Below are 115,343 nucleotides of genomic sequence, written 5' to 3'. Positions count from 1 at the left end.
GATCGGATGTCGCCGGCAGTCGCAGTCCAGGATGCTCATGGTGGGCTCGGATGACCGCAGACGGCAACAGTCCACGCCAAGCATCAGCCTGTAGCGCCTGCGCGAACTCCGCCCACCCCTGTAGCGCCGACTCGTCGACTCCTAACAACTGTGGCACACCAGCGAGGACCTGCTCGAGGACCTCCGGCGCGGAGCCGAACGCATGGGCGGTTACCGTGGTCGGCTGTGTGGTACTGGCCGGAGGCTGGATCCATAACACGGTGGGACTGTTGGGGCACAGAGCCGTCCAGAAACCGTCCTTGCGTAGCTGAGTGGTCGGATCGCCCGTGCCACGTTGCAGGGGTTTCAGCGTATGCGCCAAGGAAATTGCTGCCTCGGTCGTGAAGCTACGCACACGATGGGTTACTGTCATGGGGTTCTTGTGGAGTTTCGAGTCAAAGATGTCGTTTCGTTCCGAAGTCGCTGACACCCCGGGGGCGAACGCGGTACCGTGGTGGCTATGACTGAACCGGACCATACCACCGAACAGCACACCAGTCAGCCTGATCATGAGTCATTACAAATGCGCTACGCCCAGAACGTGCTCGACCTCATTGGCTCAACCCCGCTGGTGAAGCTCAACTCGGTGGCGAAAGACGTTCAACCAACCATTCTGGCCAAACTCGAATACCTCAACCCCGGCGGCTCGGTCAAAGACCGCATCGCGCTGAAGATGATCGAGCGAGCCGAAAGCGAGGGAAAGCTGGCCCCGGGCGGAACCGTGGTGGAACCTACGTCAGGTAATACCGGTGTGGGATTGGCCCTGGTGGCTCAACAAAAAGGCTATCGGTCGGTTTTTGTCACTCCCGATAAGGTCGGAGCTGAAAAACGCGACGTCTTGAAGGCTTACGGTGCCGATGTGATGGTCTCCCAGAGCGCGGTCGCGCCCGACTCGGAAGAGTCTTACTACGGGATCGCGAACCGCCTGGAGGAAAGTATTCCCGGGGCTTATCAGCCCAACCAATTTTTCAACCCGGCTGCTCCCGAATCCCACTATGAAACCACTGGGCCGGAAATTTGGAAAGACACTGCCGGGGCAATTAGCCATCTGGTTGTCTCGGCAGGCACCGGTGGGACCATGACCGGTACGGGACGTTATCTGAAGGATGTCTCCGCGCAGCGTCAGGGTGGCCCGGTCAAGATCGTGGTCGCTGACCCGGACGGGTCGGTATACTCCGGTGGCGCCGGCCGGCCCTACTACGTAGAAGGTGTGGGCGAAGATATGTGGCCGGACAACTACGACCCGGACCTTCCCGATGCAGTGTATGCCATCACCGACGCCGAAGCCTTCGCGATGACGCGACGGCTGGCTGCCGAAGAAGGGCTCCTAGTGGGCGGATCATCCGGTATGGCCGTGGTGGCAGCGCTACGGGAAGCCGAGAAGCTCTCCGCCGATGACGTGTTGGTGGTGATCCTGCCCGATTCCGGCCGTGGTTATCTGGGCAAAATCTTCTCCGATACGTGGATGAGCACTCGTGGGTTCTCCACCGGCGAGCGAACTCCCGTTATTCCCGATCGCCTGGGAACAGCCTACCGGGACGGCCTCGCCCCGCATGCCGACAACCCCAAGGACCGAGCCTCCGATACTGCCGATAGTACCGCCGCTGAGCAACAGCTGGACGAGACCACGGTGGCCGAGCTCTTGGACGATAAACACTCCTGGTTGCCGGGATCACTGCCCGAGGTCGTCACCGCCCGCACCGAAACCACAGTCGGTGAGGCCATCTCCATCATGAACCGGTACGGCATTGACACGCTGCCGGTGGTGAGTGCCTCAACCGCCGACATTCGGGTCAATGAAGTGCGCGGGATGATCACGACCGCAACCTTAATGGACGGGTTGGCTCAGGGACGGTTCACTCCGGCCGACCCGGTCGGCACTGTCAAGCTGGATCAACCGGTATTACTCGGGGCTCGGTCCTCACTGAGCGATGCCCACCTCGCGCTGGCAACCACCTCGGCAGTGATCGCCACACGAGACGGCCTCGCGGTTGGAATTATGACCCACCACGACCTGTTAATGTTCTTGAGCCCCCGCTAAGACGGGCGAATACGAGCTATCACAAGCTACGACAAGTAAGGATTTCACGAAGGTCATCATGACTGAGCAACGTGCCCACGGTTTCAACACTCGAGCTATTCACGCTGGCCAAGACATTGACCCGAATAACGGGTCGGTCGTGCCCCCGGTGTACTTGTCAACCACCTATGCGCCCGAAGCGATTGGCCAGTTGCGGCAAGGTTATGACTACAGTCGTGGCACCAACCCGACCCGTGATGCCCTGCAGAACCAGATTGCTGCCCTGGAAACCGGTAATTCTGCGAGCGGACGCGCCATGACCTTCACCTCGGGGTTGGCCGCCGAAAACGCGTTGCTGATGGCAGTGGCGGCTCCCGGTGATCACCTGGTGATGGGTAATGACGTCTACGGCGGTACCCACCGCCTGATTAACAAGATCTTGGGACAGTGGCACCTGGCTCACACGGTGGTGGATATGTCCGACCTAGACCAGGTCGATCAGGTGATGACCGCCCGGGAGACCAAGCTGTTGTGGGTCGAAACGCCGACCAACCCGCTGATGAAGATCGCCGATATCGCCGGGCTAGCGGAGCTGGCGCACCGGCACAGAGCGTTGTTGGTGGTCGATAACACTTTCGCCACCCCGTATTTGCAGTTGCCACTGCAACTGGGCGCCGATGTGGTGGTGCACTCCACCACCAAGTACATGGGCGGACACTCCGATACAGTCGGTGGCGCCGTGGTGACCGAAAATCAGGAGGTGGCCGACAAGGTTCAATTTCAACAAGCTGCCGCGGGGGCCACCAACAGTCCGATGGACGCATACCTAGTGACCCGCGGGCTGAAGACCCTGGGTGTCCGGATGGACCGGCACGTGGCCAATGCCACCGCTGTGGCCGAATGGTTGACCGAACAGCCACAGGTCTCCCAGGTGCACTATCCGGGACTGTCGACTCACCCGCAATACGAGCTGGCCTCCCGGCAGATGAAAGCCGGAGGTGGCATGGTCTCGGCCCAGTTCAGCGGTGGTGCCCCGGTCGCGAAGAAGATTGCCGAGTCCACGCGCCTGTTCCAGCTGGCTGAATCCCTGGGGGGAGTGGAGTCACTGATGAATTACCCGGCAGAGATGACCCATGCGTCGGTAGCCGGGACCGAATTGGCCGTTCCCGACGACCTGGTTCGACTGTCGGTGGGTATTGAAGACGCCGATGATCTCGTCGAAGACCTCCGTCAGGCCTTCGCTCAGCTACGAGATTCCTGATGATGCTGGCGTATTTGCAGGTGTCACCGCTGGTTGCTTGTGGCGTACACTAGAGGAATGACCGTCCGGTCTGCCCCCGAAACATCCTGTGATAGCCCGGGATGTCCTGTGGCAAAGAACTAGCTGTCTTCTCGCGCCTGAGGCGAGCGAGGTTCTCGGTGCCAGAATTGTGGCGCGGTGCGCTGTTGGAGCGTACCAGGGGTGTTCCGGAATACGTGTGAAAAACGATCCCAATTCGTTTCCTTGCCCCCTATAGAGGACCCCACGATGACTGAATCATCACAGCACATGTCTGTGCCCGAAAACTCCACGACCAGTGGCCACGTGACCTTCTCGGACCTGATCAGCGACCAACGACTGTTGGCTCCCTTAGAGAAACTGGGATATGAGAAGCCCTCGCCAATTCAGGCCGAAACCATCCCGCTATTGCTCCAGGGCCGCGACGTAGTTGGTTTAGCCCAAACCGGTACCGGCAAAACGGCCGCCTTCGCGCTTCCGGCCCTGGCCCGGTTGCTCGACACTCTTGAGGGGGACCCTGAGGTCCAGGCTCCCCGCATTCTTGTGCTCGCTCCCACTCGTGAGCTGGCGCTGCAGGTCGCTGAAGCTTTCACCAGCTACGCTGCCGAAATCCCGCAAGCCACCGTCGTCCCAGTTTACGGAGGCTCGGCCTACGGCCCTCAGCTGGCAGGACTGCGACGTGGCGCCGCCATTGTCGTGGGAACCCCTGGACGCGTCATTGACCATTTGGAAAAAGGGTCCTTGGACCTCTCTCAGATGCGTTACATCGTCTTGGACGAGGCTGACGAGATGTTGCGGATGGGATTCGCGGAAGAAGTCGACCGGATCCTGAGCGGAACCCCCGAGGATAAACAAACCGCGCTGTTTTCAGCCACCATGCCACGCGCGATTCAGCGGATCTCTGGGGACTACCTCAACGACCCGGCCCAAGTGGAAATCGCAGCTGAATCAACCACCGCCCAGAACATTCGTCAGCGCTACATCCAGGTGTCTTTCCCGTGGAAACTCGAGGCCATGACCCGGATCCTGGAAACCGAGGACACCGACGGGATCATCACTTTCGTACGCACCCGGAACATGACCGAGGAACTTACCCAAAAACTCCAGGCCAGAGGCTTTCGCGCGGCCGCGATATCGGGCGATATTCCACAAAATATTCGAGAAAAGACCGTCGAAGATCTCCGTGCCGGCCGTATCGACATTCTGGTCGCCACTGATGTGGCCGCCCGCGGGCTCGACGTGGAACGGATCTCCCACGTGATCAACTACGACATTCCGCACGACACCTCTTCCTATGTGCACCGCATCGGTCGCACCGGTCGTGCCGGACGGGCCGGGGACGCCATCATCCTGATGACCCCGCGCGAACGTCACCAACTGCGAGCAATCGAAAAAGCTACCGACCAACGGGTAGAAGAGATGCAACTGCCATCCCTTGAAGAAGTCAACGCCTCCCGGGTACAGCGTTTTGCCGACCAGATTACTGCCACCCTGGGTGAGGAAGAAGATTCCAATATCGCCTCCTTCCGCGAGCTGGTCACCACCTACGTCGACGAACACAATGTGGCTGCCGTTGACGTCGCAGCGGCGTTGGCGATGATGGCCCAAGACGGCCGACCCCTGTTCGCCGAAGAACCCGATCTACCCCCCATGAAACTCGATCGGGGGAAGAAAAACCGCACGGCACGTGGCCACCGCAAGAACCACGATCGTGGGGTGGCTACCCCAGCCGATGGCAAGGCCACCTACTGGATCGCAGTGGGACATAAAGACCGCGTGCGTCCTGGCAATATCGTCGGCGCTATCGCCAATGAGGCCAACCTTGATGCCCGCGAGATCGGCGACATCAGTATTCGTCCCACGCACTCGCTGGTGGAGTTACCCGAAAAGCTCTCCAAAGAACAGCTTGCTACCCTGCGCGATGCCACGGTGGCCGGACGACGTCTTAACCTGCGATTGGACCGGGGGCGTCCGGAAGACCGTGGTGGGCTCGCTCCAAGTCGTCGAGATCGTGAGACCACCTCGCGTCGTGAGGGCCGGACCGCAAAGAAGAAGGAACGCTGGTCCAAGGCGAAGAAGCGGGCTGCGAAGAAATGAGCGCTTCGATCGTGACCTTCCAGGACTATCTCGACCTGATAGCTGACACAGAGCATCAGGGAAAATTCGCTGCGCTCGTCAGATTTACTGAGGCCATGCACGCTGGCTTGACAGTGGAAATCAAATGGAACACCCCCATGCTGACTTTGGGCGGAACATTTATTATCGCCTACAGTGTGGCGAAAACTCATATCGCGGTGGGACCCGAACTCGTCATCCTGGAGCAGTTCCGCGCTCGAGTAAGCCAGGCCGGCTATCAGTCGACCAAGAGCCAATTCACGATTCCGTGGGATGCTCAGGTGAACTGGTCTCTTTTGCGCGAGATGGTCGAGCAGACCATCATGCTCAAAAAAGGCTCGAAGACGTTCTGGTACGCCGGTTAGCCCTGGCTGAGACCCGACCTATCTGAAGGAAATCGTGACGTTCACCATGTTCGTCGCGATTCTGCCCTCTCGATTTCACTTCTGCGAAATTCATTGGTAAACTCATTCCTCGTTGCCCCGATAGCTCAGTGGTAGAGCGCCATCTTGGTAAGATGGAGGTCCCGGGATCGATTCCCGGTCGGGGCTCAGAGACTAAAGACCCGCACAGGCCAATGTGCGGGTCTTTGTGTAGGTCCCGGCACTTGTCAATGAGCCAAAAACAGGTGCCTTCAGTCGGTGAGGTCGTTCCACAACGTCTCGATATTTTCCGGCGAAGTTTGCCAGGGGCACATCAGGCGTACCACCGGCCACCCTTGAGCATCCGTGTCCCACTGCCGTAATCGATAGCGGTGGCGCCCACGCTTTAGCTTGTCGGGATGTAGTGCGATGAATACTCCACTGACGCGGGGCTCGCGAACCGGACGAGCCCAGTCGTAGTGTGTGGCGCACTCGGCTAGGTAGCGCGCCATATCGTTAGCGTGCTGAGCGTTGTTTAACCAGGTGTCGTTATCAAGCAGAGCCAACAACTGGGCCGATAAGAACCGCTGTTTGGAAGCTAACTGCGTGGTGTATTTGCGAACCCGCTCGACGACACCGAGAGTGTCGCCCTGGTCCCTCGTGTGAAGCACGACGACCGCCTCGGCTCCTAACGCGCCGAGCTTGGTCGCGCCCAGGGTAAGGACATCGATACCAACATCAACGGTCAGTTCTGCTAAAGAACAGTTCAAACTCACAGCCGCTTGGGCAAGACGTGCGCCGTCCATGTGGACCTTCAACCCGTGCCGATGTGCTAACTCGGTCAGCTGGCGCAGTTGCTGTGGCGAATAGAGACCGGCGCGTTCGGGGGCTTGCGCCAGTGTGACCGCTTCCGCACGTGGTACATGAATATTGTCTCGAACTACTGACGGGGTGAGCACCGTCTCTAACTGCCCCATATCATAGGTGCCGTCCGGGTGGGCCGGACAGGGGCGGACACGGATCCCCGCCAGCCCTTCGATCGAGGTCGACTCGGTGCTGAGAATATGGGAACTCGCAGGTGCGTATACCATGCCGAAGTGGCCACAAATTGCCTGCAAAGCCACCATATCTCCACCGGTGCCATTGAATACGGCAAACATCACGGCATCAGGACCGAATAAGTTTGTCGCTAAACGACTGAGTTCCCCAGTGACATCGTCATCCCCGGAGGGGCCGGCATAGCCGGAATTCGCCCGCTCGAGCCCGGCCATCACCGTCGGATGTATACCGGCGGTATTGTCTGAATGGAATCGGTGGTCAACACGATCTGGCATGGTAGTCATTCGTGCTGATCCAGATCTGCGTCGCTACCACCGATGATCTACAGAATCCGTCGTCGCGATCACGCCACCCCAAATTGACTCTCTGATATTAACTATGTGAAAATATATAGGTTGCTTGATCAGAGCACACTATGGCTGCGTAGCTCAGTTGGTGAGAGCGCACGACTCATAATCGTGAGGTCGACAGTTCGAGTCTGTCCGCAGCTACCCTTGTCAACACGCGGAACCTCTCCGAGGCACTAACGACGGCCCACACGACATGAGGTCAAGCCTCGATGCAGTAGATGAGATCCTCCACGACTGCTCCTGCGCTCAGGATGTTTCCCATTGACGAAGGCGCCCGTCGACGATCTACTCTGGCACGGATTTCTTTCTCCTCACACTGATGGTCCCTGCGTTGGGTAGGTCCACTGTGTGCCGAAACACTAAGGAGAAACATCCCTGAGTGCGGGATCACTCACACACCAGAGGACCGGCACTTCGTGTTGGCATACCTAAGGTACTCTTTCACGTGTTCTCCAGCATAAAACGGGTCGTCGCTGGTGGCCACGCGAGCAGTGAGCACGGGCATAGCCGGTGGGCAGTGAAAGTTGGAACCGACGGGTGCCAGGCCGGCCTTCGGGGTGGCGTTCGCGAAAATCCGGTAAACCAGTCAGGACTGAACACGGTGAGCGTTGTTGCGTTTTTTATGGGCTTTATGCCCTCGCCGGTGGGCGTGATGATTTTTACCTGTGCGCTCGCGACCGTCCTTCTCTGGGGCGTCGCCACGGGACGTTTTTTGGGTTGGTTAACCGATGCAGTAGAACCGGGAGCTGAGAGCTGAAGCATCTCACAGGGCAGAGTCAGCGGTGGATGCCGACGTGACTCTCATAATTTGCGAAACCTGCTACGGCATCAGCGAGCAGGGAAGCAGTGCCCTCCACGATCCGAGAAATAGCCAAATGTTCGCGGATGAATACGCTCGTTGAGCTCGCACGAATGGTCGCTCGCACGCGGCTGCAGTCCCTAAGGAATTCAGCGGATTCTTGCGCAATCCGTCGAATGGTGGTCGGGCTGGCGATACCACCGTGATAGGCGACGTTGTTGTTCAAGGCATCGACGATCCTTAGTGCTTGCCAGGTCCAAGGGCGGTACCAAAAGTCGGTGTTCATCCCCACCGTTTTGTGGGGTGTTTTTTCTGTCGAACTTGCTCGCCTGCTCATTCGACGAATGGGACGTGCAGGCCGGCTCGACCAAGCTGGAACCGACCGGACACCTCCAAGAACCTATGTTCTTGCCGGATCGTGATCATCTCTCGGTGATGGTCCCAATGAGGCTCCTTGGCTCAGTCAGGCCAGATGGCAGAGCTGAATCGGTGACGAAGAATGGGCAGACACCATTAACTCATCGGCACAAAGTACATACCTTGAGTTCAGAGAACCGAGAAGCATCTTTTCTTTATGATCTTGTCTTCTCAACGCTTACTTGTGATTTGATGTATTGGTAACAGCCGAGGCGTATTCCGGCTGTGACGATTGAAGGGGCACGATATGTCGCATAATAACCCTGCCTACGGCGACGGTTCCGCGAGAAACGGTGATACGGACCCACCGAGGCCGATACCGCCATATCCAGTACAGGATCCTACGCAGTTTTCTGGTGACCCTAACTCCTATGGCCAGATTCCACCTGACGGTGGATGGGGCGGGACGGCGCCAGGTGGTTACTACGGTGGTGGCGTGCCTCCATATCCGCAACCGCCGATGAATACGATGAGTATCGTCGGTTTCATTCTCGCTTTTCTGCTCGCACCGGTGGGTGCGATCCTCAGTCATATTGCCCGGGGCCAAATTAAACGTTCCGGTGAGCGTGGTGAGGGCTTGGCGCTGGCTGGAATCATCATTGGATGGACCCAAACCGCCGTCGCTGTTTTAGGTCTGGTCGTGTTCTTTGCTGTTGGTGGCTTTTTGTTCTCAATGTTCACCCAGACAATATCCGAATTGGAAACCGAAGTTACTGCAAGTGCCGTCCCCGACGAGGACACTAGTGAGGATTCAACGGACACGTCCGCTGAGCCAACGCAGACCCACGAAGCGTCACGGCCGAACCCCCTCGGGGGAAAACCATATGACGTCAACCCGGATGAGACTGATGGCGCCGTGGTTAGCAGAGATCTGAATGCGCCACATTGTGATGCGGTCAACGAGGTCTTGGACAACATGGCGGGGTTAGATTCTTCTGACCAAGGCGAGATGCAAGAGATCGCCGGTTCATATGATCGTTTGGCAGATGTTCATAGCGATCCCAGCGCGACAGAACTCTACAGAGAGTACGCCAGAGCTTTGCGCGATCCCGTAGGTAACACCGATGTCGAATTCGTGGAACTCAGCGAAGAGGCTGCCGAGCAACTAGGGCAAGACATTGTCTCGTGTGGCATAGTGCCGATGTTCGCATGAGGTCACCTTGACGTGCACTCATTTGGGAACATATGTGAACCAAGTCCATGTGCGAGAAACGCTGGAGAGATCTGTACACGCGATCTGCACAGAGGCAGAGCCGAAGGCACGGCATCTACTATAGGACTAACTGGGGATGGGGAGGCTGGCATAGCGATCCGCCGGGCCTGGCGCTCTATCGGGGCCTTGGCTGGAGAGTCTCTATTCGCCAGGATAGTCCTACCCTGAGAACCGTGTTAGCAGGTTTTGTGCGCGATCATCAGAAAAATTTTGCTGATGTGGGAACAAAAGTGTCGAATGACTCATTTCATAGCTGGCGTGAGAAGTTGAACACTGCACACCCCGCAACAAGAGAACACCGTATCAGGGGCAGGCGCTTGACCCCTTGACGAAGAAGCGCTGGCTCATGGTTTGATATCGTCAGGACCTCTTGAGGTGGATTTCAGCGGGAGAGAGCGAAGGAAAAACGGAGATGTCGAATAATTACCCTCCCTACGGACCCGATTCTGAAGGGCAAGAGCCCTCCGAGGTCACGCGGCCGATGCCACAGTATCCTGCGTCGAATCCCCCGCAGGTTCCACCCCGGTACTCTGCGGACAGTAACCCTTACGAACAATTCGGGGATCAGCAACAACCACCGTCCGGCCAGTCGCCCTATGGCGACCCGAACGCCGGCTGGAACGCGGGTGAGCAGTTCGGAGGTCAGGTGCCCCCTACCGGCTGGGGTGCAGGCCCCGGCGGGGGTTATTACGGTGGCAGAGATGACGGCAACTTCGGTGGTGGTATGCCACCCCAGCAACAGCCACCCATGAATACGTTGAGCATCGTTGGTTTTATTCTGGCTTTTTTGTTTGCTCCTGTGGGTGCGATTTTGAGTCACGTTGCCCGGGGCCAGATTAAGAAGTCTGGGGAACGAGGAGGAGGCCTTGCCCTGGCCGGTATTATTATCGGCTGGGTTGTCACTGTTCTTGCTATTGTTGCTCTGGTGGTGGCTTTTGCGTTCGGGAGCCTGCCATGGCAGTCTGATGATGAGCCGAGTGAAGAGGCTACAGCTGAAGAAACAGAAAGTGCTGAGCCAGAGCAAGAAGCCAGCCCGGAGCCACAGGACACGGCCCCAGAGCCACCGGAAGTTGCAGATCCCTTTGGACAAAACTCCATGAGTGAGGACCCCTTGAGCCAGGATCCGCTGGGTGAAGATCCTTTCGGCGGGGATTCGTTTAACTCGACCGCCGATGCCACTGACGGTGCGAGAAGTGACACTAGCGGTGCGGTCGGAGGCGACGTTAACCAAGCCTTCTGCGACGCGCTTGCTGACTATCAGCAGCTCGCATGGGAAGTGGATTACACGGATCCGTCGGCTACAGATGAGTATGCAGATGGGATGGAGCGTCTCGCAGATACTCGCGATGATTCAGAGGCCGAGAAAGTGTACCGGGACTATGTCGGGCACTTGCGCGACCCTCTCGGTGATCACGACACCGAGCTCTTTGTCGCATCGGAAGCGCTCGCCGAACAAATGGTGGCTGATACCGGCAAGTGCCATTCAGAAGGGTATGCCCAGTAGTTTGGTCTCGCACTACGCTTATGATACGGACTATTCTCAGGCCAACGCACTAGGATTCTTTTTCGGTCCGGTTTTACGTTATGAGCATCAGAAACTTAGAAACGATAGACACGGTGCCCGGGCCGGGCATTCGGCAAGACAAGGACGACACATGACCGACAATCACGAGTCGCACAACGACCCCTACGGCGGATGGGCCACCGGTTCTTCTCAGCCCACGGATGCTCCAGGAGACAGCTACCGGGCGTACAGCACCCCGCCACCTTGGGGATATCCGCAACAAGAGCCCAGCACTGTTGCCAACGGCCAGAGCGTCTATCCACCCATCGGGCAACCGATATACTATGCGCCGTTTAACACTATGGCTATTGTTGGGTTTGTGTTCTCGCTACTCATTCCCATTGTCGGTGTGATCTGCTCGCATATTTCGCTCAGCCAGATTAAGAAAACTGGAGAACGGGGCCGTGGCCTTGCGCTAGCCGGCGCCATCATCGGTTGGGTTATTATCGGTTTGGGTGTTGGCTTCCTGCTGTTTATGTTCATCTCGTTCTTGGCCGCGGTGGCGACGCTTTAGTCGGCTGGGATCTGTGAGCGCCCCGGTGCCATGGAGTTCTGGGCATAGTTCATGGTGGCTTAGAGGACCATGGCTGCGATCCAGCCAGCTACCAGCAACGGAATATTGAAGTGCAGAAACGTTGGAATCACCGAGTCTTTGATGTGATCGTGTTGGCCATCAGCGCCCAGGCCCGCGGTGGGACCTAAGGTGGAGTCCGAGGCGGGGGAGCCGGCGTCCCCCAGAGCGCCGGAAGTACCGACGATAGCCACGGTCGCAGCCGGTGAGAATCCCAAAGCCAAACACAGCGGAACGTAAATGCTGGAAATGATCGGTAGCGTGGAGAACGAGGAACCGATGCCCATGGTCACGACCAGGCCAACCACCAGCATGGCCAATGCGGCCAGGGCCTTCTGATCACCCACTAGTTCCTGAGTACCGGCCACCAGTGGCTCGATGGCTCCGGACTCCGCCATCACCGCGGCAAAACCCTGTGCGGTGATCATGGTGAAGCCGATCATGGCCATCATGCGCATGCCTTGATTGAATACGTTATCGGCTTCGTTCCACTTTACCGCTCCGGAGGCCAGAATGATGGCCAGTCCCAACAGGGCACCAACGAGCAAGCCGTTGGCCTCGGAATCAAGAATATTCAGGATCACCTGGACCCCGAAGCAGGCGAGGATCGCCGCAAGAGAACAGATGATCTTATAGGTGCTGGGCTGAGGCTCGGTCGGGGTGCTATCGGTCGGTTCGGTGGCCGTGTCGGTGATGTTAAGTTGTCGATAAGTACGCGGCTTGCGGTAGGTAATAAACACCGCCACTAACATCCCTACGAGCATGCCCGTAGCCGGGATAGCCATGACCGACATGATGTTGATATTGGAGGTATCCAATCCTGCCAATTCGATATTGGAGAGCAAGATGTCGTGGAGGAAAATCTGCCCGAACCCTAGCGGGACATACATATAGGTTGTGACCAGGCCGAAGGTCAGCACACAAGCGATGACGCGCCGGTCGAGGTGCAGTCGGTTCAGCACCCCCAACAGTGGGGGAATCAGCAGAGGAATAAACGCGATGTGGACCGGAATCAGGTTCTGGGAGAAGACCGACATCAGCAACACGCCAGCAATCAGGGTATAGCGCGTTGCTACTTCGATGCGTTGGGACTTGTCCTCGCTGGAGTGATCTAGGCGTTTGACGATCGCGTCGGAGAGCAATTTCGGTAACCCGGAGTTGGCCACGGCCATGGCGAAAGCACCTAACAGGGCGTAGCTGAGTGCGACGCGCGCGCCCCCTCCGAGCCCGTCTTGGAAGGCAACCATCGTTGATTCCAGTCCCATGCCGGCGACGAGGCCTCCGACGAGCGCACCAATGAAGAGTGCAATCACGACGTGCAGACGGCAAACGGCCAGCACGAGCATAACGACAACGGCGATAATCACTGCATTCACGAGCATGAGATTATGCCAGATCACACTCCGGCTGTGCATGATGTTGAGACTTTATGTAGTGCGCAGGGTTAGCCGACACAGGATGTTTGGTCAGCCAGGGCGGGAATGATGACTTGACCACCAAAGTTAAGCGTTGTGGTGAGCGGGCCACCGCTGGTGCGTGACGGCTGAGGTAGGTTCCAGGAGCTCGCATGGATAGATATGGCCACGATATAGGCAACTATGGTCTGCTACGGGCACAGCCACACCGGCCCGCGGGCGCCGGTAGCAGGCTCACCCCCAGGTCAGGCTATTGTGACTTTCTGATCGCACCGGTGCGAGGGGTTTATGCAAGACTGGAATGACACCATCCGGTGTCGTGGCGAAAGCTGTAACTCGCCATCACGCGGGGTGGTGAAACCTCGATGCGATGCAGGCTGTCCCTGATCGGCGAAATACAGGAGTAATCATGGCGCTGAGTGCACTCGACATGTTTTCCATCGGCCTGGGGCCTTCATCCTCCCATACGGTAGGACCGATGCGGGCCGCTGCGACGTTCATTAATGATCTTGACGCCGAGGTGTTGAGAAGAACGCACCGAGCAGTCGTGGAACTGTTTGGTTCTCTGGGTGCCACCGGTGTGGGTCACCACTCCGACCAGGCGGTGGTGCTCGGACTGGCCGGATATGATCCGGCCACCATCGATGTTGAAAAGGTCGATCATATTATCAACCAGGCCAAAGAAGAACAGACTCTTCTGTTGGCCGGTACACAACGGGTTGGTTTCGACTTTTACCGTGACGTGGTGTTGCACCAGAACAAATCCTTGCCAGCACACCCCAACGCGATGCGGTGCGCGATCTACGATGACCAGGGCGAGGAGTTAGCCGCTCAGGTGCTGTATTCGATTGGTGGGGGGTTCGTCGTCACCGAGGACGAACTGAACGCTCCGTTGACGACCGAACGCCACGCTCGCCATGAATACACCACCGGTAAAGAACTGTTGGCTCACTGCCGGTCCCAGGACAAGTCGATTGACGAGATCGCCTGGGAGAATGAGATCGAGTGGCGCAACCCCGATGAAGTGCGCGAACGGTTGTTGGAGATCTGGCACGTGATGCAAGAGTGCGTGCATACTGGGCTACACCGTACCGAACAGATGTTGCCGGGCACGTTGCTGGTGATGCGGCGGGCCCCGAAGCTCTACGCACACCTGCAACAACTTCTGGAGGAACAGAAAGCATCGCCGGAAAACGTTGATCCCCTCAGCGCGATGGAGTGGGTGAACCTCTATGCGCTGGCGGTCAATGAGGAAAACGCCTCTGGGGGACGTGTGGTGACGGCCCCGACCAACGGAGCGGCCGGGATTATTCCCGCCGTGATGCATTATTTTGTGCAGTTTTACCCGGAAAAAGCTGACGACGACGCCATCGTGAAGTTTCTGCTTACCGCCTCAGCGATTGGGATCATCATCAAATCGCAGGCTTCCATCTCTGGGGCTGAAGTCGGGTGCCAGGGAGAGGTCGGGTCGGCCTGTGCGATGGCTGCTGCCGGACTGTCCGCCGTCCTCGGTGGCACACCGCAACAGGTTGAGCACGCCGCGGAAGTAGCGCTAGAGCATAATCTGGGGCTGACCTGCGACCCGGTGGGTGGTTTAGTACAGATTCCGTGCATCGAACGCAATGCGATCGCATCCGTGAAGGCCATTAACGCCGCACGGATGTCGAATTTTGATGATGCCGGCGAGCACCGGGTCAGCCTCGACATGGCCGTTGAAACGATGCGTGCCACCGGTGCCGACATGATGGATAAGTACAAGGAAACCTCCCGGGGCGGTCTGGCTGTCACTGTGCGGATGCCTGACTGCTAAACCACCAACCGCACCACATGTGCTGGAAACTGCTCGTGAGGGTCGGGAACATTCCTACTGATTGCTGAATTTCACCAGTGACACGGAACCGGCGAAAGGTTTGCCGGGTACGCTCCCCATCCAACGAGCAGCCAGGGCCAGAACATGAATGACCGTCATCCGTGGAACAACAACAATAACTCCTCGTGGGGTAGCCCGCAGGATCATCTCTCCTCCGACGAGCACGGTCCAACGGACCCCACGGTACGTTTCGATCCTCCGGGATCGGATGAGGAGGTCTATGGCCGACACCGTTCGGATTCTTCTTATCAGTCCGGTGCTGAGGCGTATTCCGAGCCACTCCACGTGAGCCGATCCGGGGACGTCATGGAGCCTGATCAACCGCAGCGGGGCGGAAAGTCGTGGATCTGGTGGGGATTGATCGTGGTGGTTCTGGTGATCGTGGCCGGTGTGTTGCTGTGGATCTTTTTGCGCCCCGATGGTGGCGAAGGCGATGCCGAGCCCAGCCCGTCGCCTGCCGAAGAAATCGTGGAAGAAGACAACGGGCAAAACCGGGGAAGGTGACCAAAACAACCAGAACCAGCCAGGCCGGCCGAACCAGCCGGGGCAACAGGACCAGCAATCTGGTCTTCCGGGAGAACAACAGCCCAGCCAAGCCCCAGACGAGCACGGACAGCAACTCTCGCCCGACAACCCTGGCAACCAGCAAGGCTCCGGTGGCGAGCCTGGCATTGGCGATGACGTCAATGAGGTGATCGAGCCCTAGATCTGATCCAGGTGGGGGGACCGCTGTCGGTGCCGGTCGCGTGGGCAACATATGCGGCTAGGGTCATCCGAACCGGAATAATGGATGCTATGGCAGACAATCCACGTGGCGGGTATAACCCGTGGGAGACCGGATCCACGGTGTACCGACGCGCGCTTCTGAGTGGGATGGCGGTCCTGGGACTGGGGATTCTCCTGGCCATTATTGGCGCTATTGCTCAGGTGATGGTGATCTCCTGGATTGCGCTGGGCGTCATCGGGTTGGGACTTGTCATTCACCTCTTTGCGCAGTGGACTCGTTTTCGCCAAGCTCAGCGCGACCGTGATCAGCGCGGGGGAGTACCCCGTAACTGAGTACTTCTCGCGGTGCTGGGTAGACTGGGATCATTGCGTGCGGACTGTTTTGACAAGTTGAGAGGACGAACGATTCGTGAGTTCACCGATCACCGGCCGTGAATACCCGGCTGTAGGACCGTATCTCGTCGCCAGGGAAAAGATTCGCGACTTTGCTTTGGCCACCAAAAACACCCACCCCGTCCACCGTGAGGTGCAGGCGGCGCAGCAGGCTGGCTATGCGGACCTGGTGGCGCCACCGACTTTTTTGGTGACGTTGGCTCAACGTGCCGAAGCTGCAGTGTTGGCGGATCCCGAGGCAGAGATCGATTTCTCCCGGGTGGTTCACGCCGATGAACGCTTCAGCCTATCCCGTCCTATTGTGGCCGGTGACGAGTTGTTCGCCCGCGCCACGGTTGCCTCGGATAAAGCACTGGGTGGACACCGGATGGTGACCACCGAAACCGTGGTGACCGATGCCACCGACACGCAGGTAGCCACCGTGCGCTCCAGCCTGCTGGTGCGTGCGGTAGATGAGGAGGCCTAAGCGATGACCACGTCACCACAAGCACAACCAGCACTGCCGGTCATCTCCGAGCTGTCCCCAGGAGACATCATCTCTGAAACCACCGTGGAACTGCGCCGGGCCGATTTGGTGCGCTACGCTGGAATTTCCGGTGATGCCAACCCGATCCACTGGTCCGAGGAGACCGCCCGGGCCTCTGGACTGCCCGGCGTGATCGCTCACGGGATGCTCTCGATGGGCACCGCGGTGGATCTGGTCAGCCACTGGTGCACCGATCCCGGTCGTATTCTGGACTACCAATCCCGCTTTACGTCCATGGTGCCCGTTGCTGAGACCACCCCGGAAGCAGACCCCACCCAGCCGTTTACCACCGGCCCGGCCGGAGCTCGCCTGGCCATTACCGCCAAGGTCGGTGCCGTCACCGCAGACACCGGGGTGGTCCGTATTGATCTGGTCGTCACCAACCCTGACGACGGTGACAGCAAGGTGCTCACCAAAGCACAGGTGCTCGTGCAACTGGATCCTGTGGCATGAGCCCGTCGCTGATCACGCTTGCTGAGCTGACCACCTCTCGGGTCGGCGGCCCGGCGCATAGCCTCATCCGTGCAGAGACTGAAGACCAGCTTATTCAGGCCGTTACCGCCGCCGATGCGGCCCATCAGCCACTTCTGGTGCTCGGCGGTGGCTCCAATCTGCTGGTGGCCGATCGGGGATTCCCCGGAACCGTCGTGCAGATTTGCACCCGGGGCATCGACACGTTGCAGCAACACGATGACTATACGGTTGTGCGCGTGGCTGCCGGAGAAATCTGGGATGACTTTGTGGCCTATACCGTCGAACAAGGCCTCAGCGGAGTCGAAGCGCTCTCCGGGATTCCCGGGTTGGTTGGGGCCACTCCGGTCCAGAACGTCGGTGCCTATGGGGCCGATATTTCCGAATCGTTGCAACGCATCCGGGCTTTGGACCGAGAAACCCACCGCGTGGTGGAACTGGCCGCCGATGAGCTGGACTTCGGATACCGGGACTCGGTCATCAAGCGGAGCCTGCACGACGCCCTGGCCGGGACACGAGTCGAGCACGACGCTTCACCACGGTGGATTGTGCTCAGCGTGGATTTTCACCTGAAACACACCGGAGAAAACGCTGCGGTCCGATACGGGCAACTGGCCAAAGCGCTTGATGTCGAGCTAGACAGTCAAGCCGGACTCCACCGGATCCGTGAGGAAGTGATCCGGCTGCGCACGGGCAAAGGGATGGTCTTGGACCCGGCCGACCACGATACCTGGTCCACCGGCTCGTTCTTCACCAACCCTATTGTGCCTGTCGAACGGACTACTCATCTGCCCGAGGCCGCCCCGAGATTTGGTGCCGGTGATGGGATGGTAAAACTCTCGGCAGCCTGGTTGATCGACCACGCAGGATTCCACAAAGGCTTTCGCCTCGACCACGGGCGGGCTTCACTGTCGACCAAGCACACTCTGGCGCTGACCAACCGGGGAGAGGCCAGCACCGAGGACCTGCTGGAGGTTGCCCGCACGGTGCGTGATGGAGTGCTGGACCACTGGGGTATTGAGCTACGTCCGGAACCTGTGTTGGTGGGTGTGACCTTCTAAGAGTGCTCCCAGACAGGGTCTTAGAGGACTGGCCCACGCTCTACTGACACCACAGCGGGGCCTAACTCGCAACAAAAGGTTTAGCCCCACTGTGGTTGGCGGCGTTTAGAGGTTACCGGTGGCAATCATCAGCATCCGGCGCACCGGTTCGGCGGCGCCCCAGAGCAACTGGTCGCCGACCGTGAAGGCCGACAGGTACTCCGGCCCCATCTGCATCTTCCGCAACCGGCCTACCGGGATAGTCATATCCCCGGAAGCTGCGACGGGGGTCAGTTCTTGCATGGTCGCTTCCTTGGTGTTGGGCACGACCTTGGACCACGGGTTGCTTTGCTCGATCAGATCGGTGATCTCATCCAGGGGAACATCACGGGTCAGCTTTAGGGTCAAGGCCTGCGAGTGGCTACGCAACGCACCGATCCGCACACAAATCGAATCAAAAGGGATGCGCTCGGACTCGGCGGTCCGTCCCAAGATCTTATTGGTCTCAGCGCCACCCTTCCACTCTTCGCGGGAGACACCGCCGTCCAGCTCGGAGTCAATCCATGGGATCAACGAACCGGCCAGGGGTACCTCGAACTCGGTGGTATCCATGGACTCGTCGCGCTGGGAGGCCAAGACCTTGCGGTCAATCTCCAAAATGGCCGAAGACGGATCAGCTAATTCATCGGCCACTGACTGGTGCAGGGTGCCGAAACCGGAGAGCAACTCGCGCATGTGCTTAGCGCCGCCGCCGGAGGCTGCTTGGTAGGTCATCGCGGTGCCCCACTCAATGAGCCCTGCGGTAAAGAGGCCACCGAGGCCCATTAGCATGCAGGACACCGTACAATTACCGCCAATAAAGTCTCTGATACCGTCGCGCAAACCGGCCTCGATGGCGGGCCGGTTGATGGGGTCCAGCACGATCAACGAGTCAGCGCTCATCCGCAAGGTGGAGGCGGCATCAATCCAGATGCCGTCCCAGCCGGTTTCACGCAGCTGCGGGTGGACCTTCTTGGTGTAGTCACCACCCTGCGTGGTGATGATGACCGGGAGCTTTGCTAGCGTCTGGATATCGTAGGCGTCTTGCAGGACACCGTTGTCTTCAGCGGAAGAAAAGCTCGGGGCCGGCGCACCGGGAGAAGATGTGGAGAAGAAGACGGGATTCAGTTTGGAGAAGTCCCCTTCTTCTTGCATCCGTTGCATCAGGACTGACCCCACCATGCCACGCCATCCGACGATTCCTACCGTCTGGTTCTGCGCGGGGTCAGCGTGTTGGATTTGTTGTGCATCATCTACGGTCATGCTCATCTATTCTACCGACTGGGATGGCGAGGAACTGTGGGAAAAATTACGTTTTCGGGCCGTATAGGCCCAAATACCCAGGGCAAGAAATGCCTGGGTGGGAATCAGAATGAAAATCACTCCGGCGATGGTTCGTTCGGTCAAGATCAGCACCAGTCCCATCCCGGCGCTGACGACGGCGAGAATGGGGGCAGCGATCAAGGCCAAAAAGGTCAGCACTTGGGCCCTATCTGTTGTCGTCCCCGGGTCCGTGGAGTGTGTAGATGAGGAGGTGTCCTGTTCAGCCATCAGCAGTGGTCCTTTCCCAGAGTTCAAACCGGTAGTCCACTCCGGACCGGGAACGGTGCCACTGCTCGGGGTTCTCGGGATCGGCCTGGGTCAGGTGCCAGGCTTCATCGAGTTCAGGCGCTTTAGTGTCTCCGTCAACGTTGACGCGAAGTAGGGACCGTTGGATGAGGTCTGCACGGTGTAGCAACGCCGCATAGAGGGTTGCTCCGCCGATGATCCAGACTTCTCCGTTCTCGGCGCGCTCGATGGCTGCATCCAGCGCTTCGTCGAGGTCGGTGAACACACTCGCACCTGACGCCTCGTCGGGGTCGAGAGACGAGGAAACCACGATATTATCCCGGTTCGGCAACGGGCGGAACTTTTCGGGGAACGACTCCCAGGTGCGACGTCCCATCACCACCGGGTGGCCGGTGGTGACACGTTGGAAGTGTTTGAGATCTTCCGGGACATCCCAGGGCATGCCCCCTTGATCGCCGATGATCCCGGTGGAGGTTTGGGCCCAGATCATCCCGATCCGTGGACGCTGAGGTGTCGATGGGGTTTCGGTTGAGATGTGATCAGACTGCAACAGGGGCCTTAATGGTCGGGTGGTGCTGGTAATCGAGGAGTTCAAAGTCCTCGAACTCGTAGCTGAACAAGTCCTGCGGTGTTCGCCGGATCCGCACCCGCGGGTACGGGTAGGGCGCCCGGGTGAGCTGTTCTTTCACCTGGTCCACGTGATTGGTGTAAATATGGGTGTCACCGCCAGTCCAGATGAATTCACCGGGTTGGTATCCCAACTGGTCGGCGATCATCAGCGTCAGCAATGAGTATTCCGCAATGTTGAAGGGGACTCCCAAGAACATATCGGCCGAGCGCTGGTACAGCTGGCAGGACAGCACTGGGGTCGAACCGTCAGCCGTCGGAGCGACATAAAACTGGAAGAGTGCGTGACAGGCCGGAAGCGCCATCTCGCTGAGCTGTCCCGGGTTCCATGCGGTCACCACGTGCCGACGGGAGTCCGGGGACGTTTTCAGATTCTGCATCAGCTGGCTGATTTGATCAATGGTCTCGCCACTGGGAGTGGGCCATGATCGCCACTGGACACCGTAGACCGGCCCCAAATTGCCGTTTTCATCGGCCCATTCATTCCAGATGGTCACGCCACGTTCTTGCAACCAGCGCACATTGGATTCACCACGCAGGAACCACAGCAGCTCGAGCACCACGGACTTGAAGTGGACCCGTTTAGTGGTGATCAACGGGAACGAGGAGCTCAAATCGAACCGCATCTGACGTCCGAACACCGAATAGGTGCCGGTTCCGGTGCGATCGGTTTTGGCGGTTCCATGCTTCAGAACATCGGCCAAAAGGTCCTCGTAGGGCGTGACAATATCCTCAGCTGACGCAGACACGTCGGTAGCCTCTTCCTGAAGGTTATGGGGTGTATTGGGATGTGTGCTGAAATCGGTTTGTCGTCGGTGTCAGTCAACGACCATGTCTTGATATTCCGGGTAGCGTTGCAAGTAACGGTCGATATAGGAGCAACTGGAGATGACCTGCACGTGGTCTTTACGCAATTGATCTAGCACCATGGTGACCAGGGCGCGTGCGTATCCCTGGCGCCCATATTTTTCGGAGATGATGGTGTGTTGCAGATGCAGGACTTCACGGCCATTCTCATCGGTAGAGGGGTTTACACTGAACCCGAGAAAGCCGATGAAATCGCCGTTGTCCCACAGCTCAAACCGATCATTGGACTCAGACAATCTGATGGTTGCTCCAGGATGGATGTTCTTGGCCGGTTGGTTCTCGGATCCGGGCTGTACCTCAGTCATCTCAGTTTCCTCACTCCGAATAGTTCTTGTCCTGAATCCTACCGGCATGTCCCTGGCGGACGACACTATCTGCTTTAAAGGTCGTAGGAATCGTAGATCTCGACCGACACAATACGTAGCTGGCGATCCACGGCCTGATGCACCACAATCACCGCACCAGGGCTAACGTAGGGATTGTCCGTTGGCAGGGCGTTGAGTAACCGGTCTCGTAGGTCTTTAGACTCGACGTACTTTTTGAGGTGTGCCTTGATAGCCTCAAAAATACGCGGGAAAACGGGTCGATGAGTGCAGATGACCCGCGGGCGGTTCTTACCAAGTTGCGCCAGGAACTCTTTGGTGGCTTTCGAGGCCTTCTTTCCGGCTTGCTTTTCGGTGAGAATATCGCGTTGTTTGACGTTTCGCTTAGCCTGCTTGGTGAAAGGCGCCACAGTCTGCATGCAACGGACCCAGGGCGAGGAGATCACTCGCTGTGGCGACCAGGCCTCCAGCAGGCGTTTTACGGTCCAGGCCTGACGTCGCCCGGTGGCCGCCAGTGGGCGTTCCGATTCTGCCCGCGACCAGCTGGAGCGTGGTTTGGCTTTGGCGTGACGTAAGAACAGGCAGGGACGCGTTCTCAACGTCTTAGTCTCGAATGCTTCAACCAGGGCGTCGAGAGGCTGGTGGTCATTGTCATTGGTCAACCGTTGACGAGCCTGCTCTACGGAAAGCCATTCCACCCGATCGACTTCACTCTGATCAGCACGGGGCTGCTGCGTGGTGACTTCAGCCGCCCAGTACCAGACTTCTTTTGACTTTCCCTCCACCTGGTACCGGATGATCGGCAGAGGGATGCCCAACTCGACGTCGAGATTAATCTCCTCTCGTGTTTCGCGAATTGCGCACTCGGGTAAGGTCTCCTCCTCATCGAGTTTGCCTTTGGGCCACGACCAGTCGTCGTACCGGGGACGGTGAATTAATAAGACTTCGAGCGCGCCACGCTCGCAACGCCAAGGGAGGGTTCCACAGGCGACGATGTCAGATGCTGGACCGGGATCCTCCACCGCAGATGACGTGCGTTGAGCGGTGAGATCCTGAATATATTCGGCTACCGAACTCACGAATCATTCTCCTGGACATGATGTCGGGACGTCGTCGACGAAAACATGACATCGACATTCTCCACAGAAAATCCTAACGAGTCATACAATTTTGTCGCGGGTGTATTGTCCGCATCGACATAGAGCACCAGATGAGTGAGACCATTTTCGACAAGATGGTTCATCCCGCGTGCGGTGAGTGCTCGTCCCAGTCCGCTACCTTGAGCCTCGGGGGAAACACCGACGGCATAAACCTCTCCGGACTCAGCACCGGGAACCACCTTCGTCCAGTGAAATCCCGCCATGTCTCCGGTATCTTCCTGCTCAGCCACAAAAAACCCATCAGCGCTGAACCAGTCCTGTTTCATCCGTGACTGCAGATCCTGAAGGGTCATTTTGCCCTGCTCGGGATGATCCACGAAGGCCGCAGCGTTCACCTCGAGCCAGGCACGCTCATCCTGGTCGGGTACGAAGGTCCGAAACCGATAACCGAGCGGCGGGTGATCTGGCCAGTGGGACTGTTCAGAGCCGATGAGCCCCATCCGCCACAGCTCACGGACCGGGGCAAGACCATACCGCTGGGCCAAAATATTGGCGGCTTCGTGATTGCCGTGACTCCAGGCGGTCACCAGCGCGTCGGCGGGCGCGTTTTGCTGAAGATACGAGGCGATTTTATCCGCCACAGCAGAGCCGAGACCGCGCTCGCGTTCTTGGGGATGAACCACCATCTCCACGAGATATGGGTCCTCAGGGTTTCCCTGGCCAACTAGTGCCGCCGCGACCGCCCATCCAGGATGAGAAGTAGAGTCCGCGGTGAACACCACAGCTCGACCGCTATGGATCTCGACCCAGGTTTGATCAGAAAATGGCTCATTATTATCTGCACGAAACCCCAGGGCTGCCAAGGCCTGAAGATAACTGAGCTCTTGGGAATTAAGATCGTGGTCACGCACCTGCAGGGAGTTCATAGCCTCCACAGTACCGGTGTCCGCCTGCAGGCCAAAGTTTGCTGAGACACGAAATCCAGGCGAGAGCCCGAGGCCATGACAGAATGAAAACGTGCGTTTAATATATGCGGCTTTAGGAACCTTACTGGCGGGTGCGGGTCTCTCCCTAGCTGTGCTGATGACCAACGACGTGGCCCGCTGGGCTGTGCCCGGGGTTGTCACCGTCCTGGTTACTGTCTTCAGCGTGGGTCTTGCTCGACTCGTCAAGGGACGTTTGACAGTGCTGCTCATCGCAGTGATTGCCGCCGTGGGGATGATCTCCACCTGGTTATTGGCCCTGTTGCCTGAGGACACCCGGTTCAGCGGAAATTATTCCTTCGACATGGCACGCCCGGACCTTTGGATGGCCCCGGTGGCGATCACCTTATCGCTGGGCCTGATCGCGCTGTTCGTCACCGAATTAATCGCGGGACCGCAAAATGGAAACCGTCCGCCGCGCCTGGGACTGGGAATCGTGTCGATCTCCATCATGGCCGCGACCGGGTTGTGGTCGCTGATTGCCCGCATGGACGTTGACCGGATCCTGCGCTACGCCGGTTACGGAGCCGAGATCGAGGCCACCCAACAAGTCGGGGGTCTGAACTGGTTGGCTTTCACCGCGCTCATCGGCGTGATGGTGGCCGGCGTAGTCTCGCTGTTTCCCATCCACCGTTTCCTTGCTAGTGCCCTAGGGATCGTGGCAGGTATCGCCGCCACCACCGCGTTGCAACTGCCTCACCCGCTGGTACTTTCTGTTCCTACCGTCATTGCCTCCGGGATCGGAGCCTTGATGGTCGTACTGGTTCACCACATGGTGTATGTGCTGGGTCGGCGCACCACCGCCGGACTACAATCCCTGGGCACAACCCCCATCGAAATCCGCGATGCACCGGTGTCGGCGATCGCGGTGGGTATGGTTCCCGTCCTGGGGCTGGGCATCCTGCTGTATTTCACCGTCTGGGTAGTCCCCTCATTGATCTAAAAGCCTTAGGGTAGTGACATGACTGAATTTTCTCGCGAGCTCTCGGTCGAGCAAGCCCGACGCCCGGCACACGAATTTTTCACCGTCGCTCTGGAACCAGCCGGTCGTGACCGGGTGGAACGAGTGTTTCGTTTCATCGGGGGAGTCCTTACCGCGGCATTTTCGGGTCCTGGAGCAGGTTCCGAAGTTATCGGCGACGCGGTGGTGATCCGTGATCGTGAGACCGAAAAGCCCTTACTGAGCCTGGACATCGTCGACACTGGCGGAGACCAAGAACTGCTGGAAGTTGTCAACGAGGATCTGGAGGCGTTCACCGCCGGAGAATTTGCCGACCAGTGGCTCCACGCCGATCATGAAGGGCGCCACATCCAACGCCGTCACTAAAGCCGGTGGTCGGACACCCGGGCCTCGACCTGTAAGGATCGGTCGCAGCCGGGTCAGTGCAGTAGGATAGGGGTTATGAATCTTCTCGCACTTGAAATTTTCTTCCTTGTGTTGCTGGGCCTGATTGCACTAAGCATGGCCGCCGTCGCCGTGCTGGTAATAGCTGGGCTGTTCAAAGGACAAAAGTAGCCGTCGCAATCTGATCCTGGGTGCTCGCCCCGTGGCCAGGCGCCCAGGATGATGTAGGAGTACCTCGTTTCTATGGTGATGGAACTGCCGGTAGACCTCGTTCCCGAGCTGGCGCCACTGAGCTGGCTGATCGGTTCCTGGGAGGGGCAGGGCCGACTCGGCCAAGGCACAGAGTCTGACGAGATCTTTTACCAGAGGGTTGATTTCACCGAGTACGGGTTGCCCTTCCTGGAATATCGTGCCGAGTCCTGGCTGTGTGAAGCCGACGCCACCTTGATTCGCCCGTTGACGATCGAAACCGGCTTCTGGTCTCTGGCGCGCGAACGCCACGACGCCGATGTGGGTCCCGGGATGAAACCCGCCGATGTGGTGCCGGCCTACCGGTCGGCCGATGATGTGGAATCCCTGCGGTTCTCGGAGGACGAATTCCCTATCACGGCTACCATCACGCACCCGGGATCACTCAGCGAGCTGTATTACGGCGTGGTGCGTGGCCCGCAAATTAGCCTGCGCGCCGAGACCGTGATGCGCGGGGAGCTGACGGGCCAGTACCACAGCGCCGAACGCATCCTGGGACTCGTCAACGGCCAGCTGTTCTGGCGCTGGGATGTGAAAGAGACCGCATCGTCCCCGGCGCAACCGCACGCTTCGGCCAGCCTGGACCGCATGAAGAGCCTCACCGATGGCCGGCTTGCTCCCGGCACCGTCCATACCCCGGGAAAACACGATCTATCCTAAGCTCATCTCACCGATGCTGACTGAACCCGATACGACACGCACTGTTCCCGATCCGTCACCGCTGTTGCTACCACCCACGGCAGTGCCCGGCGCCGTGGCCGCTGGCGGGGTGGATGAGCCCGTTGCTGCTCACTACGGCCATCCCATTGCCGAACAACGTGCTCTGGACCGGGGTCGGGCCGTGGTGGATCTCTGTCACCGTGGCGTGGTGACCATCAGCGGAGCTGACCGGTTGCAATTATTGCACGTGCTGAGCTCCCAGGATCTGGCGACCCTGCCACCGGGAACCTCCACTGAGACCTTATTCCTGGACCTGCACGGGCGCGTTGACTTCCAGGTACACCTGGTTGACGACGGCGAGACGACCTGGATGACCGTAGAACCTGGGCTGGGCGCCTCCCTGGCCGGATGGCTGGAGGCGATGAAGTTTGCCTCCCGGGTAGAGATTGCCGACCGTAGTGACGACCTGGCTGTCGTGGCAACGACCGCCCCAGTCTCCGGATGGGACAAGACGCCGTGCTGGCAGGATCCCTGGCCACACGTCGGTCCGGGCGGATACGCCTATACCCCAGACGTGGACCCTGATGACCACCCGGGAGTGGGCTGGTCCTGGTACGAATACCTAGTGGACCGTTCCGCGCTGGCCGGCTCGAACCGTGATGAGCAGTTGTTGCCTGACGGCTACCGTTGGGCGGGCATGATGAGCGCTGAAGCGCTACGCGTCGCCGCGGGCCGTCCTCGTCAATTGGTTGATACCGACGAGCGTTCCATTCCCCATGAGCTAGACTTGCTCCGCACCGCGGTGCACCTGAATAAAGGTTGCTATAAGGGGCAGGAAACCGTGGCCCGCGTTCATAATCTCGGCCATCCGCCCCGCAGACTGGTGCAACTTCTTCTCGACGGCTCGGTTCACGGGCTACCGGAACCCGGCGCGGATGTCATTTCGCGCCCCGAGGGTGGCGAAACCGGTGCCGACCGCGCCAGGCTCGACAAAGCTCGCGCGCTGGGGCGGGTCACTTCCGTGGGCCATCACCACGAAATGGGGCCCATTGCCTTGGCCGTCATCAAACGGGCGGTGGACCCTAAGGCAGAGTTGCTCATCCGGGAACAACTCCCCGCAGATCACGCCGACGACCACGCCCCGAACGGTGCCGAGGATGCACCCGACTACACCTATATGGCAGCGACGCAACAAGTCCTGGTGGCCACAGATGCCGGCAATACCGTGGGGCGACCCACCGGTTTGATGGATCTGCGACGTCAACGCCCCGGCACCTCACGCTCGTAGCGCCCGTCCAGGGCTTTAGCGTGTTCTGTTGCTCCAGCCTCCCACTGGCTATCCGGCGTGGGATTCGGTTGCCTCAATTTTAAGGGTGGTCTGGGAACCACTGAGTTGGAAGCCCATGGCATCAGCCATCCGTTGGGCCGCGCGGTGGCCCATGGCAGCCCGCCACTGGGGGATCAGGCCCGCCATGAAGGCCTCTTCGGCGGCGACGGCGACGGCGTAGGTGCCTAAGCCGTGGCCCCGGAAATCCGGGTCAACCAACACCGTGAGATCCGCGATCAGCGACGCCCATTCCTCGTAACCGGAACCGGCGACCACCTGCAGATTTCCGGGGTCTTGGTCGGAGACCACCGCAAAGGTTTGCGCGGTTTGCGACAGTGCGGCTGCCCCCACATCGTCGGAAGGACACCTGGCTTCTAACTCAGTGATAAATTCGCGGTCCTCACTGATCGCTACCGCATCCGACCCCTTGATCTCGGGGAGGTCCTCGGCATAGTACAGCGTGGTTTCTCCCAGCGAGCGTGCCCCGTGCGAGGCGCCGAGACGAATGAGTGTGGATTCCAGGGCGAGAATTTCGTCATCAATCTCATTGGCGGCCTGTAGAAACCAGGACGGACCGTAGATGAACGTGATGTTGTAAATCCGAATCACGCTGGCGATCTTCGAATCGGCGTGGTCGGAGAGCACGGGAAAACGGTGGGGTCCGGAGCCGGGCTGGTCCGCGGCGGTTAGCACCTCCTGGGGGTCCGCCCCCATGGAGGTGGCCCAGGCTAACAGGATCACACGTTTGTGCTGATCCGAGGGATCGGTCGGGTTCATGCGTGGATTATCGACCAAAAAGAACCTTCGCCTCGTCGTAGCGTTGCTGGGGGACTTCTTTCAGACCGGCCAGAGCTTGGTCCAAGTCAACGTCGACGATCTCAGTACCGGCCAAAGACACCATGCGACCGTAGTGTCCGCGATGGATCAGATCGATGGCGGCCATGCCGAATCGGGTTGAGAGCACCCGATCATATCCGGTGGGTGCCCCGCCACGTTGAATGTGTCCCAAAACGGTGTTGCGGGTCTCGATGCCGGTTAGATCCTCGATCTGGTGGGTGACCCACTCTCCAATTCCACCCAGTCGCGGGCGGCCGGATGCTTCCACCCCGGCTTCTGCCACTGGATCGGTGTGGCCTTCAGGGATGAACCCCTCAGCCACGACAACAAGTGGCGACCGACCGCGTTCGTGCACCTGTGTGACCCATTCGCTGACTTGCTCCATCGGGGTTGGGAATTCTGGGATTAAGATTGCGTGGGCGCCGGCGGAGAGGCCTGAGTGCAATGCGATCCAGCCAACGTGACGTCCCATCACCTCAGCGACCATGCACCGGTGGTGCGACTCACCGGTGGTGCGTAACCGGTCCATCGCATCGGTAGCAATCGACAGTGCCGTGTCGAACCCGAATGTGTAGTCGGTGCCACGCAGGTCGTTATCGATGGTTTTCGGCACTCCTACCAGGTTGATCCCGTCCTGGTAGAGTCGTTGCGCCCCGGCGAGGGTGCCTTCTCCGCCGATGACGATCAGCGCGTCGAGGGCCATTTCTTCCATATTGCGCTTGATATTCTTCGGCCCACCGCCTTCGGCGTTATACGGGTGGGTGCGGGAGGTACCAAGAATGGTGCCTCCGGTGCGTGCCAAGCCCCGAACCACCTGGCGGGGGAGCTCGAAATAGTCTTTGTCAATAAGTCCGGCCCAGCCGTTGCGAATGCCCACTAGCTCGTCGTCGAAAGACTTGATGCCGTGCAACACCGCTGACCGGATCACGGCGTTGAGCCCGGGACAATCTCCGCCAGAGGTTAAGATTCCGATGCGCACCAGGGGTATCCTTTCGTCAAAACAGTAAAGAAAACCGCTCAGAAATCCCGGGTACAACCCTGATGGGTTATCCCAGATACTTTCCAGGCTAGTGGTTTTTCTCCGGTGCGACTATCGGTCGTGGGCGGTCTTAGGAGAACAAACGCAGAAGGCGAGAGATGCCTTCTTCGAGGTCCTCGTCCGACAGTGCATAAGACAGTCGCAAAAACCCGGAGGGACCGAACGCTTCACCGGGAACCACCGCGACCTCGGCCTCCTCAAGGATGATGGTGGCCAAATCCTGTGACGTTTCGGCGACACGGCCGTTGATCTTCCGGCCCAGTGCGTCGCGGACATCGACGTAGACGTAGAACGCGCCACGCGGTGTCGGGCAGGAGAATCCGGGCACCTCGTTGAGCATCTGTACGATCTTTTGTCGACGACGATCGAAGGCCTGGCGCATCTCTTCGACGGCCTCCAACGAACCATTCAATGCGGCAATGGCAGCCCGCTGAGAAACATTAGCGACGTTCGAGGTGGCATGAGATTGCAGGTTGGTGGCTGCCTTGATGACGTCGACCGGGCCCAGCATCCAACCAACACGCCACCCGGTCATCGCGTAGGTTTTGGCCACACCATTGAGGATGATGGTCTGGTCCTTGAGCTCGGGGACGACCGAAACTATGGACTGTGCTTCGGCCCCATCGTAGAGCAGGTGCTCGTAGATCTCGTCGGTAACCACCCACAAACCGTGTTCCAGGGCCCACTCGCCAATGGCACGGGTCTGTTCGCGCGAGTACACGGCTCCGGTGGGGTTCGACGGTGAGACGAAGAGCACCACTTTGGTTTGTTCGGTGCGAGCAGCCTCGAGCTGGTCGACGGTGACCAAGTAATCGGCCTCCGGGCCGGCAAACACATCGACAGGGACTCCACCGGCCAACTTGATTGATTCGGGATAGGTCGTCCAATAAGGTGCAGGCACCAGCACCTCATCGGCTGGGTCCAGCAGAGCAGCGAAGGTGTTGTACACCGCTTGCTTAGCCCCATTGGTGACCAACACCTCCTGCGACTGGTAGCTCAGCTTCGAATCGCGTTGTGTCTTGTTAATAATGGCTTCTTTGAGCTCGGGCAACCCACCGGCAGGGGAGTAGCGATGGTTGACCGGATCGGTGGTAGCTTCCTCCGCGGCGCGAACGATGTAGTCAGGAGTGGGAAAATCTGGTTCTCCAGCGCCAAATCCAATCACCTCGCGACCAGCGGCCTTGAGCTCTTTGGCTTTCGCGGTCACCGCCAGAGTGGCGGACTCGGTGATGGCATTTAACCGAGCGGAAACGCGGCGGGCGGGTTCAACCATGATGTAGGTCCCTTCGACATATTGTTCTGCCTTCACACGCTGAGTGACACCGGCTACCGTCGGCGAGGCAGGCGAGGATACTCGTACCCGTTTTCTTCTGAGCCATCACCGACCGAGGGCGGGGACACCAGCCACTCTTTACAATACTTGAAACCGTCTGACAGATACCGGGGCGATAGGCGACTTCGTGCAACTTCCGTGTTCAATTTGGTGATGAGCGGACAACATCGTAGACTAGTCATTCGGTGTCCACTCACCATTTGTTGTGGTGCGTGAAATCCCCCCCCGAACACCGAGGGCAGTGGCGCAATTGGTAGCGCAACGGTCTCCAAAACCGTAGGTTGCAGGTTCGAGTCCTGTCTGCCCTGCGCAGTAAGTTGCCGGAATATCCGCCAGCGTACAGCAGATCACCCTTATTGATGACCGAGCGAGGATCCGTGGCCGAACAATCAACGCACGAAACTCAGGACGGTGGCCAGAGCCGCTCCGAACGGCGTGGTTTCTTCAGCCGCATCATGTTGTTTCTGCGTCAGGTCGTTGATGAGATCCGTAAGGTCGTCACCCCGACCCGCGAAGAACTGCTGAAAATGACCGGCGTTGTTCTGGTCTTCGTGATCATCGTGATCGCCGTGGTATTTGTGTTGGACTGGCTCTTTGGGCAGGGAGCGTCGTTCCTCTTCGGCGGTCAAGAAACTGTCTAAGAGCCTCAGGCCGGCAACTGTCACGGCCATCAGACCAGCAAGTTACCGAGGAAAGCAGGAATCACGTGTCCGAGCAAGAACGCGAGCAACAGTCCATCGATGAGTCGGTTGTGGCCTCCGATGACACCGTTGCAGACCAGGATGCCGTGGCAAACCCTGAGGCCAACGACGTCGCTGAGGCCCAAGCGTCTGCAGAATCCACTCCTGAAGAATCTGGCGACAATGACGCCGTAACAAGCGCAGAGGAAGCTGACCAGGCTGATAAGGCCGAGACCGACAACGACGGTGGCGAAACCGATCTGGAGAAGATCGGCGAAGAACTACGCGCGAAGCTTCGTCGCCAGCCCGGTGAGTGGTACGTGGTGCACACTTACGCCGGCTACGAACGTCGTGTCAAGACCAACCTGGAAACGCGCATTCAGACCATGGACGCTGACGAGATCTACGAGATCGAAGTTCCCATGGAAGAAGCCGTGGAGATTAAGAACTCCAACCGCAAGGTTGTCAACCGTGTTCGGATTCCCGGCTACGCACTGGTGCGTATGGACTTTACTGAAGAAAATTGGGGCGTGGTGCGCCACACCCCTGGCGTGACCGGATTTGTCGGCGCCGACGCCTACGAGCCTGAGCCACTGAGCCTAGACGAGGTCTACGATATGTTGGCCCCTTCGATTCTGCAGGAAGCCGCGAAGAAGGCCCAGGACGAAGGCAAACCTGCACCCAAGGAAGCCGTCCAAGAAGTGGCTCCGGAAGTCACCGTCGACTTCGAAGTCGGCGAATCCGTTACCGTCAAGGAAGGGCCGTTCGAGTCGTTGCCGGCTACCATATCGGAAGTCAAAGTTGACTCCCAGCAACTGGTGGTGCTGGTATCCATCTTCGAACGCGAGACGCCGGTGACCCTGTCCTTCAGTGAAGTGACCAAAGTGTAGAAAAGACTTCGTGGTCCCGGTTGCTTTGGCCGGGCGCCACGACCTCGATCACCGCGCCACGGTGATCACCCCTTCGATCACGCTCCTGTGACCGAAGAACGACGATAGAAAAGGACCCGAATATGGCCCCCAAGAAAAAGGTCGCTGGTCTGATCAAGTTGCAGATTGAAGCTGGTGCTGCAAATCCGGCACCTCCGGTTGGTCCGGCGCTTGGTCAGCATGGTGTGAACATCATGGAGTTCTGTAAGGCCTATAACGCCGCCACAGAGTCCCAGCGTGGAAACATCATCCCGGTGGAAATCACCGTTTACGAAGACCGTTCCTTCGATTTCATTACCAAGACCCCTCCGGCAGCGCAGCTGATCAAAAAGGCAGCCGGTGTGAACAAGGGATCTTCGACTCCGCACACCGATAAGGTCGGTAAGGTCACCAAGGATCAGCTGGCTGAGATTGCTCAGAGCAAGATGGCTGACCTGAACGCTAACGACATTGAAGCCGCTACCAAGATCATCGCCGGCACTGCACGGTCGATGGGTATCACTGTCGAAGACTAACCAGGTCCATACGGATCGTCGTTGTTGCCCGTCAACAACACCTAAAACATTTCAGTGGCATGGGTCGAGCGCGGCCCGTTACACCACGACTGCATAAGGAGATTTAGCAGATGGCAAAGCGCAGCAAAGCATACCAGGCAGCCGCGGCCAAAATTGAAGACCGTCAGTACAGCCCCTTTGAAGCAATCAAGCTTCTCAAGGACATTACCCCCGCTGAGAAAAACGCCACCGTGGATGTGGCGATGCGGCTGTCAGTGGATCCCCGCAAGGCTGACCAGATGGTTCGCGGCACCGTGAACCTTCCCAACGGTACCGGTAAGACGGCGACCGTCGTCGTCTTCGCCACCGGTGACAACGCCGCCGCTGCCGAAGCAGCCGGTGCCGACTACGTCGGTTCCGATGATCTGGTCGAAAAAATCCAGGGCGGTTGGACTGATTTTGACGCCGCCGTGGCCTCCCCGGACATGATGGGTAAGGTCGGTCGCCTGGGTAAGATCCTGGGTCCCCGTAACCTGATGCCGAACCCCAAGACCGGAACCGTGACCCCGAACGTTGCCAAGGCGGTTGAAGATATTAAGGGCGGTAAGATCGACTTCCGCGTCGACCGTCATTCCAACCTGCACTTCATCATCGGTAAGACCAGCTTCGATGCTGAGAAGCTGGCTCAGAACTACGCCGCGGCACTGGAGGAGATTATCCGGCTCAAGCCCTCTTCCGCTAAGGGACGCTACATTTCCAGCGTTACCGTGGCATCGACGCAGAGCCCCGGCATCTCCGTGGATCCTAACGTCACTCGGGTTGTTACTGAACAGGCCTAAAGCCCTCCGGTAGCCCGTTAGCTGTGGCCTTCACCGCTTGTCTCGGTGAAGGCCACAGTAGTTTTCAGAGTCTCCCGCTCCCACAACAGACCCCCAGGGAGCCACATCGTTGTTAACACGCCTGACATTTTGCGTTCACAACACCACGGATCGAGGGTACTCTGATCTGCAGAGCGGATGACCTAGACCTTTGCGAGGTACGTCTACGCTTTGTCGCCCTGTATCCACCTCACGACAGAAAAGAAGCACCGCTGTGGCATACGATGTCGCTCAACACGACCAGCGTCTGAAACGAGACTTGAAGAATCGGCACATTCAGATGATTGCTCTGGGCGGCGCTATTGGTACGGGGCTGTTCTATGGTTCTGCCGATTCCATCAGTCTGGCCGGGCCCGCCATTCTCATCGCCTATCTCATCGGTGGCCTCATCATCTTCTGGGTGGTGCGTGCTTTGGGGGAGATGTCCGTCCACGAGCCCGTGGCCGGAGCATTTACCCACTATGCCCACAAATATTGGAGTCGGCGGGCTGGCTTCGTCTCCGGGTGGAACTACTGGTTCAACTACATTGCGGTAGCCATGGTCGAGCTGGCGGTGGTCGGATCCTTCGTCAACTACTGGCTCCCCGAGGTACCACCCTGGATCTCAGCAGCCTTCTTTTTAGTGCTGATCACCTTCATCAACCTGGTCGGTGTCAAAACCTTCGGCGAATTCGAATTCTGGTTCGCCGTGGTGAAAGTTGTGGCAGTCATCGCCATGATCGTGCTCGGCACCGTGGTGGTTATCCTGGGCGTCAATTCCAATCCCGAACTGCCAGACCCCAGCTTTAGCCACTTGTGGGACCACGGCGGATTTATGCCCATGGGACTGACCGGCATCATCGCGGCCATGGCCGTCGTGATGTTTTCCTTCGGCGGCACCGAACTGGTGGCGGTGGCTGCCGGGGAAGCTGACCGTCCGCAGCAATCCATCCCCCGAGCCATCAACCAAGTCATCCTGCGCATCCTGCTGTTCTATATCTTGGCTCTGGCTGTCATCATGTCCGTGGTGCCCTGGCACCAGATCGACGGGCATTCCAGTCCTTTCGTGCAAATTTTTGATGCCGTCGGCATTACCGGAGCTGCCCACATCCTGAACTTGGTCATGCTCACCGCGGTCATTTCCGTTTATAACTCCGGACTTTTTTCCAACGCTCGGATGCTGTACTCGCTGGCACTGCAAGGAAACGCTCCCTCGTTTCTCACCAAGGTCTCCGGACGTGGCGTGCCGTACTGGGGTGTGCTCGTCTCCTCGGCGGTGACCGTCATCGCCGTGGTGGTGGTGATGCTCTGGCCCGATTTCGCCTTTCGATACCTGATGTCCGTGGCGTTGGCGGCTGCGCTGATCAACTGGACTATGGTCATGATCACCCACCGCAAATTCCGTGCCCAGCTCAGCCAAGAGGAACGCGAAAAGCTTCACTTCAAACTTCCCGCAGCCTCGGTGGTGTTTTGGATTGTGTTGGTGTTTTTCGCCCTCCTGGTCGTGATCATGGGATGGTCGCAACAGTACCGTACCGCGGTCTTTGTCGGACCACTGTGGCTCGTGCTGTTGCTCGTCGCCTATGAGATCAAAACTCGCCGGAGGTCTCAGCGACCGGGCCAACCCCAGCAACACTCTCAGCCCGCTAGCAAACACGTCCGCTGATGATCTCGCTCTCATTCCAAGCGTGGATTTGGTGTTGCGGGAATCGGTAGGGTAGCTTATTAACCACCAAAGACCGCCGGTCGTTAATTCTGGTGCCCATCTGACAACATGAGCGCCGCGACGGAATGACTATAAAGCTTTTGACACAAAAGCGACCAGCGCAGGTGTGAACGTCAAGCCAGTTGAAGACTGCTGATCACAATCTTCAATATTGCTGCGCCCTGTGCACGCCTGCACGGGGCGTTTTTTTGTGTCGAAGCCGTTAGGTACCGGCTGAAGCAATCGGAAGGAGTGCCATGGCGACTGCTGAAAAAGAGGCCGCAGTGGCTGAGTTGGTGGAGCGTTTCCGCAACTCGGATGCTGCTGTGCTCACAGAGTACCGTGGTCTGACCGTGGAGCAGCTCAGGACCTTGCGCCGCTCTCTCGGTGAGAACACCCACTACGCCGTGGTGAAGAATACGCTTGCTGACATTGCTGCCAAAGAAGCCGGAGTAGATGCCTTCGAGGGACTACTCAACGGTCCGACTGCTATCGCTTTCATCGAAGGTGAGCCGGTTGAAGCAGCAAAGGCTATGCGTGACTTTGCCAAGGACAATGAGGCCCTGGTCATCAAGGGCGGCTACATGGAAGGTGCCGCACTCGATGTTGAGGGTGTTAAGAAGCTTGCGGATCTGGAATCTCGCGAGGTGTTGCTGTCGAAGCTGGCAGGAGCAATGAAGGGTGGTATGTCCAAGGCCGCCGCGCTGTTCCAGTCCCCGCTGTCGAAGGCCGTGCGTACGACCGAGGCACTGCGTGCCAAGCAGGAAGACGCCGCCTAACCCCATCGTCGAGGCGATGGACTACGTGGTCAACTGATCACACCAAAAACTTCACATCTGAGTTCTTGAACCTGAGAACCCACTACGTAAAGGAGCCACACTCATGGCTAAGCTATCCACTGAAGAACTGCTGGACACTTTCAAAGAGCTGACCCTGGTCGAACTGTCTGACTTCATCAAGGCATTCGAGGAAGAATTCGACGTGACCGCTGCTGCTCCGGTTGCCGCTGCTGCTGCTCCGGCTGCTGGTGACGACGGTGACGGTGACGCTGCTGACGAGCAGTCCGAGTTCGACGTTATCCTGGAAGCTGCTGGCGACAAGAAGATCGGCGTGATTAAGGAAGTTCGCGCACTGACCTCGCTGGGTCTGAAGGACGCCAAGGAACTGGTCGATGGTGCTCCGAAGCCGGTGCTGGAAGGCGTGGACAAGGAAGCTGCCGAGAAGGCTAAGGAGCAGCTGGAAGGTGCTGGCGCTACCGTCACCCTGAAGTAATGCCAGTGGCATCAGCTGCTTAGCATCGACTGAACTGCTTGTGGCCCCGCACCATGGATGGCGTGGGGCCACAAGTGTCTCAGCAGGGGCTTGGGGTCAGGATAGAAATGTGATAAGCTGTTCTTTTGCGTATCCCTATCTTCCATGTGTCGTGCCATGAGCCCCTTCTGGCACGCCACGATAAATATACGGTATACGGTCTTGACCTTCATATAGCGGTGGGTCGGCCAACCTCGCGTGTCGCACCGGATGTGACACGGTGTGTAGGGAAGTCAGAACTGTACACAGAAGGTCTGTGAAAGGATCACTCTTTTGGTCGCTTCGAGCACCTCAAATAATTCAGCCGCTACCAATCCTCGCCACGCCGCCTCTGCAGGCCGAGTTTCTTTCGCGAAGATTGCCGAACCTCTGGACGTGCCCGACCTGTTAGCACTCCAGACCGAATCTTTCGACCGCTTGGTCGGTAACGAACGGTGGAAACAGCGTGTTGCGCATGCCCAGGAAATCGGTGATGATTCGGTAGCTACCACATCCGGGCTCTCCGATATTTTCGAGGAAATCTCACCCATTGAGGATTTCCAGGGAACGATGTCGCTGTCGTTCACTGATCCGGAATTCTCTGACCCTAAGGTCACCGAAAATGAAGCGAAGGAGAAAGACTCCTCTTACGCTGCTCCGCTGTACGTCAAGGCGGAGTTTATGAACTACAACACCGGTGAAATTAAGCAACAGACGGTGTTCATGGGTGACTTCCCGTTGATGACTGAAGAAGGCACCTTCATCATCAACGGCACTGAACGTGTTGTGGTTTCCCAGCTGGTGCGTTCCCCGGGTGCCTATTTCGAACGCCACCCTGACAAGACCACCGATAAGGACGTCTACTCGGCCCGGATTATCCCGTCCCGTGGTGCCTGGTTTGAGCTGGAGATTGACCGTCGCGACCAGGTCTCGGTGCGCCTGGATCGTAAGCGCAAGCAACCGGTGACTGTGTTGCTCAAGGCCCTGGGCTGGTCGGAGTCCCGGATTCTCGAAGAATTCGGTCAATATGACTCCATGCGGTTGACCCTGGAAAAGGACCAAACCGAAGACCAGAAGGCAGCCCTGCTGGACATTTACCGCAAGTTGCGTCCAGGTGAACCGGCAGCTGTGGATCCAGCCCAAACTCTGCTGGCTAACCTGTACTTCACTGAGAAACGCTACGATCTGGCTAAAGTGGGTCGGTATAAGCTCAACCGCAAGCTCGGCGTCGACGCTCCGTTGTCCGACCCCGCATCGAGCGTGTTGACGGAGCAGGATGTGGCGCAGATGATTCACTTCATCTGTGCTCTGCACGCTGGCGAGAAGACCATCAAGGGTCAACACAACGGTGAAGAGGTCGATATTCGCGTCGAGATGGACGATATCGACCACTTCGGTAACCGTCGCATTCGCGCCGTCGGCGAGTTGATTGAAGACCAGATCCGCACCGGTCTGGCTCGTATGGAGCGCGTGGTGCGCGAGCGGATGACCACCCAGGACGTTGAGGCTATTACCCCTCAGACTTTGATTAACATCCGTCCGGTGGTTGCTTCCATCAAGGAGTTCTTCGGAACCTCCCAGCTTTCGCAGTTCATGGACCAGAACAACCCACTGGCCGGTCTGACCCACAAGCGTCGTCTCTCCGCCCTGGGCCCAGGTGGTCTGTCTCGTGATCGCGCGGGGATGGAAGTCCGCGACGTCCACCCCTCGCACTACGGTCGTATGTGCCCGATTGAGACCCCAGAAGGTCCCAACATTGGGCTGATTGGTTCGTTGGCAACCTTCGGTCGGATCAACGCCTTCGGTTTCATTGAGACTCCGTACCGCAAGGTCATTGACGGTAAGGTCACTGACCGTGTTGAGTACCTCACCGCTGATGACGAGCTGGACGCCCAGATTGCCCAGGCTAACGCGGTGCTGAACGAGGATAGCTCTTTCGCTGAAGAACAGGTCTTGTGTCGTCAGCGCGGTGGTGACGGTGAACCGGTACTGGCTGAACCGTCCGATATTGACTACATGGACGTCTCCCCACGTCAGATGGTCTCGGCAGCCACCGCCCTGATCCCGTTCTTGGAGCACGACGATGCTAACCGCGCGCTGATGGGTGCGAACATGCAGCGTCAGGCGGTGCCACTGTTGAAGTCTGAAGCGCCGTTGGTGGGTACGGGTATGGAGAAGTACGTCGCGCTGGACGCTGGCGACTCCGTGACCGCCACCAAACCCGGTGTTGTCACCGAGGCTTCCGCCGACATGGTGACCGTGATGAACGACGATGGCACTACCACCCATTACAAGATCCAGAAGTTCGCTCGCTCCAACCAGGGCAACGCCTACAACCAGCAGGTGCGCGTGGCCGAAGGTGATCGGGTGGAGACTATGTCGGTCATCGCTGATGGGCCCGCCACCGATAACGGTGAGCTGGCCCTGGGGAAGAACCTGCTCGTGGCATTCATGCCGTGGGAAGGCCTCAACTACGAGGATGCGATCATCCTCTCCCAGCGCATGGTTTCCGATGACGTGCTGACCTCGATCCACATTGAGGAGTACGAAATCGATGCCCGTGACACCAAGCTGGGCGCTGAAGAGATCACCCGCGACATCCCCAACGTCTCCGAGGAAGTGCTGTCACAGCTTGACGAGCGTGGCATCATCCACATCGGTGCCGAGGTCGAGGCCGGGGACATCCTGGTCGGTCGCGTCACTCCGAAGGGTGAAACCGAGCTGACCCCCGAAGAGCGCCTGTTGCGCGCCATCTTCGGCGAGAAGTCCAAGGAAGTTCGTGACACCTCTAAGAAGGTTCCGCACGGTGAATCCGGAACCGTGATCGGTATCCGCATCCTGGACCGCGAAGACGACGATGATCTGCCGGTTGGTGTCAACCAGCTGGTCCGTGTCTACGTGGCTCAGAAGCGTAAGATCACCGATGGTGACAAGATGGCTGGTCGTCACGGTAACAAGGGTGTGATCTCCAAGATCCTTCCCGTGGAAGATATGCCGTTCTTGGCCGACGGTACTCCGGTCGATATCATTCTGAACCCGCTAGGTGTTCCGGGTCGTATGAACCTCGGCCAGGTGATGGAACTACACCTGGGCTGGATTGCGGCCAACGGCTGGAAGATCGAAGGCGAGCCCGAGTGGTTGCGCAACCTGCCCAACCTGCCACGTGAGACCGGACCACTGAACGTGGCTACCCCGGTCTTCGACGGTGCTGAAGCCGAAGAGATTCAGGGACTGCTACAGTCGGTGAATCCTTCACGCGACGGTGAACGCCTGATGGGTGAAAACGGCAAGGCGCAGCTGTTCGATGGTCGTTCCGGTGAACCCTTCCCGGACCCCATCTCGGTCGGCTATATGTACATGCTGAAGTTGCACCACCTGGTGGACGACAAGATTCACGCCCGGTCCACGGGCCCGTACTCGATGATTACCCAGCAGCCGCTGGGCGGTAAGGCGCAGTTCGGTGGTCAGCGCTTCGGTGAAATGGAAGTGTGGGCGCTGGAGGCCTACGGTGCTGCCTACACGCTGCAGGAGTTGCTCACCCACAAGTCCGATGACGTGCACGGTCGTGTGAAGGTCTACGAGGCCATCGTCAAGGGTGAAAACATTCCAGAGCCCGGCGTTCCGGAATCGTTCCGTGTGCTGGTCAAGGAAATGCAGTCACTGTGCCTGAACGTTGAGGTCTTGTCCTCTGAAGGCCAGGCCATTGAAATGCGGGACTCGGATGAGGAGTCATTCCGGGCCGCTGAAGAACTCGGTATCGATCTCTCCCACGCAGAGCCCGACTCTGTGGATACCATCGGGGAAGTCTAAACCGTCTGATTCAGCACGCCCGCCAGAAAGCTTTCATCCCCTTTTAGACATCAGGAGTTCTACGGACCATGTCCACTGAAAACTCGTTCGGCCTCATGCGCATTGGGCTAGCCACTGCGGATCAGATTCGCAATTGGTCCTATGGTGAGGTCAAGAAACCCGAAACCATCAACTACCGCACTCTCAAGCCCGAAAAAGATGGTCTGTTCTGTGAGCGCATCTTCGGACCGACCCGCGACTGGGAGTGCTACTGCGGTAAGTACAAGCGCGTGCGCTATAAGGGCATCATCTGCGAGCGCTGTGGTGTGGAAGTCACCCGCTCCAAGGTCCGCCGTGAGCGCATGGGCCACATCGAGCTGGCCGCACCGGTGACCCACATCTGGTATTTCAAGGGTGTGCCCTCCCGCCTGGGCTACCTACTGGATTTGGCACCGAAGGACCTGGAGAAGGTCATCTACTTCGCTGCCTACATGATCACCGATGTTGACGAAGAACTTCGTCACCAGGATCTGCCTAATCTGCAGGTGGAACACGACCAAGAGGTCAAGCACCTGGCTGACCAGCGCGATGCCGACATCGCCGCAGTGGCCAAGGATCTCGAGGATGAGCTGGCCCAGCTGGAATCCGAGGGTGCCAAGTCCTCAGCTACCACCAAGGCACGCAACACTGCTGAGAAGACCATGGCTCAGATCCGTAAGCGCGCCGACGACGAGATCAAGAAGCTTGAAGAGCTCTGGGAGACCTTCAAGAACCTCAAGGTCTCGGACTTGATCGGTAACGAGTCGATGTTCCGCTCCATGCGTGACAAGTACGGCGAGTACTTCGAAGGTTCCATGGGTGCTGAATCGATTCAGCGTCGTTTGGAGAACTTCGACCTACAGGCAGAAGCCGAAAAATTGCGCGAAACCATTCAGAACGGTAAGGGCCAGCGCAAGACTCGTGCCCTGAAGCGTCTAAAGGTCATCAACGCCTTCTTGACCACCAATAACTCCCCGCAGGGTATGGTGCTGGACGCGGTGGCCGTGATTCCGCCTGAGTTGCGCCCGATGGTCCAGCTCGATGGTGGTCGTTTTGCCACCTCGGACCTCAACGACCTCTACCGTCGTGTGATCAACCGCAATAACCGTCTGAAGCGTCTGCTGGATCTGGGTGCTCCCGAGATCATCGTGAACAATGAAAAGAGGATGCTACAGGAGTCCGTGGACTCGCTATTCGACAACGGGCGTCGTGGTCGTCCGGTGACCGGACCAGGTAACCGTGCGCTGAAGTCGCTATCGGACATGCTCAAGGGTAAGCAGGGCCGTTTCCGTCAGAACCTGTTGGGCAAGCGTGTTGACTACTCCGGCCGTTCGGTGATTGTGGTGGGCCCGCAGTTGCGCCTGCACCAGTGTGGTCTGCCCAAGCAGATGGCTCTGGAGCTGTTCAAGCCCTTCGTCATGAAGCGGCTGGTGGACCTCAACCACGCGCAGAACATCAAATCCGCCAAGCGCATGGTAGAGCGCACCCGCCCCCAGGTATGGGACGTGCTGGAAGAAGTCATTACCGAACACCCGGTACTGCTCAACCGTGCACCGACTCTGCACCGTCTGGGTATTCAGGCCTTCGAGCCGCAGCTGGTGGAAGGTAAGGCCATTCAGTTGCACCCGCTGGTCTGTGCTGCGTTCAACGCAGACTTCGATGGTGACCAGATGGCCGTGCACCTGCCGCTGAGCCCTGAGGCTCAGGCCGAGGCTCGGGTGCTGATGCTCTCCAGCCACAACATCCTCAAGCCCTCGGACGGCCGCGCGGTTGCTGTTCCGTCGCAGGATATGATTATCGGCCTGAACCACCTGACCACCGTGCGTGAGGACGAGGTCGGCGCCGGCCGTCACTTCACCCACGTGGGTGAAGCCACCATGGCCTTCGACAACAACGAACTGCACCTCAATGCACCGGTGACCATCACCGTGCAGAACTTCGTGCCATCCGAGGCGGTATCAGCTCCGGAAGGCTGGGAACCCGGTCAGCCGGCAACCATCGAAACTACGCTGGGTAAGGTCGTGTTCAACGACCTGCTGCCGGATGACTACCCCTGGGTTGATGAGCGTCAAACCAAGGGTACCCTGGGCGCACTGGTTAATGATTTGGCTGAGCGCTACTCGCTGATCGACACCGCTACCACCCTGGACAACCTGAAGAACGCTGGTTTCCACTGGGGTACCTGGTCTGGTGTGACTGTGGCAATTTCCGACATCACCTCGGACTTCGACAAGGTTGCGGTGATGGCCAAGTACGAAGACCAGGCCAGCAAGGTCCAGGGCCAGTACGACACCGGTCTGATTTCTGACGACGAGCGCCGCAGTGAACTCAACGACATCTGGTCGCGGGCAACCGACGAGGTCGCCGAGGCCATGCGCGCTGGTATGGGTCCACTGAACACCATTAACCGCATGGTGACCTCGGGAGCGCGTGGTAACTGGCTACAGGTTCGTCAGATCGCTGGTATCCGTGGTCTGGTGACCAACCCGAAGGGTGAGATTATCCCGCGTCCGATTAAGTCCTCCTACCGTGAGGGTCTGTCGGTGCTGGAATACTTCTCCGCAACCCACGGTGCTCGTAAGGGTCTGGCCGATACCGCGTTGAAGACCGCAAACTCCGGTTACCTCACTCGTCGTCTGGTCGACGTCTCCCAGGACGTCATCATTCGCGAGCACGACTGTGGTACCCGCCGTGGTCTGACCGAAACCATTGCTACCGCCAACGCGGACGGCGAGTTGGTCTTGGATGAGAACGTGGAGACCTCGTGCTTCGCACGCACCCTGGCCACCGACGTCACCACAGACGACGGCACCGTGCTGGCTGAGGCCGGCTCGGACGTCGGCGACGTGCTGATCGGGAAGCTGATCAGCAACGGCATCACCGAGATCAAGGTCCGCTCCGTGCTGACCTGTGAATCCCAGGTGGGCACCTGTGCGAAGTGCTACGGTCGCTCGATGGCAACCGGCCAGCTGGTCGATATTGGTGAAGCTGTCGGTATTATCGCTGCGCAGTCCATTGGTGAGCCCGGTACCCAGCTGACCATGCGGACCTTCCACACCGGTGGTGTGGCATCGGCTGACGATATTACCCAGGGTCTGCCCCGTATTCAGGAGCTCTTCGAGGCCCGTACCCCGAAGGGTGTGGCCCCGATTTCCGAGGTGGCCGGTCGCGTTCGGATCGAAGACGACGACCGTCAGATCCAGCTGATCCTCACCCCGGACGACGGCTCCGACGAAATCGCCTACCCGGTGTTGCGTCGCTCCCGCCTGCTGGTGGAAGACGGCGAGCACGTCGCTGTTGGTACCCAGCTGGTCTCCGGTGCGGTTGACCCCAAGCAGGTGCTGCGTGTGCTCGGACCGCGGGCCGCTCAGAAGTTCCTGGTTAAGGAAGTTCAGAACGTGTACCAGTCCCAGGGCGTGGGCATCCACGACAAGCACGTGGAAGTCATTGTTCGCCAGATGCTACGTCGCATTACCGTGATCGAGTCCGGCGACACCGACTTGTTGCCCGGCGAACTCACGGACCGCACCGAGTTCGTCAACGCCAACCGCGCTGCCGTGGCTCAGGGCCAACGTCCGGCCTCAGGCCGTGACGAGCTGATGGGTATCACCAAGGCGTCGCTGGCTACTGACTCGTGGCTGTCGGCTGCATCCTTCCAGGAGACCACCCGCGTTCTAACACAGGCCGCTATGGAGGGTAAGACCGATCCGTTGCTGGGTCTGAAGGAGAACGTGATCATCGGTAAGCTGATCCCGGCCGGTACCGGCTTGGATCGGTACTCCAACGTGGTCGTGGAACCCACCGAGGAAGCCAAGAACAAGTTGTTCACCTCTCCGATTGCTTACCCGGACTTCGATTACCCGGGTATGGAGCAGATCGGTGGCGACTACCACGCGATTAGCTTGGATGACTACGGTCTGGGTGGCGATTTCCGCTGACCGATGCGAAGTCCTTCATACCGATGGCGCCGACTCCCCGGGGAGTCGGCGCCATCGGCGTTTAAAAGCGCGTTGACGAGACGAGTTGATGGAAGAAGCGAGGCCCTGAATGATCGTTGAACCTTCCTGTAGACTTCAGTTATGGCGTTAACTGGATCTCATCACACACCCTCACTCACCACATCACTGACCAGGTACCTTGCTGGCTTCGCTACTCTATTACTCCTGCTGACTGGTTGCGCTGGATCGGGGGATCCCGAGGCAGCTGATACCTCCTCGATTCCAGGCACGGATACGCAAGACGCCCCGGAATCCCCGACTGAGGCCGAGGACTCCTCGTCTGCGTCGGATACACCCTCGACTGAGGAATCGAGTGAGGAACCGCCCGAGCCAACCGAGCCGGAAATTGAGAGTCTGGAAGATACCGACTTTAGTTCGATGAGTTTCCAATTTGTGGGTTATTCGGATACCGATGACTCAGAAGAGAAGACATTCGTCGATGGCACGGTGGAGGCGGGAGATCCACAGTTTCCAGTTACCTACGAGCTCGGAGAGGTGATTCATCAGGATCTCAATGGGGACGGCATCGTCGACGCAGCCGTGGAAATTGAACGTTATGAGGGCAATAGTTACGACGGTCGGTGGTACATGTGGATTGCCACGGAAGACGGTCCGGAACAGTCGCCCCTCCCGTTCGCCCGGTCCGGAAATTGCGGTGATCAGGTCGAATCCGTGACTGCTACGAATGACGGACTTGAAGTGCATGAGCACTTACGCGCTAAGGAAGACGATGTCTCCTGCGCAGAGCATGGCTTGCACGAACGAACTCGCACTATCGCCGCAGACTATTTTGATCTAGCAGGCGCGTGGTGGCCTGTACAAGTGGCACCTGTTATCGGGTACGGCGGAATTTGTTCTCTGACGGGAGACGAAGGAATGACGGCTCCGGTCGATATTGCGCATGTAAATCCGTACAAAGAAAGCGCATCGATAGCTGAGACTAATGCTGAGACGCACCCTGAGCTCACGATATTGTTTCCGTTCGGTGAGGGGGATGGCAGTGATCGCAAAATCGACGGTGAATGGTGGGCAATCGGGGGCATCTTCGATGGTTCACAGGTTCTCGGGTGTGGCTGGGTCGCCTACGAAGACTTGCCGATCGGTATTCGGTTTGGCTAGACGGGAATTTCTCGCGGTGTCCCGAAACACTGAACGTGTTGCTCATGGTTCGTTAACAGGTCGGTCCCCGCACTAACTGTGGGGTTTATCGTGGAGCTGATGCTGAAACCAGTCAACTGAATTTTCTCCGCGTCCGTCCCGCCACGGACACGGCTTCAGCTAGCTCAGACCAATAGTTACTCCAAGGTTACTGCGGGTGAAGTGACGTGGCCCGATGATGGGATTCGAGATCACTGGCTGGTCGTGGGAACAGTACACGAGGGGCGGGTCGGCAGGTAGGCTGAGTGTTATGTATCTCATGCGCTCACCGAGAAATCGCAACATCACGACGTACTTTATCGGCAGTATCGTCCTTGCTTTGATGCTGACTGCCTGCGGGGGCGCGGGTTCCCCTGAGTCTTCCTCCGCCTCGTCCACGCCTTAGAACGAGGAATCTGAGGAGCAGACCGAAGCAAAAATTGAGGGTTTGGAAGATACCGATTTCACCTCGATGAGTTTTCACTTTTCCGGCTATGTGCCTGGAGCAGACACGACGGAGTTGACCCTTAACGAGGCTAAGCTGACCGAGGCCGAGCAGGAACTATCTCACCTACCCTATTCTTATGAACTCGGTGAAGTGATCCGTGAAGACCTCAACGGGAACGGTATCGTGGATGCGGGCGTGGAAATTGAGCGTTATCAAGGCAACGGTTACGACGCTCGGTGGTACATGTGGATTGCCACGGAAGACGGACCTGAGCAGTCTCCGATGCCCTTTGCCCGGACAGCAAGTTGCGGGGATGCAGTCGATTCCGTAACACCTGTCAATGGGGGTTTAGAAGTTCACGAATTTTTGCGGGAACCAGGCGATGACGCGCCGCGCTCTGATCCGGGATCGGGGGAGCAAACCCGTGTTGTTCGTGCCGAATATGTGGAAGGACTCCACGAGTGGTGGCCTGTCCGGACTGACCCTTATCCCGCATTTGGTGGAGTCTGTCACGCTCCCCGTGGCGAGGAAGGATATCCGGTCTCGACTCACCATACCTACCTCGTCCCGGACGACATGAGCGCGCCCCTCTCCGAGCGCGACCCCACACTGAACGAGTTCCCAGAAGAAACCGGGGAGGTGATGGTGCTGGGTTCCTACGAGCCAAACACACCGCATGACAAGTTATGGCCGGGATGGGTAAGCGTCATCATCAAAGGAGATCGAGATAACCTTGGGTGCGCTTGGGCCCCGGTCGGGGACTAACGCAGTGAGCTAACCACGACGGTTCATATAGAAGTTGAACCCGTTGGCCAGCAACTTGTTGAGTGGCAAATCCCATTCACCCAAAGTCTGGTGCACATCAGCGCCCATAGTGGTTTTGAACCGGCTCAGACCAGCCAAGGGGTGTTCTTTATCCAAAGTTGGTGAGATCCCGCCGAGATCGTACCAGCGACAGCCCGCCTCTAACGACAGTTTAATCTGTTCCAACTGCAAAGCGCGAGGTGCGTAGCGTTTGGATTCGGCCCGTGACGAGGCTCCGTAGACGTACCAACCGGTGTCTTGTTGCTGGACGTAAATAGCCGAAGCCAGTAGCTGATCCTCGTATTCTGCCAGTAGCACCTTGAAGTCTGAGACTTCAGACTCGCCCAGCGCCGTGGCCATGCGCTCGAAGTACTCCTGCGGCCTGCCCGAGAATCCATCCCGTGCGGCGGTTTCTTCAAAAAGTTGCTGCCAGCGATCGAGAGCTTCCGCTCCCGTAGCGGTGATTTTCAGCTCCGAGCGCGTGGATTTACGGGTCTGTCGACGCGAAGTGCTGTCCATTCGTGACAGGACCTGCTCGACCGCTTCCTGAAAACCTTCAGATTCTCGATCGGCTCGGTCTGCTTCAGACAGCTCGGGCAAGGGTATCCGAGCCTGGAACTGCGCTTGGCCGGCCTGGAAATCCGCGGTAATCTTCGGGCGGGACCAGCCCTGGTCGTCGAGCAATCGGGTCATCTCCACGACCTGATCGTTCTCGGACTCGGCATCCAGCTCTGTGACAAGAGTTTCGTCGCCTTTGGATAGTGTCGAACGAACGGTATGTGCACTCCACGACCGTTCCGAGAACGGCAATCCCATCCGAATGAGGAACGCGCCTTGAGAACGCAGGTAGGGGACCAGCGGCTCCAGAATGTCCCCGAGGGCAACGGTATCAGCAGAGAATACCGGACCATCGGCGAGATAAGCCAACGACTTTTTGCGGAGTAACGGCGCTGGAATACCCCGATATAGCACGAGGGAGACGGCCACAAGTTCGTCACCGCGGTACCAACCCAGTGACTGTCCTCTCCACCCTGTCTTCACCTGGGGCCAGCGCGGGTTTTGCAGAAAAGACGCGCTTGGTTGGGAGGCTAGGAACTGTTCGTGCGTGGAGGTTGAGATGTCAGTAATCCGGAGGTCCTGTCGTGAAGTCACATCGCTAACCTACCGTATCGATCTGAACAAGTGGCTCCTCGGATCGCTCCACTCAAGGAATCAAGTCCGATCGGCTGGGGGAGTGCCCTTGCTCGTGCTGTTGCTATAGTCTGGCGTTTATGAGCTCGAAAATTAGCGCGGAGCAACCCGTTGTCCCGGTGATCACCGGAGGTGATTTGGGGGCCTATAGTCTCGCCCGGGAATATCACGAACGCTTCGGCTGGATGTCTGCGGTGGTGCCAACCGGGCAGAACCTGATTGTTGGAGGAAGCAAACTCACCGAGCTCTACCCGGCCGGTCCCATGTTCGACCCAGAGACGGTAACAGCACACGTAGAACAGGTTGCTACTTCGGTCAATGCTCACACCCCGGATCGGCCCTTGGTGCTCCACAGCGGATACGATCATCTGGTTCGCATTGTGGCCCAAAAAGCAGACAGGTTGCGCGAAGCTGGCTACGTGTTCCCCGCCGTCACTGTCGAACAACTCGACCGTGCGGCGCTCAAAGAACATTTTTATGAGCTCTGTCGGACATACTCTGTGCCCTACCCGCGTACCTTGATCTATGACTCCCATGCGGCAGCTGAGCAGACCACAAGTTCTGATGATTTCCTCAATTCCTTTCACGGCGCACGACTGTCGTATCCGGTAGTGCTCAAAGCCGATGATGGTGGCCAATGGGCCTCCACACGTTTCGAAGGGCGCCGTAAGGTCCACTACATCGATAACGACGCGAACCTCAAAGAGGTTCTTGACAAGGCAACTGACGCTGGGTATCGAGGAGGGCTCATTGTCCAGGAGTTCATTCCAGGGCCTGACTCCCAGCTACGCATCCTGACGATGTACCGCAACGCAGACGGAAACATCACCTTGTCGGGGCTCTGTGAAGTCATCGTGGAAGATCATGCTGTGGGACTAGAAGGCAATGCCCGCGCGGTGATTGCTGTACCGGATAACACCATTCATCACCACGGTGCGAAAATTCTCGACAGCCTTGACTGGCACGGCTTCGCGATGTTTGATATCAAGGTCCATCCCACCACGGGGGAACCGATGTTCTTAGAAATGAACCCTCGGCTAGGACGTCATCACTACTACCTCACCGCGGCCGGACGTAACCCCGTGGATTTCTACTTGGGAGATCTGCTCGGCGACTTTGATGAACCAGCACCGGCACATGTTGAGCACCTCGCGTTGTCAACGACGATCCCGCTTTCGGTTGCCCAACGCTACGCCAACGACCAGCAACGCCACTACATCTCTGAGCTCAAAAAGTCTGGACAGGTCTACACTCCGCTTCAGTATCGGCAGGATAAAAACTTCAAGCGCGACCTGTATCAGAAGTACCGACTGTATAAAGCTGCCGAAGAAGTACAACACCGGCCCGGCAGTATGAACTAGCCCTACGGACCACGAACAGTCTCAGTTCCCATTCTGGTGCTAGACCTGGTACTATAAGATCGATTGTTTCCAGTGTGGCAATAGGACACAGTCCGGGTTGCGGGGTTCTTGCGCAACAAATGCCACCTTTTTGCACGCCCAAACACTTTTTGAGTTTCGGGTAGCGAGAAATAAACCACGGACTTCGGTCCAGACCGTCCTCGAGTTCACCTCCCGTTCATGAGCTGGGTGCGTGACGGGGCGGTCGACCGAGATCATACATAACGGAGAATAGTTTGCCTACAATTCAGCAGCTGGTCCGTAAGGGCCGCACCCCCAAGTCCAAGCGGGTGGGCGCTCCTGCCCTGGAGGGCCGCCCGATGCGTCGTGGCGTGTGCACTCGTGTGTACACCACGACCCCGAAGAAGCCGAACTCTGCACTACGTAAAGTTGCACGTGTGCGTCTCGCCGGCGGTATCGAAGTCACCGCCTACATCCCCGGTGAGGGCCACAACCTGCAGGAACACTCCATCGTGCTGGTGCGCGGTGGTGGTGTGAAGGACCTGCCCGGTGTTCGTTACAAGATCGTGCGTGGCGCACTGGACACCCAGGGTGTCAAGGATCGCAACCAAGCACGTAGCCGTTACGGTGCAAAGAAGGAGAAGAAGTAATGCCACGTAAAGGACCTGCTCCTAAGCGCCCGCTGGTCGTTGATCCGGTGTACGGCTCCCCGCTGGTCACCCAGCTGATCAACAAGGTGCTGATCGATGGTAAGAAGTCCACCGCAGAGCGCATTGTCTACGGTGCACTGGACGGTACCCGCGATAAAGGCGGCGACGATCCCGTTGCAACGTTGAAGAAAGCTCTGGACAACATCCGTCCGGCTCTGGAAGTTCGTTCCCGCCGCGTCGGTGGTGCAACCTACCAGGTGCCGGTTGAGGTCAAGCCCGGTCGTGCGACCGCGCTGGCCCTGCGTTGGTTGGTGGGCTTCTCCAAGGTGCGCCGTGAGAAGACCATGACCGAGCGCCTGACCAATGAAATCTTGGACGCTTCCAACGGCCTGGGTGCTGCAGTGAAGCGTCGCGAGGACGTGCACAAGATGGCCGAAGCCAACAAGGCCTTCGCACACTACCGCTGGTAAGCCAGCATCCCGAGATCCGACCATAACTACAGATCACGAGATAACCAACGGCCAGGTTTGGGCAGACACCGCAGAACGGTCAGTTCCTGAACTTCCGGTCACAACCCCAAGGGAGACACTGTGGCACAAGACGTGCTGACTGACCTCAAGAAGGTTCGAAACATCGGCATCATGGCCCACATCGATGCCGGCAAGACCACGACCACCGAGCGTATCTTGTTCTACACGGGTGTGAACCACAAATTGGGCGAAACCCACGATGGTGCGTCCACCACCGACTGGATGGAACAGGAAAAAGAGCGCGGTATCACCATTACCTCCGCGGCTGTAACCTCCTTCTGGGAAGGTCACCAGATCAACATCATCGACACCCCGGGACACGTGGACTTCACCGTTGAGGTGGAACGCTCCTTGCGCGTGCTCGACGGTGCCGTTGCTGTGTTCGACGCAAAGGAAGGTGTGGAGCCTCAGTCTGAGACCGTTTGGCGCCAGGCCGATAAGTACGGCGTCCCACGCATTTGCTTCGTCAACAAGATGGACAAGCTCGGTGCAGACTTCTATCACACCGTCGACACCATCGTGAACCGCCTGCAGGCCAAGCCACTGGTCATGCAGCTGCCGATCGGTGCTGAGAGTGATTTCGTGGGTGTTGTTGACCTGGTCACCATGAAGGCCTACGTCTGGGAAGGTGACGCCAAGGGTGACGTGACCTTGGGTGCGTCCTATGAAACCCAGGAGATTCCGGCTGAGCTCCAGGAGCGCGCCGAGGAATACCGCAACGAACTGGTGGAGTCTGTTGCTGAGTCCTCCGAGGAGCTGATGGAGAAGTACCTCGAGAACGGAGAGCTGAGCGAAGAGGACATCAAGGCCGGCGTCCGCGCCATGGCTGTCAACGACGAGGCCTACCCCGTGTTCTGTGGCTCGGCCTTCAAAAACCGAGGAGTTCAGCCGTTGCTGGACGCCGTGGTTGACTACCTGCCGGCACCATTCGACGTCGGCGCTGTCCACGGCTACGAGGTCGGTGACGAGTCTGTCGAACTGACCCGTGAACCCAGCACCGACGCGCCGTTCTCTGCTCTGGCCTTCAAGATCGCGGCTCACCCGTTCTTCGGTACTCTGACCTACATCCGCGTCTACTCCGGTACCATCTCCCAGGGTGACACCATCCTGAACGCTACCAAGGGCAAGCAGGAGCGCATTGGCAAGCTCTTCCAGATGCACGCCAATAAAGAGAACCCCGTTGAGCAAGCTCAGGCAGGCCACATCTACGCTGTGGTGGGTCTGAAAGACACCACCACCGGTGACACTCTGTCTGCCAAGTCCGATCCGATCATTCTGGAATCAATGGAGTTCCCCGAGCCAGTGATCTCCGTGGCTATCGAGCCCGCATCCAAGGGTGACCAGGAGAAGCTCTCCACCGCTATTCAGCGTCTGGTCGCTGAGGACCCGACCTTCACGGTCAACCACAACGAGGAAACCGGCCAGACCGAAATCGGCGGTATGGGCGAGTTGCACCTCGACGTGTTTGTCGATCGCATGAAGCGTGAGTTCAAAGTGGAAGCAACCGTGGGCAAGCCGCAGGTAGCCTACCGCGAAACGATCCGCAAGAAGGTCGAAAACGTGGAATACACCCACAAAAAGCAGACCGGTGGCTCCGGTCAGTTCGCGAAGGTCATCGTCACCTTCGAACCGATGGAAACCTCCGAAGGTGAGATCTACGAGTTCGACAACGCCGTCACCGGTGGTCGGGTTCCCCGCGAATACATCCCCTCGGTGGACCAGGGTATTCAGGAAGCTATGCAGTTCGGTGTGCTGGCCGGCTACCCGATGGTCGGCATCAAGGCTACCCTCGAGGATGGCGCCTATCACGATGTGGACTCCTCGGAAATGGCCTTCAAACTGGCTGGCTCGCAGGTCTTCAAAGAAGGTGTCCGTCGAGCTAAGCCGGTGTTGCTGGAGCCACTGATGGCCGTTGAAGTCCGCACTCCGGAAGAATACATGGGTGATGTGATCGGTGACTTGAACTCCCGCCGTGGCACCATCGGTTCGATGGAAGACGCTCAGGGTGTGAAGGTCATCAACGCACAGGTACCGCTGTCCGAGATGTTCGGCTACATCGGCGACCTGCGGTCCAAGACTCAAGGTCGCGCTGTGTACACCATGACCTTCGACTCCTACGGTGAAGTGCCACAGACTGTCTCGGAAGAGATCATCCAGAAGCACTCAGGCCAGTAAGAGTCATCGGTACCGGAAATATCCGGTAAAATCACTCTGAAACAACTTGGGATCGGAGGGGTGGAGAACAGACGCTTCACCCCACCGGTCACACAGCCTCGACCACACTCCGGAGGGACGGGGCTAGACAGGACTTTTGGTCCGGTCCGCCTGCTCGGCCGAGTAGGCCTCAAGCGACGGGCGCCGGTCCTGATATCCGGGGAATTTAGAAAAGAAAAATCTGACGCGTAGACTGTAGAAAAGTCAGACCGCACATCAAGCGGCTGCCATGTCCTTCTCCAGTCGAACAGTTCTAGGAGGAATCTGTGTCGAAGGCAAAGTTCGAGCGGACGAAGCCGCACGTCAACATTGGTACTATCGGCCACGTTGACCACGGTAAGACCACTCTCACCGCAGCTATCTCGAAGGTACTGCACGGTAAGTACCCTGACCTCAACGAGGCACGTAACTACGACGAGATTGACGGTGCTCCTGAAGAGCGCCAGCGTGGTATTACCATTAACGTCTCCCACATCGAGTACGAGACCGAAGCACGTCACTACGCACACGTTGACGCCCCGGGCCACGCCGACTACATCAAGAACATGATTACCGGTGCTGCCCAGATGGACGGTGCGATCCTCGTGGTTGCTGCCACCGATGGCCCGATGGCTCAGACCCGCGAGCACGTGTTGCTGGCTCGCCAGGTTGGCGTTCCCGCTTTGCTGGTTGCATTGAACAAGTGCGACATGGTTGATGATGAAGAGCTGCTTGAGCTCGTTGAAATGGAAGTTCGTGAACTGCTGAGCTCGCAGGACTTCGATGGCGACGAGGCTCCTGTGATCCGCACCTCCGGCTACATGGCTCTGCAGGGCGACGAGAAGTGGGTCAAGTCCGTTGAAGAACTGATGGACGCTGTTGACACCTACATTCCGGACCCCGTTCGCGATAAGGACAAGCCGTTCCTGATGCCGATCGAGGACGTCTTCACCATTACCGGTCGCGGTACCGTGGTGACCGGTCGCGCCGAGCGCGGTACTCTGGCTATCAACTCTGAGGTTGAAATCGTCGGTATCCGCGAAATCCAGAAGACCACCGTCACTGGTATCGAGATGTTCCACAAGCAGCTCGACGAAGCATGGGCAGGCGAGAACTGTGGTCTGTTGTTGCGTGGTCTGAAGCGTGAAGACGTTGAGCGTGGTCAGGTTGTTGCTGAGCCGGGGTCGATTACCCCGCACACCCAGTTCGAGGGTAACGTCTACATTCTCTCCAAGGACGAGGGTGGCCGTCACAACCCGTTCTACTCCAACTACCGTCCGCAGTTCTACTTCCGCACCACTGACGTTACTGGCGTCATCACCCTGCCGGAAGGTACTGAGATGGTTATGCCTGGCGATACCACTGAGATGTCAGTCGAGCTCATCCAGCCGATCGCTATGGAAGAGGGCCTCGGCTTCGCTATCCGTGAGGGTGGTCGCACCGTTGGTTCCGGTCGTGTGACCAAGATCGTCAAGTAAGACCTCTGACTGAGTTCGGCTGAGCTCAGCCTGAGGCTCGTCGACAGGGCCCCGTCACCGAGATATCTCGGAGGCGGGGCCCTGTTGTGTGTCGAGGTCTCGTGGCAATAACGTGATCTTGCCAATAACGAGACCCGAGGATTCGCGTTGCGCGCCAAAACATGTCATACTAGATAAGTTGCTCAGCATGGACGAGCGAATCATCGTGTCTGAATCGGTATTCGCCCCGTGAGCAGAATTCCCTCCCTCTCCTCGAGCGTAGTGTTCCGACATAGATTTCGACACGCCCGAGCGCGTGGATGGGAGCCCTTCAGGAGCGAGGAACCCGAAGTTTTCGGATTTGTTGCTGGAGGTGGAATAAGCGAAGACGGTCGATGAGGCGCAATTGTCTGGTCCATGGCCGTTGAATCGCACACAGGGACAGGTACGGACAACAAGGACGAAAGAGGCAAGACGCCATGGCGGGACAGAAAATCCGCATCCGTCTGAAGTCTTACGATCACGAGGTGATTGACACTTCAGCACGGAAGATCGTAGATACGGTCATACGCGCAGGCGCTCAGGTAGTGGGCCCGGTGCCGCTGCCAACTGAGAAGAACGTTTACTGCGTGATCCGTTCTCCGCACAAGTACAAGGACAGTCGCGAGCATTTTGAAATGCGCACTCATAAGCGGCTGATCGACATCGTAGACCCGACTCCGAAGGCCGTCGACTCGCTGATGCGTTTGGACCTGCCCGCGGACGTCAATATTGAAATCAAGCTTTAGGTTAGGGAGGTGCTGAGAGAACTATGACCGCTAACCGTCAAACAAAAGGTTTGCTGGGCACGAAGCTCGGCATGACCCAGGTCTGGGACGAGGAGAACAACCTTGTTCCGGTGACCGTGGTTCAGGCAGAGCCCAACGTGGTTTCGCAGCTTCGCACTGAAGAATCAGATGGCTACACCGCTGTTCAACTGGCCTACGGTCAGATTGATCCCCGTAAGGTAACCAAGCCACTGACCGGCCACTTCGAGAAGGCAGGCGTCACCCCGCGTCGCCATGTGGTCGAGATCCGTACCACTGATGTCGCTGAGTACACGCTGGGCCAGGACGTCACCGTTGAACAGTTTGAAGCTGGTCAAAAGGTTGACGTGACCGCTAACTCTAAGGGTAAAGGCTTCGCCGGTGCCATGAAGCGTCACGGCTTCGCCGGTGTGGCCGCATCCCACGGTCAGCACAAGAACCACCGTAAACCCGGTTCGGTCGGTGGTGCTTCCACCCCGGGCCGCGTCTTCAAAGGCCAGCGCCTGCCCGGCCGTATGGGCAATAAGCGCACTACCACTCAGAACCTTACTCTGCACGCTATCGATGCAGAGAACAACCTGCTGTTGATCAAGGGCGCCATTCCTGGCCCCAAGGGTCGGGTTGTGCTGGTTCGCGATGCAGCGAAGGGAGCATGAGCAGATGGCTGTCAAGAAAGTTACGGTTGATCTGCCGGCCGATATCTTTGGTGCCGAGACGAATGTGCCTCTGATGCACCAGGTCGTCGTCGCACAGCAAGCGGCTGCACGGCAGGGAACTCATAAAGCAAAGACTCGCGGCGAAGTATCCGGTGGTGGCCGTAAACCATTCCGCCAGAAGGGTACCGGTCGCGCTCGTCAGGGCTCCAACCGCGAGCCTCAGATGACCGGCGGTGGTATTGTCCACGGCCCGGTGCCGCGGGACTACTCCCAGCGGACCCCCAAGAAAATGAAAGCTGCCGCTCTGCGGTCAGCACTGTCCGACCGTGCTCGTCACGACCGGATTCACGTGCTGGAAGCTCTCGTGACCGAACAGACTCCGTCCACTAAGGCCGCAAAGGCCGCCTTGGAGGAGCTGAATACCGGTCGGAAGAATTTCCTGGTAGTCATTGATCGCAGTGACGATGTGACTGCTCTGAGCACCCGCAACCTGCAACGAGTCCACACCCTCTACACTGATCAGCTCAACACCTACGACGTGCTGATGAGTGATGATGTGGTCTTTACCAAGCCGGCCTACGAGGCCTTCGTGGCTGCCGCCGGCAGCAACAAGAAGGAGGAGGCCAAATGAGCGGCACCATCAACAAAGACCCGCGCGACGTGATCATTTCTCCCGTCGTCTCGGAAAAGAGCTACGCCGATATGGATGAGGGTCGTTACACCTTCATCGTCGACCCGCGCTCGAATAAGACCGAAATTAAGTTTGCCATCGAAAAGATTTTTGATGTCAAAGTTGATTCGGTCAACACCATGAACCGTCCCGGGAAGCGTCAGCGCACCCGCTTCGGATGGGGTTCGCGCAAAGATACCAAGCGCGCGATCGTCACTCTGAAGGAAGGGACCATTGACATCTTCGGAGGTCCGGCTCTCTAAGCCGGAGACCACTTAATCGAGGAATAAAGATATGGCTATCCGTAAATACAAGCCGGTTACGTCGGGCCAGCGCGGCTCGTCGGTTTCCGACTTTTCAGAAATCACGCGGAGCACGCCCGAGAAATCACTGCTTCGTCCGCTGACGAAGACTGGTGGGCGTAACAGCTCCGGCAAGATCACGACCCGTCACAAGGGCGGCGGTCACAAGCGCCAGTACCGCCTGGTCGATTTCCGTCGCTACGACAAGGATGGCATTCCGGCCAAGGTCGCACACATTGAATATGACCCGAACCGCACTGCCAACATTGCACTGTTGCACTACGTCGACGGCGCGAAGCGCTACATCATTGCTCCGGCCAAGCTGAAGCAGGGTGACATCGTCGAATCGGGTGCGAACGCTGACATCAAACCGGGTAACAATCTGCCGCTACGCAATATCCCGCTGGGTACTGTGGTGCACGCAGTGGAGCTACGCCCGGGCGGTGGCGCTAAGCTGGCTCGTTCCGCTGGTGCCTCCACCCAGCTGGTGGCTCGCGAGGGCAAGTACGCCCAGTTGCGTCTGCCCTCCGGTGAAATTCGCAACGTTGACGTTCGTTGCCGTGCCACTATCGGTGAAGTCGGCAACGCCGAGCAGATCAACATCTCCTGGGGTAAGGCCGGTCGCATGCGCTGGAAGGGCGTCCGCCCGACTGTTCGCGGTGTTGTGATGAACCCGGTCGACCACCCGCACGGTGGTGGTGAAGGTCGTACCTCCGGTGGTCGTCACCCTGTGAGCCCGTCCGGTCAGAAGGAAGGCCGCACTCGCCGCCCGAATAAGGAAAGCGACAAACTCATTGTTCGTCGTCGTCGTACCGGCAAGAAATCACGATAAGGAGCTGATCTCTCAATGCCACGCAGCCTGAAAAAGGGTCCTTACGTTGATCAGCATCTCTACCTGAAGGTTCTTGCTGAGAACGAAAAGACCAATAAGAACGTTATCCGCACCTGGTCCCGTCGTTCCATGATCGTTCCGGACATGATTGGTCACACCATCGCTGTCCACGACGGTCGGAAGCACGTTCCGGTGTTCATCACCGAAGCCATGGTGGGACACAAGCTCGGAGAGTTCGCACCAACTCGAACCTTCCGCGGCCACTCCAAGGACGACCAGAAGGGCCGCCGGTAAGGCGGGCCCTGCGAGATTCGAAAGAGGATAAGCAATGGAAGCCAAGGCAAGTGCGCGCTACTTGCGCGTGACGCCAATGAAGGCCCGGCGCGTTGTCGACCTTGTTCGTGGTAAGCAAGCGACTGAAGCGCTGGCTATTCTGAAGTTCGCTCAGCAGGGTGCTTCGGAGCCGGTGTATAAGGTTGTTGCCTCCGCGGTGGACAATGCCCGTCAGAAAGCAGACCGTGAAGGTCTGTCCTTCAAAGAAGACGAACTGTTCATCTCCGAAGCTTTCGTAGATGAAGGACCGACCATGAAGCGCTACCAGCCTCGTGCCCAGGGACGCGCTTTCCAGATCAGAAAACGCACCAGCCACGTCACCGTGGTCGTTGCGACCGAAGAAGAGAAGGGTGGGACCAATTAAATGGGTCAGAAAATTAATCCCAATGGATTCCGCCTCGGTATCACCACCGATCACGTCTCCCGTTGGTTCGCTGACTCCAACCAGGAAGGCCAGCGCTACGCCGACTTCGTGAAAGAAGACGTTCGCATTCGTGAACTTCTGTCCGATGGTATGGAGCGTGCTGGCATCGCCAAGGTGGAGATCGAACGCACTCGCGATCGCGTTCGTGTGGACGTCCACACCGCGCGCCCGGGTATCGTCATCGGTCGCCGGGGTGCAGAAGCCGATCGTATTCGTCGGTCGCTGGAAAAGCTGACCGGCAAGCAGATCCAGCTCAACATTCTGGAAGTCAAGAACCCCGAAATGGACGCCCAGCTCGTGGCACAGGGTGTCGCTGAGCAGCTGGCCGCCCGTGTGGCTTTCCGTCGCGCGATGCGTCGTAGCATCCAGTCCGCAATGCGTGCGGGCGCCAAGGGTATCCGTATCCAGTGCTCGGGCCGTCTGGGCGGGGCTGAAATGTCTCGTTCGGAGTTCTACCGTGAAGGTCGCGTGCCTCTGCACACCCTGCGCGCCAACATCGACTTCGGCAAATTCGAAGCGAAGACCACCTTCGGTCGCATTGGTGTGAAGGTCTGGATCTACAAGGGTGACTTGACCGATAAGGAACTGGCTGCAGTCGAGGCTGCCAAGCCGTCCGGTCGTGGTGGACGCGGTGGCGGCCGTGGCCGCAACAACCAGCGTCGTCGTCGCGGCGGGGGACAGGACGCCAAGGCACAGACCGGCGCAACTGAAGGAGGCAACGCCTAATGTTGATCCCACGTCGTGTGAAGTACCGCAAGCAGCACCGTCCCGGTCGTCGTGGTATGGCTAAGGGTGGAACCGAAGTGACCTTCGGTGAGTTTGGTGTCCAAGCTCTGACCCACTCCTACGTCACCAACCGCCAGATCGAGGCAGCTCGTATTGCCATGACCCGCCACATTAAGCGTGGTGGTAAGGTCTGGATCAATATTTTCCCGGACCGTCCGTTGACCAAGAAGCCTGCCGAAGTCCGTATGGGTTCCGGTAAGGGTTCGCCTGAGTACTGGGTTGCAAACGTCAAGCCCGGACGGGTCATGTTCGAACTTTCCGGTGTTTCCGAAGAGGTCGCTCGTGAAGCGTTGACTTTGGCCATCCACAAGTTGCCGATGAAGGCACGTATCGTTCGTCGTGAAGGTGGTGAGTGATCATGGCAGTTGGTTCCAAGGAACTCAACATTGAAGCTCTCGATGGCTTCGATAACGCCCGCCTGACCGAAGAGCTGCAAAAAGCAAAGGCTGAACTGTTCAACCTGCGTTTCCAAGCCGCCACCGGTCAGATCGAAAACACCGGTCGTATCAAGGTCGTCAAGCGCGATATCGCACGGATCTACACCATCCTGCGTGAGCGTGAACTCGGAATCCGCGAGAATGTCGACGTTCCGGCTGATGACGTCAAAGAATCCAAGAAGAAAACCAAGAAGTCCAAGAAGAAGGCTGAGGAGGAGGACAAGTGACCGAATCAACGAACACCGCCGCCACCGAAGCCGCTCCGGAGCGTAACTACCGGAAGACTCTTCGTGGAATCGTGGTTTCCGACAAGATGGATAAGACCATCGTCGTGGAGATCGAGTCCCACAAAAAGCACGCACTGTATGGCAAGATCGTTCGCACCACCAAGCGTGTGAAGGCTCACGATGAGGAGAACACCGCAGGTGTGGGTGACCGCGTCGACTTGATGGAAACCCGTCCGTTGTCTAAGAGCAAGCGCTGGCGGCTGGCTGAGATTGTTGAGCGCGCTCAGTAATCCCAGGCGCACTGAGTAACGCAGGCCCACCACTTTTGTGGTGGGCCTGTGTCGTTAACTGAGACTTTGTCACGTGCTTTTCTCAGGACGACGCCAATCGACAGAGAGCAAACTAACACCCGCACCACCATGCCATTAGATTGAAATAGCGTCAGTATGGCGTGTAAAATGAAGAGTCTGTGTGCTCTTGATGGTGAGACCATCCATCTCACGTGCCAAGAACCACAGAACTTTCGCCGAAAATGCCTCGGCCTTGCCCTGCACGTGGATGACGTGAATGAGTGTTCTCGAGCGGTCTGAACAACGTCGAGATTGCTCGTTGTTCGACGCCACGAGCCTCTCAGGGTGAGGGAAAGCAGAAGGCGAAAGCTATCAGTTCACCGTTCGGCTAGGCTCACCCGGTCTTCGGGGGAGAACCAGCACGACGACAGGAGTAATCAAGTGATTCAGCAGGAGTCGCGGCTTAAGGTCGCCGACAATACGGGCGCCAAGGAAATCCTGGCTATCCGTATTCTCGGAGGATCTGGACGCCGCTATGCATCCATCGGCGACGTGATCGTCGCAACCGTAAAAGACGCTATCCCCGGTGGCAACGTCAAGGCTGGAGATGTCGTCAAAGCCGTGGTAGTCCGTGCCAAGAAATCGGTACGCCGCGCCGACGGTTCCTACATCAGCTTCGATGAGAACGCAGCTGTAATTCTCAAGGGTGACCAGGAACCCCGTGGCACTCGTATTTTCGGCCCGGTCGGTCGCGAACTTCGTGACAAGAAGTTCATGCGTATCGTGTCACTGGCACCGGAGGTGATCTAGTCCCATGGCCAAGATCAAGAAAGACGACCTCGTGCAGGTTATTGCAGGCAAGGACAAGGGCAAGCAGGGCAAAGTCCTGCGCGTGTTCCCCAAAGATGAGCGCGTGCTCGTTGAAGGTGTCAACCGCGTGACTAAGCACGTCCGTGCCGGTCAGGGACCCCAGGGCGCTACCGAAGGTGGTATCCAGGTGGTCGAAGCCCCGATGCACATTTCGAATGTTGCCATCGTAGACCCCGAGTCTGGCAAGCCGACCCGCGTTGGCTACCGCTTTGAAGAAGTCGAAAAGAACGGCGAAACCAAGACCGTCAAGGTCCGCTACGCCAAGGCCTCTGGAAAGGAGCTGTGATGACTGAGGTTAACACCGATACGGCCGCAGCCCCCAAGGTCACCCCGCGTCTGAAGGCCACATACCAGAACGAGATCAAGAAGTCGCTGCAGGACCAGTTTAACTACAGCAACGTGATGCAGGTCCCGGGCCTGACCAAAGTTGTGGTGAACATGGGTGTTGGTGAAGCAGCTCGTGACTCGAAGGTCATCGACGGTGCCATCAAGGATCTGGCCGCCATCACTGGTCAGAAGCCACAGGTTTCCAAGGCCAAGAAGTCCATCGCGCAGTTTAAGTTGCGTGAAGGTATGCCCATCGGCGCCCATGTGACCATGCGCGGCGACCGCATGTGGGAATTCCTGGACCGTTTGGTCTCGTTTGCTCTGCCACGTATTCGTGACTTCCGTGGTCTGTCCTCCAAGCAGTTCGATGGTAACGGTAACTACACGTTCGGCCTGGCCGAGCAGACCGTGTTCCACGAGATCGATCAGGACAATATCGACCGCGTACGCGGTATGGACATCACCGTCGTGACCACCGCAACCACCGATGACGAAGGCCGTGCGCTGTTGCGCGCTCTGGGCTTCCCATTCAAGAAAGACCAGTAATCTATCTACGCTACAGGTCCCATCCGGTGTACCGGTCCGGGAAACCACAGCGAGAAAGGGCGTGAAGCCCACATGACTATGACCGATCCTGTCGCAGACATGTTGACCCGTCTGCGCAACGCAAATTCGGCCTCACATGACTCGGTATCCATGCCGTCTTCGAAACTGAAGACCCGCCTGGCCGAGATCTTGAAAAACGAAGGCTACATCGATGACTGGGCCGAAGAAGAGGCCCGTGTTGGCAAAACCCTGACCATCCAGCTGAAGTTCGGCCCGCAGCGCGAGCACGCTATTGCTGGCCTGCGCCGTATTTCTAAGCCCGGTCTGCGCGTTTATGCCAAGTCCACCAACCTGCCTCGTGTGTTGGGCGGTTTGGGGATTGCGATCCTGTCAACCTCCTCCGGTCTGCTCACAGACCGTCAGGCGGCTTCCAAAGGTGTAGGTGGGGAAGTCCTCGCCTACGTGTGGTAACGGAACACGGACGAAAGGTAGAGAAAATGTCACGTATTGGACGTCTTCCGATCACCGTGCCTTCCGGCGTTGATGTGAAGGTCAATGGCTCGCAGGTCGATGTGAAAGGACCTAAGGGTGAGCTGAGCTTCACCGTTGCATCGCCTATCACCGTTGATTTGGAAGAAAACACTATTACTGTCAGCCGTCCCGACGATGAGCGCGAATCGCGTTCGTTGCACGGTTTGAGCCGGACCATGATCAATAACATGATCGTGGGTGTCACCGAAGGCTACTCCAAGACGTTGGAGATCATTGGTACCGGTTACCGCGTGCTGGCCAAGGGACAGGGTCTGGAATTTTCCCTGGGCTTCTCCCACACCATTTCCGTAGACGCACCGAAGGGCATCGACTTCAAAGTTGACGGCAACAAGGTGACCGTCTCCGGGATCGACAAGCAGCTGGTCGGCGAAACCGCAGCCAATATCCGGAAACTTCGTAGAACCGAGCCTTATAAGGGCAAGGGCATCCGGTATTTGGGCGAGCAGGTCCGTCGTAAGGCCGGAAAGGCAGGTAAGTGATGTCGAACGTCACTGTCAAAGGCAAGGGCAAATACGCTGCTCGGGCTCGCCGCCACCAGCGTGTTCGCAAGCATATCTCCGGAACCTCGGCACGTCCTCGCTTGGTCGTCAACCGTTCAGCCCGACACGTCTTCGTGCAGGTGGTCGACGACACGAAGGGACTCACCCTGGTTTCAGCTTCCACTATGGAAGCCGATCTTCGGAGCTTGGACGCTGAGAAGGTCGAGAAGTCGCGTAAGGTTGGCGAGCTCGTCGCTGAGCGCGCCAAAGCAGCCGGCATTGAAGCGGTCGTCTTCGACCGTGGCGGTAACCGTTACCACGGTCGCGTCGCGGCAGTAGCTGAAGGAGCACGCGAAGGGGGGCTGAAACTGTGAGCGAAAACACCAACGAAAAGGACAATCAGGTGACTGAAGCTAACGAAGACGCCGTGTCTGAGACCTCATCAGGTTCGGTTAGCCAGAACACCGAACGCACTGGTGGTCGTGGTGAGCGCGGCGGTCGAGGCCGTCGTGACCGCGCTGCCAAGAACGAACGCGGCTCCCGCCGTAACAACTCCCGTGGCAACGACAACCGCGACGAGTTCCTCGAGCGCGTGGTGACCATCAACCGCGTATCCAAGGTGGTCAAGGGCGGACGTCGGTTCTCCTTCACCGCTCTGGTTGTCGTCGGTGACGGCGACGGTCTGGTTGGCGTTGGTTACGGTAAGGCCAAGGAAGTTCCGGCCGCTATCGCCAAGGGTGTTGAAGAGGCCAAGAAGAGCTTCTTCCGCGTTCCGCGTATCGGGACAACCATTCCTCACATCGTGCAGGGTGAAGACGCTGCCGGCGTTGTGCTGTTGCGTCCTGCTTCCCCCGGTACCGGTGTGATCGCTGGTGGTCCGGTGCGTGCTGTGCTGGAGTGCGCAGGAATCCACGATGTGCTTTCCAAGTCGATGGGTTCAGTGAACGCCATCAACATTGTGCGAGGCACGATCGATGCGCTCAAGCAGTTGGAAGGACCCGAGGAAGTTGCTGCCCGTCGCGGTAAACCTGTCGATGAGGTCGCTCCGCACGCCATGCTTCGCACCATGCAGGAAGATCGCGCCAAGAAGGCCGAAGAAAGGGCAGGTGCCTGATCATGGCAACGAACAACGGTTCAACTCCAAAGAACATCACGGCCTCGGATGCGACTCTGGCGATTACCCAGATCCGTTCAACCGTGGGCCGTAAACCCAAGCATCGTGAGACTGTGCGTTCGCTCGGTCTGAAGCGAATTGGTCACACTGTGACCCGTACAGCCGATGAGTCCACGGTGGGCATGATTAATACCGTGCGCCACCTCGTCACAGTGGAGGAGGTCAATAATGGCTGACACCAACGAAGGCCAGAACGGCCCAGACATCGTCAAGCTGCATGACCTGCGTCCAGCTGCCGGTTCGAAGAAGACCAAGCTGCGTTACGGACGCGGTGAAGGCGGTAAGGGTGGCAAGACCGCTACCCGCGGTACTAAGGGCACCAAGGCTCGTTACCAGGTCCCTGCAGGTTTCGAAGGTGGTCAGCTTCCGTTGCACATGCGCCTTCCGAAACTGCGCGGATTCAAAAACCCATTCCGCACCGAGTACCAGGTCGTCAACCTGGACAAGCTCGCTCAGCACTTCCCCGACGGTGGCGAGGTCACCGTCGATTCTCTGGTGGAGCGTGGCTTGGTGCGCAAGAACCAGCCGGTGAAAATCCTGGGTACCGGAGAGATCTCCGTGGCTCTGAACATCACCGCCGATGCATTCTCCAAGTCGGCTGTTGAAAAGATCAACGCCGCTGGAGGGTCAACCACGGCTCGCTAAGGCGAAACACTCCGATTCAGGCCAATCGGTCCTCGATTCTGTGCAGGAGGTCTTGCAACGAATCGAGGACCGAGGCATTTAACGCTAGAATCTCTACGGTGTGTCATCACCACACCCGCAGATGCGCGGGTTATGGCCCACCCACGCAGACTACGAACGGCTTCGGCCACCTCGACCATTACCCCTTCAGGAGGACGCTTGTTCAGCGCGATTGCACGGGTCTTTAAGACCCCGGATCTGCGGACCAAGATCCTATTCACGCTCGGTGTCATTGTGATCTACCGGATCGGTTCTTTTATCCCTGCACCGGGAGTGAACTACGACAACGTGCAAATGTGTCTGGCCAGCGGTGAAACCGAAGGTGGCCTGTACTCGTTCGTGAACATGTTCTCCGGTGGCGCGATGCTCCAGGTCTCCATCTTCGCGCTGGGCATCATGCCCTACATTACCGCCGCGATTATCACCCAACTGTTGCGCGTCGTGATCCCACGGTTCGAGCGCCTCCATAAGGAAGGCGCCGAAGGACAAGCCAAGCTCACACAGTACACCCGCTACCTGACCATTGCACTGGCGCTACTGAATGCGACCACGCTGTCTACCTTGGCTTCCTCGGGTGCACTGCTGAACTGCAACCTCCCGCTGCTCACCGATAGCAGCATCCCTTCCATCCTGTTGTTGGTGCTGATCCTCACCACTGGTGCCGTGGTGCTGATGTGGATGGGGGAGCAGATCACCGAACGCGGTGTGGGTAACGGTATGTCGCTGATGATCTTCATCTCGATCGCAGCTGGCTTCCCGGCCGGACTCGGCCAGATCTGGACCACCCAGGGTTGGCAGACTTTTGCGATCGTGATGGTCGTGGGATTGTTGACCATTATGGCCATCGTGTTCGTCGAGGATTCGCAACGTCGCGTACCGGTCCAATACGCCAAGCGTCAGATTGGTCGTCGCACCGTCGGCGGTACCTCGACCTACATTCCGATCAAGGTCAATATGGCCGGTGTCATTCCGGTGATCTTCGCTTCTTCAATCCTGATGCTTCCGCAGATCTTGATCCAGTTCAACCAGCCAGCTCCCGGTAGTCAAGAAGAACCCAAAGAATGGGTGGTCTGGTTGCAGGAGTATTTCGGCACGCAGTCGCACCCGGTCTACATGCTGATTTTCTTCTTGCTCACGATTGGGTTCACATATTTTTACGTGACCATCACGTTCAATCCGCAGGACATTTCGGACAATATGAAACGCTACGGCGGATTCATTCCAGGCGTCCGGGCGGGCCGGCCCACCGTGCAGTATCTGGAATACGTGATTTCTCGTATCACGTTCGTGGGTTCCTTGTACCTTGGTGTTATCGCCATGATTCCGCTGGTAGCCTTTGTTCTGATCGGTGCGAATCAGAACTTCCCGTTCGGCGGTACGTCGATCTTGATTATGGTGGGCGTTGCTCTGACGACCATCAAGCAAATCAATGCCCAGATGGAACAACACAACTACGAAGGACTCCTGCGTTAGTGGTCTGATCCTTGTGTAGAGCAGAGTAGATAGGACTGAGGTATCACACATGTCTCAAATCTTGATGATGGGCCCTCCAGGGTCGGGTAAAGGCACGCAGGCGGCCCTGATCGCCGATAAGCTCGGAATTCCAGCGATTTCCACCGGCGATATCTTCCGTTATAACGTCAAGGAACTCACCGAACTGGGGCGTGAGGCCAAGCAGTATATGGATAACGGCGACTTCGTACCCGATGACGTCACAAACCGCATGGTGGAGGATCGTCTGGCCCAGTCGGATGCTACCGAAGGTTTCCTCTTGGACGGATATCCTCGCACCGCCGGACAGGTTGAGGCCCTGAACAACATCCTGGACAACCAGGGTAAAACCCTTACTGCCGTTCTGGTTCTGGAAGTGCCCGACGACGAACTTGTGCAACGCCTGCTGGCCCGCGCCGAGACCGAAGGCCGTAGCGATGACACCGAAGAGGTCATCAAACACCGCCTGGAGCTCTACCACCGAGAAACTGCGGACCTGGTTGATGCCTACCTCAAGGACGGTATTGTTGCCCGCGTGGACGGCACCGGCATGATCGATGACGTCACCGAGCGGTTGTTGCAAGCCGTGTACAACATTCGTGCACGCACCGGGACACTTCCCGTGATTCGTCCGAGGAAAGACCAGTAATCACGCAGTCGCCACCACATCATCACAGCGTCGGCCGAGCATTCTCGGCCGGCGTTGTTGATTTTTGAGCGCACACCGTGAGAATACCTTTGCGAGCACCGTCAGGAGGCGACCATGAGCCGTCGCAAAATTGAACTGAAGACCGCCAATGAGATGGCAGTGATGCACCAGTCAGGACTTATCCTGTCTCGAGCCCTGGACGCGGTCGCTGCGACCGCGAAACCCGGCACCACCACACTGGAACTCGACGAGATTTTCTCTGAGACCATCACCGAAGCAGGAGCGACCTCAAATTTTCTGGGATATTACGGATACCCGAACTCCATATGCGCCTCTGTCAATGACCAGGTGGTCCATGGGATTCCGAACGCAACACCCTTGCAATCTGGTGACGTGCTGAAAATTGATGGCGGTTGCATTCTGAATGGGTGGCATTCCGATTCGGCTCGGACCGTGATCGTAGCCGATGAGAACAACACCGGGGTTGACCCGGAAGACCAGCGACTTTCTGAGATTACCCGCAAAGCGATGTGGCGTGGCATTGCTGCTTTTGCCTCGGCCAAATATGTCGGAGAGATCGGCGAGGCCATCGAAACCTACGTGCGGGCCCAGCCAGGCTCGCACCTGGGGATTTTGGAAGAATACGTCGGGCACGGCATCGGCACGGCCATGCACCAAGCCCCCGACGTGTTCAATTACGACTCCGGAATGCGAGGGCAACGCATCAAACCCGGGCTTTGCCTCGCGATCGAACCCATGCTCGTTCGTGGCGGTATCGACACGACCGTGTTGGACGACGACTGGACCGTGGTCACCAACGACGGATCGCGCGCCAGCCAGTGGGAGCACTCGGTTGCCCGTCATCAGGACGGAATTTGGGTACTGACCGCCGAAGACGGGGGAGCCAGCGAACTCCAACCGTTGGGTGTGACACCAGTTCCCTTGCCTTCCACGGCATCGTAAGCCGTCCCACGGCGGATCGGGCTGGAAAAATGTGCCTGTCTGAGATAACATAATTTGTTGGCTGTTTTTGTCTTCAGTGGATTGGCGTGTCGCCAGATCACAGATCACGAACAGCGCATCAAGTATTCGTCCCCACGTAGCCTTTGCATACCTGTTTCAGGAAGACTGCGTGGGCCAAGCGATTGTGGAGGACATGGCTAAGAAGGAAGGCGTCATCGAAGTCGAGGGCACCGTGACCGAAGCGTTGCCCAATGCAATGTTCCGCGTCCGCCTTCAGAACGAGCACGTTGTGCTTGCGACGATTTCAGGCAAGATGCGGCAACACTACATTCGGATTCTTCCCGAAGACCGAGTGGTAGTCGAGCTTAGCCCGTACGACCTGGACCGGGGTCGTATTGTGTACCGCTACAAATAAAAATAGAAGAACTAGCACAACGCTCAAGGAGGAACCATGAAGGTTCAGCCAAGCGTGAAGCGGATCTGCGATAACTGCAAGGTTATTCGCCGCCATGGCAACGTTATGGTGATCTGCAGTAACCCACGCCATAAACAGCGTCAGGGCTAACACCCCGCGGGGTGCCCTTCCAATAGGCGCTGAGAACGAAGGCTCATCCAGGAGCCGACAGCGGTGCAGAGCACATGAACTATTCATGTGTCTCAACCTCCGGACACAGCAAAGGCCGGAGACTGAACTGGCTGACAACAGTATTGATCGATCTTGTTCTGAGATCGTCGATTCTTAGGGTTAGCAGATGATAGAGACCATCATCACGGTTCAGGACGTACCGTTGCAGACCTTTGCTCGACAGAACAAGGAGAACGGCCATATGGCACGTCTAGCAGGCGTTGATATCCCGCGCGAGAAGCGTGTGGTCATCGCTCTCACCTACATCTACGGGGTGGGTCGTACCCGCTCGCAGCAGACCCTTGAGGCGACCGGGATTTCTCCCGATACCCGCGTCAAGGATCTCACCGACGCTGAATTGGTGGAGTTGCGCGATTACATCGAAGGAAACTATCGGGTTGAGGGTGACCTCCGCCGTGAGGTCGCCGCTGATATTCGTCGCAAAGTGGAGATTGGTAGCTACCAGGGCTTGCGCCACCGTCGTGGCCTGCCAGTCCACGGTCAGCGCACGAAGACTAATGCACGTACCCGTAAGGGCCCGAAGAAGACCGTCGCTGGTAAGAAGAAGTAGTCTCCTGGGCCATCAATCCCAGAGCTTTACTGTCTAATCACCTCAATAGCTTTTCGTAGGAGAGAGAAACATGCCCCCGAAGGGACGCGGAGCGACCGTACGTAAGAGTCGTCGCTCGAAGAAGAATATCGCCCAGGGCCAAGCCCACATCAAGAGCACTTTCAACAACACCATCGTTTCCATTACTGACACCACCGGTGCTGTGGTTTCCTGGTCGTCAGCTGGAGAGATGGGCTTTAAGGGCTCCCGTAAGTCCACTCCTTTCGCAGCTCAGACCGCTGCTGAGCAAGCTGCGAAGCGCGCTCAAGAGCACGGCATGCGGAAGGTCGACGTCTTCGTCAAGGGCCCCGGCTCTGGACGGGAGACTGCGATTCGTTCGCTGCAGGCAGCAGGACTGGAAGTCGGATCGATCCAAGACGTCACTCCTGTCGCCCACAACGGTGCCCGCCCGGCAAAGCGTCGTCGCGTCTAAACCGTTGAGCACACCAACTGTGGATCAGTAAGCTAATTCCGCGGGCCATGCGCCGGAAGAGGCCTACTGGTTTACAGCAAAACATCATTATCTCCCTCGTTTCCCCATACCTGCGGGCGTCATATGGCGGACGCCTCGCTGAAAGGAAATGTCAGTGCTCATTGCACAGCGCCCCACGTTGACTGAAGAACCCGTATCAACTCAACGCTCGCGGTTCGTTATTGAACCCTTGGAGCCTGGTTTTGGTTATACACTGGGTAACTCGCTACGGCGGACCCTGCTGTCATCCATACCCGGTGCGTCCGTGACCAGCATCCGCATCGATGGCGTGCTTCACGAGTTTTCTACCGTCAACGGTGTGAACGAAGACGTCACCGAAATTATCCTCAACATCAAGCAGCTCTCGGTTTCCTCGGAAAACGATGAGCCGGTCGTGGCTTACCTGCGCAAGCAGGGTCCCGGCGAGGTAACTGCCGCTGATATCACTGCGCCGGCAGGCGTTGAGATCCACAACCCCGAACTGCATATCGCGACCCTGAATGAGAAGGGGAAGTTCGATATGGAGCTGACCATTGAGCGCGGTCGTGGCTACGTTACCGCTACTCAGAACAAGACCCCGGACGCTGAAATCGGACGAATTCCAGTCGACTCCATCTACTCTCCGGTCCTGAAGGTCACCTTCAAAGTCGAAGCCACGCGTGTTGAGCAGCGCACCGACTTTGACAAGTTGGTACTGGATGTGGAGACCAAGGAATCCATTGCTCCGCGCGACGCGCTGGCTTCGGCCGGTTCCACGCTGGTGGAGCTGTTCGGTTTGGCCCGTGAGCTCAACGTTGCCGCCGAAGGTATTGAGGTTGGCCCTTCGCCGGCCGATGATACCGTCGCTGCCGATATGGCCCTTCCCATCGAGGAGTTGGAGATGACCGTGCGGTCTTACAACTGCCTGAAGCGTGAAGGGATCCATACCGTCGGTGAGCTGGTGGCTCGTTCTGAGACCGACCTGATGGATATCCGGAACTTCGGTGCGAAGTCCATTGACGAAGTGAAAGAGAAGCTTGCTGAGCTGGGCCTGTCCTTGAAGGACTCTGGACCGGCAAGCTTCGATCCTCTGGCTACCGACTCCCAGGAGTACAACGGCGGCGAAGAGTACAACGGTGACTTCCAGTCCTACGACCAGTACTAAATCCGTTCCGTACTGGTTACTGAGAAGACATCCGAACCCGAATAAGTGATTCCTGTGTCGGTGGCTTCCGCCACGCGTGCGGGAATATCCCAAGGAGAAAACCATGCCAACCCCAACTAAAGGTCCGCGCCTGGGCAGCGGCCCTGCTCATCAGCGGGCTATGCTGGCCAACCTGTCGGCGAGCCTTTTCGAGCACAAGTCCATCAAGACCACCTTGGCCAAGGCTAAGCGAGTGCAACCTTACGCCGAGCGTCTGATCACCTTCGCTAAGCGCGGTGACTTGCCCGCCCGCCGTAAGGTGCAGTCCATGATTGCTGGTCGTTCTCGCACCAACAAGTCCGTCGTGCACGAACTGTTCACCGTAATTGGCCCAGCTATGGAGAACCGCGAAGGCGGCTACACTCGCATCACCAAGATCGGTACTCGCTCCGGCGATAACGCCCCGATGGCCGTAATCGAACTGGTCATGGAGCCGGTTTCGCCCAAACAGGCTGTGGTTCAGGATGCCGAAAACGCAGCCAAGCACGCTGCTGAGGTGGCAGCTGCCGACGAGCAGGACGAACAGGCTGAACAACAGCAGCCGATTGCCGACGATATTGTCGACGAGTCGCAAGAAGCCGAAATGGCCGAAGCTGAAACTCCTGCCGAGACGGAGACTGAATCCACTGATGAAGCTGACGCTCCAACAGCAGACGAGGCCAAAGAGACTGACGAAGAGCAGAAATAATCTGCTGTCAACACCTCACCAGGCACGTGCCTGACACCAAGGCGGTGTGAGCCCTACACGAATGAGCAGGGTTCACACCGCCTTTTCGTCTCAGTGCCTACACTAGATGTGATGGACGACGAGAAGGCACCCCCCGGGGCCCAGAACGTTTTTGTGCAACCAAGGCCCGCGAATAAATCAGCTCGTACTAGCCGTTCGGTGCGGGTTAAAGTCCGTTGTGGTTATGACGGAGGCGCCTTTCACGGTTGGGCCCGTCAACCAGGACTCACCACGGTGCAAGGTGAGATCGAACAGGGGCTACACACACTTATTCGTCGCGAGATAAGGACAGTGGTTGCCGGTCGAACTGACGCCGGCGTGCACGCAGAAGCCCAAGTGTTTCAGTTCGACCTGACTCAGGACGAATGGTGGGGGCTTGCCCGCGGTAAGTCTGCACTGGATCCTGGCGAAAGCTTGGTGCGACGCCTGAACGGGACTCTCAAACACCTGGGCGGAGCGATCCACATTTATACTGCCGAGCGGGCTCCAGAAGGTTTCGATGCTCGATTCTCGCCCACCCAGCGCCGTTATCGGTACCGGATAGCCGACCGTGTAGAGAACTTCCGACCTCTCGAACGGCATTTCACCTGTTGGTTACGTCGTGAACTCAACGTGAGCCTCATGCAGGCCGAAGCCAACACGGTTTTGGGACTACATGATTTCCTCAGCTTCTGCAAACCTAAACCTGACGCCACCACGATCCGCACGGTCCACGACATTCGTATAACCCGCGACGACAGTGGCATCATTACCGCGGAGCTGGTCGCAGACGCCTTCTGCCACAACATGGTGCGGGCGCTGATGGGAGCACTGATTCAGGTGGGGGAGGGATCGAAGGACCCGGGGTGGCTGGCGCACCGTTTAGCGGCCAAGGTTCGCGACTCGCAGGTGCGGTTGGCTCCCGCTGAAGGACTTATCCTCAGTGGTATTGACTACCCTAACGATGAAGACCTGGCGTCGCGAGCCGAACAGACTCGAGCCAAACGCGACACAGAACGCTAGATTCGTCACAGCCCACATGCCCCATATTTGGTGTTAGGGGTAGACTCGCGCTAAACTAGGTTGCTGTTGTGCGAGTCATCCCAGACTGTACGCTGATCAGACTGACGTCGTTGCATCGTTGCAAAGTCTCATCGCGCTGGGAAATATCGACCCGGCTTCACGCCAGCCCTCACCTGGTGTACCGGAAGCACCCACAAGATACAGTCGAGTCAACTTGGTCTCACGCCCAAGAACTCGTCGAATGTTGCAGACCGATACCGAATTAACGAAGGCAAGAATAGTGCGTACGTTTACACCAACGCCAGACGACATCGATCGTCAATGGCACGTTATTGACGCCACCGATGTGGTGCTGGGGCGTCTTGCTAGCCAGGTGGCTCCGCTACTGCGCGGCAAGCACAAGCCAAGTTTCGCCCCCCACATGGATATGGGCGATTTTGTCATCATTATCAATGCAGACAAGGTGACCCTGACCGGGCACAAGCTGGAGCAGAAGAGCGCTTACCGTCACTCCGGCTTCCCGGGTGGTTTGACCTCCACCTCCTACGCTGAGCTGTTGGAGAAAGACCCGGTCCAGGCCGTCGAGAAGGCTGTTCGTGGCATGTTGCCGAAGAACAAGCTCAACGACAAGTTCATGTCGAAGCTGAAGGTCTACCGCGGCTCCGAGCACCCGCACGCTGCCCAGCAGCCCGTTGAGTACACCTTGAACCAGGTGGCCCAGTAGGGTCAGCCCCATTAATTCTTTCTAAGGAGAACCATGACTCTGAATGAGAATGAGTCCACCGAGGAAGTGGAGCTGACTAGCTACACCTCCGAATCAACCGAATCTGTCGATGCAGGTGCCACTGTTGCTGAGCGTCCTGCCCTGACTCAGTCCGGTTCCGCCGTGGGTCGCCGGAAGCGGGCCATCGCCCGCGTGCGTCTGGTTCCGGGCACCGGTGAGTGGAAAGTCAACGGCCGCGAGCTCGACACCTACTTCCCGAATAAACTCCACCAGCAGGAAGTCAACGACCCGCTGAAGCTTCTCAACGTTGACGGCGCCTACGACGTGATCGCTATTGTGCGTGGCGGTGGCCCTTCCGGCCAGGCCGGTGCAGTCCGCTTGGGCGTCGCTCGTGCGCTGAACGACATCGATCGCGATAACAACCGTCCTGCCCTGAAGAAGGCCGGCTTCTTAACTCGCGATGCGCGCGCTGTTGAGCGGAAGAAGGCCGGTCTGAAGAAGGCCCGTAAGGCCCCGCAGTACTCCAAGCGCTAAACTCCTTTTTGCACTGGCGCATTCAGCCAGCACATCACACGGGGACCTCGCCATGATGGCGAGGTCCCCGTTGGCTTGTAGGGTTCTCTAAAAAACGCCGCTGGTCCGGGCTTAGAGCACCTTGGAAAGGAAGTCTTGTAGCCGTGCAGACTGCGGGTTTTCAAAGACCTCGGCAGGCGACCCGCGCTCGACAAGTTGGCCATCGTCCATGAATAGTACGGTGTCGGCAACTTCGCGAGCGAAACCCATCTCATGCGTGACCAACACCATGGTCATGCCTTCGCCGGCCAGATCCCGGATGACCTGCAAAACCTCACCGACCGTCTCAGGATCCAATGCTGAGGTTGCTTCGTCAAAGAGCATGACCTCGGGGTTCATCGCCAACGCGCGTGCGATCGCCACACGTTGTTTTTGGCCACCCGACAGGGACGATGTTTTGGCTTCAGCCTTATCCTCCAGGTTGACCCGCTTCAACAAGGCCATCGCCTGGTCACTGGCATCTTGGGCGGCTTTATTCTTCACCTTGCGCGGGGCCAAGGTGATGTTGTCCAGGACGTTCATATTGGGGAAGAGATTGAAGTGCTGGAACACCATCCCGACATGTTTACGAACCTCGTTGATGTCCACCTTGGGATCAGCCAGGTTGTAGCCTCCCACCCAAACAGCGCCGTCGCTGGGAGTTTCCAACCGGTTCAGACAGCGCAATAACGTGGATTTACCGGACCCCGACGGGCCGATAATGCAGACCACCTCGCCAACTTTGATCGTGGCATCAATACCTTTGAGGACATGATTCTTGTCAAAAGACTTGTGGAGGTTCTCGAGCCGGATGATGTTGGACGAATCATCGACCACCAGGGGGATGGTCGAGGTGTGGGGATTCGATGATGTGTGGCTCATCAGTGATTCACCTTCTTATCGACAAAGTTGGCGAGCTTGGTCAGCAGATAGATGGCGATGAAGTAGATCAGACCGGCAATGGCCAGCACTTCGGTCACGCGGAAGTTGGCAGCGTAGATCTGCTGCGCCTGATAGAGCAACTCACCGAAACCGATAGCCAACAGCAACGAGGAGTCTTTGATCATAATCACCAGCTGGTTGATCAGCGACGGGGTCATGATCTTGAAGGCCTGTGGCAAGACCACGTAGCGCATCGACTGTCCGGACGTTAGGGCAAGTGACCGAGCCGCCTCTTGCTGACCGGAGTCAACCGACTGAATACCCCCGCGAACAATTTCGGCGATATAAGCACCGGCGTTTAGAGACAGCGTCAGGGCACCGGCCACCCAAATATTGACTTCTGTTTGAATGAGCTGGGGGAGACCGAAGTAGAAGAAAAACGCCCAGACCAGAACCGGAGTGCCCCGGAAGAGATTGACATAGGTGGTGGCAATACCGCGCAACACGATATTGGAGGAGACCTTCAAGAAACCGAAGACCAGACCGAGCACCATCGCCATGGCAAAGGAAATGCCGGTAATCGCCAGGGTGTTTCCCAGACCAATCATCAGGGCCGGCAGGGAGGTCTGCAACAGGCCGATGAATGTCGAATTATCTGGTCCCTCGGCATCTTCCCCCAGATAACGGTCAAGGATCTCGTCGTACTCACCCGAGGCCTGAATTTCCTGCAAGCCCTCGTTAAACATGGTCAGCAATTCTTGGTTCTCGCCTTTATTGACGGCGAAACCGTAATCGCCGGCCGGCTCGGGATCAGAGACCAGTTCCAAACCCGAGCCCTGCTGAATTCCGTAGGCAATAATCGGTAAGTCATCAACCAGCGCGGCATCGTGGCCGGCTTTGACTGATTCGACTAAGGAGGTGGTCTGATCCAGCGAATTCAGCTCGAAATCGTAGTCCTCTTGCATCTCTCGGGCCCACTCTTCGGACAGTGACCCGGTCTTGACCGCAACCGTCTCCCCTTCCAGGTTTTCCCAGCCGGTGATGCCACTGCCTTCGTTGGCAGCGATGGTCAGCTCGCCGGTGAAGTATGGGTCGGAGAAGTCATATACTTCCTGGCGTTCGTCGGTGATCCCCATACCAGCGATCACACCGTCGACCTGATTGGAGCTCAACGCCTGCAGGGCCGCGTTAAAGCCCATCGAACGGAACTCGACTTGGAAGCCCTGATTCTCGGCAATCGCGGTCATAATATCGATGTCAATACCGACCAATTCGCCGGACGGATCCCGGAATTCAAAGGGAGCGAAGGTCGTATCCGTCCCGATCACGTACAGTTCACCAGCGTCGTCACCGGCGACCTGATTGTCTCCTGAATCCCCGGGCGGTACTTCTTCGGCATCGGCCCAGGCACCAGACGATCCAGCGAGCAATGCCGGTATGAGACACAGCATTGCAATCACCAGTGCCCGCAGGGCGCTGAGTTTGCGCATCATCGTTACCTCTTCTGTGTGAATAGTGGTGATGTGATCCAGTATACGTGCTTTGGTCCCCTGACGCTGTGTCCAAAGCACCCCAGCAAGAATCCGTCGCGGTGCGGTGGCGACTGTTTTCTCACGGTGTGATACGAAATCACAGGCCGGCAAAAACCAGGAAACGATCCCACGTGCGTGGTGAATCTCGGGCATTTACCTTTCGCGATTACACTAAGTGGAATGACTCGATTGTTTGGAACCGACGGCGTTCGAGGCAAAGCCAATGAAGAACTGACCGTCGAACTGTCTGTACAGCTCGCGCAGGCCGCGGCGGTAGTTTTAGGTCATCACACCACCGACGGCCGTCGTCCTCTGGCCGTGGTGGCCCGAGACCCACGAATCTCCGGGGAATTCATCAACGCCGCGGTCTTGGCTGGTCTCGCCGCTTCCGGCGTCGACGTCTACGATGCTGGGGTGCTTCCCACCCCGGCGGCAGCTTTCCTGATTGCCGATATCAACGCCGATTTCGGTGTGATGATTTCGGCTTCTCACAACCCTGCCCCAGACAACGGCATCAAATTCTTGGCGCGCGGTGGCCTGAAACTCTCCGACGCACAGGAAGACGCCATCCAGGAGCAAATGTCACAGCCACCACAACGCCCCACCGGAGCTGAGGTCGGGCGGGTGCGGGTGTTCGCCGACGCAGAAGACCGCTACGTGCTTCACCTGCTGAAAAGTCTTCCCAACCGGATGGACGGGTTGCGGGTCGTGATCGATGCCGCCCACGGTGCCGCCGCCGGTTGTTCCCCGCAGGCCTTCGCTAACGCCGGCGCCGATGTGGTGGTCATCGGGGCGGCCCCCGACGGCCTGAATATCAATGCTGGCTACGGCTCAACCCACTTGGAACGTCTCCAAGAGGCTGTCGTGGACCGCGGGGCCGATCTCGGGATCGCGCATGACGGGGATGCTGACCGTTGCCTGGCCGTTGATGCCCAGGGCAATGTGGTTGATGGTGATCAGATCATGGGCATCATGGCTACAGCGCTCAAAGAAGCCGGCCAGCTCGCAGACGACACGCTCGTGGTCACCGTGATGTCGAACCTCGGCCTGAAACTGGCCATGCAAGACCAGGGCATCAACGTCGTGGAAACCAAGGTGGGCGACCGCTACGTGCTGGAAGCCATGGACCAAGGCGGATACTCCCTGGGTGGCGAACAGTCCGGCCACGTGATCTTCTCGGTCTTCGCCACCACCGGCGACGGCGTCTTGACTGGTCTCCAGCTCGCTGCCCGCGTTGCTGGAACCGGATCGTCGCTGGCCGAATTAGCCACCGTGATGACGAAGCTCCCCCAGGTGCTCATCAACGTCAAGAACGTAGACAAAACCGCAGTGAAAGATCATCCCGCAGTACAGCAGGCAGTGGCCGAGGCGGAATTCCGACTAGGCGAAACCGGGCGGGTGCTCTTGCGTCCTTCTGGAACCGAGCCGGTGGTTCGCGTCATGGTCGAAGCCGCTGATCATGCGCAGGCTGAGCGGGAAGCTGAGTATCTGGCCCAAGAGGTCGCCACACAGCTCGCTCTGTAAATCTCCTGTCAAGGATCTCGAACATCATGGCATCAGAACATCTCGTCGACCCGTCGCAACAGGACAACGTTGACGCCGGGGACGTGATGCCACAACCAGCCCAACACCTGTTGCGGTGGCAGTGGGCGCTGTTCATCGGGATTGTGGTGCTGGCTACCGGCCTCGTCTTGTTGAGCTGGACGTTGATTACTGCACCGGATTGCGAACAGGCCACGCTGAACTGGGCACCGTGTTTGGATGGTTCCGGTTAAAGGGCTCAGCGCCGGGCACTTGGCCGGCGCTGAGCTGTTGATGGTGGGAGAAATCTATTCGGCGTGGCGTCCAGAGGATTCGTCGCGGGAGTGATCTGCGAGCTGATCGGTACCCTGGGCCTTGGCCTGGGCGGTTAGCAAATCGCGGATATCGGTCAGTAGCTGAACGTCTTCGGCCACGGCGTCCTCTTCGGGTTCGATGCCGAGTCGACGGTTGCGAGCTTCGATCATCTTATTCATCGGTAGCACGATCACGAAGTAAACCGCGGCGGCGATCAGCAGGAAGTTCACGGCCGCGGTGAGTAAGACGCCGAAGCGGATCTCGTTGCCGTTCAGTTCCAGTACCGCGAAAGAGTCGAAGTTCGGTGATCCCACCAGCGCTGAAATCAACGGCATCAGGACCGAGTCAGTCAGCGCGGTCACGACCTGGCTGAATGCCGCACCAATAATCACGGCCACGGCCAGGTCAATGACATTGCCCTTCATCATGAAGTCTTTGAATCCTTGGAGCATGACATTCATCGTAGGACGTAGAGAACCGTGTGACTAGTGTGACTCTTCCGGATATGTTGTGGCAGCCTCAAAGCCCCACGCTGTTTCGGCAATGCCCCCGGCATCGACAATTGCTTCAGCCTGTTCTTTCCCGACGTATCGCAGGTGCCAGGGCTCATAGGCATACCCGGTTAGCTCGGCGGAATCCTGCGGATAACGGATCACCCAGCCGTGCTCGGCGGCGTGGTCAACGAGCCATTGGCCCTCGACGGTCTCGCCAAAGCAGGCCGACAGCACACAGTGATGATTCTCTCCGGCCACATCCACGGCCAGCCCCGTCTGGTGTTCGGAGTAGCCGGGACGGGCAGAGAAGTGCTCGGCCTGATCGGTACCATGACTGGCCACATACTGCCGGTGGAGCTGGTTTTGTCGTTCATAGGACCGGTAGCCCGACAGTAAGGAGAATGTGACCTCATCGTCTGTGGCTACTTCCATGAGCTCTTCCAGTGCGGTGGCAGCCTCCTGGCGTAAGGTGACAGTCTGTGAGGTGCCGGTGCCCTGAACGGACACCAGGTCCTCGGGCGCGTAGTCTATTGGTTCCAGCGGGTGGTGCTTATTGACCATGACGTGGATGGAGGCGGGGTCCTGATGGTCGAGTTCTTCGACAGTCGTGGTCTCGGTGGGCTCCGGGCGACTCGGCGATGTTGGGCTCGACTCTGAGGCGGTACCGGCGCTCGGACCCGGCGCGGTCGGGACAGCGGATGGCTCGACAATGGACTGTTGTCGCAAGGGCCGGGGCGAACTGTGCAGAATCGAGTGTTGACGCGCCGGACGTGGCGAGGATTCCAGCACCGATTCCTGGCGAGTTGGAGCGCTCCGGGCCTGTAAGAGGGGCTCGCGAGACGACGGGGGTCCTGTGGCGGGAAAGACCATAAGCGGTGAGTCGATCACAAACTCCACCCGCGGGTGCTCTTGCGGGTGCTGTACCCGGTGTTCCATCCGGTGGGTGGCCGAGGTTCTCGGTTCGGCTAAGGCGCACGAAGTCAGCGCCAGCACGACGATGACAGCAGAGGCCACCGCCCGATAGGCGCTGAGCTGTGTGCGTGGTGGAGCCATCGAACGCTTCGTTAAACTTTCCGCATTAAAACCCGCTTGACGCGGTGATGCTCGTCCTTGGTTAACACTAGTCTGGCACGCCCGCGTGTGGGTAGTACATTGACCTTCAAATTCGGGCCATTGATCCGATCCCAAATATCGGATGCCGTACGCTCGGCTTCAGCATCCGACAGCGTGGAATAGCGGTGGAAATAGGAGCGGGGGTCGGTGAAAGCCGATTTGCGCAGGTCCATGAAACGCTCGGTGTACCAGCGCTTGATGAACGTGGTCCGGGCATCAACATAGATCGAGAAATCGAAGAAGTCAGAGACACTTAACCCTGCGGTGCCATCAGCTCGAACGGTGGGTGGGGCCAACACGTTCAGCCCCTCCATAATTAACACGTCCGGACGACGGACCACCACTTGTTGGTCGGGCAGAATGTCGTAGGTCAAATGCGAGTACATCGGAGCCCGCACTTCGGGTTTACCGGCTTTCACATCGGAGACGAACCGCAGCAGGCGACGTCGGTCGTAGGATTCCGGGAAGCCTTTGCGACCCAGCAGATTGCGACGCTCTAACTCTGCATTCGGGTACAGGAAACCGTCTGTGGTGACCAGTTCCACACGCGGGGTATTGGGCCAGCGACGTAACATCTCCTGGAGTACGCGAGCCGTGGTCGATTTTCCGACTGCTACCGAGCCGGCGACTCCGATGACGTAGGGGGTGCGTCGGGTGGACTCTCCGAGGAATTCATTGGAGGCTTGGCGCAGTTTCGACGAGGAATCGACGTAAATCGATAACAACCGAGACAAGGGCAGATATACTTCGGCGACCTCCTGTAGAGAGAGTTGCTCTCCCAGTCCCCGCAAACGTTCCACGTCGGACTCATCAAAGGGCTGTTCTAGCTCATGGGCGAGCCGGGCCCAGGCTGGACGGTCCAGTTCAATAAACGGCGAGTAGTGATTTTGCTCTTCCATCGGTGGCGAACCGACCCGGGGGTTGCTGGCAGTCACCGGCGACACCGGGGTCTGCCGGGCACCAAAAACTTTGGGCACCGAGGGTGTGGAGTATTGAGAATCAGTCACCGCTCTATTATGGACCACGACGGTAAACACCGTGCTGTGAGTGACATCAGTGGTGCGCATCGGGTGACAGGTAGCTCAATTCCGGCGACAACGATACTCAATGGTCTGGAAGTGGTCCATCACCGGCTATTGTTGAATCCATGTGTGGAATTGTTGGATACGCAGGACAGCCAGTCTCCGTGACACAGCGCAACGCGGTGGACGTGTTGACGACCGGCCTGAAACGACTTGAATACCGTGGCTATGATTCCGCGGGTATTGCGGTCATTGCCACGGAGGAACCAAGCCACGTGGAAATGCGCAAAAAAGAAGGCAAACTCCAGAACCTTCTGGACAACATCGCCGAGCACCCTGTGCCCGAAGCGCAGGTCGGTATCGGACATACCCGCTGGGCAACTCACGGTGTGCCCTCGGACGAAAACGCTCACCCCCACCTGGCCGATCAGGGCCGACTCGCTCTGATCCACAACGGGATCGTGGAAAACTTTGCGGCCCTGAAAGATGAGCTGGTGGCCGATGGCTACAGTTTCATCTCTGAAACCGACACCGAAGTGGCCGCGGTGTTGATGGGCCACCTCTACCGCACCGAGGCGCACCAGGACCTCACCGAGGCCATGCGGCTGACCGTCAACCGGCTCGAAGGGGCCTTCACGCTACTGGCTGTGCACGCCGAGCATCCGGATCACGTGGTGGCTTCGCGTCGCAACTCGCCGTTGGTGGTTGGTCTGGGCGATGACGCCAATTATCTGGGCTCTGACGTTGCCGGCTTCATCGATGAGACCCGCAACGCCATTGAACTGGATCAAGACCAGATCGTAACCATCAGCGCCGATTCAGTGGAGATCATTTCCTTCGAGGGCCAGCCGGCCGAAGGCAAACCCTTCACCGTTGACTGGGACGTCTCGGCTGCTGAAAAGGGTGGCTACGAGACCTTCATGGAAAAGGAAATCCACGAACAGCCCACCGCAGTGGCGGATACGCTGTTGGGACGTCACGATGCGAGCGGTCGGCTGACCCTGGACGAACTGCGCATTGATGAAGAAGAACTCAAGGCCATCTCCAAAATTGTGATCTTGGCCGCCGGAACCTCCGCGTACGCAGGAATGGTGGCTAAATACGCCATTGAACGCTGGGTACGGATCCCGGTGGAAGTCGAGCTCTCGCACGAATTCCGCTATCGTGATCCGATCATCGATCCCTCCACCCTGGTGGTGTCGATCTCTCAGTCCGGTGAAACCATGGATACGCTCATGGCGGTCCGCTATGCCTCCGAGCAGGGCGCGCGCACCGTCTCGATTTGTAATACCAACGGAGCGACCATTCCGCGCGAGTCGGACGCGGTGCTCTATACTCATGCGGGCCCGGAAATCGCGGTGGCCTCCACCAAGGCCTTCTTGGCCCAGATCACCGCAGCATACCTGCTGGGGCTCTACCTGGCTCAGTTACAGAAGCAACTTTTCAGCCAGCAGATCAAGGATATTTTGGCCGAACTGGCCGAAATCCCGGCAAAGATTCACAAGGTGCTGGAAAACGCTGCGGCGGTCAAAGACTTAGCGCAACAGATGCAGCAGAACAACTCGGTGCTGTTCTTGGGTCGCAACGTCGGCTACCCGGTGGCTCTCGAGGGCGCCTTGAAACTCAAAGAGCTGGCCTATATCCATGCTGAAGGTTTTGCCGCCGGTGAGCTCAAGCATGGCCCCATCGCGTTGATCGATCAGGGCCAACCGGTGTTTGTGGTGGTGCCCTCTCCGCGGGACCGACACTCATTGCACGCCAAAGTGGTCTCCAACATTCAGGAAGTTCGCGCTCGCGGTGCAGCTACCGTGGTCGTGGCAGCCGAAGGCGACGAGAAGGTCAAGGAGTTCGCCGAGCAGGTCTTCTACGTGCCGGAGACCATGCCGCTACTGATGCCACTGTTGACCGTAGTGCCGTTGCAGATCTTCGCCATGGAACTCTCAGCCGCCAAGGGCTATGACGTGGACCAGCCACGCAACCTTGCCAAAGCGGTCACCGTGGAATAACGCTCCTCTGGGGTGCCAGCAGACAGTAACACCAGGACGAACAACAGGGAACGGTAGACTGAGCACATGATCATCGGTATCGGGATAGACATGGTGGATATCAACCGCTTTGCGGGGCAACTTCGCAAAGCCCCGAAACTTAAGGAACGGTTGTTCACCCCGCCCGAACGTGAGCTCAATCTGCAATCCCTGGCCGCCCGCTTTGCCGCCAAAGAAGCCGTTGCCAAAGCGTTGGCCGCCCCGGGTGGCATGAACTGGCAACACTGCACCATCGGCGCCGAAGCATCCGGGCAACCCTACGTGGTGGTGACCGGAACGATCGCCGATATTGCTGAAGCGAAGGGCGTGCGTCGCTGGCACCTGTCCCTGTCTCACGACGGTGGCTGGGCGGCAGCCATGGTGGTCGCTGAAGGCTAAGGTCTCTCGTGAAAAAGCTCTACTTTGGAACCAGTGTCCGAAAGGCCGAGGCGCCCCTAATTGCCCGTGGCGCCTCGGCGCTTTTAATGCGCCGTGCGGCCTGGGGACTCGCGCACCACGTGCTGGCCTACCTGTCAGAGACTGCTCACGGTGCGGTTTATGGGAGCCGGGTTGTGGGGCTGATCGGCAAAGGAAAGAACGGTGCTGACACCCTGTGGGCGCTGTCGATGCTGGCCGAGCGTGGGGTCTCGGTCGAGGCCATTGCGGTGCTCGGCAATCCGGAGCAGAACGCGCAGGACGCGGTGAGCGCGTTCCACCGAGCAGGGGGCCGGTTCGTCACCGCCTTGGGCCAGCGCACCGACGTGGTGATCGATGGGGTCTTGGGCACTGGCGCTTCCGGTCCTTTTTCGATGAGCGCCGTGCTGGCCCAGAGAGGTATCGATCGACCCCGTCCGGAGACCACGGTTATCGCCTGTGACATCCCCTCCGGGATCAACGCCGATACCGGACAGCTGGACGGAGACACGCTGACCGCCACCGCCACGGTCACTTTTGGGGCCACCAAAACTGGACTGTTGCTCTCAGCAGGGCACCAGCACGCCGGTCGTGTGCACACTGTTGATATCGGGTTGCAGGAGCACCTGTCCTCCCAACCCACGGTGTGGTGCCCGGACCCCCACGACGTCACAACGTGTTTTCCACCGCCACGGGCTTCCGACTACAAATATTCCCGCGGTGTCGTTGGAATCATTGCCGGATCCGAAGCCTATCCGGGCGCGTCCCTGCTGTGCAGCCGAGCGGTGGCCAGTTGCGGAATCGGCATGGTAAACCTGATCGCCGACCCAGAAACCGTGCCGAGCCTACGACCGCTCGTACTCGGCGATCGCCCGGAAACCGTGGTCACCGCCGCGCCGGTGCCCCAGGTCACCAGCCTGGTGATCGGCCCCGGACTCGACGACACCTCAACCAGCCGGCAACGGCTCGACGAGGGGCTCGACCATGCTGTGGAACGCGACCTACCGGTGGTCATTGATGCCACCGGATTAGACCTGGTGGACCAGGGTTGGCTCGACCGACTCCGTCTGGGAGGCACCAGCTCGCGGACCGCACCCACCGTGCTGACCCCGCACCTCGGGGAAATGTCGCGACTGAGTCAGAGGTTCGTGGGCACTGAGGCAGTTCCGGCAACGATCGGTGGAGACAAAGACGCGCTGGCCTGGGCCACCGCGTTGGCGCAGGCAACCGGTTGCTACGTGGTGCTGAAAGCCGCCGATACCGTCGTGGCCACCCCATCGGGTCAGCGAGGACTCCACCCGGCTCAAAGCGCCGACCTCGCCACAGCCGGCACCGGCGACACCTTGGCGGGGCTGATCGCTGTCAGTTTGGCCACGGCGTGGACACGCACGAACTCGCCTGTCACCGAACACCAGGTGCTGCACCATGTGCTGGCTGCCATCCACCTCCACGGAGCCGCGGCCGTGAGCGCACGCCACGCCGGACCAGTCTCCGCCTCTGACCTAGCCCCGGCCGTTCGAGCCGTACTCGCCTCACGAGGCTAAATCCCACACATTCGGTACCGTCGCCGTAGCGGTGGTGGAATAATGGAATCGTTATGTCTTCTGCTGAGTTCATCCCAGAGGCCCCAGACGGGCACCGGATCGCCGTGATCAATCACGCCAACCTCGCCCACAATATTCGCGTCATCAAAGACTGGGTCGCCCCGGCCCAATTGATGGCCGTCGTCAAAGCTGACGCCTACGGTCACGGGCTGATCCCCGTTGCCCGCACGGTGCTCGAGGCCGGTGCCAGCTGGCTGGGCGTGGTCCTGGTCGAAGAAGCACTCCAGCTACGGGCCGCTGGCATTACCTCCCCCACCCTGGCCTGGTTGCACGCACCCGGCACGGACTTCGCCCAGGCGGTGGAACACAATATCGATTTGGGCGTCTCCGGCTGGGAGCTACCCTATATTGCCTCGGTGGCCGAACAGATGGGCACCCCCGCGAAAATTCACCTGAAAATCGACACGGGGCTGGGTCGCAACGGTTGCGTTCCCGAACAGTGGGAAGACCTGGTCAAAACCGCCGCACGGTACCAACAACAAGGACTCATCCGCACCGTCGGGGTGTTTTCCCACCTGGCGGTAGCCGATGAACCCGAACGAGAAGAAGACGTGGATGAACAGCTCCGTGTCTTCCACTGGGCCGTTGAGCGGGCCCGCACCCATGGGCTGACCATCGACCTGCGCAACATCGCCAACTCTCCGGCTATCCTGTCCCGCCCCGACACCCACCTGGATCTGGTGCGCGCCGGAGTCGCGATCTACGGGCTCAGCCCCTTCGCCGACCGCTGCGCCGAAGACCTCGGACTACGCCCGGTGATGTCCTTACGCACCCGCGTGGCCAACAATAAACCGGTGCCGAAAGGCCAAGGGGTCTCCTACGGGTACCTCTATCACACCAGCGCGCCGACCCGGCTGGCCTTGATCCCCCTGGGCTATGCCGACGGCATCCCGCGGATCGCTCGGGAAGCCCCGGTGTGGATCGACGGGACGATCTACCGCAGTTGCGGGCGCGTGGCCATGGATCAATTCGTCGTGGACTTGCATATCAGCCCCGAAGACACCGTTACTGCACCCGTCGGTGCTGAGGTGGAACTCTTCGGGGAACGCTCGGGCCTTTCCGCGGCCCACTGGGCACAATCTGCCGGAACGATCAACTACGAGATCGTCAGCCGCATTTCCCAGCGGGTACCCCGGCAACACATCTACCCCCACGTATCGGAGGGCATCGATGGCTGAGAGCACCAAGTCCCAGGACTCCTTGGTCATCACCGTGGCTAATCGAACCGGAACCACCGCGGTAGCCCATCATCTGGCCACGCACTTGCGTGGCGGTGACGGGCTGGTGCTCACCGGAGACCTCGGTGCTGGCAAAACCACCTTCACCCAGGCCCTGGCTACCGGGCTGAAGATCACCGACCCGGTGAAATCCCCGACGTTCGTCATCGCCCACCACCACCGCAACCAGCACCCCGGACTGCCAGACTTGGTCCACGTGGATGCCTACCGGATCTCGGGCGCCGACGAGCTCGCCAGCCTCGACCTCGACAGCGATCTCGAGCAGTCCGTAACCGTCATCGAATGGGGCCGTGGCCTCGCAGAGGCCCTGTTCGCCACTACCGGCTGGCTCGAACTAGACTTTCAGCGCTGTGGGACCCCGGATCCCACTGCACCGATGGTGACCGACTTTTCCGACGCAGACGACCACGACGAATCTCGCCGGATCGTTGTCTGCGACCACCACAGCCGTTTTCACCTTGCCGAGCTGATTCCTGATCACCCAGCCGTCGTCTTCGAGGAATCGACTGGCCCCGACCAACCCTAAGGTGGGATACCCCCGTATGTACTATCTCGCTTTTGATTGCGCTGCCGGAGCCTCGGTAGCGATCGTCACCGAGCACGACACCATCGCCACCCGGCACACCGAGGACACACGGAGCCACTCCGAAGTTTTGGCTGGCTATGTGGCGGAAGTGCTCGAGGAAGCCAGCCTGGGGTTCCAGGACCTTCAGGCGGTCTTCGCTGGGGTGGGCCCCGGCCCCTTCACCGGACTGCGCGTCGGTGTGCTCACCGCCGCCACCCTGGCTGATAGCTGGGGCATTCCCTGCTACGGGGTGATGAGCTTGGATGCGCTCGCCGAACAGGCTGTGGCACCACTGTGGCGTGAGGGGTACGAAGAACTGGTGGTCGCCACCGATGCCCGCCGACACGAGGTGTACTGGGCCCACTACGAGCTGATCGGGGGACAATCCCAGCGCCTGCACGGCCCCTTTGTCACCTCCGCCGAAGACGTCACCCGGTTGCCGGTTGTCGGCGCCGGGGCCGGGCTGTACCCTGACGCTCTGCACGCCGTGCCCGGATGGGACCGGGCTCAGCCGCTGGCAGAATTCCTGGGGCACTACGGCATCCGGGCACTCCGCCGTGGCCGTGGGCTCGAAGCGGTTACACCGATGTACCTGCGCGGTCACGACGCCCACATCCCGGCCGCAATGCGCCACGGGTGATCCCGATGACTATTGCCTACCGACTGCGTCAGATGACAGCCGAGGACATCCCCGCCGTGCATGCGCTGGAACGAGAACTGTTCCCTCTGGATGCCTGGCCGGCCTCCTTCTTCCACGACGAACTGGCCGCCACCACCCCACCGGAGCAAGGCGGGACCCGAGCCTATCGGGTTGCGGTCACCACCGGCGAACCAACAGAGCAGGTCGTCGGTTACGCGGGGTTGATGTGTGTGCTACCCCTGGCCGATATCCAAACCATCGCGGTAGCAGAATCCGTTCGTCGCCAGGGTATCGGGACCGCCCTGATGCAGTGGATGCTTGACGAATCCCAGCAACGTGGCGCCACCGACCTGCTCTTAGAGGTACGTGCCGATAACCCCGGCGCTCAACAGCTCTACCAACAGTTGGGATTTGAGCACATTTCAACCCGCCCGCACTACTACCCGCCCGGAGTCGATGCCTTGGTGATGCGTAAAATACTGCCCAACACCCCGACCCACGACGACCCGAAAGCGCGTTCATGACCTTCCCGACACATCCTGTGACCACGCCGACCGACCGGGCACCGCTGGTGCTCGGCATCGAATCCTCGTGTGATGAAACCGGTGTGGGCATTGTGCGCGGTCGAGAATTGCTGGCCCACCAGGTGGCCTCCTCGATGGACGAACACGTTGCCTTCGGCGGGGTGATCCCCGAGATCGCCGCCCGCGCCCACGTCACCGAATTCCTGCCCGTCTTCCATGCGGCCCTCGAGGAAGCCCAAGTGAGCCCCGAGGACGTGGACGCCATCGCAGTCACCGCAGGTCCCGGACTTGCCGGAGCGTTGATGGTCGGTGTCGCCGGGGCTAAAGCGCTGGCGGTGGCTTATCGTAAGCCACTATATGGAATCAACCATCTGGTGGCCCACATCGGGGTCGGTTTTCTCCATCAAGCCCACACCGACGACGCGCCAGCACGCCACAGTCGTTTCGGCACCGAGGACTCGGAGGTCCTGGGAGCGTTACTGGTCTCCGGTGGTCACACCGAAATTCTGCAGGTCACCTCCTTGGCCCACAATGTCGAGCTGCTGGGTAGTACCATCGACGACGCCGCCGGTGAGGCCTACGATAAGGTCTCCCGGCTGCTAGGCACCGGATACCCCGGTGGGCCAGTCATCGACCGACTTGCTGCAGAAGGCGATCCCACCGCGTTTCGGTTCCCACGTGGCTTGACCGCCCCCAAATTCGTCGGTAGCGCCGAAGAACCTGGCCCGCACCGCTACGACTGGTCCTTCTCCGGACTAAAAACCGCGGTTTCTCGGGCCGTGGAGCAGTTCCGCGCTCGCGGAGACCAGGTGCCGGTGGCCGATATCGCCGCCTCTTTTCAGGAAGCCGTCGTGGACGTGATCACCTCGAAAGCGGTCCTGGCTTGTCAAGAGCACGGCATCGACCACGTGCTTCTGGGCGGGGGAGTAGCCGCCAATTCGCGATTGCGCGACCTCTTGGCCCAGCGGTGCGAGCAAGCCGGTATCTCGCTGACCATCCCGCCGGTTGGGCTCTGCACCGATAACGGCGCCATGGTGGCAGCCCTGGGTGCGCATCTTGTCTCGGCCGGGGTGGCTGCCTCCGGTCTGGACTTCTCCGCCAACCCGAGCCAACCAGTCGACCAGATTAGCGTCTAACCCCAGTTGAGCAGTGAATGCTCGGTGCGACCGGCCGCATCCAACACCACGTGGGCTAGATCCGCAACATCCGGGGCGCGCCCCGGGTCTCCTCGCTGAGCAATCTGGCGTTGTTGCGCCGCCGGGCCCCCGGATCGAATCAAATCCTCCACCCAGCCTAGCTGCGTGTGACAACCCAGCCGATGGGCAACAGGCTCCAACCGGTTGATGGTCTCCATGAGGTGTTCGGTGACCAGCTGTTCATCCCCGGCGGCATTGATAATCACGATCGCATCCAGCCCGTACCGGGCAGCCCGCCATTTATTCTCCTGAACAAACCAGGGTGCCATAATCTCCACCGGGGCGTACCGGTCCGACTCAGGGGTGATCACTTCAGCCACCAAGCACTGGGTCAACGCTACCAACGCACCGATCTCTTTCAGCGTCGAGACCCCGTCGCAGATCCGCATTTCCACGGTGCCCAAACGGGGCACCGGGCGAACGTCCCACCGACACTCGGTGACATCGTCAACCATCCCGATTTTGATCAGATCGCTGACCACCGACTCGAACCCGGACCACTGCGCAAACTGGAAAGGAAGTCCTGAGGTTGGTAGCTGTTGGAAAATCAAGGTCCGTTGGGAGACATATCCGGTATCTTGAGATTCCCAATACGGGCTGGAGGCTGACAATGCCAATAAGTGTGGGTAGTAGTTAATCAGCTGGTTGATCGCCGGCATCGCCGCATCAGTACTCGGTAACCCAACATGCACATGGACCCCGTAGATCACCATCTGCTGGCCCCACCACTGGGTGCGGTCTAGCATCCGCTGATAACGCTGCTGAGGAGCCACCGTTTCCTGTCGTGGCGACGCGAAGGGGTGAGTGCCCTGCGAATACAACAGCAGGTTCTCGGCCTGAGCGTGCTTGAGAGCTTCTCGCCCAGCGGCAGCCAGCTGGTCTAATCCCTGGTCAACGGTACGGCACACACCAGTGATGAGCTCAATGGTGTTGAGCATAAACTCACCGGAGACCGAATAGGGTCGTTGCTCAGAGGGTGCCACCACCCGGTCAACGATCCGATCGCTCAGAGGTTGTAGTACTCCGGTCTGGCGATCAACCAGCCCCAACTCCCACTCAATTCCCAGTGTTGCGGGTTCAGACGGTGCGAAGGGTAGATGCATCAGCGGTACTTGTGCCTTTCCCGAGCGGTAACAATACCGATGATTTTAGCCAGTGCATCAGCCGGTATCCCAGTTGTGGCCTGGTGCGACATGCCGGGCTGACATCGTTCGACATATTCTGCCCACCAACCACGCTCGGTAGCTCCATGTCATTCCCTCCACAGCCACCCGGCGAGAGTGTTTTATGCCACACGACAGGTGCGGACGAAAAGAAAGCCTGCGGTTTTTCTGGCGGAATGGCTCGATGGCGCTGAGATAACTTTGAATGAATGGCGAATATCTGGCAGGTAACGGTGGACGAATTGGCAATGCTCTAGTAGCGTAAATGAAGTTAGATAAGCCCAGCCTTTTGAAAGGGTCCCACCCTGAGGCTTGCGAACACTCGCCAAATACTCAATTGGAGTTCAAGCATGCAGAATAAGACTCGCACTCGTCTGGGCGTCATGGCCTTCGTGACCGCCGCAACCCTGGGATTAACCGCCTGTGGTGGCACCGAGTCGGCCAACGATAACGGTGGCAATTCGGAACAGGACGGTAGTGCTACTGCTACCGAGGTCACCGACATGGGTGGCAACACGGTGGAGTTGCCCGAAAACCCTGAATCCATTGTGGCCACTGATAACCGGATCTTTGGGACCCTGGCTGACTGGGATATTGAGCTCTCGGCAGCACCGGTGGATCTGATGCCCGATACCGAGACCCTGAAGCCCTACCGCGAGAACGAGGACATCCTCAATATCGGAAACCACCGTGAACCGGACTTCGAACAGGTCACCGCTGCCGCACCGGATCTGATTTTGAACGGTCAACGTTTCGATCAGCACACTGAAGCCATGCAGGAAGCTGCTCCCGATGCAACCATGGTGGACACCAACATTGTCTCCTCCCCCGTTGACCGCGAAGGTCAGGAACAAGAAGGCTTCCGCGACGTCGCTGACCAGTATCGGGAGCTGACCACTTTGCTGGGCGAGATCTTCGGGCGTGAGCAGGACGCCGAGCAGATTGTCGATGACTTCGACGTGGCCATCGACAATGCACAAGCCGCCTACGATGAGGACTGGACCGTAGCCGGGCTGATCACCTCCGGTGGGGACATCAACTACTCAGCTCCGACCACCGGTCGGGCCGTGGGCCCGGTCTATGACATCATCGGGCTGACTCCAGCTCTGGACCAAGACGGTTCCGCTAACCACCAAGGTGACGACATTTCCGTGGAAACCATCGCCCAAGCCAACCCCGACTGGCTGATTGTTCTGGACCGCGACGCAGGTACCAGCGCCCGTGACGAAGAGGGGTATTCCTCGGCTGAAGAACTCATTGAAGAGTCCGAAGCCTTGGCTGACGTCACCGCGGTGAAAGAAGATCAGGTCATCTACATGAGCCCTGATTTCTACACTGCCGAAGACATTCAGCACTATACCGAGCTGTTCAACCAGATGACTGAGGCCTTTGAAGACGCTGGTGGGGCTGAAAACTAATCCCGACCTGGCCGAGCAGGTGGCCTGTCCCGTCGCACCGATGGGGCAGGCCATTTCGTGGCCGAAGTGAGGAGACATGTCAGAGACGATCTCCCGGAACAGGGCCCCGTCCCGTTCCGAGACATCTACACCACCAACCAGTGGCCCCACAGCTCACCGGTCAATCTGGCACACCATGTGGCCCTTAGCCCTCGGCGTTCTGGTCACCCTCGGGCTGGTGATCGCATCATTGTTCATCGGCGTCTACGACCTGAGCCAAGAGGGTGGACGGCAGATGTTTTTCATTACCCGGCTGCCACGCACCCTGGCACTGATCCTGGCCGGTGCCGCCATGTCGGTGGCCGGACTGGTCATGCAACTGATGACTCAAAACCGGTTCGTTGAGCCCTCCACCACCGGAACCATTGAGTGGGCCGGTCTGGGGCTGATGCTCACCTGGCTGTTGCTACCCGAACCGACCCTGATGATGCGTATGGTCGGAGCGATCCTCTTTGCCTTTATCGGTACCATCGTCTTCTTCCTCTTCCTGCGGCGCGTGGCGCTGAAATCATCACTCATTGTGCCCATCGTTGGCATCATGCTCGGTGCTGTGGTGGGATCCTTCTCCACCTTCATCGCGTTGCAATACGACATGTTGCAGAACCTGGGCATCTGGTTTGCCGGATCCTTCACCTCGATCGTGCGAGGACGCTACGAGCTACTGTGGATTGTCGCGATCGTATTGGTGCTGATCTTTCTGACAGCCGACCGCTTCACCGTGGCCGGACTCGGTGAAGAAGTTGCCACCAATGTCGGTTTGAACTACCGGCTGGTGCTCTTTACCGGTATTGCTCTGGTGGCCGTGACCACTGGTGTGGTCACCGTGATCGTCGGAGCGTTACCGTTTTTGGGCCTGATCGTGCCTAATATCGTCTCGTTGTTCCGTGGAGATAACCTGCGCTCAAACCTGCCGTGGGTGTGTCTGGTCGGCATCTGTGTGGTGACCGTCTGCGACATCATTGGTCGCACCATCATCATGCCGTTCGAGATTCCTGTCTCGATGATCCTGGGTGTCCTGGGAGCGACCGTGTTCGTCTACCTGCTGGTCAGGAGGCGCACGCGTGTTTAAAACTCCACAGGCCCCGCAACGACATCGGGCGAAAACCGGGTCCTTTGTCACCGCACGGCACCGCAAGCGTTACTTCATCCTCGTGGCCTCACTGATCGTGTTATCCCTGCTGACGACGATGGGAGTGCTCACCTACGGTATTCCGGTCCCGTTCGGGCACAAGGGGTTCTGGCTGATTGTCGAATCGCGGTTGTCGACCATCGTGGTGATGATGCTGGTCGCCACCTGCCACGCGATGGCCACCGTCTCCTTCCAGACAGCCACCGCCAACCGGATCGTGACCCCCTCGATCCTGGGGTTCGAATCCCTCTATGTGGCGATCCAAACCGCCCTAGTGTTTTTCTTCGGTATCGCCGGTGCAGCGATCGGCCGGGGCCTGGTGCCCTTTATCCTCCAAATGGTGCTGATGGTCGGACTCGCCTCACTGCTCTACGGCTGGCTACTCTCCGGCCGATTTTCCAACGTGCACATCATGCTGCTGGTTGGTGTCGTGATCGGTGGCGGGCTGAGCTCCCTGTCGGCCTTTATGCAACGGATGCTGGACCCCAATGAATTCGACGTGCTCTCGGCACGCACCTTCGGCAATCTCGCCAACGCCAACACCGACTTCTTACCGGTCGTCATCCCACTTGTCATCGTCGTCGCGTTTCTGCTCTTACGCCGAGCCAACCGGCTTAACGTCCTCAGCCTCGGCAAACCGGTAGCTGAAAACCTGGGGCTGGTCCACCGACACGAGGTGATGAAAACCCTGCTGCTGGTCTCGATCCTGATGGCGGTGACCACCTCGTTGGTGGGGCCGATGACCTTCCTGGGGTTCTTGATCGCCGCGATGGCCTATAGCTTCACCGACACCTACGATCACAAGCGCATCTTCCCGGTGGCCATATTGCTCGGCTATGTGGTGTTAACCGGAGCGTACTTCGTGTTGCGCAATATCTTTTATGCTCAAGGGGCGGTGACCGTGATCATTGAAATGATCGGTGGCTTGGTGTTCCTGGTCGTGATCATGAGAAAGGGGCGACTGTGATTCAGATCAGCAATATCGCCAAAAAATACTCAGAAGACGCTGAGATCGGCCCCATCGACTTAGCAATCCCAGCCGGGCAAGTCACCGCGTTGGTAGGCCCCAATGGTGCCGGTAAGTCCACGCTATTGACCATGATCGGACGGCTTCAGCAACCCGATACCGGCTGGATTACCGTCGCCGGTCAGGACGTGCACAAGGTGCCCTCGGCTCAAATCGCCACAACGCTGGCCATCCTGCGTCAGGAGAATCATTTCATCACCCGTCTTACCGTCCGCCAACTCGTCGGTTTTGGTCGTTACCCTCACTCGAAAGGGCGACTCACCGTCGACGATGAGCGCGCCATCAATGAGGCGTTGGAATTTCTCAACTTGGTCACCCTCCAGGACCGGTACCTCGATGAGCTGTCGGGTGGTCAGCGGCAACGCGCCTATGTGGCGATGGTGATGGCCCAAGAAACCGACTACCTCTTACTCGATGAGCCGCTGAACAACCTGGATATGTCCCACTCGGTGCACATGATGCACCAACTGCGCCGAGCCTGCGATGCCCTGGGTCGCACCGTGGTGATCGTGCTCCACGACATCAACTTTGCCGGCCGGTACGCCGATCATATTGTCGCGATGAAACACGGCCAGATTTCTCATGCCGGCCCCACCGCAGAGATTATGCAACCCGAGGTACTCACCGAGATTTTCGGCACCACGGTCCGTATTATCGACGATCACGACGGCCCGGTGGCGGTGTACTACTAGGACCAGTTTTCGGCGGGGGTGCGGTCAGGACTGTTCGACCGGTTCGACGACGAGCGCCACTCGAGAGTCACCGATCCGGGTCAGGACAAAGGTCGCCTGATGGCCACCGGCCTTGGTATTCTTGCGAGTTTTCGCCGTACCTGCCATCAGCATCCGACGAAGCTGCTCAGGGGTGACATCCACTCCACGCTTTTTAATATCAAGGCGAGAGATCCCGTGTTCGGCGATCCAGGCCTTGAGCTTCTTCAGATGATAGGGCAGGACCTCCACAACCCGATAAGCGGTCGCAAAGTCGCTATCGACCAGGTGATCGGAACAGAAATAAGCGATGTGCTGATCGAGCAACCAGCTGGGAGAGTCTTGCGCGGTGGCCCCAAACTCCCGAGCCATCAACTCGCGGATCAGCCCCGAACGGATCACCGCGCCATCGGGTTCGTAGAGATAGCCACCCACACTGGGAGTAGGACGGACCTGCACCTCGGGATCGTCACCGAACTCCCGATCCGAGGTGAACTCAGCACTACCGTGGGCGGTCGTCACCAAGGCGGCTCGGCGCACCCGGGGACGGGCAAGATCATTGAACCACAGGGCTACCTCCACTACCGACCCGTGATCCGAGACCCACTGGGCCTCGGCGGTGGTGGGAATGGAGTCATGGGCGAGACCGGGACCCAGCTTGACCCCGACGGCGTGTCCGGCATCGGCGAGCCGTTCGACAAAGGACAAGGGGGGAGAGAAGGACTCCGGATCGAAAATCCGGTGGGCGGATTCGGCGGTGGAGACTTCACGTCGGGCCGGGTCCAACCACAGCCCGGCTCCCGAAAGCTGTTCGGCATGATCGGCGACCCAGGTCTCGACCTCGGCGGCGATCACCTCAGCGTTCGGAAATGGCGTCAAATTCAAGGTGGCCACCGCCGCGGTGATGTCGTCGACCTCCACCGCGGTGACCTGCAAATCGATCGCCGCAAAAGCCATGGCATCGCCGCCGATCCCACATCCGAGATCAATCACGTGCTGGATGCCGTGGGCCTGAAAACGGCGGGCATGGTGGGCCGCCACGCCCAGGCGGGTGGCCTGCTGTAACCCGTCAGTGGTGAAGAACATGTGCTGGGCGAACTCGCCGAACTTTGCGTGGGCTTTTTCGCGCAACTTCAGCTGGGTGAGCACTGCGGCAGCGAGCGTGGAGTCCACGCCCTCTCGGCGCAGTTGCGTCGCTAACTGCAGGGGATCTTCACGGTGATAACTCGTCTCGGTGGTGAGCTTATCGAGCAGAGCGCGACCGGCCGGAGAGAGCAGTTGCGCCCAGGTTTCGGCGTTTTCAGCAGTGGGTTGGTGTGTTGGCACGATGTTCACGTTACCGCCTGCTCCTCTCTGAGCAGAACAGGCTGGCACTCATCTTGACCGAGTGCTAATCACAGAATAGAGTCGAGTTAGCACTCGAACAGTGAAGGTGCTAAATGCCAGACGCCATCCGGCACCCGCGACGACGGTTGGCTCGCCCGGCGCAAAAACCTTGATTCAGTTCACGAAAAACGTGACAAAGAACTACAGGAGAGTTTGATTATGGCAGTTTCCATCAAGCCCCTTGAGGACCGCATTGTCGTCCAGCCGCTGGAAGCCGAGCAGACCACCGCTTCCGGTTTGGTCATTCCCGATACCGCACAGGAGAAGCCACAGGAAGGCACCGTCGTGGCCGTTGGTCCCGGTCGTATCACCGATAGTGGCGAGCGCGTCTCCGTCGACGTCAACGAAGGCGACGTCGTGCTGTTCTCCAAGTTCGGTGGCACTGAGGTTAAGTACAACGGCGAAGAGTACCTGGTGCTCTCCGCACGTGACGTGCTGGCTGTTGTCACCAAGTAAGTCTGCTCAGTCGCTGATCATTCACTGACAGAACAGATTGAGTGAGAAGACTGTCCTGAAATAACCGGAAGGAGAACAGATGGCCAAGAAGCTACTGTTCAATGACGATGCTCGCCGTGCACTGCAGGCCGGTATCGATCGTCTGGCCGACACTGTGAAGGTCACTTTGGGGCCCAAGGGTCGCAACGTCGTGCTCGACAAGGCATTCGGCGCCCCGAACATTACTAACGATGGTGTCTCGATCGCTCGCGAAGTCGAGCTGGAAGACTCCTACGAAAACATGGGCGCCCAGCTGGCTAAAGAAGTTGCCACCAAAACTCAAGACATCGCTGGTGACGGTACCACCACCGCAACTGTGCTGGCTCAGGCTCTCGTCAATGAGGGTATGCGCTTGGTGGCTGCCGGCGCTGCCCCGAACGAGGTCAAGAAGGGCATCGAGCAGGCCGTGGCTGTTGTGGAACAGCGTCTGCTGGACAACGCCAAGGACGTCACCGACAAGAACCTGGCTCAGGTGGCGGCTATTTCCGCTGGCGACGACGAAGTCGGTGAACTGCTGGCTCGTGCTTTCGACGCAGTGGGCACTGACGGTGTGATCACCATCGAAGAATCCTCCACCACCTCGACCGATCTGGATATCACCGAAGGTATGCAGTTCGATAAGGGCTACCTCTCGCCCTACATGGTCACCGATGCTGACCGTCAGGAAGCGGTACTGGAGAACCCCTATATCCTGATCACCCAGTCCAAGATTTCCAACGTCCAGGAATTCCTGCCACTGTTGGAGAAGGTCCTCAACGAGAAGAAGCCGTTGATGATCATCGCCGAAGACGTCGACGGTGAGGCACTATCCACCCTGGTGGTCAACAAGATCCGCGGGACACTCAATGCTGTGGCCGTGAAGGCTCCGGGCTTCGGTGATCGTCGCAAGGCCATGTTGCAGGATATCGCGATCCTCACCGGTGGTCAGGTGGTCTCCGAAGATCTCGGTATGAAGCTGGACCAGGTTGGCCTGGAAGTCCTGGGTAGCGCCCGTCGAGTGACTGTGACCAAGGACAACACCACCATCGTGGAAGGTGCTGGCTCCGATGCTGACGTGGAAGCGCGCGTGGCTCAGATCAAGTCCGAAATCGATGCCACCGATTCCGACTGGGATCGCGAGAAGCTCCAGGAACGCTTGGCTAAGCTCGCCGGCGGTGTCGGTGTGATTAAGGTTGGTGCAGCCACTGAGGTCGAGGTCAAGGAGCGTAAGGCTCGGATTGAAGACGCTGTCTCCTCGACTCGTGCCGCCCTGGAAGAAGGCATTGTCGCCGGCGGTGGTACCGCGCTGATCAACGCACTGAAGGCTCTGGATGACAACGCCGAGCTGGACCAGCTCACCGGCGACCGCGCCGCCGGCGTCGGTGTGGTTCGTCGCGCTCTGGTGCAGCCGTTGCGCTGGATTGCTGAGAACGCCGGCGAGGATGGCTATGTCATTATCTCTCAGGTCGCTGAGCTGGAAGCCAACGAGGGCTTCAACGCCAAGACCGGCGAATTCGGCAACCTGTTGGAGCAGGGCATCATCGACCCGGTGAAGGTGACCCGTTCAGCTTTGCAGAACGCAGCCTCCATTGCTGGTCTGGTGCTGACCACTGAAACCCTGGTCGCCGACAAGACCGACGAAGACGAAGACGAGGATTAATCACCGGCGCTGACCGTGCTGATGCGTCCTGACATCTTCAGTGTGGCCCCGCCTGAATTGGCGGGGCCACACGTGTTTTTCCGGCGTGTCGTGAGTGTGCCCGTCAGAATGGTGATGTGTTGAGCAGTGATTCCCAGATCACGTAAACTGACGGTGATGCCGTTGAGCGCAGGCGGGAGAATCTCATTCGGTGGCAACACCGGAGGAGGTACCGAAGGAGTAACACCCCCAAGAATCTCTCAGGTCACAGAATCGCTTGTGTTAGGCAACTCTGGAAAGTAGCCCTGAGTCACTCAGGTCTCACCCACGGTGCAAAACCGGACCCGGTCCCGACCGAGTGCGGCTAAAACTCTCAGGTCTTAAACAGAGCGGGGACACGACTACCGGTCGTGGGCCACCGACAGCACAATGAGAGGTACTCCGATGAGCTCATTTATCACCCGTCATCTCGGACCCACCGCACAAGACGTTCAGACCATGCTCGACACGGTCGGCTATGCCTCCGTTGAGGATCTGGTCGACGCCGCCGTTCCCGAAGACATTCGGATCACCGAGCCGCTGAACCTGCCCGCCCCGCTCAGCGAAGAACAGACGCAGGACCGCCTGCGGGAGATGGCCGGTAAAAACCAGGTGAAAACCCAGATGATCGGGCAAGGTTTCTACAACACCTTCACCCCGGCAGTCATTCGTCGCAACGTGGTGGAGAATCCGGCCTGGTACACCGCCTACACTCCCTACCAGGCCGAAATATCCCAAGGCCGGTTGGAAGCATTGTTGAACTTCCAAACCATGGTGATGGACCTGACCGGGTTGGAATTGGCCAACGCCTCCCTGCTGGATGAAGCGTCCGCCGCCGCCGAAGCGATGCTGATGATGCGTCGGGCCAACCGGAAGAAATCCAAAGGCATCATCCTGGTCGACGAAAACATCTTCCCGCAGACCCTCTCGGTGGTGACCTCTCGGGCTACCATGGTGGACCTGGAGATCGACATTCGTGACCTCTCCAACCCGGACAACGTCACCGACAATCTGCCGGAAGAAGGCCTGTGTGGCATCATCCTGCAGCAACCCGGCAATAACGGTGGGATCCGTGACCAGTCCGAGGTGATTGCCACCGCCAAAGAAGCCGGCGGATTCGTGACGGTCATCGCTGACTTGCTGGCCTTGACCCTGATTACCCCTCCCGGTGAGCAAGGCGCTGACATTGCGGTGGGTAACACCCAGCGGTTCGGTGTGCCCCTGTTCTACGGTGGTCCGCACGCGGCTTATATGGCCGCTCGTGCCGGTCTGGAGCGTTCCTTGCCGGGCCGTCTGGTGGGTGTTTCCACTGATGACGCCGGAACCCCGGCCTACCGTTTGGCCCTACAAACCCGCGAACAGCATATTCGACGTGACCGGGCGACCTCCAATATCTGCACCGCGCAGGCACTGCTGGCGGTCACTGCCTCCATGTACGCCGTCTACCACGGCCCGGCCGGGTTGCGGAAGATTGCCTCCGATGTGCATGCTAAGGCCCGCTTGCTCGGCGAGGCCCTCACCTCGGCCGGACTGAACCTGGCCACCACCAGCTATTTCGACACTCTCGTGGTCGACACCGGCTCCGAAGCCCAAGCCGAGCAGGTCATCAGCCAGGCCCTGGACGCCGATATCAACTTGCGCCACGTGGATGCGACCCGCGTGGGTGTGTCCGTGGATGAGACCACCACCATTGCGCACCTGGAAGCGGTTGCCCAGGCTTTTGGCGCCGAGCTTCCGGACAGCGCTACACGCGGGCTGGACGAAGTTTCCTACGAGATCGCCGATGTGGTGGATTCTTCCCTCGTGCGTACCAGCGACTACCTGACCCACCCGACCTTCAACACCATCCACTCCGAAACACAGATGATGCGCTACCTGCGCAGCTTGGCGGATAAAGACCTGGCGCTGGACCGGACCATGATCCCATTGGGATCGTGCACCATGAAACTCAACGCCGCTACGGAAATGGAATCTATCACCTGGCCCGAATTTGCCAGCATTCACCCTTACGTTCCGGCCGATCAGGCCGCCGGCTGGCGCGAGCTCATCGCAGAACTGGAAGACTGGCTGGCGGAGATCACCGGATACGCTGCCGTCTCGGTCCAGCCCAACGCTGGCTCGCAGGGTGAATACGCTGGTCTGATGGCGATCCGCAACTACCACATCGCTCAGGGTGATCAACAGCGTCGTCTGTGCTTGATTCCGGCCTCGGCCCACGGCACCAACGCTGCCTCAGCAGTGTTGGCCGGACTGACCGTCAAGGTGGTCAAGACCGCCCCCGATGGCTCGATCGACATGGAAGATCTGGACAGCATCCTGGAGAAGTCCGGGGATCAAGTCGCTGCGATCATGATCACCTACCCCTCCACCCATGGCGTGTATGAAACCCAGGTGCGCGCGGTGTGCGCGAAGATCCACGACGCCGGCGGTCAGGTCTACCTCGACGGCGCCAACCTCAACGCGCTGATGGGGCTGGCCAAGCCCGGCCAATTCGGTGGCGATGTTTCCCACCTGAACCTGCACAAGACCTTTTGTATCCCGCACGGTGGTGGTGGCCCCGGTGTGGGGCCCATCGGGGTGGGGGAGCACCTGGTGGACTTCTTGCCCGGTGACCCGCTGGCAGACGACGGTGCCCACGATCCGACAGCCCGCGGTGGCAATCCCGTGGTGGCCACCATCTTCGGTTCCGCCGGCGTGTTGCCCATCTCCTGGGCCTATATTGCGATGACCGGTGCTGAAGGACTTAAGGCCTCCTCGCAGACTGCCATCCTCAACGCCAACTACTTGGCACGTCGGATCCATGAGGACTTTCCGATCCTGTTCACCGGAGACAACAACCTGGTCGCGCACGAATGCATTATCGACGTCCGCGAGCTCACCAAGGACTCCGGGATTACTGTCGAAGACCTGGCTAAGCGTTTGATCGACTTCGGCATCCATGCCCCGACCCAGGCTTTCCCGGTTCCGGGCACACTGATGATCGAGCCGACCGAGTCCGAGTCACTGGACGAGATCGAGCGTTTTCTGGCGGCGATGCATGCCATGCGTGAAGAGATTCAGGAGGTCATTGACGGCAAGGTGGCCGCCGAGGATTCGGTGCTCCGTCGGGCACCGCACACTCAGGATGCTGTGATCAGCTCCAGCTGGGATCGGGCCTACCCGGTCGAGCAAGCCGCCTTCCCGGTTCCCGAGTTGCGTCGTGGTAAGTACTTCGCGCCGGTGGGACGCATCGACGGTGCGGCCGGTGACCGCAACCTGGTGTGTTCCTGCCCGCCCATTGAAGCCTTTGAGGTATCCGGCGACGACCAACAGCAGGGGGAGTAAAGCCATGACTGAACAGCTAAAAACGAGTGCACTGTACGAGACGCACCAGCAAACCGGTGCCAAGTTCACCGATTTCGCCGGTTGGGACATGCCACTGCGTTATGACTCCGAGCGTGTGGAGCATCAAGCGGTGCGCGCTCATGCCGGTATCTTTGATCTGTCGCATATGGGTAACCTGCTGATCTCCGGTCCCAGCGCTGTGGAGTTGCTCAATAGCTCGCTGGCTGGAAACTTCGCCCCGATGGCTATCGGCCGGGCCAAATACACTCTGGCTCTGACCGAATCCGGTGGCATTGTTGACGACATGATCGTCTACCGGCTGGGCGAGGACCGTTTCATGGTGGTCCCCAACGCCGCGAACGTGGACCCGGTCCGCGACCAGATCGCTGGCGTCAACCAGGGGCTAGCGCAGCCAGCTGAACTCGTCGATACCACCGAGCACACCGCAATCGTTGCTGTGCAGGGCCCGGCCGCAGAACAGATCGTCGCCGGCGTGCTCACCGACTTGATCGATGAACACGCCGCCAGCGTCGTAACCGAGCTGGGATATTATCGTTGCGCTCGCTGGGAGATTGACAACCTGGGCGAACTGGTGGTGGCCCGAACCGGTTACACCGGGGAAGATGGCTTTGAACTGTTCTTGGATGCCACCCAGGCGGTGAGCCTGTGGGAGAAACTTCGGGCAGCTGATGAGCAACTACTACCCTGTGGGCTGGCGTGTCGCGACTCGTTGCGCCTGGAAGCCGGGATGCCACTCTACGGTCACGAGCTGACCAAGCACACTACTCCGGCCGAAGCCGGGTCGCTGGGCGTGGTCTCGGCCAAAAAGACCGAAGACTTCCCGGGGCGTGCCGCGGTAGATGCCGACCGGGAGAACGAGGCGACCCCGGTCCGAGTGCTGATTGGCTTGCAAGGAACCGGTCGACGCGCTGCCCGCGAAGGGGCGCACCTGCTGGATGAGCAGGGACAGCCCATCGGAGAAGTGACCTCCGGTCAGCTGTCGACTACCCTCGGGTATCCGATCGCACTGGCCTATATCCAGGCACCGGCCCCGGAACCAGGTACAGTGCTCACTGTGGACATTCGCGGTAAACAGCACGAGTTCACCGTGGTGCCCCTGCCCTTCTACCAACGTAACCGGTGACCCGGTATATCGTCTCAGTAGCTTCCAGAAACAGCTTCCATCAACCCACCACAAAGTAAAGGACACCTGCGATGCCCGCAATCCTGTCAACCCTGAAATATTCCGCCGAACACGAGTGGATCGATGAGTCCAGCCCGGTGAAAGTCGGTGTCACCGAGTTCGCGACCGAACAGCTCGGCGACATTGTGTTCGTGGACCTGCCACAGGTTGGTGATGAGGTCACCGCCGGTGAGGTCTGCGGTGAGCTCGAGTCCACCAAATCGGTGTCTGATCTGTACTCTCCAGTGAGCGGGACCGTGGCTGCCATCAATGAGGAGGTCGTGGACGACCCCGAGTTGGTGAATCAGGACCCCTACGGTAAGGGTTGGCTGTTCAGCGTGGAGGTCACCGAAAATGGTCCTCTGTTGGATGCTCAGGCCTACGCCGAGGAATTCGACGTCGAGGTGACGGAGGGCTAACGCCCAAAAATCTGTCGAATCGCCTCATCGATGGTCTCGGCGCGGAACCGGTAGCCAGAAGCTAACGCCTTCTCGGCACTCAACCGCGCCGAGGCCATTGCTAATTCACGGTTGCCTTGTCGCCCCAACACCAGCGCCGGCGCCCACCCGGGGGTGGGTAGGCGTGTGGGCCGGGTGATCACCTCGCCGAGGACCTCGGCGAATTCGCGTTGCTGGACAGGCGCCGGGGCGACTGCATTGAGGGGGCCAGTGATGCTATCGTGCGTCACCGCCCAAACATACAGCTGGATCAGATCATCGAGCCCGATCCAGGGCATCCACATGGTTCCCGGACCCAACGGGCCTCCCGCGCCGGCAAAATACAGGGGCAATTGCGTGGCCAGTAAACCGCCACGAGCTGAGAGTACGAGGCCGGTGCGCATCGCCACGGTGCGGATCCCCAGATCTTCGGCCTCACGGGCAATGCCTTCAACCTGACGGCACACAGCCGCTAAGAAATCGTCACCGCTGGGATGATCTTCGGTAATCGGCTCAGCCACCAGAGACAGCGGGGAGGCGTCGTGACCATAGAACCCCGAGGCCGAAGCCGTAATAAAACTGGCTGGAGCACGAGTGGTACGTTTCATGGCCGCGACCAGCGTGGAGTTGGTCTGCACCCGGGAGGCAAAGATCGCGTTGCGATGCTTTTCGGTCATCACGCCCACGATCGATGCACCGGCGAGATTAATGACCGCATCCGCGTCCTCGAGCACCTCCGAGTCCAGCTGGTGCCGAGCAGGATCCCAACTGAACCGGTCCGCATCGAGCCGACGCGATTCACCACGACGGCGCTGTAACCGAATGACCCGGTGACCAGCGGCGGTCAGCAGGGCCACCAACTGGGTACCCACCAGACCCGAGGCGCCGGCGATCACGATAGTCAACGGCCTGCTCAACGCGAGATCGGTGTGGAAATTCAGGTCGCCGGCCACGACCCGGGAACGGTGGCGGAAAACGCGTTCCAGCTGCTCTTCAAATTCCTCGCGCAGTCGCAGCACCTCCCGGAGATCACCGGGAAACTCGTAGGTGATTTCATCGCAGACCAGAGTCTCCTCGGTGCCACTGGGCACAAACCGGTGGATGTGTTCCCAGGATGCTAAGGGTCCGGACACCATCTCGTCCGTGAAGGATACTCCCGGCTCTAACGTGGTGTGTTCCGCCACCCAGCTGGTACCCACCGGCGTGAGATGCTGCAGCCCCGGCACCATTGAGACCACCGCATCGACCCACGGTGCCCCGTGCACCAGGTGAGTTCGCGAGCCAGGTTGCAGGCCGTTGGTGGGAGGCTCTACCACCGTGGTCAACCACTGTGGAGTCAACCGAGTCAGAGCCCCCGGGCTGGAATACCAGTCCCAAACCCGTTTGGGCGCATGATTCAGCAGTGAACTGTGAAAAAATTTCAATGGTGCCGTCACGAGAAACCCCTTTTCATCTAGTTCACACCCTACCTGCGGACCCCTTCGGTGAGTAGCCATTGCCAGCGGCTCCATATCAGGCCCCAATACCCCGTGCCGAGGTCGGTCATCGTCGGTCACCGACCGTGACGCCGTAACCCCAGAGGAATAGACTGAGAACCAACCTGTGTTCTGATCGAATACTTGGTGCTGTTCCTGCATCATCTCGTGAAAGGCGACCATCGTGAACAACAACACCTCTGGACCGTCACAACAGCCAGTCACCGAAGCCGCCGACCCCTTCGGGTTTGTGGGGCTGACCTACGATGATGTGTTGCTGTTACCGAATGCCACTGAAGTCATTCCCGCTGACGCCGATGTCGCCACCCGGCTCACCAAACGGATCAACATCAACGTCCCGATCATCTCAGCGGCCATGGACACCGTCACCGAGTCCCGTCTGGCGATCGCCATGGCCCGCATGGGTGGGATGGGAGTGATTCACCGCAATCTGTCCATCGCAGACCAAGCCTCGGAAGTCGATAAGGTCAAGCGCAATGAGTCCGGAATGATTACCGACCCGGTCACGATTTCTCCGCAAGCCACTCTGAGCCAGTGGGACGAACTCTGTGGCCGCTACCGGGTTTCCGGCTTGCCGGTTGTCGAAGAAGACAACACGTTAGTCGGGATCATCACCAACCGTGACACTCGGTTTGTGCCCCGAGGACAGTTCGACACCATCACGGTGTCCGAGGCCATGACGAAGATGCCACTGGTGACCGCCCACGTCGGCATTACTCGTGAAGAAACCATCCGGTTGTTGTCTGAAAACCGGATCGAAAAGCTCCCGCTGGTCGATGATCGCAACCACCTCCAGGGGCTGATCACGGTCAAGGACTTCGACAAGGCCGAGGAATACCCGCTGGCCTCCAAAGACCACGAAGGGCGCCTGCTGGTCGGGGCTGCGGTCGGGTTTTTCGGCGACGGCTGGGACCGTGCTATGACCTTGGTAGACGCCGGAGTCGACGCACTCGTGGTCGATACCGCCAACGGTCACACCCACGGCGTGCTGGACATGGTTTCCCGACTGAAGAAGGAACCTGCCGCGGGGCATATTGATGTTATCGGCGGACAGGCCGCCACCTACGCCGGCGCGAAAGCTCTGGTTGATGCCGGAGCCGATGCGGTCAAGGTCGGGGTGGGCCCCGGCTCTATTTGCACCACCCGTGTGGTGGCCGGTGTCGGCGTGCCCCAGGTGACTGCCATCTACGAATCCGCCAAAGCGACCATCCCTGCCGGCGTGCCGTTGATCGCCGATGGCGGTCTGCAATACTCCGGTGACATCGGCAAGGCGCTGGTCGCCGGCGCCGATTCGGTGATGCTGGGGTCGTTGTTGGCTGGCACCGCAGAATCTCCTGGCGACCTGGTGTTTTACCAGGGCAAACAGTTTAAGGCCTACCGCGGCATGGGATCGCTGGGTGCGATGCAAACCCGTGATGGTCACCGTTCCTACTCCAAGGACCGCTACTTCCAGGCCGATGTGCCCAGTGAAGAGAAGCTGATCCCCGAAGGCATTGAGGGACAGGTGCCCTACCGCGGTCCGGTCAGTGCCGTGTTGCACCAGTTGGTGGGCGGTCTGCGCCAGACCATGTTCTATACTGGCGCCGCCGACATTCCTGCCTTGAAGCGCGACGGCCGCTTCGTGCGGATCACCCCTGCTGGGCTCAAAGAGTCCCACCCCCACGACATTATGATGACCGTGGAAGCCCCCAACTACCACAACCGCTAAATCTGGAGCCAACTAGTGAGTCACGAGATTGAGATCGGTCTCGGCAAACGAGGCCGAGCATCCTACCCGCTGGACGCGGTCAATATTGTTCCGGCCCGCCGGACCCGCGACCCCGAAGATGTGTCGCTGGACTGGCAGATCGATGCCTTCAAGTTCTCCATGCCAGTCATCGGAGCCCCGATGGACTCGGTCATGTCTCCGGCCACTGCGATCGAGCTGGGCAAGCTCGGAGGCATGGGCGTGCTCAACCTCGAAGGTCTCTGGACCCGCTATGAGAGCCCGGAACCGATTCTGGAAGAGATCGCCCACCTGCAAGTTGCAGCGTTCTCCCCAGAGAACACCGCACGCCTCCAGCAGCTCTACGCGGCCCCGATCCAGCCCGACCTGATCACCGCCCGGCTGGCCGAGATTCGCGACGCCGGAGTCGTGGTCGCCGGGGCGCTCACGCCTCAGCGCACCCAAGAGTTCTACCGCACCGTGCTGGACGCCGGGGTGGACATGTTCGTCATTCGTGGTACCACCGTTTCGGCACAGCATGTCTCCGAAACCTCCGAGCCCCTGGATCTGAAACAGTTCATTTACGAGCTGGACGTTCCGGTGATCGTCGGTGGTGCCGCCGGGTACACGCCCGCTCTTCACCTGATGCGCACCGGTGCTGCCGGGGTGCTGGTCGGATTCGGTGGTGGCGCGTCCTCCACCACCCGTCGTGCCTTAGGCATCCGGGTGCCGATGGCCACCGCCATTGCCGATATTGCTGAGGCCCGTCGCGACTACATGGATGAATCTGGTGGACGCTACGTGCACGTGATTGCCGATGGCGGTCTCGGAAACTCGGGAGACATCGTGAAATCTCTGGGTATGGGCGCGGACGCGGTGATGCTCGGCGCCGCCCTGGCCCGAGCCGAAGAAGCTCCTGGAGCGGGATGGCACTGGGGCCTGGAAGCCGCCCATCCGGTCTTCCCCCGTGGCGATCGCACCCATGTGGGCACCGTCGCCCCGTTGCGTGAAGTATTATTGGGACCTACCGATCACACCAACGGCACCGCCAACCTGATGGGCGCACTCCGGCGTGCCATGGCTTCGACCGGATATACCGAACTGAAAGAATTCCAGAAAGTCGAAGTTCAGATCGCCCAGGTCTAACCCCTTCCCATCTGCTGTAGCTACCTACCCCCTGATAAAGCGAGGTCTGATGCTCCGTACCGCGCTGAAGCCTCGGTGGCTGGGTTTCCTGGCGGTCGCGATCCTAGTTTCGGCGGTGTTCATGGCCCTGTCGGTCTGGCAAGCCCGCCAAGCAGTCTCCAACCCTGCCCCGCCACCGGAACAAACCGAAAACCCGGTGGAGATGACCGAATTCTTCGAACCATTTACCGCTATGGTTTCCACTCAGGCTGACCAGATGGTGTACTTCACCGGCACTGTTGAGCCCGAGCACACCGTCCAAGTTGCTCACCGCGTGCACGACGGCCAGACCGGATATTGGATCGTCTCGCGTGCCACGGTGACCGGCACCGATCGTAACGTGAGTATTCCGGTGGTGTGGGGCTGGCGCGAAGAACCGCTGGATTTTGAGGCCACCGAGCAGAACCCCACGGACCTCAGCGTTGCAGAACGCCTGTTTACTGAGGCCAGTGGCATCGAACCGAGCCAGACCGTGACCATGACCGGAAGACTCCTTCCTGCCGATGGGCCGGATACCGGCTCTGATCTGTCCACCACCCCGGTAACCGTCTCGACCCTGGCTACCGCCGAGCTGACCAATATCTGGGATGAGCCGCTCTATGCCGGCTATGTTGTCGTCGAAGAATTCGAGGACACCGAAGGGACGGTGCACACCGTTCAGGCCCCCGGCTCGTCCAGCACATCTGATGGCCTGAAAGCCGTCCGTGTCTCCGCCCCGGAGCAGGAAACCGACGTGGTGTGGCTCAACGTCTTCTACGCGATCGAGTGGGTGATTTTTGCGGCTTTCGCGCTGTATCTGTGGTGGCGATTCGTGCGCGATGACTACCTGAAAGACCAACGCGAGGCAGAACTCGACCGGCTGTGGGAACAGCATTGGCGACGCAAAGAACTCGAAAAACGACGCGAACAAGCCCGCGCCGAAAAAGCCGCGGCGGTGGTAGCCTATCGAAATTACTATGGGCATGACCCTGAACCACCCGCCGACCAGTGAGCTCGACCCAACGAAGGCACCGTGACAGATCGTGACTGATAGACAACCTCCCATCGACCCCAACACCCTGCCCGACCCCGACCAGATCACCGAAGAGGATCTGCCGGCTGCGCCACCCCGCCCTGAGTCGGTGGGCAAACGCCGTTTTGGCGGCACCCACAAACAGATTCGTGGAGCCCTGACCTTTTACCGGATCTGCGCTTATCTCACCGGTATTTTGCTCCTGGCGCTGGTGGTCGAGATGATCCTGAAATACGGTTTCGACCTCGAGCTTTTCGCCGGTGGCACCACCTTCGATGGTGCCGATAACACGCTGGGACTACACCCCCCGGACTCCGTGCTGGGCGGAGTAAACCTGTCATTGCTAGTACTCATCGTCCACGGATGGATGTACGTGGTCTATTTGGTGGGTTGTTTCCGACTGTGGGCTCTGATGCGCTGGTCCGGCTGGACGCTGTTGGCGATGGCCGGCGGCGGCGTGGTGCCATTTTTGAGTTTCTACACCGAGCATAAAATAGCTCAACGGACCCACCAAGAACTTGCCGAACACCCCGAAGGAGTGCGCCGGTACTAACGATCGGAGACACCATCATGCTCCAGGAGTTGATGGCCACCCAGGCCAACTCCGCCGACTCTGCTTTTGGCCTGATCGGCGATTGGGCCGTGGCGGTTATGAACGCCTTAGGCCCCACCGGTGTCGGGCTGTTGGTGCTGATCGAAAACCTCTTCCCGCCGATTCCCTCGGAAGTGATCCTGCCCCTGGCCGGATTTAGCGCCGCCTCCGACCAGGCGCAGTTCACCTGGGCCTCCGCGGTGCTGTTCGCGACCGTTGGATCAGTGCTGGGCGCATACTGTCTCTACGGGCTGGGTGCCTGGCTGGGGCACCAGCGCACCATGAATCTGTTGACGAAATTGCCGCTCGTGGAGCGCAGGGAGATCGACGCCACCATAAACTGGTTCAACAAACACGGTTATTGCACCGTGTTCCTCGGTCGTATGGTGCCGATCTTCCGCTCGCTGATCTCGCTACCGGCGGGAGTTGAGCGCATGAACTGGTGGAAGTTTGGGCTCTTGACCCTGACCGGATCAGCGATCTGGAACACCATCTTTGTCTACGGTGGATTTCTGCTCGGGGAGAACTGGTACCTGCTGGAACAGGCCGCCGGTTGGTTCCAATACCTGGTGATCGGGTTGCTCCTGCTGGCATTGATCGCCTACGTGGTCTACAAGATCCGGTCCCGAAAAACGGCGCAGCGCCCCGGTGCGGCTCAGTTAGACTGAGAATGTGACTGATCCATCCCGCGCAGATAACCCAGACATTGCCGCTGATTTCCCCACCGTGTTGGTGGTGGACTTTGGAGCTCAATACGCCCAGTTGATTGCCCGGCGTGTCCGTGAGGCTCATGTCTACTCCGAAGTGGTCGCGCACTCCACCCCGGTCCAAGAAATTGTGGCGCGCAAACCCGCCGCGCTCATCCTCTCGGGCGGACCTTCCTCGGCCTACGAAGACGGCGCTCCCGGAATTGACCCGGACCTGCTGGAAGCCGGCATCCCGGTGCTAGGTCTCTGCTATGGATTCCAGGCCATTACCCAGGCGTTGGGTGGTACGGTGGCGCGGACCGAACGGCGCGAATACGGTTCCACACCGCTGACCAGCCTAGCGACAGACTCGGTACTGCTGGCGGATCAGCCCGCCGACCAGACGGTGTGGATGTCGCACTCCGACGCGGTGTCGCAAGCCCCCGAAGGGTTTACCGTCATTGCCTCGACTCCGCATGCCAGTGTGGCCGCTTTCGAGAACACCGAAAAGAAGATTTTCGGCGTCCAGTGGCATCCCGAGGTGAAACACACTCCCTTCGGTCAGGACACCATCACGAACTTCCTCTACCACGGTGCCGGATTGCGTCCGGAATGGACCACCAGCAGTGTTATTGACGAGCAGGTACAACTGATCAAGGATCAGGTCGGTGACGCTCGAGCCATCTGTGGCCTTTCCGGCGGGGTGGACTCCGCGGTGGCCGCCGCGTTAGTGCAACGCGCCATTGGTGACCGGCTCACCTGCGTCTATGTCAACCACGGACTGATGCGCCACGACGAATCAGTCGAAATCGAACGTGCTTTTGGAACCGCTTCCGGGGGAGCCCGTCTGGTGATGTTGGACGCCGAAGGAGACTTCCTGCAGGCGTTATCCGGTGTGAGTGACCCCGAAGCCAAGCGCAAGATCATCGGCGAAAAATTCATCCGCACCTTCGAACGGGCACAAGCTGAGATTGTGGCAGAAACCGCTGATCAGGATCTGCCCCCAGTGGAGTTCCTGGTCCAGGGAACCGTGTACCCCGACATCGTCGAATCCGGTGGGGGAGACGGGACCGCCGTGATCAAGTCCCACCACAACGTGGGCGGGTTGCCGGACGATATTGAATTTGAACTCGTCGAGCCACTGCGAGCCCTGTTCAAAGACGAGGTCCGCGCCGTGGGAACTGAACTGGGCCTACCTGATGAGATTGTCTGGCGTCAGCCCTTCCCCGGCCCCGGCCTGGGTATCCGTATTATCGGCGAAGTCACCAAAGAACGTCTCGACACCCTGCGGGCCGCCGACGCAATTGTGCGCGCCGAGCTGACCGCAGCCGGATTGGATCGGGAGATCTGGCAGTGCCCGGTCGTGCTGTTGGCTGATGTTCGCTCCGTGGGTGTGCAGGGTGATGCCAGAACTTATGGTCACCCGATCGTACTACGCCCGGTGGTTTCCGATGATGCGATGACCGCTGACTGGGCGAAGGTGCCCTACGACGTGCTCTCCAAGATCTCCAATCGCATTACCAATGAGGTCGATGAGATCAACCGGGTTGTGTTGGATGTGACCTCCAAGCCCCCGGGAACCATCGAATGGGAGTAATAAAGCGATCCCCGTGAGAAAATCTGGGACCATCTCGGTGGTTCACCGCCCGATCTCGCCCAATGTGCGGTTGGATAGTTTCAGCGAGGACTATCGATCAGGAAGGACGAGGCTGCTGTGAACGAAACGGATCCCACTCGTCGTGATGACGACACAGAGCTCGGTGGCGCCGAAAACCAGGAACTGGACAGCACCGATCTCGACTTCATTGCCGATGATTCCGCACCGAGCACAGCCGGTTTCGACGATCCCGAGATCAGCTTCGGCCAATGGCTACACCAGATCACGACCGGGCAAGAGTCTGACACCATGTTGCGGTTTGCCCCGACCACGGCAAACTCCCTGGAAATCACCCACTCCCACCCCTCGGGGCTGACACAGTTTCTGACCAAACGTCGCACCCGCCTCTCCACGCTGATGCGGGATCAACCCGGACAAAACTCGGCTCGAGCTACCGCCACCGCCATGATCTCCAAGATCGACGAACTCGCTGAAGATCGTGGGATCAACGTCGGCTTCGTCGCCGCCGGCATTGCGACCTGGCGGATCAGCGATGGCGGGGCATCTCACCAGATGTCAGCGCCTGTGTTACTGGCTCCTGTGCGCTTGAGCCAGCGCAATGGACGCGAAGACTTTGACGTCCAGCTTACCGGACAAGCTATCCTCAACCCGGCCCTGGCCCGGTACTTCCACTCGGTCTACGGTGTAGAACTTGACCCAGAGCAGTTCCGTCGTGCCGCCTACGCCACCAATAAGCTCGAGCCTCTGCCCGCACTGGAGCTGATGCGCGAGTATAGCTCTGAGGTTCGAGGTCTGGTGGTCGAACACCGTATTCTGCTCTCGACTTTCGCTGATCTCACCGACGAATCGGTTTCGGCGATCACCGGATTTGATCACCCCGTGCTCCGCGACCTCTACCGTGCGCAAGCCGGCACCGAATTCGCGACCGAACTCGTCGAACCCGAAGAATCGAGTCTGGAGGCGGTGGACCTCACCCCGTTGGACCAGCGCGACCCCGCCGATGAGCCACTCGTCTTCGACCTCGACCCCTCACAACAAACCGCCGTGGACCTGATCCGCTCCGGACATTCCGTGGTGGTAACCGCTCCTCCGGGAACCGGCGAAACCCAGACCGCGCTGGCCGCTGCAGCAGCCTTGGCCGCTGATGGTCGCCGGGTGTTGATGGTGGCTGAACGCACCACGACACTCAACGAGCTCTACCGTCGTGCCGACGCGGTGGGACTAGCCAGCATGCTCTTCCACGTCAGTGCAACCCATACTTCCGCTCAGTTGCGTGAAGAAATGATCCAGGCGTTACTACGTGTCGAAGCTGCCAAAGAGCCGGCCACCCAGCGGGTGAACCACACCCTGGTGCAACGTCGTGATCAGCTGGTTGCTCATGCCGAGAGCCTGCACCGGGTGCGCGAGCGGTGGAATTGCTCGCCTTACCAGGCCATGCGCGCCCTGGCTGAGCTCACCGCCTTGGATCCGCCACCACGCACTTCGGTGCGCTTGAAGCGTTCGGTGCTGGATTCCACCGTCGCACGGGACGATATTGCCGAAAAGCTCACCTCGGCGGCCAGACTGGGTGCCTTCTCACGGGCCGCCACCGAATCCCCGTGGTACGGTGCGCGGTTACGCAACGTGCAAGAAGCCGAAGCTGCCTACCAGCTGGCCGAAGACATTAACGACCACCTCCCGCGAGTTCGAGAGCTGATGGTCCAGGCCACTGAGGATGCCCACCTGCGGACCGGGACGAACATCAATGAGTGGAACGACCAAGTTTCCCTGTTGCAAAGTGTGCGCGGCTCCCTGGACCACTTCACCCCCGATATTTTCGATCGGCCGGTGACCGATCTGATTGCTGCCACAGGGTCAGGATCCTGGCGACGCGATCACGAGATCGAGATGTCGGCGATGACGCGGTCGAAACTTCGTCGTGTGGCTAAAGAGTACGTGCGGCCCGGCGTGTCGGTACCCGATTTACACGACGCTCTGGAGAAAGTCCAAGAACAACTCACCGCGTGGAATCAGTACTCCACCTCCAAACGCCATCCTAAAATCCCCACCGGACTAGACACCCTCGAACGGGAGCTGTCGGTGCTGACCGACAATATTTCCCAGCTCCAAGAGCGGTTGGCCACACCAGCGGTGCGAGCCGAGGAGCTGGCGCGTCTGTCGATCAACGATCTCTCCGATGTCGTCCAACGTCTGGTCGACGACGCTGAAACGTTGCAGACACTGCCCGAACGGACCCTGGTCGTCGATCAGCTGACTGAACACGGGCTCGGTGAGCTACTTCGCGACTTCTCCGAACGGGAAGTCACCGCAGACAACGTGGTCGCTGAACTCGAGATGGCCTGGTGGCAGTCCGTGCTGGAAGCGATGCTGTCCTCCGACGAGACCCTGACTGTGATGGACGGCGACGAGCTGAACACACTAGAAGCCGAGTACCGTCTTGCCGATGGGACGCATCTGGACTTGGGCGCCTCCTCGTTGAACTGGACGCTGGCCCAGCGCTGGAACGAGGTCTGCGACACTCACGAGACTGCCGCTTCGACGCTACGGACCATGCTCAAAGAGGGCGAGACCACACTCGAGAACCTCGCTGACATTGATCCCGAGCTCCTGCAGCCCTTGATCCCGGTATGGATGTCCTCGCCGATGGCTCTGGCGCAAGCCCCGCAGAAACTGCACTTCGATGCCGTGTTGATCCTGGATGCTGGTTCCTTGGCTTTGCCCACGGGTCTGGGCGCGATGGCCCGGGCTCAACAGGTGGTTGCCTTCGGAGACCCGGTCTCCGAACGGCCCCAGCCGTTCCACGTCTGCGTGGAACCCACCACCGGTAGCGAACCAGCCGTGACCGAATCGGTATGCGTGGCCCTGCGCCGAGTGTTGCCGACCACCGCACTGTCGACCATGCACCGTGGTGTCTCCCAGGCGCTGGTCCGATTACTCGGGACCCAACTCTATGACGGACAACTGGACAAAATGGCCACCGCCGCGGAAATCACCGGGGCCTATACCTCCCGAGGGGCCGAGGTCGAATACCTCACCGCGCCCGGTACCCCGGGCTACGGCGACGATGGAGTGGAGTCCACCACTGCTGAAGTCAATCGTGTGGTCGATTTGGTCTTTGAACAGTTCCAGACGTTCCCCCATCGCTCGGTGGCGGTGTTGACCACCACGCCGTTGCACGCCCGCAGGGTGGCCGAAGCAATACGCGTGAACCTCGCTGATCACCGCTGGGCCACCAGCTTCTTCAATGCCGAGACTGCCCCCCACGGCGAACCCTTCGTGGTCGCACCACTGGAGCGGGCGGGGTCAATGGTGCGCGACACCGTGATCTTCTCCCTGGGTTATGGACGCACCTCCCACGGCACCGTGGTACACCACTTTGGGCCACTGTCCGAACAACACGGCGTGGAGTACTACGCGAGACTGGCAACCCGTGCCCGCGAGTCGTTTCGGGTGCTCAGCTGCATTCACCCCCAAGAGGTCGACCCCGCTCGTTTATCCGCTGGGGCCGGCTACTTCTGGGAGATGATAGAACTCATTTCTGCCCCACGGACAGACACCGAGGCTGTGGCTGGCGGCGTCACGAAATCGACCACCGACCCCCTGGTGCAACCGATCGCTGAGGAACTCCTCGCCCGGGGCGCCCGGGTGATCACCGATGGTGCTTCACATGCGGAGTTGCTGATCTGGAACCCGGATCCAGAAATCTACCGGCCTACTCCCGGTGGGGAGGACTACACGGTCCCCCTGGCGGTCACCACCGACGGTAGTAGCCACTATCAGCACCTTTCGGTACGTGAGCGATCGCGACTTCGCCCGCTGGCTGCTCAGCGAGCGGGCTGGCGGCCAGTATCGGTGTGGAGTATCGATTCTTTTGCCGAACCGCAAAAAACTGTGGACCGACTGGGTGATCTTATCGGTCTGCAACCGGGCACGATGGACCAGCAGAAACAACGCACCCGGCGCAGTAGCCGCTCCCACCGCAAAGAGCCCGACACCAACGATGTGACGGAACAGTGACCCGTGATGACTCCGCACGAGCCATCTCAGCACCGCCCGCAACCGCGTCGGCGTGGACACCGTCGGGTGGATGTGGGGCCGACAGGCCAACCTAACCCCGACGGTGATCAGCACCCCACGGCGGAGGTAACACGCCGCGCAGATCAGGCGCGCCCGGTGCCCACTCCGCGCGTTAAAAAATCCACCGGCCACGCTCAGTTGTCTGAACGCGACCGGTGGATGCTGGAGCAACGTCCCCCACACTGGGGATGAGGGGTTAGCTCACGATGCTGTCGTTTGAGTAGTCGTCGCCGGGCTCATCAAGCTGGTCGGCATTGTAGTTGTCTCACTCGGAATCGTCGAAACCTGGCATCGATGGAGCATGCTCAGTACCGTCGACGGGGGGTGTCCCTATGGTGTTTGTCAAGCCGCGGTCGGGGTGCGGGGTTCGTATAGGGTGCCTGTTTTCATCATCGCGTACATGACGTTTAGTCGACGCCGGGCTAGGCACATGATCGCTGCGTTATGG

Annotated in this window: 116 protein-coding genes, 3 tRNA genes and 1 riboswitch (1 of these 120 running past the window's edge); of the genes, 96 read left to right on the top strand and 23 right to left on the bottom strand. The window is 58.9% G+C overall.

The annotated features are described in order from the left end of the window. Window positions 1–412, bottom strand: the 5' portion of a protein-coding gene (locus DCC24_RS00590; RefSeq protein WP_110098185.1) for a DNA-3-methyladenine glycosylase. 575 nt of this gene lie to the left of the window's left edge; 412 of the gene's 987 nt are visible here — the first part of the coding sequence; the start codon lies at window positions 410–412; the stop codon falls past the left edge of the window. A gap of 150 nt (window positions 413–562) precedes the next feature. Here DCC24_RS00590 and DCC24_RS00585 point away from each other — a divergent pair, with 150 nt between their 5' ends. The 5 genes from DCC24_RS00585 to DCC24_RS00565 all read left to right on the top strand — a co-directional run bounded on the left by DCC24_RS00585 (window position 563) and on the right by DCC24_RS00565 (window position 6,004). Next, on the top strand, window positions 563–2,080 hold the full coding sequence (locus tag DCC24_RS00585) for a pyridoxal-phosphate dependent enzyme (RefSeq protein WP_110097968.1): 1,518 nt from the start codon (window positions 563–565) through the stop codon (window positions 2,078–2,080). 58 nt (window positions 2,081–2,138) lie between these two features. Further along, window positions 2,139–3,320: a cystathionine gamma-synthase gene (locus tag DCC24_RS00580; protein WP_110097967.1), complete on the top strand. Its 1,182-nt coding sequence runs from the start codon at window positions 2,139–2,141 to the stop codon at window positions 3,318–3,320. Between the two features lie 267 nt (window positions 3,321–3,587). After that, the gene (locus DCC24_RS00575) at window positions 3,588–5,435 is read left to right on the top strand and encodes a DEAD/DEAH box helicase (protein WP_110097966.1); all 1,848 of its coding nucleotides are present in this window, start codon (window positions 3,588–3,590) and stop codon (window positions 5,433–5,435) included. Window positions 5,436–5,446: 11 nt separating this feature from the next. Further along, complete coding sequence (locus DCC24_RS00570) at window positions 5,447–5,818, top strand: iron chaperone (protein ID WP_158524560.1); 372 nt, start codon at window positions 5,447–5,449, stop codon at window positions 5,816–5,818. Between the two features lie 114 nt (window positions 5,819–5,932). Continuing rightward, window positions 5,933–6,004, top strand: a tRNA-Thr gene (locus DCC24_RS00565). 83 nt (window positions 6,005–6,087) lie between these two features. Here the strand turns inward: DCC24_RS00565 and DCC24_RS00560 are convergent. Further along, window positions 6,088–7,149 carry a low specificity L-threonine aldolase gene (locus tag DCC24_RS00560; RefSeq protein WP_158524559.1) on the bottom strand — a complete coding sequence of 354 codons (1,062 nt, stop codon included), beginning with the start codon at window positions 7,147–7,149 and terminating at the stop codon, window positions 6,088–6,090. A 142-nt stretch (window positions 7,150–7,291) separates the two neighbouring features. Between DCC24_RS00560 and DCC24_RS00555 the strand changes: the two genes are divergently transcribed. Both DCC24_RS00555 and DCC24_RS12005 read left to right on the top strand, forming a co-directional pair. Next, window positions 7,292–7,365: transfer RNA gene (locus tag DCC24_RS00555), tRNA-Met, on the top strand. Between the two features lie 460 nt (window positions 7,366–7,825). Beyond that, the gene (locus DCC24_RS12005; protein WP_158524558.1) at window positions 7,826–7,981 is read left to right on the top strand and encodes a hypothetical protein; all 156 of its coding nucleotides are present in this window, start codon (window positions 7,826–7,828) and stop codon (window positions 7,979–7,981) included. 19 nt (window positions 7,982–8,000) lie between these two features. On the opposite strand, the gene DCC24_RS00545 is transcribed toward DCC24_RS12005, so the two are convergent. Continuing rightward, window positions 8,001–8,309, bottom strand: a complete 309-nt coding sequence (locus DCC24_RS00545) for a hypothetical protein (RefSeq protein ID WP_110097962.1) — start codon at window positions 8,307–8,309, stop codon at window positions 8,001–8,003. A 567-nt stretch (window positions 8,310–8,876) separates the two neighbouring features. On the opposite strand from DCC24_RS00545, the gene DCC24_RS00540 reads away from it, so the two are divergent. The 3 genes from DCC24_RS00540 to DCC24_RS12000 all read left to right on the top strand — a co-directional run bounded on the left by DCC24_RS00540 (window position 8,877) and on the right by DCC24_RS12000 (window position 11,731). Then, window positions 8,877–9,593, top strand: a complete 717-nt coding sequence (locus DCC24_RS00540) for a DUF4190 domain-containing protein (protein ID WP_158524557.1) — start codon at window positions 8,877–8,879, stop codon at window positions 9,591–9,593. Window positions 9,594–10,065: 472 nt separating this feature from the next. Continuing rightward, window positions 10,066–11,157, top strand: coding sequence for a DUF4190 domain-containing protein (locus tag DCC24_RS00535; RefSeq protein WP_199446145.1), 1,092 nt, complete (start codon window positions 10,066–10,068; stop codon window positions 11,155–11,157). 151 nt (window positions 11,158–11,308) lie between these two features. Continuing rightward, window positions 11,309–11,731, top strand: a complete 423-nt coding sequence (locus DCC24_RS12000; protein WP_158524556.1) for a DUF4190 domain-containing protein — start codon at window positions 11,309–11,311, stop codon at window positions 11,729–11,731. Window positions 11,732–11,790: 59 nt separating this feature from the next. Here DCC24_RS12000 and DCC24_RS00525 read toward each other — a convergent pair whose 3' ends face one another. Beyond that, a complete protein-coding gene (locus DCC24_RS00525) occupies window positions 11,791–13,203 on the bottom strand; it encodes a Na+/H+ antiporter family protein (protein ID WP_199446143.1) in 1,413 nt (470 codons plus the stop codon). A 409-nt stretch (window positions 13,204–13,612) separates the two neighbouring features. On the opposite strand from DCC24_RS00525, the gene DCC24_RS00520 reads away from it, so the two are divergent. The 7 genes from DCC24_RS00520 to DCC24_RS00495 all read left to right on the top strand — a co-directional run bounded on the left by DCC24_RS00520 (window position 13,613) and on the right by DCC24_RS00495 (window position 18,250). After that, window positions 13,613–15,013: an L-serine ammonia-lyase gene (locus tag DCC24_RS00520; RefSeq protein ID WP_110097960.1), complete on the top strand. Its 1,401-nt coding sequence runs from the start codon at window positions 13,613–13,615 to the stop codon at window positions 15,011–15,013. A 144-nt stretch (window positions 15,014–15,157) separates the two neighbouring features. Next, the gene (locus DCC24_RS00515) at window positions 15,158–15,577 is read left to right on the top strand and encodes a hypothetical protein (protein WP_110097959.1); all 420 of its coding nucleotides are present in this window, start codon (window positions 15,158–15,160) and stop codon (window positions 15,575–15,577) included. Continuing rightward, the gene (locus DCC24_RS11915) at window positions 15,507–15,779 is read left to right on the top strand and encodes a DUF4175 domain-containing protein (protein ID WP_146206237.1); all 273 of its coding nucleotides are present in this window, start codon (window positions 15,507–15,509) and stop codon (window positions 15,777–15,779) included. Before DCC24_RS00515 ends, DCC24_RS11915 begins: the two co-directional genes overlap by 71 nt. A gap of 89 nt (window positions 15,780–15,868) precedes the next feature. Further along, window positions 15,869–16,132: a hypothetical protein gene (locus DCC24_RS00510; RefSeq protein ID WP_110110256.1), complete on the top strand. Its 264-nt coding sequence runs from the start codon at window positions 15,869–15,871 to the stop codon at window positions 16,130–16,132. 76 nt (window positions 16,133–16,208) lie between these two features. Then, complete coding sequence (locus DCC24_RS00505; protein ID WP_110097957.1) at window positions 16,209–16,658, top strand: MaoC family dehydratase N-terminal domain-containing protein; 450 nt, start codon at window positions 16,209–16,211, stop codon at window positions 16,656–16,658. Between the two features lie 3 nt (window positions 16,659–16,661). After that, a complete protein-coding gene (locus DCC24_RS00500; protein ID WP_110097956.1) occupies window positions 16,662–17,171 on the top strand; it encodes a MaoC/PaaZ C-terminal domain-containing protein in 510 nt (169 codons plus the stop codon). Beyond that, the gene (locus DCC24_RS00495; protein ID WP_110097955.1) at window positions 17,168–18,250 is read left to right on the top strand and encodes a UDP-N-acetylmuramate dehydrogenase; all 1,083 of its coding nucleotides are present in this window, start codon (window positions 17,168–17,170) and stop codon (window positions 18,248–18,250) included. Before DCC24_RS00500 ends, DCC24_RS00495 begins: the two co-directional genes overlap by 4 nt. A 105-nt stretch (window positions 18,251–18,355) precedes the next feature. Here the strand turns inward: DCC24_RS00495 and asd are convergent, their stop codons facing one another. From asd to mshD, 7 genes are all read right to left on the bottom strand, one after another. Beyond that, window positions 18,356–19,531, bottom strand: a complete 1,176-nt coding sequence (asd, locus tag DCC24_RS00490) for an aspartate-semialdehyde dehydrogenase (protein WP_110097954.1) — start codon at window positions 19,529–19,531, stop codon at window positions 18,356–18,358. A 6-nt stretch (window positions 19,532–19,537) separates the two neighbouring features. Then, entirely contained in the window at window positions 19,538–19,819 is a 282-nt protein-coding gene (locus DCC24_RS00485; RefSeq protein WP_233491928.1) for an NF038396 family protein, read from the bottom strand. Next, window positions 19,812–20,327, bottom strand: a complete 516-nt coding sequence (locus tag DCC24_RS00480) for a dihydrofolate reductase (RefSeq protein ID WP_110097953.1) — start codon at window positions 20,325–20,327, stop codon at window positions 19,812–19,814. The genes DCC24_RS00485 and DCC24_RS00480 overlap by 8 nt, the downstream gene beginning before the upstream one ends. A gap of 49 nt (window positions 20,328–20,376) precedes the next feature. Further along, window positions 20,377–21,213, bottom strand: coding sequence for a thymidylate synthase (locus DCC24_RS00475; RefSeq protein ID WP_233491927.1), 837 nt, complete (start codon window positions 21,211–21,213; stop codon window positions 20,377–20,379). A 69-nt stretch (window positions 21,214–21,282) separates the two neighbouring features. Continuing rightward, entirely contained in the window at window positions 21,283–21,636 is a 354-nt protein-coding gene (locus DCC24_RS00470; protein ID WP_110097952.1) for a GNAT family N-acetyltransferase, read from the bottom strand. A 74-nt stretch (window positions 21,637–21,710) separates the two neighbouring features. Continuing rightward, on the bottom strand, window positions 21,711–22,733 hold the full coding sequence (locus DCC24_RS00465) for an NUDIX hydrolase (protein WP_233491926.1): 1,023 nt from the start codon (window positions 22,731–22,733) through the stop codon (window positions 21,711–21,713). Beyond that, complete coding sequence (gene mshD, locus DCC24_RS00460; RefSeq protein ID WP_158524555.1) at window positions 22,730–23,680, bottom strand: mycothiol synthase; 951 nt, start codon at window positions 23,678–23,680, stop codon at window positions 22,730–22,732. The genes DCC24_RS00465 and mshD overlap by 4 nt, the downstream gene beginning before the upstream one ends. A gap of 91 nt (window positions 23,681–23,771) precedes the next feature. Here mshD and DCC24_RS00455 point away from each other — a divergent pair, with 91 nt between their 5' ends. From DCC24_RS00455 to DCC24_RS00440, 4 genes are all read left to right on the top strand, one after another. After that, window positions 23,772–24,680 (top strand): hypothetical protein, encoded by a 909-nt coding sequence (locus DCC24_RS00455; protein ID WP_158524554.1) that lies wholly within the window; start codon window positions 23,772–23,774, stop codon window positions 24,678–24,680. Window positions 24,681–24,698: 18 nt separating this feature from the next. Beyond that, the gene (locus DCC24_RS00450) at window positions 24,699–25,064 is read left to right on the top strand and encodes a hypothetical protein (protein ID WP_110097949.1); all 366 of its coding nucleotides are present in this window, start codon (window positions 24,699–24,701) and stop codon (window positions 25,062–25,064) included. A gap of 261 nt (window positions 25,065–25,325) precedes the next feature. Continuing rightward, window positions 25,326–25,991, top strand: coding sequence for an FABP family protein (locus tag DCC24_RS00445; RefSeq protein WP_110097948.1), 666 nt, complete (start codon window positions 25,326–25,328; stop codon window positions 25,989–25,991). A 13-nt stretch (window positions 25,992–26,004) separates the two neighbouring features. After that, entirely contained in the window at window positions 26,005–27,279 is a 1,275-nt protein-coding gene (locus tag DCC24_RS00440) for a folate-binding protein YgfZ (RefSeq protein ID WP_110097947.1), read from the top strand. Window positions 27,280–27,327: 48 nt separating this feature from the next. Here DCC24_RS00440 and DCC24_RS00435 read toward each other — a convergent pair whose 3' ends face one another. The 3 genes from DCC24_RS00435 to DCC24_RS00425 form a co-directional block, all read right to left on the bottom strand. Further along, a complete protein-coding gene (locus DCC24_RS00435) occupies window positions 27,328–28,095 on the bottom strand; it encodes a GNAT family N-acetyltransferase (RefSeq protein WP_110097946.1) in 768 nt (255 codons plus the stop codon). 7 nt (window positions 28,096–28,102) lie between these two features. After that, a complete protein-coding gene (locus DCC24_RS00430) occupies window positions 28,103–29,134 on the bottom strand; it encodes an ATP-dependent 6-phosphofructokinase (protein WP_110097945.1) in 1,032 nt (343 codons plus the stop codon). A gap of 130 nt (window positions 29,135–29,264) precedes the next feature. Further along, a complete protein-coding gene (locus tag DCC24_RS00425; RefSeq protein WP_110098178.1) occupies window positions 29,265–30,467 on the bottom strand; it encodes a pyridoxal phosphate-dependent aminotransferase in 1,203 nt (400 codons plus the stop codon). 295 nt (window positions 30,468–30,762) lie between these two features. Here DCC24_RS00425 and DCC24_RS00420 point away from each other — a divergent pair. The 12 genes from DCC24_RS00420 to DCC24_RS00365 all read left to right on the top strand — a co-directional run bounded on the left by DCC24_RS00420 (window position 30,763) and on the right by DCC24_RS00365 (window position 46,658). Further along, a tRNA-Trp gene (locus tag DCC24_RS00420) sits at window positions 30,763–30,835 on the top strand. A gap of 69 nt (window positions 30,836–30,904) precedes the next feature. Next, window positions 30,905–31,168: a preprotein translocase subunit SecE gene (gene secE, locus DCC24_RS00415; RefSeq protein WP_233242832.1), complete on the top strand. Its 264-nt coding sequence runs from the start codon at window positions 30,905–30,907 to the stop codon at window positions 31,166–31,168. Window positions 31,169–31,233: 65 nt separating this feature from the next. Then, window positions 31,234–32,097 carry a transcription termination/antitermination protein NusG gene (gene nusG / locus DCC24_RS00410; protein WP_110097943.1) on the top strand — a complete coding sequence of 288 codons (864 nt, stop codon included), beginning with the start codon at window positions 31,234–31,236 and terminating at the stop codon, window positions 32,095–32,097. 122 nt (window positions 32,098–32,219) lie between these two features. Then, a complete protein-coding gene (gene rplK, locus DCC24_RS00405; protein WP_110097942.1) occupies window positions 32,220–32,651 on the top strand; it encodes a 50S ribosomal protein L11 in 432 nt (143 codons plus the stop codon). A 110-nt stretch (window positions 32,652–32,761) separates the two neighbouring features. After that, window positions 32,762–33,469, top strand: a complete 708-nt coding sequence (gene rplA / locus DCC24_RS00400) for a 50S ribosomal protein L1 (protein ID WP_110097941.1) — start codon at window positions 32,762–32,764, stop codon at window positions 33,467–33,469. Window positions 33,470–33,722: 253 nt separating this feature from the next. Beyond that, window positions 33,723–35,153, top strand: a complete 1,431-nt coding sequence (locus DCC24_RS00395; RefSeq protein ID WP_233242833.1) for an amino acid permease — start codon at window positions 33,723–33,725, stop codon at window positions 35,151–35,153. 296 nt (window positions 35,154–35,449) lie between these two features. Continuing rightward, the gene (gene rplJ, locus DCC24_RS00390) at window positions 35,450–35,971 is read left to right on the top strand and encodes a 50S ribosomal protein L10 (protein WP_110097940.1); all 522 of its coding nucleotides are present in this window, start codon (window positions 35,450–35,452) and stop codon (window positions 35,969–35,971) included. 103 nt (window positions 35,972–36,074) lie between these two features. Then, window positions 36,075–36,464 carry a 50S ribosomal protein L7/L12 gene (gene rplL, locus DCC24_RS00385; RefSeq protein ID WP_110097939.1) on the top strand — a complete coding sequence of 130 codons (390 nt, stop codon included), beginning with the start codon at window positions 36,075–36,077 and terminating at the stop codon, window positions 36,462–36,464. Window positions 36,465–36,776: 312 nt separating this feature from the next. Beyond that, a complete protein-coding gene (locus DCC24_RS00380; RefSeq protein WP_110097938.1) occupies window positions 36,777–40,292 on the top strand; it encodes a DNA-directed RNA polymerase subunit beta in 3,516 nt (1,171 codons plus the stop codon). A 68-nt stretch (window positions 40,293–40,360) separates the two neighbouring features. Next, window positions 40,361–44,248 (top strand): DNA-directed RNA polymerase subunit beta', encoded by a 3,888-nt coding sequence (locus DCC24_RS00375; protein ID WP_110097937.1) that lies wholly within the window; start codon window positions 40,361–40,363, stop codon window positions 44,246–44,248. A 141-nt stretch (window positions 44,249–44,389) separates the two neighbouring features. Beyond that, window positions 44,390–45,427, top strand: coding sequence for a hypothetical protein (locus DCC24_RS00370; RefSeq protein WP_110097936.1), 1,038 nt, complete (start codon window positions 44,390–44,392; stop codon window positions 45,425–45,427). A 466-nt stretch (window positions 45,428–45,893) separates the two neighbouring features. Then, a complete protein-coding gene (locus DCC24_RS00365; RefSeq protein ID WP_110097935.1) occupies window positions 45,894–46,658 on the top strand; it encodes a hypothetical protein in 765 nt (254 codons plus the stop codon). 9 nt (window positions 46,659–46,667) lie between these two features. Here DCC24_RS00365 and DCC24_RS00360 read toward each other — a convergent pair whose 3' ends face one another. Further along, entirely contained in the window at window positions 46,668–47,849 is a 1,182-nt protein-coding gene (locus tag DCC24_RS00360) for a peptidoglycan bridge formation glycyltransferase FemA/FemB family protein (RefSeq protein ID WP_233487892.1), read from the bottom strand. A 119-nt stretch (window positions 47,850–47,968) separates the two neighbouring features. On the opposite strand from DCC24_RS00360, the gene DCC24_RS00355 reads away from it, so the two are divergent. The 37 genes from DCC24_RS00355 to rpsI all read left to right on the top strand — a co-directional run bounded on the left by DCC24_RS00355 (window position 47,969) and on the right by rpsI (window position 73,454). After that, entirely contained in the window at window positions 47,969–49,249 is a 1,281-nt protein-coding gene (locus DCC24_RS00355) for a hypothetical protein (RefSeq protein ID WP_110110270.1), read from the top strand. 275 nt (window positions 49,250–49,524) lie between these two features. Continuing rightward, entirely contained in the window at window positions 49,525–49,899 is a 375-nt protein-coding gene (rpsL, locus tag DCC24_RS00350) for a 30S ribosomal protein S12 (RefSeq protein WP_110097933.1), read from the top strand. Then, complete coding sequence (rpsG, locus tag DCC24_RS00345) at window positions 49,899–50,369, top strand: 30S ribosomal protein S7 (RefSeq protein WP_110097932.1); 471 nt, start codon at window positions 49,899–49,901, stop codon at window positions 50,367–50,369. Before rpsL ends, rpsG begins: the two co-directional genes overlap by 1 nt. A 120-nt stretch (window positions 50,370–50,489) precedes the next feature. After that, window positions 50,490–52,604, top strand: coding sequence for an elongation factor G (fusA, locus tag DCC24_RS00340; protein WP_110097931.1), 2,115 nt, complete (start codon window positions 50,490–50,492; stop codon window positions 52,602–52,604). 305 nt (window positions 52,605–52,909) lie between these two features. Then, a complete protein-coding gene (gene tuf / locus DCC24_RS00335) occupies window positions 52,910–54,100 on the top strand; it encodes an elongation factor Tu (RefSeq protein ID WP_110097930.1) in 1,191 nt (396 codons plus the stop codon). Window positions 54,101–54,558: 458 nt separating this feature from the next. Further along, window positions 54,559–54,867, top strand: a complete 309-nt coding sequence (gene rpsJ / locus DCC24_RS00330) for a 30S ribosomal protein S10 (protein WP_110097929.1) — start codon at window positions 54,559–54,561, stop codon at window positions 54,865–54,867. A 23-nt stretch (window positions 54,868–54,890) separates the two neighbouring features. Beyond that, the gene (gene rplC / locus DCC24_RS00325) at window positions 54,891–55,541 is read left to right on the top strand and encodes a 50S ribosomal protein L3 (protein WP_110097928.1); all 651 of its coding nucleotides are present in this window, start codon (window positions 54,891–54,893) and stop codon (window positions 55,539–55,541) included. 4 nt (window positions 55,542–55,545) lie between these two features. Beyond that, the gene (gene rplD, locus DCC24_RS00320; protein ID WP_110097927.1) at window positions 55,546–56,172 is read left to right on the top strand and encodes a 50S ribosomal protein L4; all 627 of its coding nucleotides are present in this window, start codon (window positions 55,546–55,548) and stop codon (window positions 56,170–56,172) included. After that, window positions 56,169–56,474, top strand: coding sequence for a 50S ribosomal protein L23 (rplW, locus tag DCC24_RS00315; RefSeq protein WP_110097926.1), 306 nt, complete (start codon window positions 56,169–56,171; stop codon window positions 56,472–56,474). The genes rplD and rplW overlap by 4 nt, the downstream gene beginning before the upstream one ends. 31 nt (window positions 56,475–56,505) lie before the next feature. Next, window positions 56,506–57,345 (top strand): 50S ribosomal protein L2, encoded by an 840-nt coding sequence (gene rplB, locus DCC24_RS00310; RefSeq protein ID WP_110097925.1) that lies wholly within the window; start codon window positions 56,506–56,508, stop codon window positions 57,343–57,345. 15 nt (window positions 57,346–57,360) lie between these two features. Continuing rightward, window positions 57,361–57,639: a 30S ribosomal protein S19 gene (gene rpsS / locus DCC24_RS00305; RefSeq protein WP_110097924.1), complete on the top strand. Its 279-nt coding sequence runs from the start codon at window positions 57,361–57,363 to the stop codon at window positions 57,637–57,639. A gap of 34 nt (window positions 57,640–57,673) precedes the next feature. Then, entirely contained in the window at window positions 57,674–58,042 is a 369-nt protein-coding gene (rplV, locus tag DCC24_RS00300) for a 50S ribosomal protein L22 (RefSeq protein ID WP_110097923.1), read from the top strand. After that, window positions 58,043–58,828 carry a 30S ribosomal protein S3 gene (gene rpsC, locus DCC24_RS00295; RefSeq protein WP_110097922.1) on the top strand — a complete coding sequence of 262 codons (786 nt, stop codon included), beginning with the start codon at window positions 58,043–58,045 and terminating at the stop codon, window positions 58,826–58,828. Then, the gene (gene rplP, locus DCC24_RS00290; RefSeq protein WP_110097921.1) at window positions 58,828–59,244 is read left to right on the top strand and encodes a 50S ribosomal protein L16; all 417 of its coding nucleotides are present in this window, start codon (window positions 58,828–58,830) and stop codon (window positions 59,242–59,244) included. The genes rpsC and rplP overlap by 1 nt, the downstream gene beginning before the upstream one ends. Before the next feature lie 2 nt (window positions 59,245–59,246). Next, window positions 59,247–59,552 (top strand): 50S ribosomal protein L29, encoded by a 306-nt coding sequence (gene rpmC, locus DCC24_RS00285; protein ID WP_110097920.1) that lies wholly within the window; start codon window positions 59,247–59,249, stop codon window positions 59,550–59,552. After that, a complete protein-coding gene (gene rpsQ, locus DCC24_RS00280; RefSeq protein ID WP_199223084.1) occupies window positions 59,549–59,842 on the top strand; it encodes a 30S ribosomal protein S17 in 294 nt (97 codons plus the stop codon). The genes rpmC and rpsQ overlap by 4 nt, the downstream gene beginning before the upstream one ends. Window positions 59,843–60,283: 441 nt before the next feature. Next, window positions 60,284–60,652, top strand: coding sequence for a 50S ribosomal protein L14 (rplN, locus tag DCC24_RS00275; RefSeq protein ID WP_110097919.1), 369 nt, complete (start codon window positions 60,284–60,286; stop codon window positions 60,650–60,652). Window positions 60,653–60,656: 4 nt separating this feature from the next. Beyond that, on the top strand, window positions 60,657–60,998 hold the full coding sequence (gene rplX / locus DCC24_RS00270) for a 50S ribosomal protein L24 (RefSeq protein WP_110097918.1): 342 nt from the start codon (window positions 60,657–60,659) through the stop codon (window positions 60,996–60,998). Continuing rightward, window positions 60,998–61,585, top strand: coding sequence for a 50S ribosomal protein L5 (gene rplE / locus DCC24_RS00265; protein ID WP_110097917.1), 588 nt, complete (start codon window positions 60,998–61,000; stop codon window positions 61,583–61,585). The genes rplX and rplE overlap by 1 nt, the downstream gene beginning before the upstream one ends. Window positions 61,586–61,657: 72 nt before the next feature. Further along, window positions 61,658–62,056 (top strand): 30S ribosomal protein S8, encoded by a 399-nt coding sequence (gene rpsH, locus DCC24_RS00260; protein WP_110097916.1) that lies wholly within the window; start codon window positions 61,658–61,660, stop codon window positions 62,054–62,056. A gap of 26 nt (window positions 62,057–62,082) precedes the next feature. Then, window positions 62,083–62,616: a 50S ribosomal protein L6 gene (gene rplF, locus DCC24_RS00255; protein WP_110097915.1), complete on the top strand. Its 534-nt coding sequence runs from the start codon at window positions 62,083–62,085 to the stop codon at window positions 62,614–62,616. Continuing rightward, window positions 62,616–62,990 carry a 50S ribosomal protein L18 gene (gene rplR / locus DCC24_RS00250; RefSeq protein WP_110097914.1) on the top strand — a complete coding sequence of 125 codons (375 nt, stop codon included), beginning with the start codon at window positions 62,616–62,618 and terminating at the stop codon, window positions 62,988–62,990. Before rplF ends, rplR begins: the two co-directional genes overlap by 1 nt. Continuing rightward, window positions 62,987–63,730: a 30S ribosomal protein S5 gene (gene rpsE / locus DCC24_RS00245; RefSeq protein WP_110097913.1), complete on the top strand. Its 744-nt coding sequence runs from the start codon at window positions 62,987–62,989 to the stop codon at window positions 63,728–63,730. Before rplR ends, rpsE begins: the two co-directional genes overlap by 4 nt. 2 nt (window positions 63,731–63,732) lie before the next feature. Beyond that, complete coding sequence (gene rpmD / locus DCC24_RS00240; RefSeq protein ID WP_110097912.1) at window positions 63,733–63,966, top strand: 50S ribosomal protein L30; 234 nt, start codon at window positions 63,733–63,735, stop codon at window positions 63,964–63,966. Next, window positions 63,959–64,435, top strand: coding sequence for a 50S ribosomal protein L15 (gene rplO / locus DCC24_RS00235; protein WP_110097911.1), 477 nt, complete (start codon window positions 63,959–63,961; stop codon window positions 64,433–64,435). Before rpmD ends, rplO begins: the two co-directional genes overlap by 8 nt. A 198-nt stretch (window positions 64,436–64,633) precedes the next feature. After that, window positions 64,634–65,947 (top strand): preprotein translocase subunit SecY, encoded by a 1,314-nt coding sequence (gene secY / locus DCC24_RS00230; RefSeq protein ID WP_110097910.1) that lies wholly within the window; start codon window positions 64,634–64,636, stop codon window positions 65,945–65,947. Between the two features lie 49 nt (window positions 65,948–65,996). Further along, a complete protein-coding gene (locus DCC24_RS00225) occupies window positions 65,997–66,614 on the top strand; it encodes an adenylate kinase (protein WP_110097909.1) in 618 nt (205 codons plus the stop codon). A gap of 114 nt (window positions 66,615–66,728) precedes the next feature. Beyond that, window positions 66,729–67,577 carry a type I methionyl aminopeptidase gene (gene map / locus DCC24_RS00220; RefSeq protein WP_110097908.1) on the top strand — a complete coding sequence of 283 codons (849 nt, stop codon included), beginning with the start codon at window positions 66,729–66,731 and terminating at the stop codon, window positions 67,575–67,577. Between the two features lie 193 nt (window positions 67,578–67,770). After that, window positions 67,771–67,992 carry a translation initiation factor IF-1 gene (gene infA, locus DCC24_RS00215; protein WP_110098174.1) on the top strand — a complete coding sequence of 74 codons (222 nt, stop codon included), beginning with the start codon at window positions 67,771–67,773 and terminating at the stop codon, window positions 67,990–67,992. A 36-nt stretch (window positions 67,993–68,028) separates the two neighbouring features. Continuing rightward, window positions 68,029–68,142, top strand: coding sequence for a 50S ribosomal protein L36 (gene rpmJ / locus DCC24_RS00210; RefSeq protein WP_110097907.1), 114 nt, complete (start codon window positions 68,029–68,031; stop codon window positions 68,140–68,142). Window positions 68,143–68,404: 262 nt separating this feature from the next. Beyond that, window positions 68,405–68,773, top strand: coding sequence for a 30S ribosomal protein S13 (gene rpsM, locus DCC24_RS00205; protein WP_110097906.1), 369 nt, complete (start codon window positions 68,405–68,407; stop codon window positions 68,771–68,773). A gap of 70 nt (window positions 68,774–68,843) precedes the next feature. Then, window positions 68,844–69,245: a 30S ribosomal protein S11 gene (gene rpsK, locus DCC24_RS00200; protein WP_110097905.1), complete on the top strand. Its 402-nt coding sequence runs from the start codon at window positions 68,844–68,846 to the stop codon at window positions 69,243–69,245. Window positions 69,246–69,399: 154 nt separating this feature from the next. Further along, on the top strand, window positions 69,400–70,428 hold the full coding sequence (locus DCC24_RS00195) for a DNA-directed RNA polymerase subunit alpha (RefSeq protein ID WP_110097904.1): 1,029 nt from the start codon (window positions 69,400–69,402) through the stop codon (window positions 70,426–70,428). 103 nt (window positions 70,429–70,531) lie between these two features. Then, window positions 70,532–71,155, top strand: coding sequence for a 50S ribosomal protein L17 (gene rplQ / locus DCC24_RS00190; RefSeq protein WP_110097903.1), 624 nt, complete (start codon window positions 70,532–70,534; stop codon window positions 71,153–71,155). Window positions 71,156–71,266: 111 nt separating this feature from the next. Continuing rightward, window positions 71,267–72,196, top strand: coding sequence for a tRNA pseudouridine(38-40) synthase TruA (truA, locus tag DCC24_RS00185; RefSeq protein ID WP_110098173.1), 930 nt, complete (start codon window positions 71,267–71,269; stop codon window positions 72,194–72,196). 280 nt (window positions 72,197–72,476) lie between these two features. Continuing rightward, entirely contained in the window at window positions 72,477–72,920 is a 444-nt protein-coding gene (gene rplM, locus DCC24_RS00180) for a 50S ribosomal protein L13 (protein WP_110097902.1), read from the top strand. Between the two features lie 33 nt (window positions 72,921–72,953). Beyond that, window positions 72,954–73,454, top strand: a complete 501-nt coding sequence (rpsI, locus tag DCC24_RS00175) for a 30S ribosomal protein S9 (protein WP_110097901.1) — start codon at window positions 72,954–72,956, stop codon at window positions 73,452–73,454. Between the two features lie 111 nt (window positions 73,455–73,565). Here rpsI and DCC24_RS00170 read toward each other — a convergent pair whose 3' ends face one another. Further along, window positions 73,566–74,354, bottom strand: a complete 789-nt coding sequence (locus tag DCC24_RS00170; RefSeq protein ID WP_110097900.1) for an amino acid ABC transporter ATP-binding protein — start codon at window positions 74,352–74,354, stop codon at window positions 73,566–73,568. Next, on the bottom strand, window positions 74,354–75,847 hold the full coding sequence (locus DCC24_RS00165) for an ABC transporter substrate-binding protein/permease (protein WP_233491925.1): 1,494 nt from the start codon (window positions 75,845–75,847) through the stop codon (window positions 74,354–74,356). Before DCC24_RS00165 ends, DCC24_RS00170 begins: the two co-directional genes overlap by 1 nt. A 219-nt stretch (window positions 75,848–76,066) precedes the next feature. Here DCC24_RS00165 and glmM point away from each other — a divergent pair, with 219 nt between their 5' ends. Together glmM and DCC24_RS00155 are read left to right on the top strand one after the other, a co-directional pair. Beyond that, on the top strand, window positions 76,067–77,410 hold the full coding sequence (gene glmM / locus DCC24_RS00160; RefSeq protein ID WP_110097899.1) for a phosphoglucosamine mutase: 1,344 nt from the start codon (window positions 76,067–76,069) through the stop codon (window positions 77,408–77,410). Window positions 77,411–77,436: 26 nt separating this feature from the next. Beyond that, window positions 77,437–77,661, top strand: coding sequence for a hypothetical protein (locus DCC24_RS00155; RefSeq protein ID WP_110097898.1), 225 nt, complete (start codon window positions 77,437–77,439; stop codon window positions 77,659–77,661). 54 nt (window positions 77,662–77,715) lie between these two features. Here the strand turns inward: DCC24_RS00155 and mscL are convergent, their stop codons facing one another. From mscL to coaA, 3 genes are read right to left on the bottom strand one after another with little or no spacing between them, the layout of a single operon-like run. After that, entirely contained in the window at window positions 77,716–78,174 is a 459-nt protein-coding gene (mscL, locus tag DCC24_RS00150; RefSeq protein WP_110097897.1) for a large conductance mechanosensitive channel protein MscL, read from the bottom strand. Between the two features lie 33 nt (window positions 78,175–78,207). Beyond that, entirely contained in the window at window positions 78,208–79,269 is a 1,062-nt protein-coding gene (locus DCC24_RS00145) for a M15 family metallopeptidase (RefSeq protein ID WP_110097896.1), read from the bottom strand. Between the two features lie 11 nt (window positions 79,270–79,280). Continuing rightward, window positions 79,281–80,228, bottom strand: coding sequence for a type I pantothenate kinase (gene coaA, locus DCC24_RS00140; protein ID WP_110098171.1), 948 nt, complete (start codon window positions 80,226–80,228; stop codon window positions 79,281–79,283). 248 nt (window positions 80,229–80,476) lie between these two features. Here coaA and glmS point away from each other — a divergent pair, with 248 nt between their 5' ends. The 8 genes from glmS to tsaD all read left to right on the top strand — a co-directional run bounded on the left by glmS (window position 80,477) and on the right by tsaD (window position 88,496). Beyond that, window positions 80,477–82,357, top strand: coding sequence for a glutamine--fructose-6-phosphate transaminase (isomerizing) (glmS, locus tag DCC24_RS00135; RefSeq protein ID WP_110097895.1), 1,881 nt, complete (start codon window positions 80,477–80,479; stop codon window positions 82,355–82,357). A gap of 66 nt (window positions 82,358–82,423) precedes the next feature. Beyond that, complete coding sequence (locus tag DCC24_RS00130) at window positions 82,424–82,774, top strand: holo-ACP synthase (protein WP_110097894.1); 351 nt, start codon at window positions 82,424–82,426, stop codon at window positions 82,772–82,774. 8 nt (window positions 82,775–82,782) lie between these two features. Next, the gene (locus tag DCC24_RS00125) at window positions 82,783–84,333 is read left to right on the top strand and encodes a bifunctional ADP-dependent NAD(P)H-hydrate dehydratase/NAD(P)H-hydrate epimerase (RefSeq protein WP_110097893.1); all 1,551 of its coding nucleotides are present in this window, start codon (window positions 82,783–82,785) and stop codon (window positions 84,331–84,333) included. Between the two features lie 53 nt (window positions 84,334–84,386). Then, entirely contained in the window at window positions 84,387–85,571 is a 1,185-nt protein-coding gene (alr, locus tag DCC24_RS00120; protein ID WP_110097892.1) for an alanine racemase, read from the top strand. Continuing rightward, window positions 85,564–86,157 carry a tRNA (adenosine(37)-N6)-threonylcarbamoyltransferase complex ATPase subunit type 1 TsaE gene (gene tsaE, locus DCC24_RS00115; protein ID WP_110097891.1) on the top strand — a complete coding sequence of 198 codons (594 nt, stop codon included), beginning with the start codon at window positions 85,564–85,566 and terminating at the stop codon, window positions 86,155–86,157. Before alr ends, tsaE begins: the two co-directional genes overlap by 8 nt. 16 nt (window positions 86,158–86,173) lie before the next feature. Beyond that, entirely contained in the window at window positions 86,174–86,836 is a 663-nt protein-coding gene (gene tsaB / locus DCC24_RS00110) for a tRNA (adenosine(37)-N6)-threonylcarbamoyltransferase complex dimerization subunit type 1 TsaB (protein WP_110097890.1), read from the top strand. Window positions 86,837–86,841: 5 nt separating this feature from the next. Further along, window positions 86,842–87,360 carry a ribosomal protein S18-alanine N-acetyltransferase gene (rimI, locus tag DCC24_RS00105; RefSeq protein WP_110097889.1) on the top strand — a complete coding sequence of 173 codons (519 nt, stop codon included), beginning with the start codon at window positions 86,842–86,844 and terminating at the stop codon, window positions 87,358–87,360. Beyond that, the gene (gene tsaD, locus DCC24_RS00100) at window positions 87,357–88,496 is read left to right on the top strand and encodes a tRNA (adenosine(37)-N6)-threonylcarbamoyltransferase complex transferase subunit TsaD (RefSeq protein WP_110097888.1); all 1,140 of its coding nucleotides are present in this window, start codon (window positions 87,357–87,359) and stop codon (window positions 88,494–88,496) included. The genes rimI and tsaD overlap by 4 nt, the downstream gene beginning before the upstream one ends. Here the strand turns inward: tsaD and DCC24_RS00095 are convergent. Next, window positions 88,493–89,659 (bottom strand): glutamate--cysteine ligase, encoded by a 1,167-nt coding sequence (locus DCC24_RS00095; RefSeq protein ID WP_110097887.1) that lies wholly within the window; start codon window positions 89,657–89,659, stop codon window positions 88,493–88,495. The two genes, tsaD and DCC24_RS00095, sit on opposite strands and share 4 nt — an antisense overlap. 410 nt (window positions 89,660–90,069) lie before the next feature. Between DCC24_RS00095 and DCC24_RS00090 the strand changes: the two genes are divergently transcribed. From DCC24_RS00090 to DCC24_RS00075, 4 genes are all read left to right on the top strand, one after another. Beyond that, window positions 90,070–91,137: a siderophore ABC transporter substrate-binding protein gene (locus DCC24_RS00090; protein ID WP_110097886.1), complete on the top strand. Its 1,068-nt coding sequence runs from the start codon at window positions 90,070–90,072 to the stop codon at window positions 91,135–91,137. 175 nt (window positions 91,138–91,312) lie between these two features. Beyond that, window positions 91,313–92,245 (top strand): ABC transporter permease, encoded by a 933-nt coding sequence (locus tag DCC24_RS00085; protein ID WP_110098170.1) that lies wholly within the window; start codon window positions 91,313–91,315, stop codon window positions 92,243–92,245. Further along, a complete protein-coding gene (locus tag DCC24_RS00080) occupies window positions 92,238–93,272 on the top strand; it encodes an iron chelate uptake ABC transporter family permease subunit (protein WP_110097885.1) in 1,035 nt (344 codons plus the stop codon). The genes DCC24_RS00085 and DCC24_RS00080 overlap by 8 nt, the downstream gene beginning before the upstream one ends. Continuing rightward, complete coding sequence (locus tag DCC24_RS00075; RefSeq protein WP_110097884.1) at window positions 93,269–94,024, top strand: ABC transporter ATP-binding protein; 756 nt, start codon at window positions 93,269–93,271, stop codon at window positions 94,022–94,024. Before DCC24_RS00080 ends, DCC24_RS00075 begins: the two co-directional genes overlap by 4 nt. A gap of 24 nt (window positions 94,025–94,048) precedes the next feature. On the opposite strand, the gene DCC24_RS00070 is transcribed toward DCC24_RS00075, so the two are convergent. Further along, entirely contained in the window at window positions 94,049–95,368 is a 1,320-nt protein-coding gene (locus tag DCC24_RS00070) for a class I SAM-dependent methyltransferase (protein WP_233491924.1), read from the bottom strand. 219 nt (window positions 95,369–95,587) lie between these two features. Between DCC24_RS00070 and groES the strand changes: the two genes are divergently transcribed. The 5 genes from groES (at window position 95,588) to gcvH (ending at window position 102,506) form a co-directional block, all read left to right on the top strand. Beyond that, entirely contained in the window at window positions 95,588–95,884 is a 297-nt protein-coding gene (gene groES / locus DCC24_RS00065) for a co-chaperone GroES (RefSeq protein WP_110097882.1), read from the top strand. Between the two features lie 79 nt (window positions 95,885–95,963). Continuing rightward, window positions 95,964–97,562 (top strand): chaperonin GroEL, encoded by a 1,599-nt coding sequence (groL, locus tag DCC24_RS00060; RefSeq protein WP_110097881.1) that lies wholly within the window; start codon window positions 95,964–95,966, stop codon window positions 97,560–97,562. A 163-nt stretch (window positions 97,563–97,725) separates the two neighbouring features. Then, window positions 97,726–97,827, top strand: a riboswitch (glycine riboswitch). Window positions 97,828–97,985: 158 nt separating this feature from the next. Next, window positions 97,986–100,904 carry an aminomethyl-transferring glycine dehydrogenase gene (gene gcvP / locus DCC24_RS00055; protein WP_233491923.1) on the top strand — a complete coding sequence of 973 codons (2,919 nt, stop codon included), beginning with the start codon at window positions 97,986–97,988 and terminating at the stop codon, window positions 100,902–100,904. A gap of 4 nt (window positions 100,905–100,908) precedes the next feature. Beyond that, window positions 100,909–102,048, top strand: coding sequence for a glycine cleavage system aminomethyltransferase GcvT (gcvT, locus tag DCC24_RS00050; RefSeq protein ID WP_110097879.1), 1,140 nt, complete (start codon window positions 100,909–100,911; stop codon window positions 102,046–102,048). A 71-nt stretch (window positions 102,049–102,119) separates the two neighbouring features. Then, entirely contained in the window at window positions 102,120–102,506 is a 387-nt protein-coding gene (gene gcvH, locus DCC24_RS00045; RefSeq protein ID WP_110097878.1) for a glycine cleavage system protein GcvH, read from the top strand. On the opposite strand, the gene DCC24_RS00040 is transcribed toward gcvH, so the two are convergent. Further along, complete coding sequence (locus tag DCC24_RS00040; protein WP_158524553.1) at window positions 102,503–103,840, bottom strand: TIGR01777 family oxidoreductase; 1,338 nt, start codon at window positions 103,838–103,840, stop codon at window positions 102,503–102,505. The two genes, gcvH and DCC24_RS00040, sit on opposite strands and share 4 nt — an antisense overlap. A 343-nt stretch (window positions 103,841–104,183) precedes the next feature. Between DCC24_RS00040 and guaB the strand changes: the two genes are divergently transcribed. The 7 genes from guaB (at window position 104,184) to DCC24_RS00005 (ending at window position 114,835) form a co-directional block, all read left to right on the top strand. Beyond that, complete coding sequence (guaB, locus tag DCC24_RS00035) at window positions 104,184–105,728, top strand: IMP dehydrogenase (protein WP_110097876.1); 1,545 nt, start codon at window positions 104,184–104,186, stop codon at window positions 105,726–105,728. A gap of 15 nt (window positions 105,729–105,743) precedes the next feature. Further along, entirely contained in the window at window positions 105,744–106,871 is a 1,128-nt protein-coding gene (locus DCC24_RS00030; RefSeq protein ID WP_110097875.1) for a GuaB3 family IMP dehydrogenase-related protein, read from the top strand. A gap of 49 nt (window positions 106,872–106,920) precedes the next feature. Further along, complete coding sequence (locus DCC24_RS00025) at window positions 106,921–107,901, top strand: SURF1 family protein (RefSeq protein ID WP_110097874.1); 981 nt, start codon at window positions 106,921–106,923, stop codon at window positions 107,899–107,901. A gap of 31 nt (window positions 107,902–107,932) precedes the next feature. Beyond that, the gene (locus DCC24_RS00020) at window positions 107,933–108,475 is read left to right on the top strand and encodes a DUF3817 domain-containing protein (protein WP_183145610.1); all 543 of its coding nucleotides are present in this window, start codon (window positions 107,933–107,935) and stop codon (window positions 108,473–108,475) included. A gap of 17 nt (window positions 108,476–108,492) precedes the next feature. After that, window positions 108,493–109,182, top strand: a complete 690-nt coding sequence (locus tag DCC24_RS00015; protein ID WP_199446141.1) for a DedA family protein — start codon at window positions 108,493–108,495, stop codon at window positions 109,180–109,182. A gap of 4 nt (window positions 109,183–109,186) precedes the next feature. Further along, window positions 109,187–110,797 carry a glutamine-hydrolyzing GMP synthase gene (guaA, locus tag DCC24_RS00010; RefSeq protein ID WP_110097873.1) on the top strand — a complete coding sequence of 537 codons (1,611 nt, stop codon included), beginning with the start codon at window positions 109,187–109,189 and terminating at the stop codon, window positions 110,795–110,797. Between the two features lie 117 nt (window positions 110,798–110,914). Then, a complete protein-coding gene (locus DCC24_RS00005) occupies window positions 110,915–114,835 on the top strand; it encodes a DUF4011 domain-containing protein (protein ID WP_110097872.1) in 3,921 nt (1,306 codons plus the stop codon). Window positions 114,836–115,343 lie beyond the last annotated feature (508 nt).

The organism is Auritidibacter sp. NML100628, from assembly GCF_003185985.1.
Classification (GTDB): domain Bacteria; phylum Actinomycetota; class Actinomycetes; order Actinomycetales; family Micrococcaceae; genus Auritidibacter; species Auritidibacter ignavus.
The sequence above is the reverse complement of the archived record's forward strand: the minus strand, read 5'-3'. Positions and strand labels throughout refer to the sequence as shown.

Bases quoted from the DNA above. Each gene is read 5' to 3' on its own strand.
- DCC24_RS00585 (WP_110097968.1), top strand. From the start codon at position 563: ATGCGCTACGCCCAGAACGTGCTCGACCTCATTGGCTCAACCCCGCTG.
- DCC24_RS00580 (WP_110097967.1), top strand. From the start codon at position 2,139: ATGACTGAGCAACGTGCCCACGGTTTCAACACTCGAGCTATTCACGCT.
- DCC24_RS00575 (WP_110097966.1), top strand. From the start codon at position 3,588: ATGACTGAATCATCACAGCACATGTCTGTGCCCGAAAACTCCACGACC.
- DCC24_RS00560 (WP_158524559.1), bottom strand. From the start codon at position 7,149: ATGCCAGATCGTGTTGACCACCGATTCCATTCAGACAATACCGCCGGT.
- DCC24_RS00545 (WP_110097962.1), bottom strand. From the start codon at position 8,309: ATGAACACCGACTTTTGGTACCGCCCTTGGACCTGGCAAGCACTAAGG.
- DCC24_RS00535 (WP_199446145.1), top strand. From the start codon at position 10,066: ATGTCGAATAATTACCCTCCCTACGGACCCGATTCTGAAGGGCAAGAG.
- DCC24_RS12000 (WP_158524556.1), top strand. From the start codon at position 11,309: ATGACCGACAATCACGAGTCGCACAACGACCCCTACGGCGGATGGGCC.
- DCC24_RS00525 (WP_199446143.1), bottom strand. From the start codon at position 13,203: ATGCACAGCCGGAGTGTGATCTGGCATAATCTCATGCTCGTGAATGCA.
- DCC24_RS00520 (WP_110097960.1), top strand. From the start codon at position 13,613: ATGGCGCTGAGTGCACTCGACATGTTTTCCATCGGCCTGGGGCCTTCA.
- DCC24_RS00515 (WP_110097959.1), top strand. From the start codon at position 15,158: ATGAATGACCGTCATCCGTGGAACAACAACAATAACTCCTCGTGGGGT.
- DCC24_RS11915 (WP_146206237.1), top strand. From the start codon at position 15,507: ATGCCGAGCCCAGCCCGTCGCCTGCCGAAGAAATCGTGGAAGAAGACA.
- DCC24_RS00510 (WP_110110256.1), top strand. From the start codon at position 15,869: ATGGCAGACAATCCACGTGGCGGGTATAACCCGTGGGAGACCGGATCC.
- DCC24_RS00500 (WP_110097956.1), top strand. From the start codon at position 16,662: ATGACCACGTCACCACAAGCACAACCAGCACTGCCGGTCATCTCCGAG.
- DCC24_RS00495 (WP_110097955.1), top strand. From the start codon at position 17,168: ATGAGCCCGTCGCTGATCACGCTTGCTGAGCTGACCACCTCTCGGGTC.
- asd (WP_110097954.1), bottom strand. From the start codon at position 19,531: ATGACCGTAGATGATGCACAACAAATCCAACACGCTGACCCCGCGCAG.
- DCC24_RS00485 (WP_233491928.1), bottom strand. From the start codon at position 19,819: ATGGCTGAACAGGACACCTCCTCATCTACACACTCCACGGACCCGGGG.
- DCC24_RS00480 (WP_110097953.1), bottom strand. From the start codon at position 20,327: ATGATCTGGGCCCAAACCTCCACCGGGATCATCGGCGATCAAGGGGGC.
- DCC24_RS00470 (WP_110097952.1), bottom strand. From the start codon at position 21,636: ATGACTGAGGTACAGCCCGGATCCGAGAACCAACCGGCCAAGAACATC.
- mshD (WP_158524555.1), bottom strand. From the start codon at position 23,680: ATGAACTCCCTGCAGGTGCGTGACCACGATCTTAATTCCCAAGAGCTC.
- DCC24_RS00450 (WP_110097949.1), top strand. From the start codon at position 24,699: ATGACTGAATTTTCTCGCGAGCTCTCGGTCGAGCAAGCCCGACGCCCG.
- DCC24_RS00445 (WP_110097948.1), top strand. From the start codon at position 25,326: ATGGTGATGGAACTGCCGGTAGACCTCGTTCCCGAGCTGGCGCCACTG.
- DCC24_RS00440 (WP_110097947.1), top strand. From the start codon at position 26,005: ATGCTGACTGAACCCGATACGACACGCACTGTTCCCGATCCGTCACCG.
- DCC24_RS00435 (WP_110097946.1), bottom strand. From the start codon at position 28,095: ATGAACCCGACCGATCCCTCGGATCAGCACAAACGTGTGATCCTGTTA.
- DCC24_RS00425 (WP_110098178.1), bottom strand. From the start codon at position 30,467: ATGGTTGAACCCGCCCGCCGCGTTTCCGCTCGGTTAAATGCCATCACC.
- rplK (WP_110097942.1), top strand. From the start codon at position 32,220: ATGGCCCCCAAGAAAAAGGTCGCTGGTCTGATCAAGTTGCAGATTGAA.
- rplA (WP_110097941.1), top strand. From the start codon at position 32,762: ATGGCAAAGCGCAGCAAAGCATACCAGGCAGCCGCGGCCAAAATTGAA.
- rplJ (WP_110097940.1), top strand. From the start codon at position 35,450: ATGGCGACTGCTGAAAAAGAGGCCGCAGTGGCTGAGTTGGTGGAGCGT.
- rplL (WP_110097939.1), top strand. From the start codon at position 36,075: ATGGCTAAGCTATCCACTGAAGAACTGCTGGACACTTTCAAAGAGCTG.
- DCC24_RS00375 (WP_110097937.1), top strand. From the start codon at position 40,361: ATGTCCACTGAAAACTCGTTCGGCCTCATGCGCATTGGGCTAGCCACT.
- DCC24_RS00370 (WP_110097936.1), top strand. From the start codon at position 44,390: ATGGCGTTAACTGGATCTCATCACACACCCTCACTCACCACATCACTG.
- DCC24_RS00355 (WP_110110270.1), top strand. From the start codon at position 47,969: ATGAGCTCGAAAATTAGCGCGGAGCAACCCGTTGTCCCGGTGATCACC.
- rpsG (WP_110097932.1), top strand. From the start codon at position 49,899: ATGCCACGTAAAGGACCTGCTCCTAAGCGCCCGCTGGTCGTTGATCCG.
- rpsJ (WP_110097929.1), top strand. From the start codon at position 54,559: ATGGCGGGACAGAAAATCCGCATCCGTCTGAAGTCTTACGATCACGAG.
- rplC (WP_110097928.1), top strand. From the start codon at position 54,891: ATGACCGCTAACCGTCAAACAAAAGGTTTGCTGGGCACGAAGCTCGGC.
- rplD (WP_110097927.1), top strand. From the start codon at position 55,546: ATGGCTGTCAAGAAAGTTACGGTTGATCTGCCGGCCGATATCTTTGGT.
- rplW (WP_110097926.1), top strand. From the start codon at position 56,169: ATGAGCGGCACCATCAACAAAGACCCGCGCGACGTGATCATTTCTCCC.
- rplB (WP_110097925.1), top strand. From the start codon at position 56,506: ATGGCTATCCGTAAATACAAGCCGGTTACGTCGGGCCAGCGCGGCTCG.
- rpsS (WP_110097924.1), top strand. From the start codon at position 57,361: ATGCCACGCAGCCTGAAAAAGGGTCCTTACGTTGATCAGCATCTCTAC.
- rplV (WP_110097923.1), top strand. From the start codon at position 57,674: ATGGAAGCCAAGGCAAGTGCGCGCTACTTGCGCGTGACGCCAATGAAG.
- rpsC (WP_110097922.1), top strand. From the start codon at position 58,043: ATGGGTCAGAAAATTAATCCCAATGGATTCCGCCTCGGTATCACCACC.
- rplP (WP_110097921.1), top strand. From the start codon at position 58,828: ATGTTGATCCCACGTCGTGTGAAGTACCGCAAGCAGCACCGTCCCGGT.
- rpmC (WP_110097920.1), top strand. From the start codon at position 59,247: ATGGCAGTTGGTTCCAAGGAACTCAACATTGAAGCTCTCGATGGCTTC.
- rplX (WP_110097918.1), top strand. From the start codon at position 60,657: ATGGCCAAGATCAAGAAAGACGACCTCGTGCAGGTTATTGCAGGCAAG.
- rplE (WP_110097917.1), top strand. From the start codon at position 60,998: ATGACTGAGGTTAACACCGATACGGCCGCAGCCCCCAAGGTCACCCCG.
- rpsH (WP_110097916.1), top strand. From the start codon at position 61,658: ATGACTATGACCGATCCTGTCGCAGACATGTTGACCCGTCTGCGCAAC.
- rplF (WP_110097915.1), top strand. From the start codon at position 62,083: ATGTCACGTATTGGACGTCTTCCGATCACCGTGCCTTCCGGCGTTGAT.
- rplR (WP_110097914.1), top strand. From the start codon at position 62,616: ATGTCGAACGTCACTGTCAAAGGCAAGGGCAAATACGCTGCTCGGGCT.
- rpmD (WP_110097912.1), top strand. From the start codon at position 63,733: ATGGCAACGAACAACGGTTCAACTCCAAAGAACATCACGGCCTCGGAT.
- rplO (WP_110097911.1), top strand. From the start codon at position 63,959: ATGGCTGACACCAACGAAGGCCAGAACGGCCCAGACATCGTCAAGCTG.
- DCC24_RS00225 (WP_110097909.1), top strand. From the start codon at position 65,997: ATGTCTCAAATCTTGATGATGGGCCCTCCAGGGTCGGGTAAAGGCACG.
- map (WP_110097908.1), top strand. From the start codon at position 66,729: ATGAGCCGTCGCAAAATTGAACTGAAGACCGCCAATGAGATGGCAGTG.
- infA (WP_110098174.1), top strand. From the start codon at position 67,771: ATGGCTAAGAAGGAAGGCGTCATCGAAGTCGAGGGCACCGTGACCGAA.
- rpmJ (WP_110097907.1), top strand. From the start codon at position 68,029: ATGAAGGTTCAGCCAAGCGTGAAGCGGATCTGCGATAACTGCAAGGTT.
- rpsM (WP_110097906.1), top strand. From the start codon at position 68,405: ATGGCACGTCTAGCAGGCGTTGATATCCCGCGCGAGAAGCGTGTGGTC.
- rpsK (WP_110097905.1), top strand. From the start codon at position 68,844: ATGCCCCCGAAGGGACGCGGAGCGACCGTACGTAAGAGTCGTCGCTCG.
- rplQ (WP_110097903.1), top strand. From the start codon at position 70,532: ATGCCAACCCCAACTAAAGGTCCGCGCCTGGGCAGCGGCCCTGCTCAT.
- truA (WP_110098173.1), top strand. From the start codon at position 71,267: ATGGACGACGAGAAGGCACCCCCCGGGGCCCAGAACGTTTTTGTGCAA.
- rpsI (WP_110097901.1), top strand. From the start codon at position 72,954: ATGACTCTGAATGAGAATGAGTCCACCGAGGAAGTGGAGCTGACTAGC.
- DCC24_RS00170 (WP_110097900.1), bottom strand. From the start codon at position 74,354: ATGAGCCACACATCATCGAATCCCCACACCTCGACCATCCCCCTGGTG.
- DCC24_RS00165 (WP_233491925.1), bottom strand. From the start codon at position 75,847: ATGATGCGCAAACTCAGCGCCCTGCGGGCACTGGTGATTGCAATGCTG.
- glmM (WP_110097899.1), top strand. From the start codon at position 76,067: ATGACTCGATTGTTTGGAACCGACGGCGTTCGAGGCAAAGCCAATGAA.
- DCC24_RS00155 (WP_110097898.1), top strand. From the start codon at position 77,437: ATGGCATCAGAACATCTCGTCGACCCGTCGCAACAGGACAACGTTGAC.
- mscL (WP_110097897.1), bottom strand. From the start codon at position 78,174: ATGCTCCAAGGATTCAAAGACTTCATGATGAAGGGCAATGTCATTGAC.
- DCC24_RS00145 (WP_110097896.1), bottom strand. From the start codon at position 79,269: ATGGCTCCACCACGCACACAGCTCAGCGCCTATCGGGCGGTGGCCTCT.
- coaA (WP_110098171.1), bottom strand. From the start codon at position 80,228: ATGGAAGAGCAAAATCACTACTCGCCGTTTATTGAACTGGACCGTCCA.
- glmS (WP_110097895.1), top strand. From the start codon at position 80,477: ATGTGTGGAATTGTTGGATACGCAGGACAGCCAGTCTCCGTGACACAG.
- DCC24_RS00130 (WP_110097894.1), top strand. From the start codon at position 82,424: ATGATCATCGGTATCGGGATAGACATGGTGGATATCAACCGCTTTGCG.
- alr (WP_110097892.1), top strand. From the start codon at position 84,387: ATGTCTTCTGCTGAGTTCATCCCAGAGGCCCCAGACGGGCACCGGATC.
- tsaE (WP_110097891.1), top strand. From the start codon at position 85,564: ATGGCTGAGAGCACCAAGTCCCAGGACTCCTTGGTCATCACCGTGGCT.
- tsaB (WP_110097890.1), top strand. From the start codon at position 86,174: ATGTACTATCTCGCTTTTGATTGCGCTGCCGGAGCCTCGGTAGCGATC.
- rimI (WP_110097889.1), top strand. From the start codon at position 86,842: ATGACTATTGCCTACCGACTGCGTCAGATGACAGCCGAGGACATCCCC.
- tsaD (WP_110097888.1), top strand. From the start codon at position 87,357: ATGACCTTCCCGACACATCCTGTGACCACGCCGACCGACCGGGCACCG.
- DCC24_RS00095 (WP_110097887.1), bottom strand. From the start codon at position 89,659: ATGCATCTACCCTTCGCACCGTCTGAACCCGCAACACTGGGAATTGAG.
- DCC24_RS00090 (WP_110097886.1), top strand. From the start codon at position 90,070: ATGCAGAATAAGACTCGCACTCGTCTGGGCGTCATGGCCTTCGTGACC.
- DCC24_RS00085 (WP_110098170.1), top strand. From the start codon at position 91,313: ATGTGGCCCTTAGCCCTCGGCGTTCTGGTCACCCTCGGGCTGGTGATC.
- groES (WP_110097882.1), top strand. From the start codon at position 95,588: ATGGCAGTTTCCATCAAGCCCCTTGAGGACCGCATTGTCGTCCAGCCG.
- groL (WP_110097881.1), top strand. From the start codon at position 95,964: ATGGCCAAGAAGCTACTGTTCAATGACGATGCTCGCCGTGCACTGCAG.
- gcvP (WP_233491923.1), top strand. From the start codon at position 97,986: ATGAGCTCATTTATCACCCGTCATCTCGGACCCACCGCACAAGACGTT.
- gcvT (WP_110097879.1), top strand. From the start codon at position 100,909: ATGACTGAACAGCTAAAAACGAGTGCACTGTACGAGACGCACCAGCAA.
- gcvH (WP_110097878.1), top strand. From the start codon at position 102,120: ATGCCCGCAATCCTGTCAACCCTGAAATATTCCGCCGAACACGAGTGG.
- DCC24_RS00025 (WP_110097874.1), top strand. From the start codon at position 106,921: ATGCTCCGTACCGCGCTGAAGCCTCGGTGGCTGGGTTTCCTGGCGGTC.
- DCC24_RS00015 (WP_199446141.1), top strand. From the start codon at position 108,493: ATGCTCCAGGAGTTGATGGCCACCCAGGCCAACTCCGCCGACTCTGCT.